This window comes from Kitasatospora sp. NPDC004745, from assembly GCF_042873275.1.
Classification (GTDB): Bacteria; Actinomycetota; Actinomycetes; order Streptomycetales; family Streptomycetaceae; genus Kitasatospora.
Genome location: NZ_JBIALK010000010.1, coordinates 111,894 through 220,353 on the forward strand (window position 1 = coordinate 111,894; position 108,460 = coordinate 220,353).

The following is a 108,460-nucleotide window of genomic DNA, read 5'->3' on the forward strand; positions in this document are numbered from 1 at the left end:
CCTCCTTCCTGGGCGCCGTCACCCGGCTCACCGTCCGCCTCGACGACGGCACCGAGGTCAAGGCCGACCTGCCCACCGAGGCCACCGCCGCCCTGCCGGCCGGCTCGCGCGCCGAGCTGTCCCTGCCGGAGCGCCCGGTGCTGGTGGACCGCCGCGCCTGACCGACCTGCCCGACCGCTGCGCCCGACCGCGGGGCCGCCCGGCCCCCGGCCCGGCCCCGCCGAGCCCCCACCGGGGGGCCGGATGGCCCGCCGCGCGGCCGTCTGAAACCCTCGTACCGCCACCCGATGGACCACCGAAGGTACCGCCATGCCTGAAACCGCCCCCGGGACGCCCCCCGGGACCGTCCTGCCCGCCGCCGTCCTGTTCGACATGGACGGCACCCTGGTCGACACCGAACAGCTCTGGTGGCAGGCCGCCGCCGAGCTCGCCGAGGAGCTGCACCGCCCGCTCACCGACCAGGACGCCCCCGAGGTGCTCGGCCAGGCCGTCGAGCACACCGCCGCCCACCTGCACAGGGTCAGCGGCACCGACCTCAGCGAGGCCGAACTCGCCGACCGCCTCGGCGAGTCCTTCGCCGGCAAGGTCGCCGCCGAGACGGTCCCGCGCCCCGGCGCGCTCACCCTGCTCGCCTCGCTGCGGGACGCCCGGGTGCCCACCGCGCTGGTCTCCGCCTCGCCGCGCCGGGTGGTCGAACTGGTGCTCTCCGCCATCGGCCGGGACTGGTTCGCCGTCACCCTCGCCGCCGAGGACACCCCGCGCACCAAGCCCGCACCGGACCCGTACCTGGCCGCCGCCGAGCGGCTCGGCCTGGACCCGACCGTCTGCGTCGCCGTCGAGGACACCCCCACCGGGGTCGCCTCCGCCTCCGCGGCCGGCTGCGCCGTGCTCGCCGTGCCCTCCACCGCGACGCCCATGCCGGACGGCGCCCGGATCACCCTGCTCGGCAGCCTCGAGCAGGCCGACCTCGCGCTGCTCGGGCGGCTCGGCACCGACCGGGCCGTCTGACGCCATGCCCTACCTCCTGCTCGCCCTCGCCATCGTGAGCGAGGTCTGCGCCACCAGCTGCCTGAAGCTCACCGAAGGGTTCTCCCGCCTCTGGCCGAGCGTCGGGGTCGCGATCGGCTACGTGCTGTCCTTCGTCCTGCTCGGCCGGGCGCTCAAGCACATCCCGGTCTCGGTCGCCTACGCCGTCTGGTCGGGGGCCGGGACGGCCGCGGTCGCCGGGATCGGCGTGGTCGCCTTCGGCGAGTCCCTGGGCCGCCTGCAGTGGCTGGGGATCGCGCTGGTGATCGTCGGCGTCGTCGTGCTCAACCTCCGCAACAGCCACTGACCGGCCACGTGACGGCCCGTCACCGCTGAACCGCCCGCACCGGACCCGGGCCGGAGCGGGGCGCCGGACCACCCGACGCCCCGCCCCGGCCCGTCCGCCACCCCGCCCCCACGACGCACCCCGGGCCCCGCGGACGCAAAGGCTCCGTAGAAGGCCCGTAAAGATCCCGTCACACCCGCCGGAACCCGCCCCCGAAGCCCCTCGCCCGCCCGCGGAGCACGACTATGCTCACCCGGTCCGACACGGCGATCACCGGGGGAGAAGATGGCCGACTTCACGGTCAGTAACACCGTCCTCGGCTCGGCCGGCACCGCCGTCGGCGGGGGGAAGGCCAACGCCGTCATCGGCACCGTGTCCACGGTCGGCAACCTGCTGGGCCTCGGCGGATGGGCGGCCGGATATGGACGATGAGGCCACCCCGCCGCTCTGGATCACCCTGCCCGGGGGCTTCACCGCCATCGACCTCGACGAGGACCCCGGCGACCGGATGGCCCGCTCGGCCGAACGACTGGACACCCTCTTCCCCGGCGTCGGCGCCGAGCAGAAACTCGGCGCGGTGATCGCCGCCGAGACCGCCCTGCAGGCCCAGCTGCGCGAGGGCGCCGTCCACGTCTCCAGCTGTCTGGTCCGGGCCGTGGACGGCGAACCCCTCCACGGCGTGCTCACCGTCTTCCTCCGCCCCGAGGACACGGGCCCGGTCGGAAGCTACCCCGCCCGCGTGGCCGAGGAGTTGGCCGAGCTCTGGCCCGGCGCCGACGTCGGGGTCGTCGACCACCCGGCCGGCCGCGCCGCCCTCAGCGCCCGCCAGGTCGCCGTCCCCGTCCCCGGCGCGGTCTGGGGGGTGACCGAGTCCACCGTCAGCACGGTGCGTCAGCTCGAACTGCTCCTCCCCCACCCGTGGAGCCCGCACGTCGTCGCCGCCGTCTTCACCACCGAGGACGTCGACCACTGGGACGAGTGGCTGCCCCTCCTGGCCACCGCCCTCCGCGGGATCTCCTTCCACCCTCCCCGCGACGAGAGCCGCGACGCCCTGCCCCCCGACCAGTGGGACACCATCCGCCAGGCCTTCGGATGACGGCCGCCGCCCCGCGTCCCGGGCCCGGACCCCGCCGCGGCTCCGTCGGGCTGACCATCGTCCTCGCACTGGCCGCACCGCTGTCGATCGTCGCCACCGCGGCCGCCTACGGGTCCCACGGCTGGCCGGCCGGCCTGGGCGTCCTGCTCCTGTGCACGGCCGGCCTGTCGGCGGGCCTCGGCAGGCTCGCCGGCGGGACCCCGGGTTGCCTCGCCGCCCTGATCGCCCCGCTCGTGCTCCTGGTGGCCGCCGCCGCGGCGGGAAACGTCCGCGACGACGTGGTGCTGAGCAGCGGGCCGACGGTGACCGCCCGCATCACCGGCGTGGAACGCACCCCGGGCACCCGCGACCCCTCCTGGGACTACGCCCTGGTGACCGCCGACGGCACCCCCGTCCCCGGCGGGCGCCTCAACCAGCGCGTCCAGACCCTGCGGGTCGGCGACCAGGTCACCGTCCGTCTCGCCCTCGACGGCACCGCGAGACCGAAGCGGCCCGAGGAGATCGACCTCGGCACCGACCTGTTCTGGGCCACCGCGGTCCTGCTCACCACCGCCCTCACGGTGGTCGGCCTCGGCACCCTCGCCCGCCGTTCACACCGTGACCGGTAGCGTCGGTCGGCACCGGACTCCGTCACGACGCGGGCCACGAGCGGGGGAAGTCGGCCGGGCCGACTTCCCACGCCGGACACCCCCGAGGACACCCCTAGCCCCGCAGGACCCGGGCGCGGAGGTAGTTGCGGCGGCCGAAGTTGGGCTCGTCGACCGCCGTCAGCTCCTCGACCTGGAAGCGGTACAGCGCCGCCGCGCCGCCGCCGGTGAGGAACTGCCGCCGGACGGCCTCGTCCCGGGCGAAGGCCGGGTAGCGCCCCTGGTAGGCGGCCAGCGCCGCCTCCGCCTGCCGCCCCCAGGCCTCGCCCGCGCTGCCGGTCAGCTGGAGGCCGCGCAGCTGCTCGCCGAAGGCCGGTGGCGGCAGGAAGACGGTGGCGGCGGCGCGGGCCTCCTCGGCGAGGTGGTGGCTGTGCCGGGTGGAGCGCTCGCTGACGAAGTAGAGGACGAGGTCGTCGTCGTACGCGAAGAAGGCCAGGTTGGCGTGCGGGCCGTGTTCGTGCCCGGCGGTGGCGAGGGTGAGCACCATGGTCTCCTGGAGCAGGCCCTCGACGCCCTTGTGCGGCGACCCGCCCGGCCACTCCCCCTGCGTGATGTCGAGTCGGTACGGCATCGGCACTCCCTCCGCTGGCACGCCCGGCGCTCCCGCGCCCCGGCACGACTGAGCCGGGCGGGGCCCCCGCGGAGGGGTCCCACGCCCGGCTCACATGCTCTACCCGCCACCCCGGCCGAACAAGGGTCGGGCGGGTTACGGAATCAGTGCCGCGGCGTCTCGTACGGTGAGTGCCCGCGGGCCACCAGCGGCAGTGCGCCGGGGCCGAGCAACGGGCGCAGCGCGCCGCCCCGCATCCGGTCGACGAGCGGTCCGCAGCGCCGGGCGAGCGCGGCCAGCACGAGGGCGACGAGGACGCCGACCAGTGCGCCGACGGCCACGTCGTGCGGGTAGTGCACGCCGACCCAGACCCGGGAGGCGCCCATCAGCACGGCGAAGAGCCCGGCGATCCAGCCGAGCCGCCGGTCGACGAACCAGAGCGCGGTGGCGGCCGCGAAGGCGATGACCGTGTGGTTGCTGGGGAACGACCAGTCGCCGGTGCCCGGGCAGGCCTCCAGGGAGACGCTGCCGGGGATCTGGGCGCAGGGCCGGACCTCCTCGACAGTGCTCTTGAGGGCGGAGTTCGCGGCGTACGCGAGGACGACGATCACCGGCGAGGCCAGCACCCCGGCCATGACCGCCGAGTCGGCGCCGCGCGCCCGCCACCAGGCGTAGAGCATGAAGACGGCGAACAGGCCGAGTCCGACCGCGGACCACAGTCTGATCAGTTCGTCGAGCCAGTGCGGGGCCGCCTGGGCCCACTCGTTGACCCGGGTGTAGAGGCCGCCGTCGATGCCGCTGCCGTCGTACACGGCCAGGGCCCGGGAGGACATCACACGTCACCTCCGTGACGGCGCGCCTTACGGGCGCGGAACAGTTCGAGAACGATGGGGAGCACGGAGACAACTACTACCAGACCGATGATCGGTAGCAGATATTGGTCGATACTGGGGACGGACGATCCGAGCGCGTACCCGGCGAGCACCACCCCGACGGTCCAGACCGCTCCGCCGATCACCTGCCAGAGGGTGAACGAGCGCACCGGCACGTCGAGCACGCCGCAGAGCGGGTTGAGCACCGTCCGGACCACCGGGATGAAGCGGGCGAGCACGATCGCCTTGCCGTGGCCGTACTTGGCGAGCAGCTCCTCGGCCCGCCGGGCGCCCTCCTGGAGGCTCCGGCGCTTGGAGCGGCGCAGCAGGGCGGTGCCGCCGCGCCTGCCGATCAGGTAGCCGACCTGTGCGCCGAGCAGCGCCCCGGCCAGGGCCGCGGGAAGCACCTGGTAGAGCTCCAGCTGCGGGCCCTTGGTGGCGCCGGGGACGCAGAGCAGGCCGGCGGTGAACAGCAGCGAGTCTCCGGGCAGGAAGAAGCCCACCAGCAGGCCGGTCTCCGCGAAGAGGACGACGGCGATCCCGAGCGCGCCGAAGGCGGACAGCAGCGAGGACGCGTCCAGCGGGTTCACCGCGAGGTGGACGGCCGGATCGGGGGGGAACTGGAGCAAGGCTGGCGGACCTCCCGTACGTTGGGGGGCGGTTCGCAGCGGAACCCGCCCCGACCGTCTACAGTGACGTAGACGGTCTACATGACTGTAGACGAAACCTGGAGGAAGCGCCGCCATGTCCGACGTACCGTCCGCCCGCCGGCCCGCCGGCGAGTTGGAGGCCGAGGTGCTGGCCGCGCTCTGGGCGGCCGGGCAGCCGATGACGCCGCAGGACGTCCAGACGGCGCTCGGCGGGGACCTCGCCCGCACCACCATCGCCACGATCCTCGCCCGGCTGCACGACAAGGGCACCGTGGAGCGCACCCGCGCCGGCCGCGCCTACGCCTACACCCCGACCGTCCAGGACCCGGCCGGGCTCGCCGCCCGCCGGATGCACACCGAGCTCGGCCGCGAGGCCGACCGCTCCACCGTGCTGGCCCGCTTCGTCTCCGACCTCTCCGCCGAGGACGAGCAGTTGCTGCGCGCCCTCCTGGGCGACGGCCACCCCGGCACCGGGCCCGGCCCCGACGCCACCGGGCCCGACGCCACCGGGCCCGGCCCGGACGCCTCCGGGGCGGGCCGCCCGTGCTGATCGCCGTCTGGGCCCCGCTGCTGCTGCCGTTCCTGGCCGTTCCGCTCGCCCGCCGCCTCGCCGAGGCCCTGCCGCCCCGGGCCGCCGCCTGGACCCTGGCCGGCACGGCCGCCGTGCTGGCCGGCGGCACCCTCTGCTCGCTCGGCCTGCTCGCGGCCGCCGGGCTGCTGCAGCTGCCGCCGGTCGCCGCGCTCGGCCACCTGTCGCTGCCCTGGCTCACCGCCGCCGCCCCCGGAGCACCCCTGGCCGCGGCCGCGGCCGGGCTGGTGCTCGCCGTGCTGACCGCCCGGGCCGTCCGCACGGCCCGCCGCCACCGGCTGGAGCTGCGCACGGCCCGCGCCGCCGTCCCCGCCGCGTCCCCGGCCGCCGCCCAAGCCACCACCGCCACCGCCACCGCCACCACGACCGACGACCGGCATCCGGACACGCGCCCTCGACGCGCCACCGTGCGCCGGGCACGCACCCCGCGGGCCGCGCTGGCCCGCGCCCGGGCGCTGCTCCAGCCGGGCGAGCACCCGCTCGCCGTCCTCGACGACGAGCGCGCCGACGCCTTCGCCCTGCCCGGACGGCTGCCGCTGCCCGGTCGGCCCGCCGAACCCGGCCGGATCGTCGTCACCTCCGGCATGCTGCGCGCCCTCAGCGGGCCCGAGCGGGCCGCCCTGCTCGCCCACGAACGGGCCCACCTGGCCGCCCGCCACCACGTCTTCCTCGCCCTGGCCGAACACGCCGCCGACCTCCACCCCGCGCTCGGCGCCCTGCGCACGCCGCTCGGGTTCCACCTGGAGCGCTGGGCCGACGAGGTGGCGGCGGCCCGGGTCGGCGACCGCACGGTGACGGCCCACGCGGTCGGCCGGGCCGCCCTGGCCGCCGGCCGCTCCCCCTGGCCGGCCCGGCCCCGGCTGGTCCCCGCCGCGCACTCCGGGCCGGTCCCCCGCCGGGTGGCCGCCCTGCTCCAGCCCCGCCCGGCCGCCGCCGGGACCCGCCGCCGCGCGGTCGCGCTCGCGCTGGCGGCCTGCCTGGCCCTGAGCACCGCCGCCACGCTGGACGCCACCGCCGACCTGCACCACACGGTCGAGGCGGCCCAGCGCGGCAGCGGCGCGGAACGCTGACCCCGGGCCCGACACCCGGCACCCGGCACCCGCACGGCGCCCGCCGTCAGGCCCGACCGGCACCACAACGGCACCCCACCCGCGCCACCGGCAGCCACCCCGTCCCGACCCACCCGCGCGCTCCGCCCCGGCCCCCGCAACCACCCCCCGGCCACCGCGCCCCACGACCGTCCGGGGGCACGGCGTAGCCATCCCGGCCCGGCATGTCCACTCCCGTACCGCCCGGTATGCCGAGTTGGCAGACCCCATCCCCAGGAACCCACCGCACCCGTACTCTTTCGTCAGCGCGTCGGCCCCGGCGCGACCTCGAACGGCGGCGAGGAGCAACGCGAGTGCGGCAGACCGGACGGCAGTCCCGACGACCAGAGCGCCGCACCCCGCCGACCGCGACGGAGCTGGCCAAGGTCCACGACCGCACCCTCGCCGACGCCGCCGCCCGCGAACTGACCCAGCCCGCCTTCCCCGAGGCCGGCACCACCGGCCTGCTCGACCCCCGCCCCGAGATCGGCGACTCCTGGGCCCGGCTGCGGCGCCTGGGCCTCGACCCCGACGCCGGCGCGGCCGCCGTCCACCTCGGCCCCGCCGAGATCGAGCAGCGGCGCCGCGCGAGCGGCCTGGACTCCGTCATGCCGGTGCTGCGCGACACCCTGCTGGAGCCGGTCGGGCAGACCCCGCTGATCCTCGCCATCGCCGACGCCGAGGGCCACGTGCTCTGGCAGGAGGGCGAGCGCGGGCTGCGCCGCAGCGCCGACCGGATCGGCTTCCTCACCGGCGCCCGCTGGACGGAGGAGAGCGTCGGCACCAACGGGATCGCCGTCGCCCTGCGGGCCCAGCGCCCGATGCAGGTCCACTCCGCCGAGCACTACCTGCGCAGCCACCACTCCTGGACCTGCGTGGCCGCCCCCGTCCACGACCCGGGCACCGGCCGGCTGGTCGGCGCGATCAACCTCAGCGGCCCGGCCCGCAGCGTCCGCCCGTACCTGCTCCAGCTCACCGCCACCGCGGCCCGGCTCGCCGAGACCGAGCTGCGCGCCCACCGGCTGGAGGCGCTGCACCGGCTGCGCACCCTGGCCGCCCCGCTGCTGGCCCGGGTGGCCGGCCCGGCCCTGGTGGTGGACGCCGCCGGCTGGACGGCCGCCGCGGCCGGTCTGCCGCCGCCCGGGCGGCTGCGGGTGCCGGTCGACGGCTGGGGCACCACCGCCGTGCACTGGGTGCCCGGTCTCGGCGAGTGCGTGCTGGAGCCGCTCGCGGACGGCTGGCTGGTCCGGCCGGTGCGCCCGCCCGAGGAGGACGGCTCCGGCACGGTGACCGCGGAGCAGGCCGAGGGCGCCCGGCTCCGGCTCGACCTGCGCCGCCCGGACCGCCCGGAGCTGACCGTGCGGGGCGCGGCCGGCAGCTGGTCGCAGGCGCTCAGCCCGCGCCACGCCGAACTGCTGCTGCTGCTCGCCACCGGGCGGGAGGGCAGCAGTGCGGCCCAGCTCGCGGAGGCGCTGTTCGGCGACCCGGGCCGCACGGTGACGGTCCGCGCCGAGCTGTCCCGGCTGCGCCGCTACCTGGGCGGCCTGCTGGCCCACCGGCCGTACCGTTTCGCCGAGTCGGTGCTGGTCGCGGTGGACGGACCGGACGATCCGTACGACCTGCTGCCGGCCTCCTCCGCCCCGGCCGTGCGCCGGTTGCGGGCGGGGCTGGCCGCGGGGACGGTCCGGCTGCCCGGCGCGGCTCCGGCCGTCCCGCCGCCGCGCGGGCCCGGGGAGCCGCTGGCGGGGGAGGTCCTGGCCGGTGGGGCCCTGAGCGGAGAGGCCCTGAGCGGGGCTCAGCCGCCCGCGAGCAGCGCGGCCAGCTGGGCGTCGGTCGGGCCGCAGTCGCGCTCCGCCTCGGCGGAGACCAGCGCGTAGGTGCGGTCGAGCCAGGCCTGCACCCGGGGCTTGGACGCCTCCAGCAGGGCGCTGCCGTGCGGCGACTCCAGCGCCAGGTGCAACGTCGAGCCGTGGCAGGGGCAGTAGGCCGGCCACAGCTTGACGTCGCCCTGGCCGCTCAGCGTGCACAGGCCGTCGCGCAGCAACTCGCGCGAGAAGACCCAGTCGGCCTCGTCGGGGCGGCCCTGGTGGAAGGTCAGCAGCACCTCGCAGGGACGGGCGGCCTCGAAGCGGAACCGGGTGCGCACCTCGCCGACCACCTCCTCGCCCAGCGAGATCCGCAGGGTCAGCACCTCCTCCACCGCCGCCGGAGCGGCGGTGGAGCCGACCCCATCGCCGCCCGTGGGGGTAGCGGCGAGGGGTGCACTGGAGGCTGCGGACAGCGGGTCGGGCGGCATGACGGTCTCTCCGGGACGGCGTGGGATGACCTCAGCCTGCGCCACCCGCGCCCGGGCGGGCAAGGGTTGCAAGGAGGTTGCAATAACCCCCGACCGCGCCGGCCGACCCTTACCCCAGCTTGTCAGACGGACCGTCAACTTCCGTCTGTCGAACGGATGTCCGTGGAATGGATGGAATCGGTCCGAGGTCCGGGCAGCCGCTGGTACGCTCTCCCCCTCCCCGCACGGGCCCGCCCGCCCCCGGGCGGACCGCCCCCGGGCGGCCGGCACGGCCGGCCGACGGCGCATGGGAGAATACGGCGACCGCTACGGCGACTTCGGGGAGGGAAGGGGTCCGGTGGCTGTGCGCGAGGACACCGCGCGGGACGTGCAGCACGAGCCCGCACGGCACGGCCGGCACGGGCGGCCACGCCCGTTCGGCGGCCGGCTCCGGCTGCCCACCCTCCGCTTCTCCGGCGCCGCGATGGCGATGTCGACCGTCGTGGGCATCAGCATCGCCACCACCCTGCTGCTCAACGAGCAGCAGGGCGTGGGCCGGCGGGCCGGGGTCGCCCGGGTCGGCACCACCCCGCCGGCCACCCCCACCCCGGGCGACCAGGCCGAGGCGGCCTCCGCCCGGACCCCGGCCGCACCGACGCCCACCGACGCCCCGGCCGACCACGCGGCCACCGGCCGCCCCGCGGGCTCCCGGCCCTCACCGCACCCCTCGGGGGCGGCGCCGGTCGCGGCCGCCGGCTCCGCGTCGCCCGAGGCCACCGGCGACCGCTCGGCGACCCCGGACGCCACCGGCGGACGGACCTCCACCGGGCACGGCCACGAGGCCGACTCCTGGACGGCCGGCAGCGAGGAGCCCGGCACTCCGGGCACCACCCCCTCGGCCGGTCCCACTCCTGCGGCCCGCCCCGCCGCCGGGCAGCCGGGCACCGACCCGGCCGCCGCCGACCGGCCGACCGCCTCGCCGTCGCTCTCCCCCTCACCGACCTCGCCGACCGCTCCGCCCGGGCCCCGCCCGACCGCGCCGGACCAGCCCACCCGGCCGCCCGCCGCCGTGGTGCCCGGCACCGACGCCCCGCCGACGGACCCGGCCCCCGGCGAGCCCGCCACCCCGGGACCGGGCACCGCCCCGGACACCGACTCCGACCCGGACGCCGACCGGGTGCTGACCGGCGTCGCCCTGGTCACCCCGGTCGGACGGGACGGCCTGCGGCACCAGCTCGACCTCACCGTCACCGAGCGGGTCACCGCCCTGCAGGCCGAGTTCCGGCTCTCCCCCGGCGACCTCGCCCCCGGCACCGGCACCGCCTGGACCGACCTGCCCGGCGCGGTGGTGACCGTCCAGCAGGACCGCGGCACGCTCGTCTACCGCTTCACCACCCCGCCCGGCACCGACGTCGCACCGGGGCACTACACCTTCGGCGTGCGCGGCACCCGCCCGGCCGACGGCCCGTCCGGGCCGGCCACCGGGGGTGGCCGGGGTGCCGGGTCCACCGACGGCGCCGGGACCGGCAAGGCCGCCGCGACGGAGAGCTGGAGCGCCGCCGCCTTCGGCATCGACCGCCCCCGCGCGGTCGCGGCACTCGGCACCTTCGCCCCGGCGGCCCAGCAGAACGCGGCGCAGCAGAACGCGGCCCAGCCGCCCGGTCTCCCGCCGCGCGCCCCGGCGCCGACGACCGCGCCGGCCTTCGTCCCCGCACCACCGGCCGCCCCGGCGCCGACGACCGCACCGCCGGTCGGCGCGACCCGCTGAGGCCCCGCCGCTCCGGTCGGACGGTCCGACGATCCGACAGGTCACCGCCCTGGACGGGCTCATCCCGGCACCACTGTTCGTTACTGTGGGCAGCTACCGGCCCGGCGGCCCCAGCGGCCCCGTCCCGCCGTCGTCCCGCACCCGAGGAGGAGTCCCGTGTCCACCGTCCTGACCCAAGGCGGCAACGCCCCGCTGTCCGCCGCGCGGGTGACCGTCGAGGTCACCGCGCCCAAGGCACTGGACGTCTCCGGTCTGCTGCTGACCGACGCCGGAAAGGTGCGCTCGGACGACGACTTCGTCTTCTTCAACGCCCCGCACGGCCCCGGGGTCAGCCACCGCCCGGCCACCTCCGGGGCCCCCGACGCGATCACCGTCGACACCCTCGCCGTCCCGGCCGGGATCACCAAGATCGTCGTCACCGCGAGCCCCGCCGACCAGTCCTCCACCTTCGCCGGGATGGAGCCGACCGCCACCGTCCGTGACGCGGACACCGGCCAGGTGCTGGTCACCTTCACCCCGCCGCAGCTCGGCCGGGAGACCGCGCTCATCGTGGTCGAGGTCTACCTGCGCGGCGGCGCCTGGAAGGTGCGCGCGGTCGGCCAGGGGTACGCCAACGGGCTGGCGGGGATCGCCACCGACTTCGGTGTCACCGTCGACGACTCCCCCGCACCGCCGTCGGCCCCGGCCACCCTGTCGGCCCCGGTCGCGGCCCCGCCGGCACCCCCCGCCGCTCCCCCGGTGACCCCGCCCGTACCGGCCGCCCCCGCCGCCCCGCCGGTCGACCCGCGGATCGCACTCGCCGCCTCCGCACCGGTGCCCCCGGCGCCCCCGGCCGCACCGCCGGCCCCGCCCGCACCCACCAAGATCACCCTGGACAAGGGTCGGGTCAGCCTGGTCAAGGGCAGCTCCGTCTCCCTGGTCAAGAACGGCCGCCCGTTCCTCTCCTCGGTCCGGATGGCCCTCGGGTGGGAGCCCGCAGGCCGCGGCCGCAGCGTCGACCTGGACGCCTCCTGCATCGCCTTCGACAGCCGGCGCAACAAGCTGGAGACGGCCTGGTTCATGAAGCTGACCGTCTTCAACGGCGCGATCGCCCACTCCGGCGACAACCTCACCGGCGGCGGCGAGGGAGACGACGAGTCGATCACCGTCCACCTGGACGGCCTCCCGGCCGAGGTCACCGGCCTGGTCTTCGTCGTCAACTCCTTCTCCGGCCAGCGCTTCACCGACGTGAAGAACGCCTACTGCCGCCTGCTGGACGCCGGGACGAACGAGGAGCTGGTCCGCTTCGACCTCACCCACTCCGAGGCCCGCACCGGTGTGGTGATGTGCAAGCTGGTCCGCCAGACCTCCGGCGAGTGGGTGATGACCGCGCTCGGCGAGTACGTCGACGCCAAGACCGCCCGGGCGATGGTCGACCCCTCGGCCGCCCTGCTCTGAGCCCCCGCGTTCGTCACATCCCTGACCGCGAATTCACCCTCCTGGGGCATCAAGTCGTCCACGGACCGACTCGATTGACACTCAGGGGGGTGACTCGCACTCTCCCCGCGCCCGTCGAGGAGAGCCCGTGCCACGCTTCCTGTCCCGCCTCGCCGTCACCGGCACCGCCGCCGTCCTCGCCGCCGGCCTGATCACCCCCACCGCTGTCGAGGCCGCCGCCAGACCGACCGACCCCGCCCGGACGCTGAAGTGGGCCGCCCTCGGCGACTCCTACACCGCCGGCGTCATCGAGGCCACCGGCGGCCTCACCGCGCCCCGGGACGGCTGCGCGCGTACCACCGGCTCCTACCCCGAGATCGTCCGCCGCGGCCTGGGCGCCCTGGTCGACCTCCACAACGTCAGCTGCAGCGGCGCCACCAGCGCGGACGTCGACACGAACAAGCAGAGTCCGATCGGCCGCCCGCTCCCTCCCTTCGGCGTCGACCCCGCCGCCCCGTACCCGCCCGTCCCGGCGCAGATCGACGCGGTCGACCCGGACGAGGACGTGATCACCGTGGGCGTCGGCGGCAACGACCTCGGCTTCGGCGAGATCCTCGGGGACTGCATCGCACTCGGCGCCACCCACCTCGGCCTGGGAAGCCCCTGCAAGGACAAGTACGACGCCCAGCTGGCCGGCCGCTTCGACCGGCTGCGCACCGGCTACGGCGCCATGCTCACCGCGCTCCGGCAGAAGGCCCCCTCCGCGCGGATCATCACCGTCGGCTACCCGCACCTGGTCCCCGAGGACGCCACCCGCTGCCGGTTCGGCGACCCGCTGCAGTTCGCCACCTTCACCACCGGCGACCTGGCCTGGGCCCGCACCAGCATCCTGGAGCCGCTCAACCAGGCCATCGAGCAGATCGCCTCCGCCCGGCAGGACACCTTCGTCGACCTCTACGCCGGCTCCGCCGAACACAGCGTCTGCGACGCCGACCACTGGCTGGACGGCGTCCTGACCAGCGTCATCCCGCTGAAGTACGCCCTGGTGCACCCCAACGCCGACGGCCAGTCCTTCGCCGCCACCCGGGTCGGGGCCGCCGTCCGCGGCACCTGAGCGGAAAACCGGTGGGCCCACCACCCGGGCCCGGGGCATCCTGAGCGGATGCTGATCCGCGAAGCCACCCCCGAGGACTGGCCGGCCGTCTGGCCGTTCTTCCACACCGTCATCGCCGCCGGCGAGACCTTCCCCTACCCCCTCGACATGTCGTCCGAGCTCGGCCGGGAGTGGTGGATGAAGACCGCCCCGGACCGCACGGTGGTCGCGGTGGACGAGGACGGTCGGATCGTCGGCACCGCCGCCATGAACCGCAACCGCCCCGGCAACGGCGCCCACGTGGCCAGCGCGAGCTACCTGGTCGACCCGGCGCACCACGGCCGGGGCATCGGGCGGGCCCTGGTCGAGCACTCCCTCGACTGGGCCCGCCGATCCGGCTACCGCGCCATGCAGTTCAACGCCGTGGTCGCCAACAACCGCCACGCGGTGAAGCTCTACGAGTCCCTCGGCTTCACGATCGTCGGCACCGTCCCGGAGGCCTTCCTCCACCCGGTCGACGGCTACGTCGGCCTGCACGTCATGCACCGGCCCCTGTAGGCCCGGGCCTACTCCTCGATCGCCCCGCCGACCCGCCGCAGGTGCTGCCGGAAGCTGTACGAGGGGTCGGCCGCGCGGCGCTCCAGGTAGTCCTCGAAGGCGGTCTGGCGGCGCAGGGTGTCCCCGGCGGCGATCCGCCCGGCCTGCGCGCGCTCCGTCCGGGCGATCGCGGCGGCCGTCTCCAGCACCTCCGCGGCCCGGTCGGCCGGGACGAACAGCACTCCGTCCGCGTCGCCGAACACCACGTCGCCGGCGCTCACCACGTGCGGGCCGAAACGGGCCGTCAGCAGCGCCTCCGGCTCCCGGTCGTCCAACCGCAGCGGCCCGAGCGGCAGCGCACCGTAACTGAACACCGGAAGCCCGATCTCCAGCAGTTCCGGGGTGTCCCGGTGCAGCCCCCACACCACGATCCCGGCCACCCCGGCGGCGCGCGCCTCCAGCACCGCGAGGTCCCCGATGCAGGCCTCGTCCGTCCGCCCGCCGTTGTCGATCACCAGCACGTCCCCGTCCCGGGCGGCGCCGTACGCCTCCAGGAACACGTCGACGCTGCCGTAGTGCCGCACCGGCAGCACCGGCCCGGCCACCCGGCCACCCGCCACCACCCCGGCCACCCCCGCCGGCGCCGCCCGCAGCACCACTCCGAGGCGCACGCACGCGTCCGCCACCAACGGCGTCGACAGCCCTTCGAACTCCTTCAGCATCCCCAACTCCTCCGGCCGAAACCCCAGTTCACCAGCACCGGATCCTAGGGCAGCCCTCGGACCCACACCATCGAGTGAACATCCACCGTGTCCTGCACAACCACGACCGACCGCGATCAGCGTGACGCCCATCTGAAGGAGGGGCATCATGAGTGCTGTGGCGCATGAGCAACCGATCACGGGTTCCCCATCGCAGGCCGACATCCTGCTGGAGAGCCGCCTGAAACCGTTCCTCTGAGCCCGGGAACGCGGAAACGGCCCGCACCCCCTCCCACACAGGGGGTACGAGCCGTTGGTCGTGGCGCCGGACGCGTCAGCCGCGGGTGGCCATGGCCCGCAGGAAGAAGGTCAGGTTGGCCGGGCGCTCGGCGAGGCGGCGCATGAAGTAGCCGTACCACTCCTGGCCGTAGGGCAGGTACACGCGCATGGTGTTGCCCTCGCCGGCGAGGCGCAGCTGCTCCTCGGGGCGGATGCCGAAGAGCATCTGGTACTCGAAGGAGTCCCGCTTGCGGCCGTTCCACTGGGCGAGCTGGCCGGCGATCTTGATCATGTTGGGGTCGTGCGAGGCGATCATCGGGTAGCCCTCGCCGGCCATGAGGATCTTCAGGGCGCGGACGTACGCGAGGTCGACCTCGTGCTTGCCCTGGAAGGCGACCGACTCGGGCTCCTTGTAGGCGCCCTTGCACAGGCGCACGCGGGAGCCGGCGCCGGCGAACTCGCGGCAGTCGGCCTCGGTGCGGCGCAGGTAGGCCTGCAGCACGACGCCCAGCCACGGGAAGTCGGCGCGCAGCTCGCGGGCGATGGCGAGGGTGGAGTCGGTGGTGGTGTGGTCCTCCATGTCGAGGGTCACCGTGGTGCCGGCGTCGGCGGCGGCCGCGCAGATGCGGCGGGCGTTCTCCAGCGCGATCTTCTCGCCGTCCACCGGGAGGAACTGGCCGACGGCCGACAGCTTGACGGAGACCTCGGCACCGGCCGCGAGGCCGGTCTCCTTGAGCGCCTTGAGCAGGTGCTCGTAGGCCTCGGCGGTGCCGGCGGCCTGCGCGGCGTCCTGGGTGTCCTCACCGAGGTGGTCGAGGGTGACCTTGCGGCCGGTGGCGACCAGGTCGTCGCAGGCCGTAACGGCGTCGTCGAGGGCCTCACCGGCGACGAAGCGCTCGACTATCGCGTGGGTCGGCGGGAACTTCTCGACCACGGTGCGGACCTGCGGCGACCGGGAGGCCGCGAGAAGGGCGGTACGGAGCATCGTGACTCCTGGAGCTGGTGCTTCTAAGGGTGGCAGAAGGGGGCCGGGGCGCCTGCATCAGGCGTGCCGCACGTCCCGAGCGGGGTGACGGCCGGCGACGGCACCAGGCGTGCCGCGCGCAGCGCGTCCCCCGGAGGGGCCGGGGCGACGGGCGGGCGGGTGGGCCCGTCGCCCCGGCGGGCGACGCCGGCTGCGGGGCCGGGCGTCGGGGTGACCGTTGTGGTCGGGTGGGGCACTCAGCCCATGTGCGGGTAGCGGTAGTCCGTCGGCGGGACGAAGGTCTCCTTGACCGAGCGGGTCGAGGTCCACCGCGCCAGGTTCTGCTTGGCACCGGCCTTGTCGTTGGTGCCGGAGGCGCGGCCGCCGCCGAAGGGCTGCTGGCCGACGACGGCGCCGGTCGGCTTGTCGTTGATGTAGAAGTTGCCGGCCGCGAAGCGCAGCTTGTGCATGGCGTCCTGGGCGGCCGCGCGGTCCTGGGAGATGATCGAGCCGGTCAGGCCGTAGGCCGACACCGACTCCATCTGGGCCAGCATCTCCTCGTACTTCTCGTCCTCGTAGACGTACACGGCGAGGATCGGGCCGAAGTACTCGTCGCGGAAGTACTCGGCCGCCGGGTCCTCGCAGACCAGGACGGTCGGGCGGACGAAGTAGCCGACCGAGTCGTCGTAGGTGCCGCCGGCCAGGACCCGGACCTTCGGGTCGGCCTGGGCGCGGTCGATGGCGGCCTTGTTCTTGGCGAACGAGCGGTCGTCGATGACGGCCGACATGAAGTTCGACAGGTCGGTGACGTCGCCCATGGTGAGGCCGTCGACCTCGGCGGCGAACTCGTCCTGGAGGCCGGCCCAGAGGGAGGCGGGGACGTAGGCGCGGGAGAGCGCCGAGCACTTCTGGCCCTGGAACTCGAAGGCGCCGCGGGTCATCGCGGTCTTCAGCACGGCCGGGTCGGCGGACGGGTGGGCGACCAGGAAGTCCTTGCCGCCGGTCTCGCCGACGATCCGCGGGTAGGTGCGGTAGCCGGCGATGTTGGTGCCGACCTCGCGCCACAGGTGCTGGAAGGTGGCGGTGGAGCCGGTGAAGTGGATGCCGGCCAGCGCCGGGTGCTTGAGCGCGACGGCGGAGACGTCCAGGCCGTCGCCGGTCACCATGTTGATGACGCCCTTGGGCAGGCCGGCCTCCTCCAGCAGCTGCATCAGCAGGTGCGCGGAGTACTGCTGGGTCGGGGACGGCTTCCAGAGCACCACGTTGCCCATCAGCGCGGGCGCGGTCGGCAGGTTGCCGGCGATCGCGGTGAAGTTGAACGGGGTGATGGCGTAGACGAAGCCCTCGAGGGGGCGGTGGTCGCTGCGGTTCCACACGCCGTCCGAGGAGATCGGCTGCTCGGCCATGATCTGGCGGGCGAAGTGGACGTTGAACCGCAGGAAGTCGACCAGCTCGCAGGGCGTGTCGATCTCGGCCTGCTGGGCGGTCTTGGACTGGCCGAGCATGGTGGCGGCGGCCAGGGTCTCGCGCCAGGGGCCGGCGAGCAGGTCGGCGGCCTTGAGGAAGATCGCGGCGCGGGAGTCGAAGGAGAGCGCCTGCCAGGCCGGGGCGGCGGCCAGGGCAGTGTCGATGGCGTCCTGCGCGTCGGCCTGGGTGGCGTTGCGCAGGGTGCCGAGCCTCGCCGCGTGGTTGTGCGGCTGGACGACGTGGATCTCGGCGCCGCCGCCCATGCGGCGCTCACCGTTGATCGTCATGGTCAGCTGGACCGGCTCCTGGCCGCCCAGCTCCTTCAGCTTGGCCTCCAGACGGGCCCGTTCCGGGCTGCCCGGGGCGTAGCTGTGGACCGGCTCGTTCACCGGCGCGGGGACCTGGGTCACAGCGTCCATAGAGCGCACGCTCTCCTTCGTCGTTGCGGGGGATGCCGGCGTGGGTCGCACACCGGCCACAGCACGAACGCTATTCCTGCCCGCGGGGCCACTTGATTGGCCGGGCGGCTAAATTCCCCCGTACGGCGTTGTCCGGCCCGACGAAGGGGGTCACGGCGCGGTCACGGCGCGGCGCCGGTGGACCCCCGCGGGCCCTTGCGCCCACCGCCCGCGCACACCGGCCCGCAGCGCTGTCCGCCCGGCTAAAATCGGCCTCGCGGCGTTGTCCGGGCGGATGAAGAGCGGATGGCGAAGAGCGGATGAAGGAGGCCAGGATGACCACCCCCGGTCTCCCGCTCCGCCAGCTGCTGATGTCCCTCGGCGAGCCCCTGGTCGAACTCCAGGCCGCCCCGCAGGGCCTGGACGTGCCGGTCCGCGACGTCGCCATCCTCGACCCGGAGGATCCGCCCACCGCCGCCCCCGGCGAACTCGTCCTGGCCATCGGCGCCCGCGGCCGGGCCGCCCTGCCGGCCCTGCGCGCCGCCGGGCGGGCCGGCGCGGCCGCGGTGGCGGTGAAGCTGGACGGCCCCGGTCAGGCGGACGCGCTGCGCGAGGCCGCCACCGACGCGGGCGTCGCCCTGCTGTCCGTCCGCCGCGAGACCCGCTGGGAGCACCTCGACTCGCTGGCCCGCGCGATCATCGCCGGCCCGGACGCCCCCGACACCCCCGGCGCCCCCGAGCCCAACGCCGGCGACCTCTTCTCGCTCGCGCAGACCGTCGCCGTGCTCACCAACGGCATCGTCTCGATCGAGGACACCTCCAGCCGGGTGCTGGCCTACTCGCGCTCCTCCGACTCGGACGAGGTCGACGACCTGCGCCGGCTGTCCATCCTCGGCTGGCAGGGCCCCGAGCCGTACCTGTCCAAGCTCCGCGAGTGGGGCATCTTCCAGCACCTGCGCACCTCGGACGCGCCGATCGCGGTCGAGCCGCACCCGGAGCTCGGCCTGCGCCGGCGCCTGGCGGTCGGCATCCGGGCCGGGGCGCAGCCGCTCGGCACCATCTGGGTGCAGGAGGGGGCGCGGCCGCTGGCGCCGCTGGCCGAGCAGGCCCTGGTCGGCGCCGCACGGGTGGCGGCCGCCCAACTGGTGCGCCGGCGACGCGAGTTGTCGGCCGATGTCCGGCTCACCCAGACCCTGCTCACCGGGCTGCTGGAGGGCTCCACCGGCCCGCAGTCGCTCGCCACCCACCTGGGCCTGGACGTGCGCCGCCCGGCCACCGTGCTGGCGTACAGCGCGCACACCACCGAGGCGCTGCACCGCTCCGACGTCACCGGCCTGATCTCGGTGCACACCGCCGCCCGGCACCGCACCGCGCTGCTCGCACCGATCGAGTCCCGGGTCTACGTGCTGCTGCCGGAGCTCCCGGCCAACCTGCCGATGGCGACCGTCCGCGGCTGGGCGGACGAGGTGGTGACGGCCGCCCGGGACCACCTCGGGGTGCCGCTGCGCGCCGCGATCGGCTCCACCGTGGACGGCCTGGCCCGGGTCCCGGACTCCCGCGCGCAGGCGGACCGCATCCTGGACGCGATGGGCCGCGGCGGGGTGGACCTCGACGTGGCGGCGCTGATCGACGTCCAGGCCGAGGTGCTGGTCAGCGAGGTGCTCGCGCTGCTGCAGGAGCGCTCCGGCCTGCGCGACCCCCGGCTCACGGCGCTCACCGACTACGACCACAGGCACGGCACCCGGCTCGCCGAGTCGGTGCTGGCCTGGCTGGACGCGCTCGGCGAGGTCCGGGTCGCCGCGGACGCGCTGCACATCCACCCCAACACCCTGCGCTACCGGGTGCGCCGGGCCGAGCAGTTGACCGGCATCGACCTCGCCCAGCCGCAGCAGCGGCTGCTGGCGATGCTGCAGCTGCGGCTGCCCGCGGACGAGTGGTCCGCGGGCAGCCGGTCACGCTCCGAGGGTCACGCGCCGTAGCCCTGGCCGCGCTTGTGCTCGTTCAGCCGGCGCCACGGGCCGGTGATGGCGAGCTGGATGCCCGGGGTCTGGATGTTGGCGAACAGGGTCTTGCCGTCGTCCGAGAAGGTGACGCCGGTGAACTCGCTGAACTCGGGCTTCTCGGCGGTGCCGATGTTCAGCTCGTTGCGGGCGATCGGGTAGACCAGCCCGTCCTCGGTGGCGCCGAACAGGTGCGAGACGCCCTCGCCGTCCTCGCAGATCACGATGCCGCCGTACGGCGAGACGGTGATGTTGTCCGGGCCGTCGTAGTTGTCGTGGTCGCCCCACACATCGCTGTTGACGCCCAGCAGGACCTTCAGGGTGATGGTGCGGCGGGCCGGGTTGTAGAACCACACCTGGCCGTCGTGCTGCAGCGGGCTCTCCGAGCGGGCGAAGCTGGAGACGAAGTAGAAGCCGCCGTCACCCCACCACATGCCCTCCAGCTTGCGGGCGCGGGTGACCTCGCCGTCCTTGAACTGCTTGCGGACGGAGACGGTCCTCGCGTCGCGGTCCTGGACCTTGACCCAGTCCACGCCGTAGGTGGTGCCGACCTTGGTGGCGCGGGAGAGGTCGTCGACGAGCTTGCCCTGCGCGTCGAAGACCTTGAAGGCCTCGAGCACGCCGGCGTCGGCGGCGAGCTTGCGCAGCTGGTGGCGGCCGTGCTTGAAGCCGGCCGGCGGGGTCCAGCGGAACAGCAGGCCGTTGGGGTTCGAGGCGTCCTCGGTCAGGTAGACCTGGCCGCGCTTCGGGTCCACGACCACGGCCTCGTGGGCGTAGCGGCCGAAGGCCTTCACCGGCTGCGGGTCGCGGTTGTAGTCGTCGTCGAACGGGTCGACCTCGAAGACGTAGCCGTGGTCCTTGGTGAAGCCGTTCTTGCCGGCCTTGTCCTCGGTCTCCTCGCCGGACAGCCAGGTGCCCCACGGGGTGACGCCGCCCGCGCAGTTGGTGGCGGTGCCGGCGATGCCGACCCACTGCTCGACCGAGCCGTCCCGCTTGGCGTGCACGATGGTGCAGCCGCCGGCCGCGCCCGGGTCGTAGACGTGGCCCTCGGTCAGCGGCACCGGGTGCGGCCAGTTGGCGCGGGCGCCGGACAGCTCGTGGTTGACGACCATGTAGTTGCCGCCGTGCTCGTCCTCGAAGGCGGAGGTGCCGTCGTGGTTGCTCGGGGTGAACTCGCCGGTGCGCAGCCTGGTGACGCCGGCCCGGTTGAGGACGGTGTAGGAGAAGCCCTTCGGCAGGGACAGCAGCCCGGCCGCGTCCTGCACCAGCGGGCCGTAGCCGACGGCGGTGCCGCCGGCCGCGTTGGTCCCGGCGGCCGCGGCGGCCGGTGCCTCGCCGCCGGCCGGGGCGGCGATCGCGCCCGGCGCGCTGGCCAGCGCCTCGGCGCTGCCGGCGATCAGCACGCCGGCCCCGACGAGGGTGGAACGGTTGACGAAGTCCCGACGGGACAGCGACATGGTGACAACTCCAGGGGGATCGGCCGTCGGACCGGGCGGGCCCGGGTGTCCGGCGTACGGGGCGTCGAGGCGGGTTGTGTCGACGCCCAGCAGACTCCGCCGCAGGGGTGAACCGGACGTGACGCCCACCTCACGGCCAGGCGACCATTTGCCAACCGATGACGAACACATGACCTCCGCTTTGCCAGCCGAGGGGCGGCGGGGGCCACGGAGGCGGGAGTGCCGCCGGGCCGCGGAGACCCGCCGGGGCGGCGGTGCCACCGGGCCGCCCGGCGGAGGTCAGCCCGAGCGCGCCGCCCGCCACTGCTCCCAGGCCGCCAGCCACAGCTGCTCGGCGAGCCGCTCCCCGTCCCGGGCCCCCGGCCCGCCGCCGCCCGGACGCTCCCGCCAGACCTGCGCCCAGGCCCGCTGCGCCGGGAGGCTCGCCACCTCGCTCGCGAACACGGTGTACCGGACGACCTCCTCGACGGCCGCCGCCCCCTCCCCCGTGCCGACCAGCCAGTTCGTCTGCCGGGACAACCGGTCCAGGTGGTTGACCATCGCCGTCACCGCCGCCGTCGCCTCGTCCCGGGTCTCGGTGGCGAGCCGCATCTGCTGGCGCACCGCCTTCTCCCAGCGCACCGCGTAGGCGTCCCCGCGCAGCCCGCGCGGCCGCCGCGGCGTCCGCCCGGCCCGGACCTGCGCCTCGATCGCGGCGGCCTCGGCGACGCTCTGCGCGATCAGCTCGCGGTGCGCCTCCAGCCCGACGGCGGGCGGCAGTTCGCGCTCCTCGACGGGCACCTGCCGGGCCCGCCGGGAGGCCAGCTCGCCCAGCAGTTCGGTCCGGCCGCGCAGGTACGGCTCGAAGTCCGCGATCCCCGCGAGCTCCACGCAGCCGGGGGCCACCCCGCGCCCGCAGACCGTCACGGTCAGCCCGCCGACCCGCAGCCGCCCGGCCCAGACCGGGCCCGGCCCGCCGAGCGCCGCCCCCGGCCAGGGCACCGGCCGGTCCTCGTGCACCTCCACCGGGTGCGGCACGCCGTCCACGGTGATCCACTCGCGCAGGGCCCGCACCCGGCCGGGGCCGTCGCCCTCGTCCACGCCGAGCTGCTCGTACACGCGGTCGCGCTCGTCCTCGACCACGTCCTCCAGCTCCGGCAGCCGCTCGTCGAGCTCTGCGCCCGGCCGGTAGGTGCGCACGGTCACGTACGGGCCGGCCACCGAGCTCCGGTCGCCGGACTGCACCTCGACCCAGCTGAGCGAGTCGCCGGAGGTCTCGAAGGCGCCCAGCGCGTCGCCGCGGTGCTCCAGCGCGGAGGCCACCCCGTACACCGGGAAGTCGGCCGCGGCCAGGGCCCGGCGGGAGAACTCCTCGACGGCGGCGAAACGATCCGCCCGGCCCCTCGGGTCCGGGACGCGCGCACGGTCCGTCCGTTCCGCGTTCCACTCCTGGGGCCTGCCGCCGCTCTCCCGCATCACCTGTGCCGCACCCCCGAGTCCTCGCGCCCGCACCGCCGACGCCACCTTACGTGCCCGGGCCTGCCCGGTCATCAGCTCATGGCCCGCGCACCGGCGCAGGCCGTGTCAGGGAGCGCGGTTGTCAGCCGCCCTCCCTACCCTGGCGGCATGACAGCAGAGAGCAGCTTCCCCGCCCGGATCAGCATCGTGACCCTCGGGGTCTCCGACCTCGACCGCAGCGCACGCTTCTACGAGGACCTCGGCTGGCGGCGGTCCACCGCCTCCAGCCCGGAGATCGTCTGGTTCCGCACCGCCGACTCGGTGCTCGGCCTCTTCCCGACGGAGGAGCTGGCCGCCGACGCCGGGGTGCCCGCCACCGGCGAGCCCGCCTTCCGCGGCGTCACCCTGGCGGTGAACCTCGAGTCCCCGGCGCTGGTGGACGCCGCGCTGAAGACGGCGGTCGAGGCCGGCGCCGTCGTGGTCAAGCCCCCGGTCACCACCGGCTGGGGCGGCTACTCCGGCTACTTCGAGGACCCGGACGGCCACCTGTGGGAGCTGGCCCACAACCCTTTCTTCCCGTTCGCCGAGGACGGCTCGCTGGACCTGCCCTGAGGCGGGTCCGACGGTGCCCGCGTGCGGACCGTCGGCCCCGCCCGGCCCGGGGCCTCAGCCCCTGGACCGCGCCTTGAAGGCCGCCTTGCGCGCCTCCTTGGCCACCGCCCGGTCCAGGTGCAGCTCCCCGACGGCCTCCAGGACGTCCGCCGTGTACGGGTGGTCGACCCGCCACAGCTCGCCGAAGTACGACGCCGGATCGCCGGTCACCGGCAGGTCCGCGATCAGCTCGCGCAGCTGCCCGGCGTCGCCGCCGCTGTCCAGCAGCTGGGCGGCGAAGGTGTCGACCACCACCCACAGCGCCATCGACCGCTCCGGCGCCGGCACGTCCGCGGCACCCAGCGAGGTCAGCCAGGCCCGTCCGGCGCCCCCCAGCTCGGGGTCGTCCAGCACGTCCCGGACGGCCGGCTCCGCAGGCGCCCCCAGCATGTCGAGCGCCGTGACGCAGAGCATCCGCCGCATCGGGCCGTAGGCGTCACCGCCGCGGGCCGCCGCCAGCAGCTCGCGCGCCGCCGCGACCGGCTCCCGGCCGGTGATCCAGACCCGCAGCTCCTCCTCCGGCAGCACGTTGGCCGACTCGCACACGGCGCGCAGCAGCTCCGCCGCGTCGCCCTGGGCCAGCTCGCCGACCAGCGGCGCGTCGTAGCCGTCCTCCAGCAGCCACTGCCGGATGCCGTACTGGCCGAGCGGGGTGAGCCGGACCAGCCCGAAGCGGGCCGACTCCTCCTCGTCCAGCGGCGCCTCGCCGACCAGCGCGGGCGCCTCGTCCCCGGCGCCCTCCTCCTCGTCGAACAGCTCCGGGTCGATCGGCCGGTACTCCAGCAGGCCCAGCTCGGCCAGGTCGCCCAGCATCGGGTCGAGGGAGACCATCACGTCGGTGATGTCGCCCAGCAGCTCCTCGCTCGGCTCCTCGCCCTCCGGCACCACCAGCAGTGCCGCCAGCACGCCCAGCGGCACGGTCTCCTGGCCCGGGTCGGCGAAGGCGGTGGTCTCGTAGAGCACCTGCAGCGCCTCGTCCAGCAGCTCGGCGGCTGCGTCCCTGGCCTCCTCGACCTCGTTCAGGCCGTCCTCGTCCTCCTCGCCCTCCTCGTCCGAGGCCCCCTCGCCGGGCTCCTCCTCCGGCAGCGAGTCGGCCTCCACGGCCAGCTCCCGGACGATCCCGGCGGCGGTCAGCCACAGCTCCAGGACGGTCTCCGGGTCACCCTGCTCGGCCGGCTCCAGGTCGGGGCCCGGGACGGCCACGTGCTCGCCGGCCGCGGTCGTCCCGATCTCCACCAGGTCCAGGTCGCAGGCCAGCGACCAGGCCCGCATCGCCTCGATCTCGGCCTCCTCCGGCACCTCGCCCTCGGCGGGGGCCAGGCCCAGCAGCCGCGCCGCGGGTGCCCGGTCCTCCTCCACGAGGTCGCCGAACTCGTCCACCGCCCGGTGCGGGGCGGCCCAGCGGGCCAGCGCCAGCGCGTACCCGAACATCGGCACGGCCTTCGCCTGGGCGGTCAACTCCTCCTCGCCCGGCAGCCGCACCGGCGGCACCAGCACGGCCGCGTCGTCCAGGTCCTCGTCGTCCAGCCCGTGCGCGGCGAACGCCCCGTAGAGGTCCTGGAGCTCCAGGTCGGCGGGCAGGACCGCCTCGGCCGCACTCTCTCCCGCCGAAGCCCCGGCGTTCTTCCGACGTCGTCCGGCCATCGTTGTGCGCTCTCCCTCAGCCAGCGGTCCGCCCATCAGCTCAGCGTCCCGATCCACGACCTCAGCGTATAGGTGCGACACCCCCGATGCCCGGCCTCAAGGGGCGCACGCAGGGGCGCGCGCCGAATCCGTGCGCCCACCCCTTATCCTTCGCAGTGGCGCCGTGCACAACCCCGCGCGGGCCGCCGGGCAACGAAGCCCGAATCCTCAGCTCATCCGCTCCACCAGGGAGCCCCGCACCGCGGCCACCACCACAGCGCCTCAGGACGGGCGCGCCGGCACACCCCGCCGACCCGGTGGTGCCCTGCCACAGGAGATCCCTTTCATGGCGGACCTCTCCCCCGCCGGCCCCGGCCTGCGCACCGCGCAGCTCGACGGACGCCGACTGTCGGAGGCCCTGCTCCCCCTGGAGCTCGCTCCACGCGCCCAGCTCCAGCTCTCCGCGATCAGCCGCTGGAACGCGCTGCGCGGCGTACGCGTCGGCCTGGTGGCCGCCGCCCTGCTGTTCATGCTCATCGGTGCCAACCTGGCGACGCCGATCTACCCCCTGCTCCAGCAGCGCCTCGGGCTCGGCCCCCTCGACACCACGATCCTCTTCACGATCTACGTGTTCGCGCTGGTCCCCGTGCTGGCCGTGGTCGGTCACTGGTCGGACCACCTCGGCCGCCGCGCCCTGATCCTGCCCGCCGTCGGGCTGGCCGCCGCGGGCGACGTCGTGTTCGCCACCTCCGGCAGCTTCTGGCAGCTGGCGATCGGCCGGGCCGTCCAGGGCATCGCCGTCGGCCTGTCCACCGGCGCAGCCGGGGCCGCCCTCGGCGACCTGCTGCCCGACCACCCCACCCTGGCCGCCAAGCTCACCCTGGCCTGCTCCGCCGGGGGCGTCGCGCTCGGCCCGATCGTCGGCGCCCTGCTGGCGAACGGCTCCGACCCCCTGCTGACGCCCTTCCTGCTGCACGCCGTCGCCCTGCTCGCGCTCTGCGTGCCGCTGGCCCTCGTCCACCCCCGGATGCCCGGCCGCAACCGCCCGCCGGCCTCCCCGCCGCGCATCACCACCCCGGCCCACCTGCGCCCGCAGCGCCTGCGGCTGCCGCGCACCGGCCGCCGCGAGTTCCTGCTCGCCGCCTCGGCCGGCTTCATCTCCTACGCGGTCTTCGGCGTCTACCTCAGCCTGGCCCCGGCCTTCGCCGCCAAGGTGTTGAACACCCCCTCGCACCTGACCGGCGCGGTGGTCGCGGCCCTGCTGCTCGGCTCCTCGGCCGCCGCCCAGCTGATCGTCCCGCCGACCGCCGACCGCAAGGTCATCGCCCTCGGCATGACCGGACTGGCCGCCGGCCTCGCCCTGGTCGTCGCCGCCGGCTACACCGGCACCCCGGCGCTGCTCTTCATCGGCAGCGTCCTCGGCGGCATCTGCCAGGGCGTGGCCTTCCGCTCCCTCTTCACCACCGCCGTCGCCGCACTCGACCCGGAACGCCGGGGCTCCGAGCTCTCGGCCCTCTGGGTCATCGTCTACCTCGGCAGCTCCCTCCCCATCGTCGCCGTCGGCGCCCTGGTCAGGAGCTACGGCCTCCTCCCCGCCGTCAGCGGCTTCGCCACCCTCGCCGCCCTCCTCTGCGCCGGCCTCGCCGTGGCCGTCGCCCGCAAGCCCAGGGCGGCCTGACCCGCACACCAGAACGCCGCTGCCCGGGACTTCCCCTTCGGAAGTCCCGGGCAGCGGCGTTTCCGGCGCCGGGCGAACACCCGCGCACCAGCCGCTCCGTCGAATGGTTCCACCACCGTTCCCCACCATCCACCCCCCACCCGCCAAGCGGCGGGTGCCCGCCCCTGGCCTGGCCGCGGCGCTGATGGAGCAGGACCACGTACCTGCCGGAAGCCAGTGAGGGCCCGGAGGCCGCCCCGGCGCCGGGGCGGCCTCCGGAACAAGGTCGGAGCCGTGGCTTTCGCCTCCGCCCGCTGGATGTGATCCAGCAGGCGGAGTGCCATCAGGAGGACGAAGAGCTGACGGACCGTGCCGGAAACTCCCTCGTGCGCGGAGTCGAGCAGCTGCTGCATCTCGGCTCTTGGTACACGACGCCGAGATGGGGAGGTCGCGCCGGCGGCCGCGGGAGAAGCTCCGTGTAGCCACTGTGAGGCGTGAGCCTACGTGCGGGTCGCTCCGTGCTCCAGGTAGACGGTCGCCGCATGCGTCCTGGCGACGCATGCGGCACGGACGCGGCGGGCCAGGCGCGGGATGAGGAGTGCGTCGAGCTGGTCCGTGGCGTGGAAGGCGTACTCACCGATCTCCACCCGGTCGACGGCGATGTTGTCCAACTCGTAGGCCGGGAGGACGCCACCGTCGAAGACGAAGAGGAGCTTGTCGCCCTCGGTGGGGTGAGGTGCCCAGTCCGCGACGAGCAGCCTGCCGATCGGCGGCGTGATGCCGAGTTCCTCCTTGACCTCCCGGGACGCGCCCTCGCTCGGGGTCTCGCCGACGTGGAGGTAGCCGCCGGGGATCTCCCAGCCGGGCTTGTAGGTCGGCTTCACGAGGAGGACGCGGTCGGCCTGATCGAAGAAGAGCACGCCGGCGGCGGTGCGGGGCTGGGCCACGACCTCGTGGGACTGGGAGTCGCTCATGGCGACGACCGTAGCCGCCCAGCCGCGTCACGCGACGATCTGGAGCCGCTGTGCGACGCCTGCCAGCAAGTAGCTCGGTTTGCCGCGCTGTTGGCGGACCCAGTTGGTCACCAGGTGTCGCCCTGGGCGTCGCCGGGCCAGTCGGGGAGGGACGACTCCGCCAGCGGGTCGCCTACGAGCGGCCATCCAGTGGTGGCCGCCCGTAACACTTCGATCAGGCAGTGAGTTCAATGTCCAGGTAGGCCTGTACCGGTTCGAACAGCCCGTAGGGCTCGTATTCGGGGATCTCTGCAGTCCCACCGGCCCGAAGGGGCACCCGCAGGAGCACGCGGCGAGGCCCGGGGCGGGCACCCGCCGACAGGCGGGTGGGGGGTGGCCGGTGGGGAACGGCGGTGAACCTGCTCAACGAAGCAGATCACGCGCGGGTGTTCACCCCGGAAACGCCGCTGCCGCGCGAACCCCGGGGGGGGTTCGCGCGGCAGCGGAACGACGATCGACCGGTGACCTCAGACGTTGAAGCCGAGGGCCCGCAGCTGCTCGCGGCCGTCGTCGGTGATCTTGTCGGGGCCCCACGGCGGCATCCAGACCCAGTTGATGCGCAGGTCCTTCACCAGGCCGTCGGTGGCGGTCCGGGCCTGGTCCTCGATGACGTCGGTCAGCGGGCAGGCCGCCGAGGTGAGCGTCATGTCGATGGTGGCCACGTCGTCCTCGTCGATGTGGACGCCGTAGATCAGGCCCAGGTTGACGACGTCGATGCCCAGTTCGGGGTCGACGACGTCCATCAGGGCCTCGGTCAGGTCCTCGACGGAGACGGTGCCGGCGGTGGTGCCGACGATGCCGCCCTGGGCCTCCTCCGCAGCGGGGGCCGGGGCGCCGGTGGTTTCGTCACTCATGGTCTGTCCTCCTCTGCGGGTTCAGTCGTTCACGGCGGGGTGCTGGGCGAGCGCCTGGGCGGTGGCGTCCTTCCAGGCCATCCAGCTGAGCAGGGCGCACTTGACCCGGGCCGGGTACTTGGAGACGCCGGCGAACGCGACCGCGTCCTCCAGCACCTCCTCGTCGCCCTCGCCCTGGCCCTTGCTCTGCATCAGCTCCAGGAAGGCCTCCTGGACGGCCTGCGCCTCGCCGACGGTCCGGCCGACGACCAGGTCGTTCAGCACCGAGGCGCTGGCCTGGCTGATCGAGCAGCCCTGGGACTCGTAGGAGACGTCGACGACGGTCGAGCCGTCCAGCTTCACCCGCAGGGTGATCTCGTCACCGCAGGTCGGGTTGACGTGGTGCACCTCGGCGTCGCCGTCCCGCAGCCCCTTGCCGTGGGGGTTGCGGTAGTGGTCCAGGATGATGTCCTGGTACATCGAGTCGAGCTTCATGTCCTGGGCCGTCCCGTCAGCCGAAGAAGTTCCGGACGTGGTGCAGGCCGTCGATCAGCGCGTCGACCTCGCCCGGCGTCGAGTACAGGTAGAACGACGCCCGCGTGGTCGCCGGAATTCCGTACCGCAGGCAGACCGGCCGCGCGCAGTGGTGGCCGACGCGCACGGCGATGCCCTGCTCGTCCAGCACCTGGCCCACGTCGTGCGGGTGGATGTCCCCGAGCGTGAAGGAGATCGCCGCACCGCGGTCGACGGCCGTGCGCGGGCCGATGATCCGCAGGTCGGGGACCTCGAGCAGGCGCTCGACGGCGTACTCGGTGATCGCGTGCTCGTGGGCGGCGATCTTCTCCATGCCGATGCCGGACAGGTAGTCGATGGCCGCGCCGAGCCCGACCGCCTGGGCGATCGGCGGGGTGCCGGCCTCGAACTTGTGCGGCGCCGGGGCGTAGGTGGACGAGCCCATGGTGACGGTCTCGATCATCTCGCCGCCGCCGAGGAACGGCGGGAGGTCCTCCAGCAGCTCCTGGCGGCCCCAGAGCACGCCGATGCCGGTCGGGGCCAGCATCTTGTGGCCGGTGAAGGCGACGAAGTCGGCCTCCAGCGCCTGGACGTCGAGCACCATGTGCGGCGCGGCCTGCGAGGCGTCGATGACGACCAGCGCGCCGACCGACTGGGCCTTGCGGACGATCGTCTCGACCGGGTTGACGGTGCCGAGCAGGTTGGAGACCAGGGTGAAGGAGACCACCTTGGTCTTCTCGGTGATCAGCTCGTCGATGTTCGACAGGTCGAGCCGGCCCTCGTCGGTGAGCCCGAACCACTTCAGCTTCGCGCCGCTGCGCTGCGAGAGCAGCTGCCACGGGACGATGTTGGAGTGGTGCTCCATCTCCGTGATGACGATCTCGGAGTCGGCGTCCACCCGGTACGGCTCGTCGGCCCAGGCCAGCATGTTGGCGACGAGGTTGAGCGACTCCGAGGCGTTCTTGGTGAAGATCACCTCGTTGCGGCTCGGCGCGTTGACGAAGGCCGCGACCTTGTCCCGGGCGCCCTCGTACAGCGCGGTGGCCTCCTCGGCGAGCACGTGCACGCCGCGGTGGACGTTGGCGTTGTGCCGCTCGTAGTAGGCGTTGAGCGCCTCCAGCACCTGGCGCGGCTTCTGCGACGTCGCCGCGTTGTCCAGGTAGACCAGCGGCTTGTCGTCGTGCAGCAGCCGCTGCAGGACCGGGAAGTCCTTCCGGATCGCGTCGGTGTCGAGCAGACCCGTGAACGCGTGCGTCACGCGGACGCGCCCCCCTTCACATAAGCCTCGTAGCCCTCGTTCTCCAGCTTGTCGGCCAGCTCGGCACCGCCGGACTCGACGATGCGGCCGCCCGCGAAGACGTGGACGTAGTCGGGCTTGATGTACCGCAGGATGCGGGTGTAGTGGGTCACCAGCAGGGTGCCGACCTCGCCGGTCGAGCGGACCCGGTTGATGCCCTCGGAGACGATCCGCAGCGCGTCGACGTCGAGGCCGGAGTCGGTCTCGTCGAGGATCGCGATCTTCGGCTTGAGGAGCTCCAGCTGGAGGATCTCGTGGCGCTTCTTCTCGCCGCCGGAGAAGCCCTCGTTGACGTTGCGCTCGGCGAACGCCGGGTCCATCTGGAGGGCCGACATCGCCTCCTTGACCTCCTTGACCCACAGCCGCAGCTTGGGGGCCTCGCCGCGGACGGCGGTGGCGGCGGTGCGCAGGAAGTTGCTGACCGAGACGCCGGGGACCTCGACCGGGTACTGCATGGCCAGGAAGACGCCGGCCTTGGCGCGCTCGTCGACGGACATCTCGAGGACGTCCTCGCCGTCCAGCAGCACGGTGCCGCCGGTGACGGTGTACTTGGGGTGGCCGGCCAGCGAGTAGGCGAGGGTGGACTTGCCGGAGCCGTTCGGACCCATGATGGCGTGGGTCTCGCCCTGCTTCACGGTCAGGTCGACGCCCTTCAGGATCTCGCGCGGGCCGTTCTCGGCGTCGACGGAGACGTGCAGGTCGCGGATTTCAAGGGTTGCCATGTGTACTCAGGACTCCTGGTTGACGGAGACGAGCACATCGTCCCCTTCGATCTTTACGGGGTAGACAGCGACCGGCTTGGTGGCGGGCAGGCCGGAGGGCTTGCCGGTGCGCAGGTCGAAGCTGGAGCCGTGCAGCCAGCACTCGATCATGCAGTCCTCGACCTCACCCTCGGCGAGCGAGACGTTCGCGTGCGAGCAGGTGTCGTTGATCGCGAACACCCCCTCGTCGGTGCGGACGATGGACACCGGCACGCCGTTGAGGTCCACGCGCTTGGGCACGTCCTCCTGGAGGTCGTTCAGCGCGCAGGCACGGAGAAACGTCATGGGTGTCAGACCGCCGATTCCAGCTCGGACTCGATCTTCTCCATGAGCTGCTCCTGCACCTCGGCGACGCCGATCTGCTGGAGCAGCTCGGCGAAGAAGCCGCGCACCACCAGGCGGCGGGCCTCGTCGGCCGGGATGCCGCGGGCCTGCAGGTAGAAGAGCTGCTCGTCGTCGAAGCGGCCGGTCGCCGAGGCGTGGCCGGCGCCGACGATCTCGCCGGTCTCGATCTCCAGGTTCGGGATCGAGTCGACCCGGGCGCCGTCGGTGAGCACCAGGTTCCGGTTGAGCTCGTAGGTGTCGGTGCCGAGCGCGGCGGCACGGATCAGCACGTCGCCGACCCAGACGGCGTGCGCGTCCTGGCCCTGCAGCGCGCCCTTGTAGGCCACGTTCGACCGGCAGTGCGGCGTGTCGTGGTCGATCACCAGGCGGTGCTCCAGGTGCTGGCCGGCGTCGGCGAAGTAGAGGCCGAACAGCTCGGCCTCGCCGCCGGGGGCCGCGTAGTTGACCCGCGGGTGGAGGCGGACGAGGTCCCCGCCGAAGGTCACCACGACGGACTTGTACGAGGCGTCCCGGCCGACCAGCGCGTTGTGCTGGGCGACGTGGACGGCGTCGCGGTCCCAGTCCTGGACCGAGACGAAGGTGAGCTTGGCGCCGTCGCCGACCAGCAGCTCGACGTTGGCGGCCCGGGTGCCGGTGCCGGCGTGGTTGATCACCACGACGGCCTCGGCGAACGGCTTGACGTCGATCACCACGTGGGCGAAGCGGACGCCGCCCTCGCCGCGGACGTCGATCTTGACCGGCTCGGTGAGCACCGCGTCCTTGGGGACGGTGACCACGAGCGCCTGCTCGAACCCGCTGAACGCCTGCGCGGCGACCCGGTCGACCGGGGTGCCGGCCTTGCCCAGGCGGGCGTCGTCGCGCCCGACGGTCTCGGCGGTGACGCCGTCCGGGAGCACGAACTCGACCTTGTCGCTGCCCTGCTCGGCCTGGGCCGCGGTGCCGTCGTGCAGCCCGCCGAGGCGGTGCAGCGGGGTGAACCGCCAGTCCTCCTCGCGGCCGGTGGGCACCGGGAAGTCGTTGACGTCGAAGGACGGCTTGACCGCGACGCGCGCGTCGATCGGCTGCTTGACCGTGCTGCGGCCGGTGCCCGGGCCGGCGAGCTGCGCGCCGGCGCCGGCGGTGCCGACCTCGATCGAGCCGGCGGTGGTGGAGCCGGGGGTGTTCGCGGGGACATTCAGGGGCGTGTCAGCCATGGCTGTTCGTCGTGCTCTCTTCCTCGAAAAGTCGGTGGGGCGGTCTGCGGCGGACGTCAGCCGACCGCACCCTCCATCTGCAGCTCGATCAGCCGGTTGAGCTCCAGCGCGTACTCCATCGGCAGCTCGCGCGCGATCGGCTCGACGAAGCCGCGCACGATCATGGCCATCGCCTCGGTCTCGGTGAGGCCGCGGCTCATCAGGTAGAACAGCTGGTCCTCGCTGACCTTGGAGACCGTCGCCTCGTGGCCCATGGACACGTCGTCCTCGCGGACGTCCACGTACGGGTAGGTGTCCGAGCGGGAGACGGTGTCGACGAGCAGCGCGTCGCACAGCACGTTGGACTTGGCGCCGTGCGAGCCCTCGCCGATCTCGATCAGGCCGCGGTAGGAGGTCCGGCCGCCGCCGCGCGCCACCGACTTGGAGACGATGTGCGAGGAGGTGTTCGGCGCCATGTGCACCATCTTGGCGCCGGCGTCCTGGTGCTGGCCCTCGCCCGCGAAGGCGATCGACAGGGTCTCGCCCTTGGCGTGCTCGCCCATCAGGTAGACGGCCGGGTACTTCATGGTGACCTTGGAACCGATGTTGCCGTCGATCCACTCCATGGTCGCGCCCTCGTACGCCACGGCGCGCTTGGTGACCAGGTTGTAGACGTTGTTCGACCAGTTCTGGATCGTCGTGTAGCGGCAGCGGCCGCCCTTCTTGACGATGATCTCCACGACCGCGGAGTGCAGCGAGTCGGAGGAGTAGATCGGCGCGGTGCAGCCCTCGACGTAGTGGACGTAGGCGTCCTCGTCGACGATGATCAGCGTCCGCTCGAACTGGCCCATGTTCTCGGTGTTGATCCGGAAGTAGGCCTGCAGCGGGATGTCGACCCGCACGCCCTTCGGCACGTAGATGAACGAGCCGCCGGACCACACCGCGGTGTTCAGCGCGGCGAACTTGTTGTCGCCGGCCGGGATGACGGTGCCGAAGTACTCGTGGAACAGCTCCGGGTGCTCGCGCAGCGCGGTGTCGGTGTCCAGGAAGATGACGCCCTGCTCCTCCAGGTCCTCACGGATCTGGTGGTAGACGACCTCGGACTCGTACTGGGCGGCGACACCGGCGACGAGGCGCTGCTTCTCGGCCTCCGGGATGCCCAGCTTGTCGTAGGTGGCCTTGATGTCGGCGGGCAGGTCCTCCCAGGACTCGGCCTGCTTCTCGGTGGAGCGGACGAAGTACTTGATGTTGTCGAAGTCGATGCCGGTGAGGTCGGAGCCCCAGGTCGGCATGGGCTTCTTGCCGAAGAGCTTCAGGCCCTTGAGGCGCAGGTTGAGCATCCACTCGGACTCGTTCTTCTTCGCCGAGATGTCGCGGACGACGTCCTCGCTGAGCCCGCGCTTGGCCGCGGCACCGGCGGTGTCCGGGTCGGCCCAGCCGTACTCGTAATTGCCGAGGCCTTCGAGCTCGGGGTGCGAAACGGTGTCAGTCATGCGAGCTTCCTAACGCGCGGACGCTGAATCTTCGGTGGACGTACCGGCAGTCGGCACTGCATCGGAGCCGTGGCCCGCGGAACGCTGGGCGGGCGACGATGCGGCACCGGGTGCCGGCACATAGGTGGTGCAGACCCCGTCGCCGTGGGCGATGGTGGCCAGCCGTTGCACATGGGTGCCCAGGAGCTGGGAGAAGACCTCGGTCTCCGCCTCGCAGAGCTGCGGGAACTGCTCGGCGATGTGCGCGACCGGGCAGTGGTGCTGGCAGAGCTGGGTGCCCGCCGGGGCCTTCGCCACGGCCGACGGGACCCGCCGCACCGTGGCAGCGTACCCGTCGGCGCTCAGGGCCTGGGCGAGGGCCTCGGCCCGCTCCCCGGCCCCGGCGCTCCGCACGGCCTCCAGGTACCTCTCGCCCTGCTTGCCGAACCGGGCCCGGGCGAAGGCGGCGACCGCCTCCTCGCCGGCGGTGCCGCCGCCGACCGAGTCGGAGATCCAGCGCAGGGCGTCGGCGGCCAGCTGGTCGTACGCCTGGTAGAAGGCGTCCCGGCCGCCGTCGGTGAGGGCGAAGACCTTGGCCGGACGGCCCCGGCCGCGGCTGCCGTAGACCCGCTGTTCGCGGGACTCGACCAGGCCGGCGGCGGCGAGCCCGTCCAGGTGACGGCGGACGGCGGCGGCGGTGAGGCCGAGGCGGCTCGCCAGGTCGGCGGCCGAGGAGGGGCCGTGGTCCAGGATCGACCGGGCGACCCGGTCGCGGGTGGCCCGGTGGCCGTCCAGCAGCACCTCGGCGGCCGTCACGGGCACGTCACAGCCGGGGGCCGACTCGGCCTCCTGCTGGGTGGCGTGCTCGCGCATGTTTTTCACAACACCAGTGTTGCGTAATTACTTCCGACAGGACAAGCCGTGATCCAGGCCTCACCCGTGTCATCTGTCACGCAGGTAAGCCTTACCTGACCTGGGAAAACGATCGCCGAGGGCGGCGTGGGGGCCGGGCGTTCGGCCCTCTTACACTCGCCGGTATGCATTCCGAACCCGCGGTCCAGATCGCCGGGCTGGTCAAGCGCTACGGTGACAAGGCCGCGGTGGACGGCCTCGACCTCACCATCGCGGCCGGCGCGATCACCGCCGTCCTCGGCCCCAACGGCGCCGGCAAGACCACCACCATCGAGACCTGCGAGGGCTACCGCCGGCCCGACGCCGGCACCGTCCGCGTCCTCGGCCTCGACCCGGTCGCCCAGAACGCCGCCCTGCGCCCGCGGATCGGCGTCATGCTGCAGTCCGGCGGCGTGTACGCGGGCGCGCGCGCCGTCGAGATGCTGCGGCACACCGCCAGGCTGCACGCCCACCCGCTGGACGTCGACGCGCTGGTCGAACGGCTCGGCCTGGGCTCCTGCGGCCGCACCACCTACCGCCGGCTGTCCGGCGGCCAGCAGCAGCGGCTCGCGCTGGCCATGGCCGTGGTCGGCCGCCCCGAACTGGTCTTCCTCGACGAGCCCACCGCCGGCCTCGACCCGCAGGCCCGGCACGCCACCTGGGAGCTGGTCCGCGACCTGCGCCGGGACGGCGTCACCGTGGTCGTCACCACCCACCACATGGACGAGGCCGAGCAGCTCGCCGACCAGGTGGCCGTCGTCGACCGCGGCCGGGTGATCGCCACCGGCAGCCCCGACGAACTGTGCCGCGGCGGCTCCGAGAACGCGCTCTGCTTCGACGGCCCGCCCGGGCTCGACCTCGGCCCGCTGCTCAAGGAGCTGCCCGAAGGCGCCACCGCCGTCGAGACCGGCCCCGGCGCCTACCGCGTCGAGGCGGCCGTCGACCCCCAGCTGCTGGCCACCGTCACCGGCTGGTGCGCGGCCTCCGGCATCCTGCCCGAGCGGCTGTCCGTGCGGCGCCGCAGCCTCGAAGACGTCTTCCTCGACCTGACCGGACGGGACCTCCGCTCGTGAGCACGACCGACGTGACCGGCGCCCGCGCGGCCGCCACCGACTACTCCCCCGCGCCCGGTCCGGCCCCGGTCGGCCGGATGCTGCTCGCCCAGACCGCCTTCGAGACCAGGATGCTGCTGCGCAACGGTGAGCAGCTGCTGCTCACCGTGGTCATCCCGACCGTGCTGCTGGTGCTGTTCTCGGCCGTGGACATCGTCGCGGTGGAGGGCCCCGGCGAGCGGGTCGACTTCCTGGCCCCCGGCCTGCTGGCGCTCGCCGTGATGTCCACGGCCTTCACCGGCCAGGCCATCGCCACCGGGTTCGAGCGCCGCTACGGCGTGCTGAAGCGGCTCGGCGCCAGCCCGCTGCCGCGCTGGGCGCTGCTGACCGCGAAGACCGGTTGCGTGCTGGTCACCGAGGCGCTGCAGGTCGCGCTGCTGTCGGTGATCGCGCTGGCGCTCGGCTGGTCCCCGCAGGGCGACCCGCTGAGCGTCGCCGCGCTGCTGGTCCTCGGCACCGCCGCCTTCTCCGGGCTCGGGCTGCTGATGGCCGGCACGCTGAAGGCCGAGGCCACCCTGGCCGCCGCGAACCTGGTGTTCGTCCTGCTGCTGCTGGCCGGCGGGGTGGTCGTGCCGCTGAGCCGGTTCCCGGACGCCGTGCGGTCGGTGCTGGAGCTGCTGCCGATCTCCGCGCTCTCGGACGGCCTGCGCTCGGTGCTGCAGCACGGGGCCGGGGTGCCGTGGTCGGACCTCGGGCTGCTGGCCGGCTGGTCGGTGCTCGGACTGGCCGCCGCCGCCCGGTTCTTCCGCTGGGAGTAGGGCCCGCTTCTCCGGCGGGGAGCAGGGTCCGCCCGCTTCTCCGGCGGGGAGCAGGGTCCGCCCGCTTCCCCCGCGACGACACGCGACCGCCCCCCGGCCAGGCTGGCCGGGGGGCGGTCCGCTGTCCGCCGTCCGCCGTCAGCGGTGAGCCGTCAGCAGTGAGCGGTTCGCGAGGGCGTCAGCCCTGGCTGCCGTTGCGGCGCTTGCGGGCCAGCAGGACGAGCGCGCCACCGACCAGCAGCACGCCGCCGCCGGCCGCCGCGATCATCGGGGTGGCGTCGTTGCTACCGGTCTGCGCGAGCACCGGGCCGTTGGTGGTGGGCACCGGGACGGGGGCCGCGGTGGTGGTCCGGCTCGGGGTCGGCGTGGCCGACGGGCTCGGGGTGGCCGACGGGCTGCTGCTCGGGGTGGTGGGCGGCACGGTCGGCGTCGGAGTCGGCGTGGGGGTCACCGTCGGCGTCGGGGTCGGCGTCGGGGTGGTGGTCTTGGTGGGCGTGGGCGTGGGCGTCGGCGTCGGCGTGGGAGTCGGCGTCGGCGTCGGCGTGTGGCACGGCTCGATCGTCTTGGTCTCGTCGAGGTTCCAACCCTTCTCGTTGGGCGTCTCCGTGGTCTTCACCACGAGGGTCGCCTTGATCGGGGCGGAGTGGTCCTTCACCGGGAAGGTGCCGTGGAACTCCTTGGGGAACGTCTTGTCCAGCACCTTCTCGCCGTCGATGGTGAGGCTGACGGTGTTCGTCACGCCGGCCTTGTCGCTGTAGTTGATCAGGTCGACCACGACCTTGTCGCAGGTCACCTTCCAAGTCGGCACGTGGGCCGAGGCGTTGCCGGCCAGAGCCAGGGGCAGGAGAAAACCGGCCGTCGCCGTACCGGCGAGTGCCGCCGCCCCGATCCCGATGTGCCGCCGCTGTCGCGCCATTACGCTGTTCCCCTCCGAACGGTCTTGTGCAGCAGGCGTGTTGAGTGGATCGCGGTGGCCCGCTACGACTGTCCGGGGGACTCTACCGGCACTTCCGCACCTCACCACACCCCGCCGCACGACCGGATTTCGTCTGTCGGTCCGATCCCTGATGTGCATGACCAGCCCATCACAGCCGCCACCTCGCAGAACGCGGAATCGGCGGACTTGAATGAACTTCGTCACCTCCAGACAGAACGGCGCCCGCGGTGATCGGGTTCAGTCACCGCGGGCGCCGGGCCGGGACCGCTCCGGAATCCCCGCGGGCGGGGATTCCGGGGCCCTGGTGCCGGTCGACGAACGGTCAGGCCTTCCGGGCCGCCCGCCGCCGGGTGGCGACGACGATCCCGCCGCCGGCCGCGAGCACCAGCGCACCGCCGATCGCCAGCGGAAGGACCGGGCCGGAGCCGGTGTGCGCGAGGTTGCCGCCCGCGTCGGTCCGCGGGGACGGGCTGCCCGACGCGGAGGCCTGGACGGCCGGCGCACCCGCCGTACCCGTGGCCGACGGGGCGGCCGGGCTGCCGCTCGCACCGGGCTTGCCGCCCGCCGGGGCGGACGACGTGGCCGAGGGGCTCGCCGAGCCGCCGGGGGCGGTCGGGGTGCCCGACGCGCCGGGGGTGGCGCTCGCGCTCGGCGCGGTGGTCGCCGACGGCGACCCGCTCGGCACCACCGGCGGCACGGTGGGCGTGGCGGTCGGCGTCGGGAGGACGGCCGGCAGGCAGCCGGTGAAGGGGTAGTGGTGCGTCTCCGCGCCCGCCGTGCCGGTCAGCGAGGCGACGATGACCGACCCGTTGACCGGGGCCCCGCCGGACGGCTTCCCCCCGTTGACCCCGGGGGTGTTCAGGGAGAGCGCGGCGTTCGGCGCCAGGACGGTACCGGCCCAGGCGGTGTCGCCCTTCTTGGTCACCTTGGTCGCGGTGGGGAAGTTCCAGAGCAGCTTGGCCCGGATCGCGCCGCCGGCCGCGCTCTGGCTCTTGTCGTCCAGGACGAAGGCCGACTTGCCCTCGTCCCAGAGGAAGAACCCGCTCGTCCCGGCGGCCGCCATGTCGTAGGAGCCACCGGTCACGTTGACGACGGCCACCGAGCCGACGGGCACCTTGACGTAGACCTCCTTGGCGCCCTGCAGCTTCGCGGCGTCGACGGTGAAGGCGTTGTACGCGGCGTCGGCGCCGGTGAGGGTGAGCTTGACGCCCTCGGCCCGCACGGTGGCACCGGCGGTCTGCGGGGCGGCGGCCAGCGCGGTCGAGGCGGCGCGCAGCTTGGCGAACTCGGCCTTGAAGTCGATCGGCGAGGCGCCCTGGGTGATAGCGCCCTGGTGCGCCTGGACGACGGCGCCCTCGGCCTTGGCACCGTAGACGCCGTTGCCCTTCATGACCTGGGTGTTGTGGCCGGTGATCCGGCCGGCGACGACCAGCGCGTTCTTGCCGGGCAGGGCGTCCACCTCGGCGGCGGAGAGCTCCTGACCGACCGAGAAGCCGCCGGTGAAGTCGGCGTTGCCGCCGACGGCGACGGCGCCCTCGGCGTCGGGGGTGTGGGTGTCGTCGCCCTCGACGAACTCGCCGTAGAGGTTGGCGACGCCGAGGCTGCGGCACTCCTGGGCGGGGGCGGGGCCGGCGGCGTGGGCGGCCGGGGCGGCGAGACCGGCCAGGGCGAGCGAACCGCCGACCGCGAGCGCGGCGGCGGACGTGGGTATGCGCATGTGCAGAATCTCCGCTTGCGTGCGGGCGTCGATGGGAGAGGCCCGAAATGGTATGGACCAAAGCCGCACTCTCTCGACCCCGACCGCAATTGGTCAAGACCATTGCACGCCGTGACCGGAATGCACCTTCTGTCCCGCGTGTCTCGGTCTGCGTGTCGCCGGCCCCGCCCGACACGGCACCCCACCGACGCCGCGCGCCGCCCCCGCCCCGCCCCAAGATCGCCTGTAAGGCCGCCTACGATTGACCCCGTGCCTAACCCCTTCTCCCTGCTCGCCGACCGCTGGCAGCCCTCCGCCGCGATGGTCCGGCGCGCCGCGTTCGCCGCGCTGGTGATGAGCGTGGTGATCGTCGTCACCGGCGGCGCCGTCCGCCTCACCGCCTCCGGCCTCGGCTGCACCACCTGGCCCCGCTGCACCGACGAGAGCCTGACGCCGACCGCCGAGATGGGCTTCCACGGCGTCGTCGAGTTCACCAACCGGATGCTCACCTACGTGCTGAGCGCCGCGGTCGGCTGGGCCATCCTGGCCGCCCGCTGCCTCCCCTGGCCTTCGGCCGGGGGGACCTCCAAGCCCTGGCGGAACAGCCTGACCAGGCTCGGCTGGGCGCAGTTCTGGCTGGTGATGAGCAACGCGGTGCTCGGCGGCATCACCGTGCTGACGGGCCTGAACCCGTACACGGTGGCGCTGCACATGATCGCCGCGATGGCGCTGGTCTGGGTCGCACTGCTGATGTGGGAGCGGAGCAAGGAGGGCGACGGCCCGGCGAAGCTGTCGGTCGCCCGCCCGATCCACCGGCTGTCCTACGTCCTGGTGGCGGTCGTCGGCCTGCTGGTCGCCGCCGGCACCCTGGTCACCGGCGCCGGCCACCACCCGGGCACGCCGAAGGACAACAAGATCGTCCCGCGGATCCCGATCGACTACGACAGGCTGGCCCAGTTCCACGCCGACTTCGCCTTCGTGTCGGTGGGCCTGACCATCGCGCTGATCTTCGTCCTCGCCGCCGTCAAGGCCCCGCCCGCGGCCAAGGCCCGCACGAAGGAACTGCTGGCGGTGCTGCTGCTCCAGGGCGTGCTGGGCTTCGTCCAGTACTTCACCGACGCCCCCGAGCTCATGGTCGGCCTCCACATGCTCGGCGCGAGCCTCACCTGGATCGCCGCCCTGAGGATCCCCCTCGCCCTGCGCGTGCGGGAGGCCGAGGAGACCGCGGCCGCCACCCCGGCCCCGCGGACCCCCGAGACCGCCACCGCCTGAGCAGAAGCAGGACCCACGCCGAAGGCCCCCATCCGAGCGGGATGGGGGCCTTCGCCGTCATCACAGCAGCCGTCGGCCGTCATGGGTACGGATCATCGCCGCCGCGTCGTCCCGAAGCGCATCCAGGACCCGGACGGCATGGACCTCGGCCATGCGCTTGGACACCTCGTCCGGCACGAGCCAGCCGATTCCGATGGACTCGTCCGAAAGCTGTTCCGCCCCGCCCTACAGTCGACAGCGGAAGACGAGGGCCACGATCCCCCGGCTCACGTTCTTATAGATCCAGCTCCAGCACACCACCCGGCGGCTCCCAAGCCCCGTTGTCGGCCCGCCGAATCGCCAGCACCCGCCCGTTGCTCCCGCACCACCACCCCCGCGACGGACACCGAGTGGAATGACGGCATCCCGACCTGATGCGCATCTCGCTCCCCGGCATCGCTCGTCACGTGCTCCACCCGGAAAGGCTGCCGAAGGTAGGACGAAGCAGGTCGAGGACGTGGGTCCAGTTGTACGTGTCGCGGCCTCCGCCGGACTTGGGCTGGTGTGGCACATAGTCGCCGATCATGACGTCCATCGAGCGCAGTCGGGCCAGGCTCTCCGCATAGGCCGGGTGGGCGGCCTGGGCGGAGTTGACGTAGGGCTGGACAGCAACGGGGATGCCGAGCCCGTACGCCTCGCAGAGGATGCCGAGCGCGAGCGTGTCGGAGATCCCGGCGGCCCACTTGTTGACGGTGTTGAACGTCGCTGGGACTACCGCGATGGCGTCTGCTGGGGGCAGCGGTTGCGGATGGCTCGGCGTGCGCCACGCCGAGCGGATCGGATAGCCGGTCTGGGCCTCGACGGCCCCCTGGTCCATGAAGCCGAGAGCGCTGGGGGTAGCGATCACACCGACCTTCCAGCCCTCGGCATGGGCTGCGGCGATCAGCTCACCCACGCCGTCAGCAATTCCCGAAGCGCAGACGACGACGTAGAGGAACGGCGCGTGGTTCTCAGTCAAATCCGAACTCCCAACTCATGACAGAAACGGCGGAGTTCCGGGACACTACCGCGCCGGTCCCGCGCGGCCATGTCGCCGACCAGTTCCAGCACGCTGGGGCGCCGACGAATGTCCTCAGAAGCACAGCTCTCCGCGATCCTGAGTGCTTGGTATCCCTCAGCCAACCTGCCTTGTTGGTTGTAGGCCCGTGCAGCATCCACCCAGAGCGCGGCCCGCCGCTCCGGAACGGGGATGCGGCGCCTCATTAGGGGTTGAGCGGCGTCCAGGGCTGCGCCGGCGTCACCCAGAACCACAGCTGAGCTGACCGCATGCAGTGCGACGTTGGTGGGACTGAAGTTCGCCCAGGAATTCGGGCCGTCGAGGGCAACGTAGCGCGCGACACTCCGGGCTTCGGCAAGAAGCTCCGCTGCGGTTGCCCGGTCGCCACCTACGCTTGCCGCGGTCACGCCACGGAGGAGCATGAGCCCGAATGCCGCAAGGTACTGGGGCGATCTCCCGTCATAGCCGCCGCCGAGTCGGTCTGCAGTGTGATGAACAAGGCTGATGGCGGGTGCGGTATGCCGATCTCGCGCAAGAACGTGGACCTGGACGCGAACGCTGGAAGCCATCACCACCGGATCACAGCTCCGCTCGGCCTCAGCCATCGCCCTGCCGGCCGCGAGCCAGGCATTGCCCTGATCGCCGAATTTGAGCAAAAGGCTCACAGCGGTTTGATAGGCCGTCGCAAGCATGCCGGAGAGATTCTGATCGTCACCTCGAGCCGCGCTCTGAGCCTGCCGGAGGTCCGCGATCAGCTGTGGCAGAGACGCTTCGAGTTCAGCATACCGGCAGGAGTAGAAGTGTTTGCGGGCCTGAGACAGCCGAGCTGAGAGTGCCGACGACGACTGCAGTGGACGATCGGAGAGTACTGGCCCGGGCAAGAGTTGCTGGACGAGCTCCGTCGCCGCGCGGGGCGGCCCTGGTGGGACTGCGAGCGCAGCAATGCTCGCGGCCAGGAAGTTGCGGCGGTGCATGTCGTCCGTCCTGCTGCGTGTACTGATGGGAGAGGCAAGCCCGAGATTTCCCGGAGGAATCCCGAGCGCAGCTGCAACCGCTCTTAGGACGCCCATATCTTGCGTTCCTTTGCCACTCTCGAGCCGACTGATCTTCGACTGGTGGTAGCCCAACTCGGAAGCCACATCTGCCTGAGACCGGCCGCTTAGCACTCGCGCCCGGCGAATCACTTCGCCGGGCGCGACTTCCGCGGAGCGCCCCTTGGCCATCCACGACATGGATCCTCCTGCTGGCACCCGTCACACCCGATATGCCGAGCGTAGCCGCGCGATGGCAAGCAGTGATGCACGATCCGCATGAATCATGCGCAGTGGGCTCGGAGCCCAGACACCTGGCCGCGAAGTGCAGTTGCCTATTCGTGTCAGCAGCCATGCCCTCAGTCGCCAAGGAGAAGCGCCGATGACCCTCCTCTCGAACGTTGTGAGAGGCGACGCCGTGCTCCAACAGGGCCCGGCTGCGAGCGTCCACCGACATGCCGAGCTGGCAACCATCCGCCTGCCCTACCGGCCCGAGTCGGTGGGTGCCGCCCGCAGCTTCGTGCGGGCGAAGCTGCGGGAATGGGGGCTGGACGACCTGGTGGACGACGCCGTCGTCATCGTCAGCGAACTGGTCACCAACGCGGTCAGGACCGGCTGCCAGACCCGCATGCTCGTCGGCGTCCGCCGGCCGACCGACCACACCGTCCGCATCCTCGTCGGTGACGGCTCCCGCTCGATGCCCGTGATGGTCCAGGCCCGGCCCGACGCCACGTCGGGCCGGGGCCTGGCGATGGTCCACCGGCTCACCCGCGGGCGCTGGGGCGTCACACCCCTCCCGTTCGGCAAGGTCGTCCACGCCGACCTCACGACGCCCGCCGCCAACCCCCGGTGAACCACCAACCACCGCAGCCCGGTTCCGACTTCGACGACACGCCCCCACCCCCGGCCCCCGACCCCACCCGGGTCTGGGCCGCCTACGGGGTGTCCGCCGCAGCCTGCCTGCACCTCATCGCCGCGGCCCTGGTCCTGGTCAACCGCGCCCGCTGAACCCCGACGAGAGGCCACCTGATGAACGAACCGCGCCGCTACGATCGCCGCCTCGCCCGGAGGCCGCAAACCGTGGTCGTCCAGCCGACCAGCTTCTGCAACCTCGACTGCACCTATTGCTACCTGCCGCACCGTGACCGGCGGAACCACATGACCGTCGAGGTCGCGAGCGCCGTGGCCGACTCGCTCGCCGAGTTCGCCGGCCGCGACCCGGACCGGCCCCTGGACGTCGTCTGGCATGCCGGTGAGCCGCTGACTCTGGGCGTGCGCCGCTTCGCCGAGCTGCTCGCCCCGTTCGAGCCGTTGCGACGGGCCGGCCTGGTGCATCACTACGTACAGACCAACGCCACGCTGGTCACCGACGCCTGGTGCGACTTCCTCACCGCACACCGGTTCCGCGTGGGCGTCAGCATCGACGGCCCGGCCACCCTCAACGCCCAACGCATCGACCGCAGGGGCAAAGCTGCCTTCGACCGCATCGTGAAAGGCATCGCCCGACTGCGTGCGGCAGGCATCGCCTTCTCGGTGATCGCCGTGGTCACGACGGACAGCATCGGCCACCCCGAGGAACTCCTCGAATTCCTCGCCAGGCTCGGATGTCACAGCATCGGCATCAACATCGAGGAGGCCGAGGGGATCAGCCTCACCCGGCCGCTGCCCACCATCGAACAGGCAGGACGGTTCTGGCGCCGCACCATCGCCTGGAGCCGCCTCAACCCCGCCCCTTCCGTGCGCGAGCTCGCCCGCCTCGGTGATTACCTCCACACCCTGCGGACGGGCGAGCAGGCCGACAGGAGCGCGTTCCTGATCGATCCCATCCCCACCATCTCGACCACCGGCGACGTGGTGCTGCTCTCGCCCGAACTCGCGGGCGTCTCCGCACCCGACTACGACGACTTCCGAGCCGGAAACGTCCTACGGCAGTCGCTGGCGTCCATGCTCGACGACGCCGACCGGCTGAGGTACGTGGACGAGTTCCTCACCGGCTTGGAGAGGTGCGAGGCCACCTGCCAGTTCTTCGACTTCTGCCGAGGAGCGCAAGCCGGCAATCGCTACTTCGAGAACGGCCGCCTGGACACCACCGAAACGAACTACTGCCGGGTGTCACGGCAGGCCCTGATCACCGCCCTGTCCGATACCGTCCGAGAGGAACGAGCAGCATGACCGTGCTCGAAATGCTGGCCACCGTCGATACCCCCGTCATCGAGGGCCTCACCGCCGGCCGCTCGCACGACCCCGTGGTCGCCAAGTTCGACAACCGGCCGACCTGGGACAACAACGGGCCCAAGTTCGACAACCGGCCGACCTGGGACAACTGGAACAAGAAGTAGTCCCACTGCCGGGCGGCCCGCACCCAGTGGGCGGGCCGCCCGGTCCCCACGGAAACGGAGCTGACCATGGACAGCCGCACCTTCGGCCGCGTCACCGTGGCCCTGCCCAACCTCGACGAGACGGGCGCCTACCTGTCCAACGTCTCGTCCCTGGAGACCGGCCGAGGCATCGTCCAGGACTTCCGGTACGCGGACGCCGACCTGCGCGACCTCGCTCTGTCCGACACCCGGCTCATCACAGGCCGCATCATCGGCTTGCGCGCCTCGCGCGTCGAGTTCAGCGCGATGCGGTTGGACTCCGTCGACTTCGACGGCTGTGACCTCGGGTCCGCCGACTGGCGTGACAGCAAGCTCTCCCGCGTCGCCTTCCGCAACTGCAAACTGATGGGTGCGACCCTCACAGGCCTGACCATCGACAGCGTCCTGTTCGAGAACTGCAAACTCGACTACGCGACCCTCGACAACGTGCGGGCCACCGGCCCGGTCGCCTTCTCCACATGCACCCTGTCCGAGGCCGTCTTCACCAACTGCGACCTGGGCAGGGTCGTCCTCGACGGCTGCACCCTCCGGCTCACCGAGTTCGGGCGTGGCAGGTACCAGGGTCTGGACCTCCGCGGCAACGACCTCTCCGCCCTGCGCGGCGCGGCGCACCTGGCCAGGGTCGTCATCGATCGCCCGCAGCGGGCGGAACTCGCCGAGGCCCTGGTGGCCGAGCTGGACGTGACGTACGGGGACACGCTCGACGACGGCCGATAGCCCGATCCCGAGGAGGACTCGGCATGCACCTGCGCATCGCGTTCCACGACTTCTCCGCCCTGCAGGCGCGGTGCGAAGTCAGCGGTGTCCGAACCGCCCGGAGCGAGCCCGGGTACGAGAACGGCGCCGTCGTCCCGACCGGCGCCTGGCAGCCGCTCGGCGACACGCTCGCCTCCCGCCTACGAGCGACCGACCGGACCAGCGCCAGCCGCGTGGTCGAGACCGTCGAACTCCGGGACACCGACACCACCGAGATGCTTCCCGGCCTTCTCGGCGACCCCGAAGCCGTCTGCCTCGGCCGGGCAGCCAGCCCGGCCGAGGCACTCACTACCACCCGTAATCACCAGGACGGCCGACGGATCGGCCTGCACGTCGACAACTGGGACAAGCTGCCGTACCGCGAGAAGCACCGGGGCCGGCGACGACTCTGCCTCAACCTCGGCCCGGGCACCCGGTACATCCTGCTCGGCGATGTCGACATCCAGGCCATCTGTCGCACCGTCCACAACGACCACGAACGTCAGTACCCGCACACCGACGATCTTCGAAGCTACGTCGCCCGCCACGAGCCGCTGCGATGTTTCCGCATCCGCCTCGCACCGGGCGAGGGCTACATCGCCCCGACCGAGCTCATGCCACACGACGGCTCCACCGAGGACCAGCCGGAGCCGTCCACCGCGGCGTTCTGGCTCGGCCGATGGCCCCGAGGAGTCCTGCCGAGCCTGATCTGAGCAATGCCGGAGCACCGGTCCGGCCGGGCGTGGCGGGCGGTGTCCGGCCAGGCCCGGGCACCGCGCGCGGCGGCCCGGTTCCCCCGGGTGGGGGAACCGGGCCGCCGGTGTCGTGGGGGCGGGGCTCAGCCGCCGAGCTGGATGCCGGCCATCCGCTTCCACTCGTAGGAGCCGGTCTTCACCCTGAGGCCCAGCTCGCCCTCGAAGGAGTCGTGCAGGGTCAGGCCCGCGATCTCGACGGCCCGGCGGCCGACGGCGTAGCTGGGGGCGACCTGGTCGCCCCAGGCGCCGTCCGCGCCGACCACGGCGATCCGGGTGGCCACGGCGCCGACGTACTCGACGACCGCGTCGGCGCTGCCGCCGTGCTGCCGGGCGAAGCTGGTCAGGTTCTTGGCGATGCGCTTGGCGCGGCGCTCGGTGCGGGCGTCCGGCGCGGCGGCGGTGGCGGTCTCTGCGCTGCTCATGCCCGCATGCTACCCACCGGTAGTGGCCCTGGCGACGGGAGCGGCCTGTGCACCGGGCCACATACTGGAGGGGTGACGTTCCAAGGCTGGCCCGCCGAGGCGCTCGAGTTCTACGAGCACCTGGAGGCCGACAACTCGAAGACCTACTGGCAGGCCCACAAGGACCGGTACGAGGACGCCGTGCGGGCCCCGATGGAGCTGCTGCTCGCCGACCTGGAGCCCGAGTTCGGGCCCGCGAAGATCTTCCGCCCCAACCGGGACGTCCGGTTCAGCGCCGACAAGTCCCCGTACAAGACGCACATCGGCGCGCACCTGGAGGCCGGCGGCTACGTCCAGCTCTCCGCCGACGGCCTCGCCTGCGGCAACGGGATGTACCAGCTCGCCTCCGACCAGCTGGAGCGCTACCGCGCCGCCGTCGCCGAGGACGTGAGCGGCGCCGAGCTGGAGCGGGTGATCGCCGCGGTGGAGAAGGACGGCCCGCAGGTGTTCGGCCGGGACAGCCTCAAGTCCGCCCCGCGCGGCTACCCCAAGGACCACCCGAGGATCGAGCTGCTGCGCCACAAGGGCCTGGTGGCCTGGCAGGAGTGGGAGCCGGCGAAGTGGCTGGGCACCCGCTCCGCCTACACCCGGATCACCGCCTTCCTGCGCGCCTCCCAGCCGCTGAAGGACTGGCTGGACGAGCGCGTCGGCCCCTCCGGGCTGCCCGCCCGCTGAAACGCGAGAGCCACCGAAACGCGAGAGCCCCCCGAACGTGCGAGCCCCCGAAACGCGAGAGCCCCCCGAACGCCGAGGAGCCCCGGTCCACCGGACCGGGGCTCCTCCGCGCTGCGCGCGCTACTTCACGAACGGGTCGATCGCGCAGACCACGAACAGCAGCGACAGGTAGGTGATCGACCAGTGGAACAGCCGCATCTCCTTGAGCTTGGCACCCACCACCCCGGCCTTGGCCCGGGCGTACAGGGCGTGCGCCTCGCGCAGCCACGCCGCGCCCAGCACGACCGCCGCCACCGGGTACAGCCAGCTCATGTGCCCGAGCGGCCACAGGGCCAGCGAGACGGCCACCATCACCCAGGAGTAGGCGACGACCTGCTTGCCGACGGCCACGTTCCCCTTGACCACCGGCAGCATCGGCACGCCGGCCCGCAGGTAGTCGTCGCGCACCTTCATCGACAGCACCCAGGTGTGCGGCGGCGTCCAGAAGAACACCACCAGGAACAGCACGACCGCCGCCCAGGACACCGAGTTGGTGACGGAGGACCAGCCGACCAGCACCGGCATGCAGCCGGCGATGCCGCCCCAGACGATGTTCTGCGAGGTGCGCCGCTTCAGTCCGAGCGTGTAGACGAAGACGTAGAACAGCAGGGCGCCCAGCGCCAGGCCGGACGAGAGCCAGTTGACGCCGAAGCCCAGCAGCAGGGTCGACACGACGGCGAGGACGACGCCGAACACCAGCGCCTCGCGCGGCGACACCATGCCGGTGACGATCGGACGGCGCTCGGTGCGCGACATCACCGCGTCGATGTCACGGTCGATGTACATGTTGAGGGCGTTGGCGCCGCCCGCCGAGAGGTAGCCGCCGACCACGACCTTGAGCACCAGCAGCATGTTCGGGACGCCCTGCTGGGCCAGGAACATCACCGGCACGGTGCTCATCAGCAGCAGCTCGATGATCCGGGGCTTGGTCAGTGCGACGAACGCGCCGACACGGGCCCCGATCGGCCGGTGCGCAGGCGTCGCCCCGGTGACCCCGGCGGGACGGGTTTCGACGGCGGTCACTAACACCCCAACTGAAGATGAATCCTCGCAGGCGTCCACAGGAACGAAGGGTCCCGAAATCGTCCGCTCTGCGCGTACCACGACACCATAGACGTTCCATATCTCCCCACCGGCTCCGGGGTCCCCCGGCGAGGCCGAACGCACACCCCCGGGTGAACCGACTGGGTGAACCGACGAACCCGCTCCGGCGCGCCCGCGGTCCCCCGTCCTGACCACCTGGGCGGCAGTGGCCGACAAACCAGGAGACCCTTGGACATAAGCAGGCAGAACGCCCTGGTGGGAATCACCATACGGAATTCCCGGTTGTCTCAGCACGGAGGGTGAGCCCCGGCCCGGGCGGTAGGCTCGCACGCAGAAGCGGGATCTACCCTCCGTGACCGGCACCACCCAGTGTCGAGACCACAGCGCCGTGGCCGACCCGGTCCCCATTCACGGGGTCACTCTTCAATGGAAGGAGCCCTGAGACAGGGTGAGCACGACGCCGACGAACGCATTCGAGTGGTCCGAGCTGGATGAGCGCACGGTTGACACCGCGCGGGTCCTGGCCATGGACGCCGTCCAGAAGGTCGGCAACGGACACCCCGGGACGGCCATGTCGCTGGCCCCGGCCGCGTACCTGATCTTCCAGCGGTTCCTGCGCCACGACCCGACCGACCCGTCCTGGGTCGGCCGCGACCGGTTCGTCCTCTCCCCCGGGCACACCAGCCTGACCCTCTACACCCAGCTCTACCTGTCCGGCTACGGCCTGGAGCTGGACGACCTCAAGGCCTTCCGCGTCGCGGGCAGCCGCACTCCGGGGCACCCGGAGCACGGCCACACCGCGGGTGTGGAGACCACCACCGGCCCGCTCGGCCAGGGCATCGCCAACGCGGTGGGCATGGCGATGGCCGCCCGCTACGAGCGCGGCCTGTTCGACCCGGACGCCGCCGCCGGCGAGAGCCCCTTCGACCACACGATCTGGGCCATCGTCTCCGACGGCGACCTGGAGGAGGGCATCTCCGCCGAGGCCTCCTCGCTGGCCGGGCACCAGAAGCTGGGCAACCTGGTCGCCCTGTACGACGACAACCACATCTCGATCGAGGGCGACACCGAGACCGCCTTCTCCGAGGACGTCCTCAAGCGCTACGAGGCGTACGGCTGGCACGTCCAGCGGGTCGTCCCGAAGGCCAACGGCGACATCGACGTCGCCGCCCTGGCCGAGGCGCTGGACGCCGCGAAGGCCGAGACCTCCCGCCCGTCGATGATCGCTATGCGCACGATCATCGCCTGGCCGGCCCCGGACGCCCAGAACACCGCCAAGGCCCACGGCTCCGCGCTCGGCGCCGCCGAGATCGCCGCCACCAAGAAGGTCCTGGGCTTCGACCCGGAGAAGACCTTCGAGGTCGCCGACAAGGTGATCGAGCACGCCCGCCTGGTCATCAAGCGCGGCAAGGCCGCCCGCGACCAGTGGCAGCAGTCCTTCGAGGCGTGGCGCGCCGCCAACCCGCACCGCGCCGCCGAGTTCGACCGCATCCAGGCCGGCGAACTGCCCGAGGGCTGGAAGAAGACCGTCCCGTCCTTCCCCGCCGGCAAGGAGGTCGCCACCCGCAAGGCCTCCGGCGAGACCCTCAAGGCGATCGGCGCGGTGATCCCGGAGCTGTGGGGCGGCTCGGCCGACCTCGCGGAGTCCAACCTCACCACCATCGACGAGGAGAGCTCGTTCCTGCCCGAGGGCAACCCGCTGAAGAGCGCGAGCCCGTACGGCCGGACGATCCACTTCGGCATCCGCGAGCACGCCATGGGCTCCACCATGAACGGCATCGCGCTGCACGGGAAGACCCGCGTGTACGGCGGCACCTTCCTGGTCTTCGCCGACTACATGCGCCCGGCCGTGCGCCTGGCCGCGCTGATGAAGCTGCCGGTCACCTACGTCTGGACGCACGACTCGATCGGCCTGGGCGAGGACGGCCCGACCCACCAGCCGGTCGAGCACCTGGCCTCGCTGCGCGCCATCCCGGGCCTGGCCATGGTCCGCCCGGCCGACGCCAACGAGACCGCCGTCGCCTGGCGCACCGTGATCGAGCGGCAGACCAGCCACCCCGGCCCGGTCGGCCTGGCGCTCACCCGCCAGAACGTCCCGACCTTCGACCGCGAGGTCTTCGGCTCCGCCGAGGGCACCGCGAAGGGCGCGTACGTCCTGGCCGAGGCGTCCACCGGCGACCCGCAGGTGATCCTGCTGGGCACCGGTTCGGAGGTCCAGCTGGCGGTCAACGCCCGCGAGGTGCTGGAGGCCGAGGGCATCGCCACCCGGGTCGTCTCGGTCCCGTCGTTCGAGTGGTTCCAGGAGCAGGACCAGGCCTACCGCGACAGCGTGCTGCCGCCGTCGGTCAAGGCCCGCGTGTCGGTCGAGGCCGGCATCGCCCAGGGCTGGCGCGAGCTGGTCGGCGACCACGGCCGGATCGTCTCGCTGGAGCACTTCGGCGCCTCCGCCGACTACAAGGTGCTGTTCGAGGAGTTCGGCCTGACCGCCGAGCGCGTGGTGGCCGAGGCGCACAACGCCCTGCGCTCCCTCGAGGCCGTCAACCGCTGACGCGTTCCGGGCCGGGCCCGAGACCCGCACGTCGAAGGCCCGGCCCCTCTGACTACCCCACGAAGCAGAAGAAGACGAAGGACTGAGCACCATGACTGACGCACTGAAGCGCCTCAGCGACGAAGGCGTGGCGATCTGGCTGGACGACCTCAGCCGCAAGCGGCTGAACTCCGGCAACCTGGCCGAGCTGGTGCAGAACAAGCACGTGGTGGGTGTCACCACCAACCCGACCATCTTCCAGAAGGCGATCGGCGGCAGCGGCGACGACTCGTACGACGGCCAGCTGCGCGACCTCGCCGTCCGCAAGGTCACCACCGACGAGGCGATCCGCATGATCACCACCTCGGACGTGCGCGACGCCGCCGACGTGCTGCGCCCGGTCTACGACGCCTCCAACGGCCGCGACGGCCGGGTGTCCATCGAGGTCGACCCGCGGCTGGCCCATGAGACCGCGGCCACCGTGGCCGAGGCCAAGCAGCTGTGGTGGCTGGTGGACCGCCCGAACGTGTTCATCAAGATCCCCGCCACCAAGGCCGGTCTGCCCGCGATCGCCGAGGTGATCGGCAAGGGCATCAGCGTCAACGTCACGCTGATCTTCTCGCTGGAGCGCTACAAGGCCGTCATCGACGCGTACCTGACCGGTCTGGAGGCCGCCAAGGCCAAGGGCCTGGACCTCTCCCAGATCGAGTCGGTCGCCTCCTTCTTCGTGTCCCGCGTGGACACCGAGATCGACAAGCGCCTGGACAAGATCGGCGGCGACGCCCGGGACCTGCGCTCCAAGGCCGCCCTGGCCAACGCCCGCCTCGCCTACCAGGCGTACGAGGAGGTCTTCGGCTCGGTCGACGGCAAGACCGCCGGCAGCGCCCGCTGGAAGGCCCTGGAGGCCGCCGGCGCCAAGGCCCAGCGCCCGCTGTGGGCCTCCACCGGCGTCAAGGACCCGGCGCTGCCGGACACCCTGTACGTCACCGAGCTGGTCGCCCCCGGCACCGTCAACACGATGCCCGAGGCCACCCTGGACGCCACCGCGGACCACGGCGTGGTCACCGGCGGCACCATCGTCCCCAACTACGCCGACGCCAAGGCCGTCATGGACGCCATCGCCGCCGCCGGCGTGGACTACGACGACGTGGTCCAGGTGCTGGAGGACGAGGGCGTGGAGAAGTTCGAGCAGTCCTGGAACGAGCTGCTCGACACCGTCACCGCCTCGCTCGCCTCCTTCGCCGACGAGAAGTGACCTTTCGCTCACACAGCCAGCGCACGAAAGCGGAGCCCATCAAGTGAGCACTGATTTCCCCGAGTTGACGTCGGAGTCGGACGCGGACGATCTCCCGCCGGCGCCCGTCAACCCGCTTCGTGACCCGGCAGACCGACGGCTCCCGCGCATCGCGGGGCCGTCGGGCCTGGTCATCTTCGGAGTCACCGGCGACCTCTCCCGCAAGAAGCTCATGCCGGCCATCTACGACCTGGCCAACCGCGGCTTGCTGCCGCCGGGCTTCTCGCTCGTCGGCTTCGCCCGCCGCGAGTGGGAGGACGAGGACTTCGCCAAGGAGGTCCACGACGCGGTCCGGGACCACGCCCGCACCCCGTTCCGGGAGGAGGTCTGGCAGCAGCTCGCCAAGGGCATGCGCTTCGTCCAGGGCACCTTCGACGACGACGACGCCTTCGACAAGCTCCGCGCCACCATCGAGGAGCTGGACAAGGCCCAGGGCACCGGCGGCAACTTCGCCTTCTACCTGTCCGTCCCGCCGAAGTTCTTCCCGACCGTCGTCCAGCAGCTGAAGAAGCACGGTCTGGCCGACCCCCCGCAGGGCTCCTGGCGGCGCGCCGTCATCGAGAAGCCCTTCGGTCACGACCTGGAGAGCGCCCAGGAGCTCAACAAGGTCGTCCACGAGGTCTTCCCCCGGGACGAGGTCTTCCGGATCGACCACTACCTGGGCAAGGAGACGGTCCAGAACATCCTGGCGCTGCGCTTCGCCAACCAGATGTTCGAGCCGATCTGGAACCGGTCCTACGTCGACCACGTGCAGATCACCATGGCCGAGGACATCGGCATCGGCGGCCGGGCCGGCTACTACGACGGCATCGGCTCCGCCCGCGACGTCATCCAGAACCACCTGCTGCAGCTGATGGCGCTCACCGCCATCGAGGAGCCGGCGTCCTTCCACCCGAAGGCGCTGGTGGCGGAGAAGCTCAAGGTGCTCAGCGCCGTCAAGCTCCCCGCCGACCTCGGCCGGCACACCGTGCGCGGCCAGTACGCGTCCGGCTGGCAGGGCGGCGAGGAGGTGGTCGGCTACCTGGACGAGGACGGCATCAACCCGGACTCCAAGACCGACACCTACGCGGCCATCAAGCTGGAGATCAACAACCGCCGCTGGGCGGGCGTCCCGTTCTACCTGCGCACCGGCAAGCGGCTGGGCCGCCGGGTCACCGAGATCGCGGTGGTCTTCCAGCGCGCCCCGTACCTGCCGTTCGACTCCTACGCGACCGAGGAGCTGGGGCAGAACGCCCTGGTCATCCGGGTCCAGCCGGACGAGGGCGTGACGGTGCGGTTCGGCTCCAAGGTGCCGGGCACCTCCTTCGAGGTCCGGGACGTCACGATGGACTTCGCCTACGGCGAGTCCTTCACCGAGTCCAGCCCGGAGGCGTACGAGCGGCTCATCCTCGACGTGCTGCTCGGCGACGCCAACCTGTTCCCGCGCCACCAGGAGGTCGAGCTCTCCTGGCAGATCCTCGACCCGATCGAGAGGTACTGGGACACCCACGGCAAGCCCGCCCAGTACGCGGCGGGGACCTGGGGCCCCGTCGAGGCGGACGAGATGCTCGCACGAGACGGCAGGAGCTGGCGCCGGCCATGAAGATCGACCTCACCAACACGACGTCGAGCAAGATCAACGCCGCGCTGATGGAGGCGCGCCGGGCCAGTGGATCCACCGCCGCCGGCATGGTGCTCACCCTGGTGATCGTGACCGACGAGGGCAGCGCCTACGACGCCCTCAAGGCCGCCAACGACGCCTCCCGCGAGCACCCCTCGCGCACCCTCGCGGTGATCAAGCGCGCCGGTCGCTCGCCGCGGGCCCGCGCCGAGACCCGGCTGGACGCCGAGATCCTGGTCGGCTCCGACGCCGGCTCCGGAGAAACGGTCATCCTGCGCATGCACGGCGAACTCGCCGCGCACGCCCAGTCGGTGGTCCTGCCGCTGCTGCTGCCGGACGCCCCGGTCGTGGTCTGGTGGCCGGACAACGCGCCGCTGCACCCCGCGCAGGACCCGCTCGGCTCGATCGCCCAGCGCCGGATCACCGACGCGGTCACCGCCGAGTCCCCGGTCGGCCAGCTCGCCCAGCGGGCCCAGAGCTACACCCCGGGCGACACCGACCTGGCCTGGACCCGGATCACCGGCTGGCGCTCCATGCTGGCCGCCGCGCTGGACCAGCGCCCGTCCCAGCTCACCTCCGCGGTGGTCGAGGGCGAGTCCTACAACCCCAGCGTCGAGCTGCTCGGCCTCTGGCTGCACAACCGGCTGCACGTGCCGGTCGAGCGGGTCGTCACCGGCGGCCCGGGCATCACCGCGGTGCACCTGCGCACCAAGGACGGCGACATCACCCTGGACCGCCCGGACGGCCTGATGGGCACGCTCTCCATGCCCGGCTCCCCGGACCGCCAGGTGGCGCTCAAGCGCCGCGAGACCGCGGAGCTGATCGCCGAGGAGCTGCGCCGGCTCGACCCGGACGACATCTACGCGACGGCCGTGCGCACGCCCGTCGACCGGCTGCGCGAGCCGGACGGCGCGGAGACCGCGGCGGCCGAGCGGGCCGCCCGGGCCCAGGTCGCGGACGCCGTGGTGGCCGAACCGGCCCGGGTGACGGTCAAGGTCCCCACCGAGGCCCTCGCCGAGGCCGCGGGCGAGGCCGCGACCGCGCACGAGGAGCCGAAGGCCGCCGGGACGTCCACGGCGGGCAAGGCCGTGCCGGACAAGGCCGGCGCCGGCAAGGCCGTGACGGGCAAGGCGGCGACCGGCAAGGCCGCGGCGAAGAAGGCCCCGGCCAAGAAGCCCGCCAAGCGCGCCCCCAAGGGGAGCGCATGACCAACGCCACCCCGCAGCTGGTCGTCCACCGGGACAAGGAGCTGATGGCCCAGGCGGCCGCGGCCCGCCTGATCACCCGGATCGTGGACGCCCAGGCCGCCCGCGGCAGCGCCTCGGTGGTGCTCACCGGCGGCCGCAACGGGAACGCCCTGCTGGCCGCGATCGCCGCCTCCCCGGCGCGCGACGCGGTCGACTGGGCGCGGCTGGACCTCTGGTGGGGCGACGAGCGGTTCGTCCCCGCCGCGGACCCGGACCGCAACGCCGTCCAGGCGCGGGCCGAGCTGCTGGACGCCGTCCCGCTCGACCCGGCGCGGGTGCACGAGATGCCCGCCTCGGACGGCGTGGACGGCTCGGACGTGGAGACCGCCGCGGCCCGCTACGCGGAGGAGCTGGCGAAGGCGGCCGGCCCGGGCGACCGGCTCCGCGTCCCGGCCTTCGACGTGCTGCTGCTCGGCGTCGGCCCGGACACCCACGTCGCCTCGCTCTTCCCCGGTCACCCGGGCGTGCGGGAGACGGAGCTGACCGTGGTCGGCGTGCGCGGGGCCCCCAAGCCCCCGCCCACCCGGGTCTCGCTCACCCTGCCGGCGATCCGGGCCGCCCGCGAGGTCTGGCTGCTGGCGGCCGGCGAGGACAAGGCGGGCGCGGTCGCGCTGGCCCTGTCCGGCCCCGGCGAGCTGCAGGCCCCGGCCTCCGGCGCCTACGGCCGCAGCCGCACCCTGTGGCTGCTGGACCGCGCCGCGGCGGAGCGGATCCCGCCCCAGCTGTACCCGCCGGCCTCCGCCTAGGCCCTGTCCGGCGGACGGGGCCGGCAGCGGCCGCCGACGCAAAAGGGGCGCCACCGTCGATGACGGTGGCGCCCCTTCTCAGCACTCGGCCCGCGGCCCGCGGGTCGGTCCGACCTCAGATCTCGCCGCGCAGCTTGGCCAGCGCCTCGGCGAGGATCGCCTCGCCGTCGGCGTCGGTGCGCCGCTCGCGGACGTACGCGAGGTGGGTCTTGTAGGGCTCGTTGCGCGAGGGCGCGGGCGGGTTGTGCTCGTCCTGCCCGGCCGGGAAACCGCAGCGCGGGCAGTCCCAGGTGTCCGGGATGACGGCCTCGGCGGCGAAGCTCGGACGGGTCTCGTGCTTGTTAGCGCACCAGAAGGAGATCCGGTTGCGGGGGGCGGACTCGCCGCGCTCCGCCTCGCCCATCGGGCCGGCTCCGACCCTGCTGCCACGGATGGCGTTGCCACTTGCCACGGTCTGACTCCCTGCGTGCTGGTGCGCCGACCCGCCGCGGTGCGCGTCGGTGGCGAAAGTCGTCCTAGTGTAAGCAGGAGTTAAGCGTCCACCGCCATCGCCTCCGCCCCCCGACCGTCCCAGGATAGGCGCTCGGGCGACGGGGCGTCAGGGTTACGTCAGCTCTTGTACTTCAGCACCAGGCTCAGCACGATGATGCTGGCGAACCAGCCGACACCGACCACGATCGTGATGCGGTCCAGGTTGCGCTCCGCCACCGCCGAACCACCACCGGTGGACATGGCGCCGCCACCGAACATGTCCGACAGGCCGCCGCCCTTCCCCTTGTGCAGCAGCACCAGCAGGATCATCAGCAGACTGAAGATGATCAGGGCAATCGAGAACCCGAGAACCACGACGGGACCAACTCTCTCGTATCTTCGGCGAAGGGGCCGGGCCGCGTACGGCGGTCCGGCCCCAAAGCCTACGTTGCTGCAGCGGCGTTAGCCTACTGCCTGCTCACGGTAGCGCACGATCTTGACGAACTCGTCGGCGTCCAGGGAGGCGCCGCCGATCAGGCCGCCGTCGACGTCGGGCTTGGCCATCAGGCCGGCCGCGCTCGACGACTTCACCGAACCGCCGTACAGCACGCGGACCTTGCCGGCCAGCTCGGCGTCGTACAGCTCGGCCAGGCGCTGCCGGATGGCGGCGCAGACCTCCTGCGCGTCCTCCGGGGTGGCCACCTCGCCGGTGCCGATCGCCCAGACCGGCTCGTAGGCGACCACGACGGACTCGGCCTGGTGGGCCGGGACGTCGGCCAGGCCGCCGTCCAGCTGGGCCAGGGTGTACTCGACGTGGGTACCGGCCTTGCGGACGTCCAGCGGCTCGCCGATGCACAGGATCGGGGTGACCCCGGCCCGGTAGGCGGCCTTGACCTTGGCGTTGACGATCTCCTCGTCCTCGCCGTGGTACTGGCGGCGCTCCGAGTGGCCGATCACCGCGTAGGTGCACTTGAGCTTGGCCAGCATCGGGCCGGAGACCTCGCCGGTGTAGGCACCGGAGTCGTGCTGCGAGATGTCCTGCGAGCCGTACTTGATCTTCAGCTTGTCGCCGTCGACCAGGGTCTGCACCGACCGCAGGTCGGTGAACGGGACCAGGACCGCGACCTCGACGGCCTCGTAGTCCTTGTCGGCCAGCGCGAACGCCAGCTTCTGGGTGTGCTGGATGGCCTCGAGGTGGTTGAGGTTCATCTTCCAGTTGCCCGCCATCAGCGGGAGACGCTCAGTCATTGCTTCAGCCTTCCAGGGCGGCGAGACCGGGGAGGGTCTTGCCCTCCAGGTACTCGAGGCTCGCGCCACCGCCGGTCGAGATGTGTCCGAATGCGTTCTCGTCGAAGCCCAGGATGCGGACGGCCGCGGCGGAGTCGCCGCCGCCGACCACGGTGAACGCGTCGCTGTCCAGCAGGGCCTGCGCGACGGCCTTGGTGCCGTTCGCGTAGTCGGGGTGCTCGAAGACGCCCATCGGGCCGTTCCAGAACACCGTGCCGGCGTCGGCCAGCTTGGCCGCGTACAGCTCGCGGGTCGCCGGGCCGATGTCCAGGCCCTCCTGGTCGGCCGGGATGGCGTCCGAGGCGACGACGGTGGGGTTGGCCGGGGCCTTGGTCTTGAGGTCGGGGAACTCGGCGGAGACCAGGACGTCCACCGGCAGGACGAACTCGACGCCCCGCTTCTCCGCCTCGGCCAGGTACTCCAGGACGGTCGGGATCTGGTCCTTCTGCAGCAGGGAGATGCCGACCTCGTGGCCCTTGGCCGCGAGGAAGGTGTACGCCATGCCGCCGCCGATGAGGATCCGGTCGGCCTTCTTCAGCAGGTTGTCGATCACGCCGAGCTTGTCCGACACCTTGGCGCCGCCGAGCACGACCACGTACGGGCGGGCGACCTCGTCGGTGAGCTTCTTCAGCACGCCGACCTCGGTGGCGATCAGGTCTCCGGCGGCGTGCGGCAGCAGCGCCGGCAGGTCGAACACCGAGGCGTGCTTGCGGTGCACGGCGCCGAAGCCGTCGCCGACGTACAGGTCGGCCAGAGCGGCGAGCTGCTCGGCGAAGGCGGCGCGCTCGGCGTCGTCCTTGCTGGTCTCGCCAGCGTTGAAGCGCAGGTTCTCCAGCAGCACGACCCCGCCGTCGGCCAGCGCGGCCACGGCGGCGCCGGCGCTCTCGCCCACGGTGTCGGTGGCGAAGGCGACGTCCTTGCCGAGGATCTCGCCGAGGCGCACGGCCGCCGGCGCGAGCGAGTACTGCGGGTCCGGCTCACCCTTGGGGCGGCCGAGGTGGGAGGCGACGACGACCTTGGCACCGCGCTCGACGAGCTTGGCGATGGTCGGGGCGACCGCACGGATCCGACCGTCGTCGGTGATCGTGCTGCCGTCCAGCGGGACGTTCAGGTCGGCGCGGACGAACACGCGCTTGCCGGCGACGTCGAGGTCTTCGATGGTCTTCACGGGTTCTTCGGTCTCCTGGGGACATGGTTGGTGCGCAGAGGCGGCACGGCGCAGGGGCCGCCTGAGAAGTCCTTGTACGCATGACCAGGGCCCGGTCGGCATGGTGCGCCGCCCGGGCCCTGGCCCTCACCTCACGTCAGCTCCCACTGCGTCAGAGCTGCCCGCCGACGAGGGCGGTCAGGTTGACGAGGCGGTTCGAGTAGCCCCACTCGTTGTCGTACCAGCCGAGCACCTTGACCTGGTTGCCCTGGACCATGGTGAGCTGGGAGTCGAAGATGCAGGAGGCCGGGTCGTTGACGATGTCCGACGAGACGATCGGGTCCTCGGTGTAGGTCAGGATGCCCTTGAGCGGACCCTCCGCGGCCTTCTGGAAGGCGGCGTTGACCTCGTCCTTGGTGACCTCGCGCTCGAGGGTGACGACCAGGTCCGTGATGGAGCCGGTCGGGACCGGGACGCGCAGCGAGGTGCCGTCCAGCTTGCCCTTCAGCTCCGGCAGGACCAGGGCGGTCGCCTTGGCGGCGCCGGTCGAGGTCGGGATGATGTTCTGCGACGCGGCGCGGGCGCGGCGCAGGTCCTTGTGCGGGAAGTCCAGGGTGACCTGGTCGTTGGTGAACGCGTGCACCGTGGTCATCAGACCCTTGACGATGCCGAAGCTCTCGTTCAGCACCTTCGCCATCGGCGCCACGCAGTTGGTGGTGCAGGAGGCGTTGGAGATGATGTCGTGGTTGGCGGCGTCGTACTTGTCGTCGTTGACGCCCATCACGATGGTGACGTCCTCGTCGGTGGCGGGCGCCGAGATGATGACCTTCTTGGCACCGGCGGCGAGGTGCTTCTTCGCAGCCTCGGCCTTGGTGAAGATGCCGGTGGACTCGACGACGATGTCGGCGCCCAGGGCGGCCCACGGCAGGTTGGCCGGGTCACGCTCGGCGGTCACCTTGAAGGTGTGGCCGTCGACGGTGATGCTGTCCTCGGTGTGCGAGACCTGGCCGGGGAAGGTGCCCAGCGTGGTGTCGTACTTGAGCAGGTGAGCCAGGGTCTTCGTGTCAGTCAGGTCGTTGACACCGACGATCTCGATGTCCGCGCCCTGGGCCTTGACCGCGCGGAAGAAGTTGCGGCCGATGCGGCCGAATCCGTTGATGCCTACCCGGATCGTCACGAACCGATCTCCTCGTTAGGTACGCCGGAGCTAAGCCGACGGGGGTGAGATTTGGGAAGTCCCCGACCGCCTATGACCCTACCCCTCCCGGGCCTTTCGGGGCACATCGCGCCACGTGCCAAGACGGGGCGTGGCGCGGCGTAAACCCGATTTCAGGCCGACCGTCCTTGCCCGCCCAGGCAGTTGGTCCCGGGCCAGTGGTCTCGACCAATTTCGGGTCCCGGAGACGAGGACGGCCGGTGCCCGCAATCCGGACACCGGCCGCAAATCGCTCACCACGAGCGGTCACTGTGCGTGATCGTCAGTTGAGCGCCATCTCGTCGGTCAGATTGGCCTCGGTGCTCGGCAGCCCGAGCTCGGAGGCGCGCTTGTCGGCCATCGCCAGCAGGCGGCGGATCCGGCCGGCCACCGCGTCCTTGGTCAGCGGCGGGTCCGCCAGCGCGCCCAGCTCCTCCAGCGAGGCCTGCTTGTGCTGCATCCGCAGCTGACCCGCCGCGGCCAGGTGCTCGGGCACCTCGTCGCCGAGGATCTCCAGGGCCCGGGCGACCCGGGCACCGGCCGCCACGGCCGCGCGGGCCGAGCGGCGCAGGTTGGCGTCGTCGAAGTTGGCCAGCCGGTTGGCGGTGGCCCGGACCTCGCGCCGCATCCGGCGCTCCTCCCAGGCCAGCACCGACTCGTGCGCGCCGAGCCGGGTCAGCAGCGCGCCGATCGCGTCACCGTCGCGGATCACCACCCGGTCCACGCCGCGCACCTCGCGGGCCTTGGCCGGGATCCCGAGCCGGCGGGCCGCGCCGACCAGGGCGAGGGCCGCCTCGGAGCCGGGGCAGGTGATCTCCAGCGAGGAGGAGCGGCCGGGCTCGGTGAGCGAGCCGTGCGCCAGGAAGGCCCCGCGCCAGGCCGCCTCGGCGTCGCAGGTGGCGCCGGAGACGACCGCCGGGGGCAGCCCGCGGATCGGTCGGCCGCGACCGTCCACGAGACCGGTCTGGCGGGCGAGCAGCTCGCCGTCCTTGACCACCCGCACGACGAAGCGGCTGCCGCGCCGCAGCCCGCCGGGGGCCATCACCACGAGGTCGGAGGAGTGACCGAAGATCTCCAGCAGGTCCTTGCGCAGCCGTCGCGCGGCCGCGCCGGTGTCCAGCTCCGCCTCGATCACGATGCGGCCGCTCACGATGTGCAGCCCGCCCGCGAACCGCAGGATCGCCGACACCTCCGCCTTGCGGCAGCAGGCCCTGGTGACCGGGAGCCGGCTGATCTCGTCCTTCACCGCTGGAGTCATCGCCATGGCCCGATCCTTCCATGTGTCCGGAAAATCCGGTCGTACGCGGCTGCCAACAGCTCCGGGTCGTGTCGCGGGGTGCCGTCGGTGCGGGCCACCCGGCCGAGCACCAGAGCGGCCCCCATCCGTTCGGCGGCCTTCTCCAGACCGGCCAGGTCCGCCTGGCCGAAGGCGCCGCCGGTGACGGCGCGCTCGTCCACCAGGATCGCATCCACGGCGAGCTCCGGAGCGTGGTCGGCGATCACCTCCAGGTGGCGCTGCGGGGTGAAGCCCTCGGTCTCGCCCGGCTGCGGGGCCAGGTTCAGGGTGAGCAGGCGCCGGGCGCGGGTCTCGGTGAGGGCCTTGGCCAGCTCGGGCACCAGCAGGTGCGGCAGCACGCTGGTGAACCAGGAGCCGGGCCCGAGCACCACCCAGTCCGCCTCGCGGACCGCGGTGACCGCCTCCGGGACGGCCGGGGGCTCGTCCGGGAGCAGCCTGATCGACTGCACGGTGCCCGGCGTGACCGCGACGCTGGCCTGCCCGCGGACGGCCGACACCTCGCCGGGCCGCTCCGGGTCGTGCCCGCGCACGGAGGCCTCGATGTCCAGCGGCACCGCCGACATCGGCAGCACCCGGCCCTGGACGTTCAGCAGCCGGCCGACCCACTCCAGGGCGGCCACCGGGTCGCCCAGCTTCTCCCAGAGCGCGACGATCAGCAGGTTGCCGACCGCGTGACCGCCCAGGTCGCCGCTGCCGGTGAAGCGCTGCTGGATCACCTCGGACCAGGTGCGGCCCCAGTCGTCGTCCCCGCACAGCGCGGCCAGCGCCTTGCGCAGGTCCCCGGGGGGCAGCACGCCCAGCTCGGCGCGGAGCCGGCCGCTGGAGCCGCCGTCGTCGGCGACGGTGACCACCGCGGTCAGGTCGCTGGTGAGGCGGCGCAGCGCGGAGAGCGAGGCGGACAACCCCTGGCCGCCGCCGAGCGCGGTGATCCTGGGGGCCGGGTTGGCCCGGGCGGGGCTGCTGCGCGGCCGGCTCGGGGCCGACGGCCGGGGCGGGCCACCCGCCCGGTCGGCACTCCTGTTCTGCGGCTGCCGCCCGGGCACGTATCCCGCCACACTCACCTCGCGTTCCTCGTCGCCGCCACCGGTCCTCGCCGGCGGCCCGGCAGGGAGGCGGCGGTTACTCCCGTCCCATGTCACGGTGGACGAGCACCGTTTCCACTCCGTCCGCGATGAGACGCTTGGTCAGGCGCTCGGACATCGCGACGCTGCGGTGCTTGCCACCGGTGCAGCCTACGGCAAGCGTCATGTAGCGCTTCCCCTCGCGCCGGTACCCCTCGGTGACGATGCGCAGCAGCTCGGCGTAGCCGTTGAGGAACTCGTTGGCCCCGGGCTGCTGGAACACGTAGTCGGCGACGTCCGCGTCGGTGCCGGTGCGGGCCCGCAGCTCGGGCACCCAGTGCGGGTTGGGCAGGAAGCGGCAGTCCACCACGAGGTCGGCGTCGACGGGCAGCCCGTACTTGAAGCCGAAGGACATCACGGTGGCGCGCAGCTCGGGCTCGTCGTGGTCGGCGAACTGGGCGTCGAGCTTGGCCCGCAGCTGGTGCACGTTGAGGTTGGAGGTGTCGATCACCAGGTCGGCCTCGCCGCGCAGGTCCCGCAGGAGGTCGCGCTCCTGGGCGATGCCGTCGACGATCCGGCCGTCGGCCTGGAGCGGGTGCGGGCGGCGCACGCTCTCGAAGCGGCGCACCAGCGCCTCGTCGGAGGAGTCCAGGAAGACCACCCGGAGGCGGACGCCGCGCTTCTCCAGCTCGTCGAGCGAGGTGAGCAGGTCGTCGAAGAACTGGCGGCCGCGGACGTCCACCACCACGCCGATCCGGGCGACGTTCCCCTGCGAGCGCGCGCCCAGGTCGACCATCGTCGGGATCAGGGCCGGCGGCAGGTTGTCCACCACGAACCAGCCCAGGTCCTCCAGGCACTTCGCTGCGGTGGAGCGGCCGGCTCCGGACATGCCGGAGATGATCACCAGCTCCGGCGCGTTCTCGGCCACGTCTGACACGGTCACTTCGGTTCCCCGCTCTCGGTCTTTCTGCTGGGGAGAACGCGCGGGGCGCGGCCGACCTTCCCCGGCCCGGACGGGCGGGCGGGGGCCGGGCGCGCCGGCTGACGGGCGGCGTCGGCCGTCATGGCGTCTCCTGGGATGGTGCGGTCTGGGGTGCTGCGGCCACCGGCTCGGCGGCGTGGTCGGCCCCGTCCTCGATGATCTCGCCGGTCGCGGTGTTCACCGCGGGTGCGGCGGGTGTACGGGACGACAACGCCGCCGCAACAGTCTCCGCCGTGCGGCGTCCGATGCCGGGTACGGCGCAGAGTTCGTCGACGGTGGCGGCCCGGAGCCTCTTCAGCGAGCCGAAGTGCTTGAGCAGCGCCTGGCGGCGAGTCTCGCCGAGGCCCGGGACGGAGTCCAGTTCCCCGGCGGTGAGTCGCTTGGAACGCTTGCTGCGCTGGTAGCCGATCGCGAAGCGGTGGGCCTCGTCGCGGACCCGCTGGAGCAGGTAGAGGCCCTCGCTGGAGCGCGGCAGGACGACCGGGTCGTCCTCGCCGGGCAGCCACACCTCCTCCAGCCGCTTGGCGAGGCCGCACAGCGCGACGTCGTCGATGCCGAGTTCGTCCAGGGCCCGCCGGGCGGCGGCGACCTGCGGCTGGCCGCCGTCGACGACCAGCAGCTGCGGCGGGTAGGCGAAGCGCCTGGGGCGGCCGTCCTCGGTGCGGTGGTCGTCCCCGGCGGCGCCCGGGTCGTCCTCCTCGGGGACGGCCCACTCGCCGGTCTGCTCGCGCTCCTGGAGGTAGCGGCGGAAGCGGCGGCTGATCACCTCGTGCATCGAGCGGACGTCGTCCTGGCCCTCGAAGCCCTTGATCTGGAAACGCCGGTACTCGCTCTTGCGGGCCAGGCCGTCCTCGAAGACGACCATCGAGGCGACCACGTCCTCGCCCTGGAGGTGCGAGATGTCGAAGCACTCGATGCGCAGCGGCACCGAGTCCAGTTCCAGGGCGTCGGCGATCTCCTGCAGGGCGCGGCTGCGGGTGGTGAGGTCGGAGGCGCGCTTGGTCTTGTGCAGGGCCAGCGCCTGCTGGGCGTTGCGCTGCACCGTCGCCATCAGGTCCCGCTTGTCGCCGCGCTGCGGGATCCGCAGGTCGACCTGGCTGCCGCGCAGGCCGCTCAGCCACTCCCGGACCGGCGCGGCCGGCTCGGGCAGCGCGGGCACCAGCACCTCGCGCGGGACGGACTCGTTGCGCTCGTCCTGGCCGGCCCCGCCGTAGAGCTGCTGGAGGGCGTGCTCGACCAGGGCGGCGGTGTCGACGTCCTCGACCTTGTCGGTGACCCAGCCGCGCTGGCCGCGCACCCGGCCGCCGCGGACGTGGAAGATCTGGACGGCGGCCTCCAGTTCGTCCTCGGCCAGGGCCAGCAGGTCGGCGTCGGTGGCGTCGGCGAGCACGATGGCGTTCTTCTCCATCGCGCGCTTGAGGGCGCCGATGTCGTCGCGCAGCCGGGCCGCCCGCTCGTACTCCATCTCCTCGGCGGCCTCGCGCATCTGGTCTTCCAGCCGGCGCAGGTAGTTGCCGGTGCGCCCGGCCATGAAGTCGCAGAAGTCCTCGGCGAGCGCCCGGTGTTCGTCCGCCGAGACCTTGCCGACGCAGGGTGCGGCGCACTTGCCGATGTAGCCGAGCAGGCAGGGCCGGCCGACCTGGCGGGCGCGCTTGAACACACCGTTGGAGCAGGTGCGGACGGGGAAGACGCGCAGCAGCAGGTCGACCGTCTCGCGGATCGCCCAGGCGTGCCCGTACGGGCCGAAGTAGCGCACGCCCTTCTTGTGCGCCCCGCGCATCACCTGGACCCGCGGGTACTCCTCGTTCAGGGTGACCGCGAGCTCCGGATAGCTCTTGTCGTCGCGGTACTTGACGTTGAACCGCGGGTCGAACTCCTTGATCCAGGAGTACTCCAGCTGGAGCGCCTCGACCTCGGTGTCGACCACCGTCCACTCCACCGAGGCCGCGGTGGTGACCATGGTCGCGGTCCGCGGGTGCAGGCCGGCCAGGTCCTGGAAGTAGGACGACAGGCGCGGCCGCAGGCTCTTGGCCTTGCCGACGTAGATGACCCGCCCGTGGGCGTCGCGGAACTTGTAGACGCCCGGTGAGGTGGGGATCGCGCCCGGAGCCGGGCGGTAGGTGCTCGGGTCAGCCATGGGTCCACCGTACCGAGTGGGGCCGGTGCTGCGGAGGGGTGATCGACGGGGAGGTCAACTGCGTCAGCTCGGGGTCACCTTGAGGTTCCCGCCCTCGACCGTGACGGCGTAGGCGGGCAGCGGGGTGGGGGCCGGGCCGTCCAGCACGGCGCCGTCGGTGACGGAGAACCGGCTGCCGTGGCAGGGGCAGTCGATCTGCTGGTCCTTCACCTGGTCGACGATGCAGCCGGCGTGGGTGCACTTGGCGCTGAAGGCCTTGTACTGTCCTTCGGTCGGCTGGGTGACGACGATCTTCTGCTCGCGGAAGACCTTTCCGCCGCCCACCGGCACCGCCGAGGCCGCGCCGAGGTCCACCGGGCCCTTGGCGCTGCCGCCGCCGGAGGAGGAGGACGACGAACCACAGCCGGTGACCGCCACGGCGCCGCCGGTCGCCAGCACGGCCGCGGCCCCGCAGAGCAGGGTGCGGCGGGAGGCGGTGGGGCTGGTCTCGGGGGCCTCGGACATCGGTGTGCTCCTACGGTTGCTGCTGCTGCGAGGGACCACGGAATTCTATGCCGCACGCGCCCGGCCGCTCCCGCCGCTCCCGCCTTCCGGGGGCGACGGGAACGGCCGGGCGCGGCCGGGCGGGCGGGCCTACTTCTTCGCCGCGGCGGCGCGCTTGCGCGGCGCCCGCTTGGCCGGGGCGGCGACCGGGGCGTCCGCGAAGTCCCCCGGCAGGATGTCCCGGAGGAACTTGCCGGTGTGGCTCTCGGGGACGGCCGCGATCTGCTCCGGGGTGCCCTCGGCGACGACCGTGCCGCCGCCGGAGCCGCCCTCGGGGCCCATGTCGACGACCCAGTCGGCGGTCTTGATGACGTCGAGGTTGTGCTCGATGACGATCACCGTGTTGCCCTTCTCCACCAGCCCGCTGAGCACCTTGATCAGCTTGCTGATGTCCTCGAAGTGCAGACCGGTGGTCGGTTCGTCCAGCACGTAGACCGTCCGCCCGGTGGAGCGCTTCTGCAGCTCGGAGGCGAGCTTGACGCGCTGCGCCTCACCGCCGGACAGCGTCGGCGCGGACTGGCCGAGCCGGACGTAGCCGAGGCCGACGTCGTTGAGCGTCCGCAGGTGCCGGGCGATCGCCGGGACTGCCTCGAAGAAGGCCAGCGCCTCCTCGATCGGCATGTCCAGCACCTCGGCGATCGACTTGCCCTTGTAGTGGACCTCCAGCGTCTCCCGGTTGTACCGGGCGCCGTGGCAGACCTCGCACGGCACGTAGACGTCGGGCAGGAAGTTCATCTCGATCTTGATGGTGCCGTCGCCCGAGCAGTTCTCGCAGCGGCCGCCCTTGACGTTGAAGGAGAACCGGCCCGGCAGGTAGCCGCGGACCTTGGCCTCCTGCGTCTCCGCGAAGAGCCGGCGGACGTGGTCGAACACGCCGGTGTACGTCGCCGGGTTGGAGCGCGGGGTGCGGCCGATCGGCGACTGGTCGACGTGCACCACCTTGTCCACCTGGTCGGTGCCGGTGATCCGGGTGTGCCGGCCGGGCACGCTGCGGGCGCCGTTCAGCTCCCGGGCGAGGTGGGTGTAGAGGATGTCGTTGACCAGCGTCGACTTGCCGGAGCCGGAGACGCCGGTGATCGCGGTGAAGGTGCCCAGCGGGAAGCCGACCGTGACGTCCTTGAGGTTGTGCTCGCGGGCGCCGTGGACGGTCAGCTGGCGCTTCCTGTCCCGCTCGCGGCGGCTCGCCGGGATCGGGATGGACCGCTTGCCGGACAGGTACTGGCCGGTCAGCGACTCCTTGTTGCCGAGCAGCTGCTTCAGCGAGCCGGAGTGCACCACCCGGCCGCCGTGCTCGCCGGCGCCCGGGCCGATGTCGACCACCCAGTCCGCGGTCTTGATGGTGTCCTCGTCGTGCTCGACCACGATCAGCGTGTTGCCGATGTCGCGCAGCCGCACCAGCGTCTCGATCAGCCGGTGGTTGTCCCGCTGGTGCAGGCCGATGGACGGCTCGTCCAGCACGTACAGCACGCCGACCAGGCCGGAGCCGATCTGGGTGGCCAGCCGGATGCGCTGGGCCTCGCCGCCGGACAGCGTGCCGGCCGCCCGGTTCAGCGAGAGGTAGTCCAGGCCGACGTCGACCAGGAAGCGCAGCCGCTCGTTGACCTCCTTGAGGACGCGCTCGGCGATCTGCTTGTCCCGGTCGTTGAGCTTCATCGCGCCCAGGAACTCGGCGCAGTCGCTGATCGACATCGCCGAGACGTCGGCGATCGACTTCTCCTCGACCGTCACCGCCAGCACCACCGGCTTGAGCCGGGTGCCCTGGCACGTCGGGCAGGGCACCTCGCGCATGTAGCCCTCGAAGCGCTCGCGGCTGCTGTCGCTCTCCGCCTCGGTGTGCCGGCGCTGGATGAACGGCACGGCGCCCTCGAAGCCCGTGCTGTACGAGCGCTCGCGGCCGAATCGGTTGCGGTAGCGGACCTGCACCTCGTGCTTGTGCCCGTACAGCAGCGCCTTCTTCGCCCGGGCCGGCAGACCGGCCCAGGGGATGTCGGTGCGGAAGCCCAGCTCCCCGGCGAGCGCGTCGATCAGGCGCTGGAAGTACTCCTTGGCGTGCCCGGCCGACCACGGGTGGATGGCGCCCTCGTCCAGCGAGCGCTCGGCGTCGGGCACCACCAGCTCCGGGTCCACCTCCATCCGGTTGCCCAGGCCCGAGCAGTCCGGGCAGGCGCCGAACGGCGAGTTGAAGGAGAACGAGCGCGGCTCCAGCTCCTCGAACGACACGTCGTCGTACGGGCAGTAGAGGTGCTCGGAGTACATCCGCTCGCGCTCCGGGTCGTCCTCGGGGAGGTCGACGAAGTCGAGCACGACCATGCCGCCGGACAGCCGCAGGGCCGTCTCCACCGAGTCGGTGAGCCGCCGCTTGGCGCTCTCCTTGACGGTCAGGCGGTCGATCACCACCTCGACGGTGTGCTTCTCCTGCTTCTTGAGCTTCGGCGGCTCGGCGAGCTGGATCGTGGCGCCGTCCACCCGGGCGCGCGAGTAGCCCTTGGACTGGAGGTCGGCGAAGAGGTCGACGAACTCGCCCTTGCGCTCGCGCACCACCGGGCTGAGCACCTGGAAGCGGGTGCCCTCGGCGAGCTCCAGCACCTTGTCGACGATCGCCTGCGGCGACTGCTTGGCGATCGGGCGGCCGCAGTGCGGGCAGTGCGGCTTGCCGATCCGGGCGAACAGCAGGCGCAGGTAGTCGTAGACCTCGGTGATCGTGCCGACGGTCGAACGGGGGTTGCGGTTGGTGGACTTCTGGTCGATCGAGACGGCCGGGGAGAGGCCCTCGATGAAGTCCACGTCGGGCTTGTCCATCTGCCCGAGGAACTGGCGGGCGTAGGAGGACAGGGACTCCACGTAGCGGCGCTGGCCCTCGGCGAAGATCGTGTCGAAGGCGAGCGAGGACTTGCCGGAACCGGAGAGGCCCGTGAAGACGATGAGGGAGTCGCGGGGCAGGTCGAGCGAGACGTTCTTGAGGTTGTGCTCGCGAGCACCGCGGACGATGAGGCGGTCGGCCACTGCTTCTGGCGCCTTTCTCCGGACGAGAGGGCTTGCGGTGTGAGAGGTGTGCTTCTTCCAGGATGCGGCAGCCAGCCTATAGCTCAGACGTTCGAATATCGACTTTGTCCAGCGGAGTCCACCCGAACGAGTGAGAGCGTCCGCCGCGCCGTCCGCACACGGACCGAAAACACCCCTGCTCAGGGCGCGCGTTCGGCGGTAGCGTCGGCTGGTCAACGAGCGAGGCCCCCCGTGGGCAACGCGCCGTCGCCCACGGAAGGCCGATCCGATGACCGACCCGCAGTCCGCCGCCGCCACCGCCGCCCGGCACCTGGCCCTGGTCGAGGAGAGCACCGAGCACCTGCTGGACACCGCCGCCGCCCTGGCGCCCGGGGCCCTCGCCGAGCCCTCGGCGCTGCCCGGCTGGAGCCGCGGCCACGTGCTGGCCCACCTCGCCCGCAACGCCGACTCCCTGGTCAACCTGCTGACCGGCGCCCGCACCCGCACCGACATCCCGCAGTACTCCAGCGAGCAGGCCCGCGACCAGGGCATCGAGGAGGGCGCCGGCCGCCCGCTGGACGTCCAGCTCGCCGACCTGCGGGACTCCCACCTGCGCTTCGCCGAGGCCGCCGGGCAGATGACCGCCGAGGACTGGGCGACCGAGGTGCGCCACCGCTCCGGCGCCGTCTTCCCGGCCTGCGACCTCGTCTGGAAGCGCCTCGCCGAGGTCGAGTACCACCTGGTCGACCTCGACGTCGGCCGCACCCCCGCGCACTGGCCGGAGGAGTTCGCGGCGGTCGAGTTCCGCAGGCTCGCGAGCAGGCTGGCCGGCGCCGACCTGCCCGCCGTCGCCCTGGTCGTCGACGGCACCGGGGAGCGGGCCACGATCGGCACCGGAGGGCCCGCGCCCACCGTCGGGGGCCCCGTCCGGGCCCTGACCGCCTGGCTCTCCGGCCGCTCCGACGGCGACGGCCTCCGGCACGCGCCCGACGCGCCCCTCCCCCAGCTTCCCCCCATGGGCTGACGGCGCGAGGATGACCCTGAACCCTGTAGCTGGCCCCGGACGAGGAGCGGACGGATGACGTACCACGGAGCGGTCAAGGTCGGCGGACCGCCGGACGTGCGCGAGCTGGCCCACCTGATCATCACCAAGGTGGCCGTCGGCCCGTACGACAACAACGCCTACCTGCTGCGCTGCCGGGCCACCGACGAGCAGCTGCTGATCGACGCGGCCGCCGACGCCCCGGTGCTGCTGGAGACCGTCGGGGACCAGTTGGCCACCGTGGTCACCACCCACCGGCACCACGACCACTGGGGCGCGCTCGCCGAGGTGGTCGCCACCACCGGCGCCCGCACCGCGGCTGGGGAGCACGACGCCGAGGGCGTCGACGTGCCCACCGAGCTGCTGCTCGCCGACGGCGACGTGCTGCGCGTCGGCCAGGTCGGGCTGACCGTCCGGCACCTGGTCGGGCACACCCCGGGCGCGATCGTGCTGGTCTACGACGACCCGCAGGGCCACCCGCACGTGTTCACCGGCGACTGCCTCTTCCCCGGCGGCGTGGGCAACACCTGGGGCGACCCGGAGGCCTTCCGGACCCTCTTCCGCGACGTCAACGAGAAGATCTTCGACGCCCTCCCCGACGAGGCCTGGGTGTACCCCGGCCACGGCAACGACACCACCCTCGGCGCCGAGCGCCCCCACCTCGCGGAGTGGCGCGAGCGCGGCTGGTGAGCCGCGGACGGCCGGAGCCCCCGCGACCGGTGCGGTCGCGGGGGCTCCGGGCGTGCGGGGCGCGGTCAGGCGTCGAGCTTCTCGGCCTCCGCCCGCTCGGCGCGCTCGGCCTTCTTCGAGGCGCGCAGGCTGGTCACCGTGGTGACGGCCAGGACGACCACGATGAAGCCGAGCGAGAACGGGATGCCGATCTCCGGGACGTTCGCGCCGGCCTCGTGGGCGGCGTGCAGGACCAGCTTCACGCCGATGAAGCCGAGGATCACCGACAGGCCGTACGACAGGTGGACCAGCTTCTTCAGCAGGCCGCCGATCAGGAAGTACAGCTGGCGCAGACCCATCAGGGCGAAGGCGTTGGCGGTGAAGACGATGTACGGGTCCTGGGTGAGGCCGAAGATCGCCGGGATGGAGTCCAGCGCGAACAGCACGTCCGTCGTGCCGATCGCCAGCATGACGATCAGCATCGGGGTCATCAGCCGGCGGCCGTTCTCCCGGATGAAGAGCTTGGTGCCGTGGTACGTGTCGGTGGACGGGAAGCGCCGCTCGATCGACTTGAGCAGGCGGTTCTCCTCGAACTCCTCGTCCTCCTCGTCGGCCCGGGCCTCCTTGATCAGCTTCCACGCCGTCCAGATCAGGAAGCCGCCGAAGATGAAGAACACCCAGGAGAACTGGGTCACCAGCGCCGCGCCGCCGGCGATGAACACCGCCCGCAGCACCAGCGCGATGATCACGCCGAACATCAGCACGCGCTGCTGGTAGATCCGCGGCACCGCGAACTTGCCCATGATCAGGATGAAGACGAAGAGGTTGTCGACACTGAGCGACTTCTCGGTGATGTACCCGGCGAAGAACTCACCGGCCGGCTGGCCGCCGGAGTGCCACCAGAGGAAACCACCGAAGATCAGCGCCAGCACGACCCAGACGACCGTCCAGGTGCCGGCCTCCTTGAGGGAGACCTCGTGCGGCTTGCGACCCCCGATGAAGAAGTCCGCCACGATCAGTGCGATCAGCACACCGATCGTGGTGGCCCACATGGTCATGGAAACGTCCACTACTGCTCCTCCGGCAGGTAGGCGAGACAGTCATCGTCACTGCCGGAGGTCTCTTCCGCCCGTCGGGCCGCCGCCCCGGGGTGCCAAGACGGGCACCCGTGATGACGGGGTCGGCTGTCGAGGAATACTCCCCTCCGCTGCCATCGAGAGTAACAGGGCGGCCAAGGGAAGGTAAAGAAGGTAAAGAACCGTCAGGGCGGAGCCGTCAGAGGTAGGGCTCGATCGCCGGCAGCAGGTCCTGGAAGGTCCGGCCCTTCGCCGGCGCCCCGATCGCCTGCATCTCCCAGCCGCCCGCGCCGTCCCGGAACACCTTCGCCATCACCTGGCCGGTGTGCGGCCCCCCGCCGGCCAGCTCGTACCGGGCCAGTTCCTCGCCGGTGGTCTCGTCCACCAGCCGGCAGTGCGCCTGGCGCACCTCCGCGAAGGTCTGCCCGGTGTAGGAGCTCACCGTGAACACCACCTGGGTGATGTGCGGCGGCACGTGCATCAGGTCCACCAGGATCGCCTCGTCGTCCTCCGCGCCCGAGCCGCCCTCCAGGTTGTCCCCGGTGTGCCGGACCGAGCCGTCCGTGCTCTCCAGGTGTTGGAAGAACACCACGTCGGACGGGGTGTGCTCGGCGTACAGCAGCGCCGAGGCGTCCAGGTCGATGGTCCTCGTCCGGCTGCCGAACAGGCCCCGCTTGGGCGCCGCCTGCCAGCCGAGCCCCATCCGGACCACGGTCAGCGTGCCGCCCTGGCCCTTCTGCAGACTGACCCGCTGGCCCTTGGCAAGGTTCACGGACACGGCGTCGTCCTCTCTGCCCGGCCGCGCGGTCGGTCCCCGCGCGGCACCACGGTGGAACACCCCGTGCCGTCCCCCGGCTGAGGCCCCCTCTTGTTGCCGCGCCCCCGTCCCGAGGGCGATGCCGCAGGCCAGCCTAGGGCCTGCGGCACCCCCGCCTCCCCCGCGTCCCCCGCTTTGTGGCGAGTCTGAGACACCGCGGGGCGACTGACCGCCGCGGGAACGGGGAAAGGCGCGCCCCGGTGGTGCGGCTACGCCACACCCGCCTCCCGCATCTGGCGCAGCTCCTTCTTCAGCTCCTTCACCTCGTCCCTGAGCCGGGCCGCCACCTCGAACTGGAGGTCGGCCGCTGCCGCGTGCATGCGGTCCGTCATCGACTGGATCAGCTCCGCCAGCTCGGCCGCCGGCAGGCTCTCGCCCTTCCTGCGCTCCGCGCCCAGGGCCGGCACCGGCGCCTTGCCCTTGCCCGCCGCGCCGCGGTAGCCGGTCGAGAGCAGCTCGTCGGTGTCCACGTCCTCGCGGGCGAGGGTGTCCAGGATGTCGCCGATCTTCTTCCGCAGCGGCTGCGGGTCGATCCCGTGCTCCTTGTTGTAGGCCTGCTGCACCGCCCGGCGGCGGTTCGTCTCGTCGATCGCCTTCTCCATCGACGGGGTGATCCGGTCCGCGTACATGTGCACCTGGCCGGAGACGTTGCGGGCCGCGCGCCCGATCGTCTGGATCAGCGAGGTGCCGGAGCGCAGGAAGCCCTCCTTGTCCGCGTCCAGGATCGCCACCAGCGACACCTCGGGCAGGTCCAGGCCCTCGCGCAGCAGGTTGATGCCGACCAGCACGTCGTACCGGCCCGCCCGCAGCTCGCGCAGCAGCTCCACCCGGCGCAGGGTGTCCACGTCGCTGTGCAGGTACCGGACCCGGATGTCCAGGCCGAGCATGTAGTCCGTGAGGTCCTCGGCCATCTTCTTGGTCAGCGTGGTGACCAGGACGCGCTCGTCGCGCTCCACCCGCTTGCGGACCTCGTGCACCAGGTCGTCGATCTGGCCCTCGGTCGGCTTGACGATCACCTCGGGGTCGATCAGGCCGGTCGGGCGGATGATCTGCTCGACCTGGCCGTCGCCGCGGGACAGCTCGTACGGGCCCGGCGTCGCCGACAGGTACACCGTCTGGCCGATCCGCCCCAGGAACTCCTCCCACTTCAGCGGGCGGTTGTCCATCGCGGACGGCAGCCGGAAGCCGTGCTCCACCAGCGTGCGCTTGCGCGAGGCGTCGCCCTCGTACATCGCGCCGATCTGCGGCACGGTGACGTGCGACTCGTCGATGACCAGGAGGAAGTCCTCCGGGAAGTAGTCGAGCAGGGTGTTCGGCGGGGAGCCCGGCTCGCGGCCGTCGAAGTGCATCGAGTAGTTCTCGACGCCCGAGCAGGTGCCGATCTGGCGCAGCATCTCGATGTCGTAGGTGGTGCGCATCCGCAGCCGCTGGGCCTCCAGCAGCTTGCCCTGCTTCTCCAGCCTGGCGAGCGTCCCCTCCAGCTCCTGCTCGATGCCGGTGATCGCCCGCTCCATGCGCTCCGGGCCGGCCACGTAGTGCGAGGCGGGGAAGACGTAGACCGACTCGTCCTGGCTGATGATCTCGCCGGTGAGCGGGTGCAGGGTGTACAGCGCCTCGATCTCGTCGCCGAACATCTCGATCCGGACGGCCAGCTCCTCGTAGACCGGGAAGATCTCGATGGTGTCGCCGCGGACCCGGAAGGTGCCGCGGGAGAAGGCCACGTCGTTGCGGGCGTACTGGATGTCGACGAAGCGGCGCAGCAGGACGTCCCGGTCGATCTCCTGGCCGACCTTCAGCGGGACCATCCGGTCCACGTACTCCTGCGGGGTGCCGAGGCCGTAGATGCAGGACACCGACGCGACCACCACCACGTCCCGCCTGGTCAGCAGCGAGTTGGTGGCCGAGTGCCGCAGCCGCTCGACCTCCTCGTTGATCGAGGAGTCCTTCTCGATGTAGGTGTCCGTCTGGGGGACGTACGCCTCGGGCTGGTAGTAGTCGTAGTACGAGACGAAGTACTCGACGGCGTTGTTCGGCAGCAGCTCGCGGAACTCGTTCGCCAGCTGCGCGGCCAGCGTCTTGTTCGGCGCCATCACCAGGGTGGGCCGCTGCAGCCGCTCGATCATCCAGGCCGTGGTGGCCGACTTCCCGGTACCGGTGGCGCCGAGCAGGACGACGTCCTTCTCCCCGCCCTTGATCCGCCGCTCCAGCTCGGCGATCGCCGCCGGCTGGTCCCCGTTGGGCTGGAAGGGACTGACGACCTCGAAGGGCGCCACTGACCGCTCAATACTCGTGATGGGTCGCACGGGTCCACCGTACGACCCACCACCGACAGTCGGGGGCCTACTTGGCGCTGTCGCGGGCGAGGGCGACGAGGCGGGAGACGGCGCGGAGGTACTTCTTGCGGTAGCCGCCGCGGAGCATGTCCTCGGGGAAGACCCGGTCGAAGGGGAGGCCGGAGGCGGTGATCGGGAGTTCGCGGTCGTACATGCGGTCGGCGAGGACGACCAGGCGCAGGGCGGTGGACTGGTCGTCGACCTGGCGGACGCCGCGCAGGCAGACGGCGGTGACGTCGTCCAGGAGCGCGCCGTAGCGGCTGGGGTGGACGGCGGAGAGGTGGCCGAGGAGGGTGTCGAAGTCGTCCAGGGAGGCGCCCGGGGTGCGGGCGGCGACGGCGTCGACGGTCTCGTCCGGGTACGGCGGCGGGGCGTCCGGGAGGCCGCGGTGGCGGTAGTCCTGGCCGTCGATGCGCATCGGGCGGAAGTGCGCGGACAGGCCCTGGATCTCGCGCAGGAAGTCGGCGGCGGCGAAGCGGCCCTCGCCGAGCTTCTCCGGCAGGGTGTTCGAGGTGGCGCAGAGCTTGACGCCGTTGTCGACCAGGCGGCCGAGCAGGGTGGAGACCAGGACGGTGTCGCCCGGGTCGTCGAGCTCGAACTCGTCGATGCACAGCAGGGTGTGCCCGGAGAGGGTCTGGACGGCCTGCTGGAAGCCGAGCGCGCCGACCAGGTTGGTCAGCTCGACGAAGGTGCCGAAGGCCTTGGGGCCGGGGGCGCCGTGCCAGAGCGAGGCGAGCAGGTGGGTCTTGCCGACGCCGTAGCCGCCGTCGAGGTAGACGCCGGCCGGGCCGGTGGGCGCGGGGGCGGAGCGGCGGAACCAGCTGCGCTTGGGTGCGGAACCGTTTCCCCGGCCGAGGGTGGCGGCGAACTGCTCCAGGACCTGGACGGCCTCGTACTGGCTGGGCTGGGTCCGGTCCGGGATGTACGTCCCGAAGCTCACGTCGGAGAACCGGGGCGGAGGCACCATCTCGGCGACGAGCCGCTCGGCGGGCACGACGGGGCGGCGGTCGGCGAGCGCGATCGGAGAGCCTGCCGCACTCGCGGGGGCTATGGACTCGGTCGCGGTGGCGGGGCGGGGAGCTGCGGGCACGTTAGTAGAGGGTACGCCTGGTCCCGACCGCCTCCGAACGGCCCACGGTGGAACACTGGGGGCATGCATCAGTTGATCACCCCGCTGGACGGACCGGCCGTCGATCCGGCCTCGACCGAGGCGCTCTCCGCCGTCTACGCGTACCCCGACCAGGTGAATCACGGGCGCCCGTGGCTGCGCGCCAACATGGTGGCCGGCCTGGACGGCGGGGCGAAGCTGGCGGGCCTCTCCGAGGGCCTGTCCGGGGACGCCGACAAGCGGATCTTCGGGGTGCTGCGGGCGCTGGCGGACGTGGTGCTGGTGGGCGCCGAGACCGTCCGGGCGGAGGGCTACGGGCCGGCCAGGGTCGGGGCCGGCTTCGCGGCCGCGCGGGCGGCGGCCGGGCAGGCGCCGGTTCCGGCGATCGCGGTGGTGAGCCGTTCGCTGGCCCTGGACCTCACCGCCCCGCTGTTCACCGGGCCGCTGGTCAGGACGGTGGTGGTCACCACCGCGGACTCCCCCGCCGAGCGCCGCCGGGCGGTCGCGGAGGTGGCCGACCTGGTGGTCGCCGGGGAGGGCTCGGTGGACCCGCGGGCGGCCGTGGCGGCGCTGGCGGAGCGGGGCTGGACGCGCCTGCTGACCGAGGGCGGCCCGCGGCTGCTGGGGCAGCTGGCGGCGGCCGACCTGCTGGACGAGCTGTGCCTGTCGGTGGCCCCGCTGCTCACCGGCGGGGACGCGCCGCGCATCATCCACGATGCGGAAATGCCTGACGTGCGGCGGATGCGGCTGGTCTCATTGATCGAGCAGAAAGGATTCCTCTTCACCCGCTACCTGCGTCGCCCGGGTCCGGACGATCCCGTGACCCACCGGTCGTGATGCCGTTATGCGATGCCGGGGCCCCGGGCCGGCCACTGGAAGGGACTCACGTGTTCAAGACGGTACTGATGATCGAAAAGGCTCTCTCCGACGCCGACGTGGAGCTGGTCACCACGCTCCACAGCGAGGAGAAGGTCTCCTTCGTCGTCCTGATGCAGCCGCGCGGCAAGCAGGACGAACTGCTGCGGGCGCTGGACGACGTCGCCCTCGGCCACCTCGACAAGGTGGTGCACGAACACGACGAGTCCGAGACCGGCCCGACCGTCGCCACCGAATCGCTCGAACACAGCCTGCGCCACCTGCGCGCGGCCGGGGCCGAGGCGATCGGCGAACTGGTCGAGGAGAAACCCCTGGACCGGCTGCGCGCGGCGGTCGAGGAGCACCGCGCGGACGAGGTGGTGGTGCTCACCTCCCCGCACTTCGTGGAGGAGTTCTTCCACCGCGACTGGGCCTCCCAGGCCCGGCACAAGGTGGGGGTCCCGGTGCTGCGGCTGTTCGCCAGCGACTCCTAGCTCCGGCGGCCGGTGGTGCAGAATCGTCCTTGCGGTCCGCCCGCGAGGACGACTCCCATGCGTCCGCCCGCCCTGTCCCGCCCTCCTCGCCCGCCGCCGGGCAGGAGGGGCCCATCGTCCTACGGAGCCCCGCCTTGAACGACGCCGCGCACGACCTGCACGCCCCGCACTTCATCGGCATCGGCGGCGCCGGGATGTCCGGCCTGGCGAAGATCCTCGCGGTGCGCGGCGCCAGCGTCTCCGGCAGCGACTCCAAGGAGTCCGAGACCGTCCTCGCGCTGCGCGCCCTCGGCGCGACGGTGCACGTCGGCCACGCCGCGGAGCACGTGCCGGACGGCACCAGCAGCGTGGTGGTCTCCAGCGCGATCCGCGCCGACAACCCGGAGCTGGCCGCGGCCCGCGAGCGCGGCATCCCGGTGGTGCACCGCTCCGACGCGCTGGCCGCGCTGATGGGCGGGCGCCGGGCGCTGGCCGTGGCCGGCACCCACGGCAAGACCACCACCACCAGCATGCTCGCCGTCGCCCTCGGCGAGCTGGGCCTGGACCCGTCCTACGCGATCGGCGGGGACCTCGACGCGCCCGGCTCCAACGCCCACCACGGCACCGGCGAGATCTTCGTCGCCGAGGCCGACGAGAGCGACCGCAGCTTCCACAAGTACGCGCCCGAGGTGGCGATCGTGCTGAACGTGGAGCTGGACCACCACGCCAACTACGCCTCGATCGACGAGATCCACGAGTCCTTCGAGACCTTCGTCGGCCGGATCACCCCCGGCGGCACCCTGGTCGTCTCGGCCGACCACGACGGCGCCCGCGAGCTGACCGCCCGGGTGGCCGGCCGCGAGGGCCTGAACGTGGTGACCGTCGGCTCCGCCGAGGACGCCGACGTGCGGGTGCGCTCGGTGGTCGCCCACGGCATGACCAGCGAGGTCACCGTGGAGCTGGACGGCGCCGAGCTGGTCTTCACCGTCTCGGTGCCCGGTCGGCACTACGCGCACAACGCGGTCGCCGCGCTGGCCGCCGGCGTCGCGCTGGGCGTCCCGGCCGCCGACCTGGCCAAGGCGCTCGGCGCCTACACCGGCGTGCGCCGCCGCCTCCAGCTCAAGGGCGAGGCCGCCGGCGTCCAGGTGATCGACTCCTACGCCCACCACCCGACCGAGATGACCGCCGACCTGGAGGCGATCCGGGAGGGCCTGGACGGCGCGGGCCGGGTGCTGGTGGTCTTCCAGCCGCACCTGTTCAGCCGCACCCAGCAGCTCGCCGAGGAGATGGGCCGGGCGCTGGCGCTGGCCGACGCCTCCGTGGTGCTGGACATCTACCCGGCCCGCGAGGACCCGATCCCGGGCGTGACCAGCGAGCTGATCGTCGACGCGGCCCGCCGGGCCGGCGCCGACGTCACCCCTGAGCACTCCTTCGCCGCGGCTCCCGCCCTGCTGGCCGGCCTGGCCCGCCCGGGCGACCTGCTGCTCACCATGGGTGCCGGCGACGTCACCAACCTGGGGCCCGAAATTCTGGAGCAGCTCGCGAACGTTGCCACCAACGTCTGACGTACCCCGACCGGGAGCCGTGATGAGCTACGAGATCGAGAAGACCGAGGCCGAGTGGCGGGAGCAGCTCAGCCCGCAGGAGTACCACGTGCTCCGCGAGGCGGGCACCGAGCGCCCGTTCACCGGTGAGTACACCGACACCAAGACGGTCGGCGTCTACGGCTGCCGGGCCTGCGGCGCGGAGCTGTTCAGCTCCACGACCAAGTTCGACAGCCACTGCGGCTGGCCGTCCTACTACGCGCCGCTGGCCGAGGACCGGGTCGAGTACATCGAGGACACCACGCTCGGCATGCGCCGGGTCGAGGTGCGCTGCGCCCGCTGCGGCGGGCACCTGGGCCACGTCTTCGAGGGCGAGGGCTACGGCACCCCGACCGACCAGCGGTACTGCATCAACAGCATCTCGCTGACCCTGAAGCCCGCCGAGGACTGACGGGCGGCGCACCGGACGCGCACGAGGGCCCGGGCACCCGTACCGAAGGGGTGCCCGGGCCCTCGTGCATCCGGCGTGGACCGGCGGCGCCCGGCCGCGCCCGGTGGCGCCCGGTGGCGCCCGGTGGCGCCCGGCTCAGCCCACCACCGGGGCGAAGCGGACCGGGAGGTGGACCAGCGCCCGGTGGAAGGGCCCGGGCCGCCACAGCAGCCCGTCGGCCGGCGCGGTCAGTTCGAGGTCGCTGAGCCGGCTGGTGAGCTGCTCGATCGCGGTGATCGCGATCAGCAGCGCCGGGTCGCGGGCCGGGCAGGCGTGCGGGCCGGCCGCCCAGGCCAGGTGGGCGCTCTCGCCGCTGCGCAGCTCGGTGCCGTCGGTGGGCGGCGCGGCCTGCAAGTTGGCGGCCGCGTAGGAGACCAGCATCAGCGAGCCGGCCGGGACCTCCCGCCCGTGGAAGGTGATGTCGTAGCGCGGGTAGTGGGCGGAGAGGTTGGCCAGCGGCGGCTCGTGCCAGAGCACCTCGTCGATCGCCTGGTAGGCGGTCATCGCGCCGCCGATGAGCGAGCCGGCGTAGCGGGCGTCGGTGAGCAGGCGCAGCAGGGCGTTGCCGATCAGGTTGGTGGTCGGCTCGTGCCCGGCGATCATGGTGAGGGTGATCTGCCGGATCACCTCGTCGTCCTCCAGCCCGGCCGGGTGGGTGACGAACCAGGAGGTGAGGTCGTGCCGGGGCCGTTCGCGGCGCTCGGCGACCATCGCGGTGACCACCGCGACGAGGTCCCCGTACGCGGCGACGGCCTTCTCGGTGGACTCGATCATCCCGGCGATCCCGGCCACCAGGCGGGTGCGGTGCTCGTCGGGCACGCCGAACCAGGTGGTGAGGACGAAGGCCGGCAGCTGGCGGGCGTACTCGGCGATGAGGTCGGCGGTGCCCGCCCCCTCGAAGCGGTCGATCAGCTGGTGGGCCACCTCGGCGACGCGGCGCTGCAGCCGGTGGGGTTCGAGCAGCGCCAGGCCGTCGGTGATCACCGCCCGGTAGCGCTCGTGGACCTCGCCGTCGCTGAACAGGGCGGTCGGGCGGTAGCCGAGCACGGGCAGCAGCGGGTTGTCCGGCGCGACGGTGCGCTGCCACTCCCGGGAGTCCTTGGAGAAGGTGTCGGTGTCGCGCAGCAGGTCCAGGGCGGCCTGGTAGTCGGTGACCAGCAGGGCCTCGACGCCGGGTGCCAGCTCGACCGGGGCCACCGCGCCGTGGCGCCGCAGCCGGTCGTAGACCAGCTGCGGGTCGGCGGCGAAGACCGGGCCGTAGATCGGGGTCGGGCGGGGGTCGGTGCTCACGGGCGCTCCTCGGCGGCGGAGACGGCGGACGCGGCGGAGGGGTCGGCCGTGGCGGGGTCGGCGGACGGGCCGGCGGGGTCGGCCGTGGCGGGCAGCCCGTCGAGGACGTGCTCGGCCAGGGCGATCAGCGCGTCGAGGCTGGCGCCGCGCTCGCGGGCGTCGCAGAGCAGCAGCGGGGTGGTCGGGTGCAGGTCCAGGTGGGTGCGCAGCACCTCCACCGGGTGGACCGGCGCGTCCGGGAAGCAGTTGACGGCGACGGCGTACGGCAGTCCCTGCTCCTCGACCATGTCCATGATCTCGAAGGAGTCGGCCAGCCGGCGGGTGTCGGCGAGCACCAGGGCGCCGAGGGCGCCGCGGGCGATGTCGTGCCAGAGCGGGAAGAAGCGGCGCTGGCCCGGGGTGCCGAACATGTAGAGCACGACGTTGCCGGGCAGGGTCAGCCGGCCGAAGTCGACGGCGACCGTGGTGGTGGCCTTCTCCGGCAGGCCGGCCAGGTCGTCCACCGGCCGCCCGGTCTCGGTCATCGCCTCCTCGGTGTGCAGGGTGGCGATCTCGGAGAGGGTGCGGATGAGCGTCGTCTTGCCGACCCCGAACGGGCCGGCCACCACCAGTTTCATCAGCGTCTGGTCCCGGTCGGGCAGGTAGCCCACCCGGCTCGGCCGGTCGGCCGGGCTACCGGAGCGCACGGAGTCCAACGAGGAGCCTCTCGACGATGGAGCGGTCGGTCTGCTGGGCGGGCGGGATCGGTGCGCGGGCGCGCAGGCTGCCCGCCTCGACCAGGTCGGCCGCGAGGAAGACGGTGGCGCTGACCGGCAGGCGCAGGTGCGCGGCGGCCTCCACCACGGTCAGCGCGCCGGGGCGCAGCAGTTCCCAGAGCCGCCGGTGTTCGGGTTCCAGGTCGCCCGGCGGTTCGGCGCGGTCCGCGAAGAGCACGGTGAGCCGCTCGAAGCCGGCGGTGCCGGGGCGGCTGCGGCCGCCGGTGGCCAGGTAGGCGGGCACCATCCGCCTGCGGGGTACGGCGGTCATGACCGGTCGGTGGCGTCCTGCTGCCGGGTCGGGCTCGCGAGCGCGCGGCCCAGCGCTGCGACCTGCACCTGCATCTGGTAGGCCACGTTGCCGAGTTGGGCCTCCGGGGAGGTGAAGACGGCGAGCGAGGTGTTCTCCCCGGCCGGGACGACGATGGCGTAGCCGAGGTCGGACTCCACGACGGTCTGGTCCAGCCGGGGGCGCTCGGCGCCGGTGAACGCACCGGTGAACGCGCGGGCGGCGGCGTGCACGGTGGCGGTCATCGCGGCGACCCGCTCGGCGGAGGCCCGGTCGAGCCCGTCCGAGGCGCCCTCGACGAGGCCGTCGCCGGTGGCGATGACCGCGTGCAGCACTCCCGGCAGTTCCAGCAGCGGGGTCAGCACCCACGAGATCTCGTCGGTGGCGGTCTGGCTGGGCGAGCTGCTCACTGCTCGGCTCCTTCAGGGGTCGGGGCGGGCGGACGGGCGGTGGTGTGGACACCGCTGTCGCCGGCCGTGCTGGACGGGTCGGTGGTGCGGGGCGGGCCGGTCGGACCGGTCGGGTCGGTGGGATCGGCCGGGTCGGCCGCGCCGGTCCGGCCGGCGGCCCGCGCCACGGCGGCGCGGCCGGAGTCGGTGCCCTGCTGCAGCGCCTCCCAGTGGGCGGCGGCCCGCTCGGGCGTGCGGGCGGGCGCCGCGGCCGCCGCGGACCGCACGGTGGCGGTCACCGCGGCCCCGGCCTGCGGGGCGGCCGCGGGGGCTCCCGGGCCGTCGGCGGCGAGCGGGCTGCGGCGGCGCCGGCTGGGCAGGCCGGTGCCGTCGTCGACCGGGTCGGCCGCCGTCCGCGGCACCACGTGGATGGCCGGCGCGGCGTGCGGGCCCGGCTGGTGGTGCCGGTCGGCGAGCACCGGCGCCCCGCCCTCGTCGGCGTCCCGCATCGGCGGGACGGCGTGGACGGCGGGTGCCGGAGCCGGGCCGGCACCGGCCCGCAGCGGCAGCGGGGTGAGCACCGACAGCGGCTGCTCGTCGTCGACGACCGTCACCAGCGCGGCCGGGATGCGCAGGATGGTCCGCATGCCGCCGTACGGCGAGGGCTCGATGTGACAGGAGAACCCGTACTGGCGGGCCAGCTTGCCGATCACCGCGAAGCCGGTCTTGGGCGGGTTGCCGAGTTCGGTGAGCAGGACGTCGGGCGGGCCGGCCAGCAGCCGGCGGGCGCGGCGCAGCTGGTCCTCGTCCATGCCGATGCCGCTGTCGTCGATGATCACCAGGGCGCCGCGGCCGCCCTGCTGGACGGTGACCGGGATGTCGGTCTCCGGGTGCGAGTAGGCCGAGGCGTTGGCGAGGAGTTCGGCGACCGTGATGGCCAGCGGCTCGGCGGCCCGGGCGACCACGGCGAGGCGCTGTTCGCGGAGGTGGTTGGCGACCTTGATCCGGGCGTAGCCGGGCACCCGGGAGAGCGCGCCGACGACCACCTCGGCGAGCGGCGAGTCGGTGCGGGCCAGCCCCGGCCAGGCCTCGCAGAGCACCGCGACGGTCTGGATCCGGCGCAGCGCGACCTCGTTGCGGAAGTCGACCTCGAGCAGCCGCGGGTCGTCGTTGTCGTGCTGGAGCTGCTGGACCAGGCTCTGGATCTGGTAGAGCAGGGTCTGGATCCGGGAGGTGGCGCCGCGCATCGCGGCGCGGGCGGCGGCGTCGACCCGCTCGCGCTCGTCGGTGAGGGCGGCGGTGGCGGCGTCCAGCACGGACTGCAGCGCCCGGACCGCCTCCGGGCCGACGGCCTGCGGGTCCAGCGGGCCGACCAGCGGGGCGTTGGCGTGGCTGAGCCGCACGGCCGTGGCCGCCACCCGCTCCTGGGCGAGGTGGCCGATCTCGGCGAGCAGCGCCGCGGTGCGCCGCTCGGCCTCGGCCAGCCCGCGTTCGGCCGCCTCGGCCCCGGCCGCGGCGGCGGCGGTGCGCTCCTCGGCGGCCCGGGCGTCGTCCTGCGCGGCGCGGGCCGCGTCCCGGGCCGCGCGGACGGTGTCCTCGGCCTCGCGCACCAGGCCGTCGGCCACCCGGGCGCGCTCCTCGGCGGCCCGGCCGCGGGTATCGGCCTCGCGGGCCTCGACCCTGGCCTCCCGGGCGCCCTCCTGGGCCTCCCGCACCCGCCGTTCGGCCTCGACCAGGCGGGCGTCGGCGACGCGCACGCGCTCCTCGGCGTGCGCGCGGGCGGCCTCGGCGGCCGCCGCCCGGGTGACGGCTCCAGCCCGGGCGCGGGCGAGGACGGCCGCCGCCAGGGCGGCGAGCAGTGCCAGGGCTGTCAGCACGATCTGCGTCATCGAAGTCCTCGGGAGTCCTCGGTGGGGCGGGTGCGGGCCGGGCGGGCGCCGGGCCGGGGCGCGGGGCGGGCGGCGGCACCGCCGGCGGCCGCCCCGGCGGGCCGTCAGTCCCGGCCGGTCCGCGGGCGCGGGATGCGGGCGGCGTCCTCGGCGAGCTCCCGGGCCACCTGGGCGACCTGGCCCATGGCCTCCAGGACGTCGGGCACCTCGGTGCCGTCCAGGTGCCGGTACTCGGCGGCGACGGTGAGCACCAGCCGCTCGGGCAGGCCGAGTTCCGGGTGGCGCCGCTCGGCTATCACCCGCCGGGCGGCGTCCAGCGCGGGTACTCCGGCGGCGTGCAGGGCGTGCGCCCGCTCCCGGACGTGGGCGAGGTAGCCGATGTGCTCGCGGACGCCGTCGCGGTCGAGCACCGGGCCGTGGCCGGGCACGAAGATCTCGGCACCGGTGGCCAGCGCCTGCTCGCAGGCGCCGATGACGTTCTCCAGCGGCCCGGCCCAGTGCGAGGGGTGGTCGCCGGGCTGTTCCGGGGTCGAGCTGAAGATCACGTCGCCGGTGAACACGGCGCGCTGGTGCGGGAGGTGGACCATCAGGTCGCCGCCGGTGTGGGCGGCGGGGAGGCTGGAGATCTGCACCGGGTAGTCCCCCACCCGCAGCTCCAGCTCACCGGTGAAGACGGTGTCCGGGCGGACGGGATCGGTGTCGGACCAGTCGAACCGCCCGAAGTGCTCCTTCAGGTAGCCGCCGAGCGCGGAGTCCGGGTCGCTGCCGGTGACCAGCGCGTGCTGCTGCCGGGGGGTGGGCTCCCAGTGGATGTGCTCCAGCGCCTCGCGGGTGGCGATGACCTCGGCGTCCGGCACGACTCCGGCGCCCCACAGGTGGTCGCCGTTGGCGTGGGTGACGACCACCCGGTCGATCCCGACCCCGGCCGGCAGCAGACGGCGGCTGGCCGCGAGGAACTCGCCGGCCAGGGCGGGGTCGTAGGGTGTGTCGATCCAGAGCGCGGTCTTCTCCGAGGCCAGCAGCCCGCAGTTGGCCAGGCCCCAGCCCCGCTTCGGGGGGAGCCACACGTACAGGTCCTCGGCAATCGCGCTCACGTTCGCACGGTTGATCGTCATGTGCGCGATTATGCCCATGCCGACTCGACAACGCGGCAAAACCTGCACGCACTGCAGGAGTTGATGCCCCAGACTCTCCCGAGCTGTCCGGATTCGACCCTCGTGGTCGAGACCAATCGTCTCACTGTCCGGACGATTCGTGGACACTCGGGGCGGATCCCGGCTCAGAGCGGGGGCAGGACGCGACACACCTCGACCGTGACGTCCACGGTGTCCAGACCGATGACCCGCCCCTCCACCGCGACGAATCCTTTCTCCCCCGAGCGGAACAGCGCGGCCAGCGCGGACTTGCGGCCCGCCCCCGCCAGCGCCTCCACCGCCATCGCGGAACCGAAGGCGAACACCCCGCAGAGCACGATGCACGGCGCCTGCCGGGACGTCCGGGTGACGAAGATGAACCCGTGGTCCCGGATCAGTTCCCCGGCCGCGTTGTACAGCGCCTCGAAGGTCATCCCGCCCCACCGGGCGCGGGCCGCGTCCGGGTACTCGACGCGGAAGTCCGGGAACACCGATTCCAGCACGCCGCCGGAGTAGGAGTTGACGCCCGGTCCGCCGATCGAGAAGGTCGGCATCCGCGGATCCTGCGCACCGGCCACGACCAGTTCGATCGTCGCCTTCCGGTTGACCTTCCGCAGCAGGTCGATCAGCTGCGCTATCGCCCGGGCCTCCGCCATCGGCATGAACAGCACGTTCTTGGGCTCCCGGCTGGTCAGCCGGCAGCCGTCCGAGGCGTAGGCGAACTCCGCGACCTCCAGGCTGGGCGTGACGATCTGCACCCGGCCGTACGGGGCGAGCAGCGCCCGCAGGAATCCGTACCGCAGGAACAGCCTCGTCCGGGCGAGGGAGCGGGCCGCGAGGAACCCGATCACGGCCGGGACCGATGCGATCAGAACCTGGAGCAGGATCTCCATATGATCCCCCGGGGGAAGACTCGGCCACGAACTGTGTCCCGTCAGGTAAATCCCCGCCCGCGGCCGGAAATACCCACACCACCGCAATTCGACCCGCCGGAAGATCCGAACTCCTCCCCGCGGGCGCCGGATCCACCGGGCCGGGGGTTCGCGGGCCGTCCGCGGTGCGCCGTCGCGCGCCCCCGCCCACCCCCGGGACCGCCCCCCACCTGCGAGGACGTCAGGATCCGGGGGTTACAGTCCTACCGCGTCAGAACCCAAGCTCAAATAATGCTCTGAGAAGACCGGTCGAGGCTTGGCAGCCACCCCGCCCGGGGACATCCTCAGCATCACGGCCGCGCGGTCCTGGCGACGACGCCCGCACCGTCCGACGGCCGTTCCCACCCAGCCCTCCGAAGGGGGCGAACCGATGACCTCCCCTGCACTTGACCTGCCCGCACGGGCAGCCGCCGGCACCGCCGCCCCGAGCCGCCCGGGCACCCGCCCGGACGTCACCCTCGGCGTGGGCCTCGGCTGGCGCAGCGAGATCGACACCGTCGTCGAACGCCAACCGGGCCTGGACTGGGTCGAGGTGGTCGCCGAGAACATCTGCGCCGACCACCTCCCCGAGTCCCTCACCGCACTGCGCGCCCGCGGCGTCACCGTCGTCCCGCACGGCGTCGCCCTCGGCCTCGGCGGCGCCGACCGACCCGACCCGGACCGGCTCGCCCGGCTCGCCGGGGCGGCCCTCGCGCTCGGCTCCCCACTGGTCACCGAACACCTGGCCTTCGTCCGGGCCGGCGGCCTGGAGGCCGGCCACCTGCTGCCCGTCCCGCGCACCCGGGAGTCCCTGCGGGTGATCGCCGAGAACGTCCGGATCGCCCAGGACCAGCTCCCGGTGCCGCTCGCCCTCGAGAACATCGCCGCCCAGCTGGCCTGGCCCGGGGACGAACTGACCGAGGGGCAGTTCCTCGCCGAACTCGTCGAACGCACCGGCGTCCGGCTGCTGATCGACGTCGCCAACCTGCACACCAACCGGGTCAACCTCGGCATCGACCCGGCCGCCGAACTCGACCGGCTCCCGCTGGAGGCGATCGCCTACGTGCACGTCGCCGGCGGCCGGATGGTCGACGGCGTCTGGCACGACACCCACGCCCACCCGGTCACCCAGCCGGTCCTGGACGTCCTGGCCGAACTCTGCGCCCGGATCACGCCTCCCGGCGTCCTGCTCGAACGGGACGCCGGCTTCCCGCCGCCCAGTGAGCTGGCCGGCGAACTGGACGCCATCCGCGGGGTGCTGGAGGGGAGCACCCCGCGGACGGCCCACCCGGCCGCCACCCGGACCGGGGCACCGCGGCGGAGCGGGCGCACGGACACCCGCACCGAGACGCCGCTCCCGGGGGAGCGCGCGAACCTCCGCACCGAGACGCCGCTCCCGGGCGAGCGCGCGAACCTCCGCCGCCGGCAGGAGGAGCTGCTGGCCGCCCTGGTGGCCGGCGGGCCCGTCCCGGCCGGCTTCGACCCGGCGCAGGTCCGCGCCCAGTCCACCGGGCTGGCCACCAAGCGGCGCGACACCGCCGCCAAGGTGGCGCCCGAGCTGCCCCGCCTGCTCGGCGACCGGTACGGGCCGCTGTTCCTCGCGTACGCCCGCACCCACCCGCAGACCGGCGGCTACCGGGCCGACGCCCGGGCCTTCGCCGAGTGGGTGCTCACCGACGGCGGCCCGCCGGCCGCCGAGCACCGCCGGGCGCTGGAGCAGTGGCTCCGCCCGGCCGACGAGCGGCCGTCCGGCCCGCTCGCCCGCCTGCGCCGGGCCCTGCGGCGCTGACAGTCCTTCTCCACAGCACGACACCGCACACTCCGGGGGAACGCCCATGTGGCACGACACCTACTTCCTGATCCCCGCCGCCCTGCTGGCGGCGGCCGTCCTGTACGCCTCGCAGACCCGCCAGCGGGTCGGTCACGTGCCGCGGGCCATGGGCCTGCCCGGGCGCGGCCTGCCGCTGCTGGACGCCGCGTTCCTGGCCGGCGGTCCGGGCCGGGTCTTCGACACCGCACTGGTCCGGATGCACATGGCCGAGCGGGTGGTGATCAGCCGCGCCGGCCTGGTCACCCTGGTCGACCGCCGGCCGTACGACGCGGTCGACCAGGCCGTGATGGACGCCGTCGGCCCGACCGGCAGCCGGGAGATCGCCGCGCTGCGCCGGGAGGTGATGCGCTCGGCCGCCGTGCAGGAGATCGGCGACCGGCTCTCCGACCGCGGGCTGATGCGCCGCCCGGACCGGCTGCGGCGGGCCCGGACCGCGCACCTGCTGCTCCGGCTCGCGGTGCTGGACGTACTGGCCTTCACGGTCCTCGCCGTGGTCCTCGACGACGGCGAGCCCGGCTACGACCGCGTCTCGTTCTGGGTCCCCGGGTTCCTGCTGCTGGTGGGCCTGGTGGCGCTGGCCGTCACCCGGCCGCACCGGGGCCGGATCACCCCGGCCGGTCGGCGCCAGCTGGCGCTGATGCACGGCAGCACCCCGTGGCGGCCCAGCGCGGGGCTGTCCCCCGCGCTGGCGGGCGGCGCGCTGCTGGGCGCGCTCGCGCTCGGCGGGCTGGCCGCGGCCGGGCTGGACGACCAGGAGCTGGAGGCGGCGATGCTGGAGGCCTCGGCCGAGGAGGAGGCGATGCGGCAGGCGTCCGCGGGCGCCTTCGCGTCCTCGTCCTCCTCGTCCTCCTCCTCGTCGGGTTCCTCCTGCGCCTCCACCACCACCTGGTGCGGCTCCTCCTCCGACTCCGGTTCGTCCGGTTCGTCCGGCTGCGGCGGGAGCAGCAGCTGCGGTTCGTCGTCGTCGAGCTGCGGGTCCTCGTCCAGCAGCTGCGGGTCCTCCTCGTCGAGCTGCGGCTCCTCGTCCAGCAGCTGCGGGTCCTCCTCGTCCAGCTGCGGCTCCTCGTCCAGCAGCTGCGGCGGTGGCGGCGGCTGCGGGTCCTGACGTCACAGTTCGGTATCGCGCACCGGGAAGCCGTTCCCCGGGCCGTCGGACCAGGCATACAACAAGCCCATGTGGTTGCTGTTCCTGATACCGGCGTGCGTCGCGGCGGTGCTGTCCTGCCTCCGGCTGGTGCGGACGACCGCGACCGCCGACGCCCTGGCCGAGCAGGACGGGCTGCGCCCGCCCGAGGCCGTCGGGATCGGGCTGTACGAGACGGCCTACCTGGCCGGCGGACCGGACCGGGTGGTCGAGCTCGCCCTCGTCCTGATGGCCGGCCGGGGGCGGCTGCACCTGGCGCACACGGGGTGGACGACGGTGGTCGACCCCCGGGGCCGCAGCCGCCTGGAGCGCGCGATCGTCGCCACCGTCGGCCCCGAGGGCCAGTGCCGCACCGACGAGCTGCGCCGGGCGATGGCCGGGCACCCGACGGTGCTGGAGATGGGCGCCCGGCTCTCGCTGGCCGGCCTGGCGACTCCGGCCCTGATCCAGCGCAGCACCGTCCTGGTGGTCCGGCAGGTGCGGCACGCACTGCTGCTGACGCTGGTCCTGCTGGCGGCCGCGCTGGCGCTCAGCGGCTTCACCGGTGGTGACGCGCTCGCCCCCCTCGCCTGGTTCTCGCTGCCGCTGGTGCTCACCGCGGGCACGCTGCTGATGGCCCGGGTGGACGTCTACCCCTACACCCGCTGGGCCTCCCCGATCGGTCAGGAGGTGCTGCGCGAGGTGCGCCCGGCCCGCCAGCGCGGCCTCGCCGACGACGAGGAGCGCGAACTGCTCACCGCCGTCGCCATGAACGGCCCCGCCGCCCTCGCCGACCCGCGGCTGCGCGCCGCGCTGCGCCCGCACCGCACCTGAACCCGCGGGCCCGTCGGCCGGACGGCGCACGGGCCCACCGGACGGACCCCGGACGGACCGGAGGCCAGCTCCCCGAGCGGGAACCGGCCTCCGGACACGACGAGCCGCAGGTCAGGCCAGGCCGCCCAGCAGCTCGCTGACCGGCTTGCGGCGGCCGGTGAAGAACGGCACCTCCTCGCGGACGTGCAGCCGGGCCCGGGAGGGGCGCAGGTCGCGCATCAGGTCGACGATCCGGTGCAGCTCGTCCGCCTCGAAGGCGAGCAGCCACTCGTAGTCGCCGAGCGCGAACGAGGCCACCGTGTTGGCCCGCACGTCCGGGTAGCCGCGCGCCATCTGGCCGTGCTCCGCGAGCATCGCGCGCCGCTCGGCGTCCGGCAGCAGGTACCACTCGTAGGAGCGGACGAACGGGTACACGCAGACGTAGTCGCGCGCGCGCTCGTCGGCGAGGAACGCCGGGATGTGCGACTTGTTGAACTCGGCCGGGCGGTGCAGCGCCATGTTCGACCAGACCGGCTCCAGCCGGCGGCCCAGGGCGGTGCGGCGGAAGCGGTTGTACGCCTCCTGCAGGTCGTCCGAGTCGGCGGCGTGCCACCAGACCATGATGTCGGCGTCGGCGCGCAGACCGGAGACGTCGTAGGTGCCGCGCACGGTGACGTCCTTCGCGGCCAGCTGGGCGAAGAGCTCGTCCACCTCGGCGGCGAGGGCGGTGCGGTCCTCGGGCAGCGCGCCCTCGAGCTTGAACACCGACCACATCGTGTAGCGGATGACCTGGTTCAGGTCGCGTGCCTTCTTCTTCTCGGGCTGCTGCTCCGGCTGCTGCTCAACGGTCTCAGTCATGCGCCCATTCTCCTCTCCGTGGGTCCTTCCCCGGTCGCCGGGGTCAACAGTCCGTCGAGGGCCGCCACCGCGGCGGCCGCCGATCCGATGCATGCCGGGATGCCCACCCCGTCGTAGGCGGCGCCGCACAGCGCCAGCGCACCGACCCGCTCCGCGGCCGAGCGCACCCGGGCCACCCGGTCCAGGTGTCCGACCGGATACTGCGGCAGGCCGGCCCGGAAGCGTGAGACGGCGGTGGCGTACGGCCGTGCGGTCAGCCCGACGGCCTCGCCGAGGTCGGCCAGCGAGCGGGCCACCAGCTCCTCGTCGGGCAGCTCCAGCGCCTCCTCCTCACGGTGGCGGCCGAGCGAGGTGCGCAGCAGGAACGCGTCCGGTGCCGAGCGCTCCAGCCAGCCCCACTTGTTGGAGGAGAAGGTCGAGGCCTTGATCCGCCGCCCGTCGACCGGCGGCACCAGGAAGCCGCTGCCGGCCGGCGCCCCGGCCAAGTCGGAGCGGCGGAACGCCATCGTCACCAGGGCCATCCCGGCGTACTCGACGGCGTCCAGCCCGGCGGCGGCCGCGGGGGCGTCGGTGCGCAGCAGTCGGGCCGCGGCCGATGCCGGGGCGGCCAGCACCACGGCGTCCGCGTGCAGCGCGGTGCCGTCGCCGGTCAGCACCCGCCAGCCGTCGGGGGTGCGGCGCAGCTCCGTCACCGGGGTGTCGGTGCGCAGGTCGGCGCCGGCCTTCGCGCACGCCGCGGCGACCGCCTCCGGCAGGGTGCCGATGCCGCCGCGCAGGCCCTGGAAGACCGGGGTGCCGACCACCGCGGGCCGCGAGGCGAGCCGGTGCACCCCCTCGACCAGCGAGCCGCCGCCGCGGGCGATCGGCAGCAGCTGCGGTACGGCGGCGCGCAGCGAGATCTCCTCGGCCCGCCCGGCGTAGACGCCGCCGAGCAGGGGTTCGACCAGCCGGTCGACGACCTCCTGGCCGAGCCGGTCGGCGACGTAACGGCCGATCGCCACGTCCTCGCCGACCTCGGTGGTGCGCTCGTGCCGGGCCCGGTCCAGCCCCTCGGCGGTGAGCACCCCGGAGGCGGCCAGCGCGTCGAGGTCGCCGGGGACGCCCATCACCTGGCCGCCCGGCAGCGGGCGCAGCGCGCCCCGCGTCCAGATCGCGGCCTTCGCGGTGGTCGGCGGCTCCAGCGCGTCGGCGAGGCCGACCGCCCGGGCCAGCTCCACCGCCTCCGGTCGCCGGGCCAGCACCGACTCGGCTCCGAGGTCCACCCGGACCCCGCCGACCTCGCCGCCCCACAGCTTGCCGCCGAGCCGTTCCGACGCCTCCAGCAGCGTGACCCGGGCCCGGGCCGGCCCTCCGGCCGCCCCGCTCAGGAAGGCGGCCGCGGCCAGGCCGGCGATCCCACCACCGATGACGACGACGTGTGCATCCGACATGCTCCGCAGTCTCGCAGGTCTTTACCCGGAGTCCTCAATCCGCTGCACGCCCGGCCCCCGGCGCGGGCCGGAGCACCCCACCGGAACCGCCCGCGCAGGCCCGTACCGCGCCCCCGGGGAACGGCGCGGGGCCGGGGCCGGACGCACCCCGCAGGGTGGTCCCGCCCCGGCCCCGCCGGTGGTGGTGCGCGGATCAGACGGTGTCGGCGTACCAGATCCGGCTCGGCGGCTCGGCGGCCTCGGTGGCCGCGCTGAACCGCTTGGGCACGCCGGGCCGCAGCGCGGGCTTCAGCACCCGCCAGGTCCGCTCGACGGCCTCACCGGTGAAGCCGTCGAACTCCGGCGTCACCCGGATCAGCACCGCCCCGCCGGGGAGTTCGGCCACCTCGTGGAAGCCCCCCGCGGCGAGGGCCGCGGTGCCGCCGAGCTCGCGGGCGATCTCGCGCGGGACGACCGTCAGCCACTCGTACCCGCGCAGCAGCCGCCGCGACTGCGGCAGCGTCATCCCGGGCAGCGGAGGCCCGACCCGCTCCTCGTGCTCGGTGCGCCCGAGCGTCCGCGCGTAGCCGATCTGCGCGTAGGACGGGTCGACCTCGCGGGCGAAGTCCCGCAGCAGCTCCGTCCAGCCGGCCTGTTCGGCCGGCCCGAAGCGGCCCTCGGGCGCCTGTGCGGAGAGCCTGACCCAGTCCTCGCAGTCCTCGTCCCGGGCGACGCCCATCCGCAGCAGCGGTTCGCCGGGCAGGCCCTCGCCGTCCAGCCGGTAGAGCGCGAGCTCCGCCAGCTGGACGTCCCCGGCCAGCCAGGTCTGCAGCTTGGGCAGGTTCTTCCGGGTCAGGACCTTGGCGCGGTGGGTGATCCGGCCGGTCCTGCGGTTGACGGTGTCGGCCGACACGAAGCCCCAGAGGGCTCCGGCCGGGCCGCAGGGCACCGCCTTGGTCAGCGAGTCCTCGGCCAGGTCGGTGCTGTCGAGGACCGCCTGGAGGGTGGGACCCTCCAGGCGCTCCGCACCCTCGACGAGCCAGCGCCGGGCGAGGTCGGCCAGCGCCTCGGCGCCGGCGTACTCGGTGTCGATCTCGCAGCGGATCGTGTGCATGGGCTCTTCGTTCCTTCTCGACCGGTCCGGTCTACGGTTCGGCGGTGCCGGCCGTGGCGCAGTAGGCGATGAAGCCTATGACAAAGACCACGGCCGCTCCGAAGTTGGTCTCCTGCTGCCTGGTCATGATCGGACCGTGCACCTCGAACCCGCCGCCGCCGTCACCGCTGCCCGCGGTGGGGGCGTGCGGCATCTCGCCCGGTGTGGCCGGGGCGGTGTTCGCCGTCGCCCCGGTGATCGGCCGGGTGGTGGTCCAGCCGGGCCTGCGCCCGCGTTCGCTGAGCGGGACGGGCGAGGGCTGCGGCACCGGGACGGGGTGCGGGACGGGGTCGGGTTCGCCGCCCCGGTTGTCCTCCTTCGACCACTTGTAGGTGATGATGCCGTCGGACTTGCCGTCCTTGGCGGTGATGAACTCGGCCGGGTTGGCCATGTTGGGCACCGGACCGAGTTCGGTGCCGAGCCTGCCGCCGGCCTTCACCGTCCGGGTGTCGCCGCTCGCGATCAGCATGACCTGGAGCTGGCGGACGTAGCGGGCGAGCTGCGCCGGTCCGGCGGCCTCCGCGCCACCGCCCTCGTGCTTGACCTCCCAGACCAGGACCTCGTCCTTGCCCCACTCGACGATGTCGGCGTAGCCGGGCTTCTTGTTGCCCTTGGACGAGCCCTCACGGACGAAGACGTCGTTGTCGAAGTCGTCGTACGGGCGCTGCGCCTTGAGGTAGGCGGTGGCCATCAGGACGGCCGTGTCGTGCCGCGGCGTCCAGACCTTCCACCACTTGTACTCCTCCTCCGTCGCCGGCTCGTCGTCCCCGAGGTCCCCGGGTTCGACGTCGTCGCTGGCGGTCTCCGGGGTGCTGGCCTCGGCCTGCCGCTTGGCCCGCTCCTGCTGCATCTGCCATTCGCGCAGGTCGGGGTCGTAGAGGCCGGACGGGTCGCTGCGGTTGACCGGGTCGCTGTGGGAGTAGCCGTAGCTGTTCCACTGCTGCGGGTCGTCGGGGACGAGGACCGGGTCCGGGCTGACGAAGCGTCCGGTGCTCGGCTGGTACTGCCGCGCGCCGAGGTTGGTCAGTCCGGTGACGTCGTCCTTGAGGCCGCCGACGAAGCCCTTGTCGCCGGCCCAGACGCCGGCCGCGGGCTGGGAGCCGCGCGGGTTGCCGAAGGGGTCCATGGCCCGCCGGGTGACGGCGAGGCTGGTGGCGTCGACGGTGAGCAGGCCGCTGTTGTGGTGGTCGGCGAGCTGGACGGTCATCCCGCCGGCACCGACGCGGACCATGGTGAGCCCGCCCGGGACGGGGTAGTACCGGGTGCCGGTGAGGGTCTTGGCGACGGAGTCGTAGACGAGCTCGTCGCCGGCCAGGGTGACGGTGGTCTTCCCGGGGTTGCGGCGGACCAGCTGGTTGCCGTCCGCGTCGTAGACGTAGCTGGTGGTCTGGCTCGGGGCGCTCCACTTCTGGCCGGCCGGGACGGTCGACCCGCAGTCGTTGACCACGAGGGCGGTGCTGTTGGTGCTGACGTCGCCGGGGACGGCCAGGCAGCGGGCCGCGCCCGCGTTGAGGACCGTGCCGTCGGCGCGCGGCGTCCACTTCTGGGCGGCGCCGCCGTCGCAGGGCTGGAGCTGCACGGCGGAGCCGGCCGCGGTGCCCGTGGCGGTGAGGCACTTGTCGAACACCTTGAGCAGGCTGCCCGCGGTGGAGAACCGCTGGCCGCCGCCGGTGCCGCAGGTGTAGATCTGCACGACCGTGCCGTTGGCGGAGCTGCCGCCGCGCATGTCCAGGCACTTGCCGCCGACGCCGGTGACCGGGCCGGCCTGGGCGTAGGCGTCGAGCTTGCCCTCGGTGTTCCAGGTGAGGTCGGCGGTGCCGGTCCTGGAGGTGTAGATCGAGGTGGTGTTGCCGCCGGCGTCGTAGGTGTCGCGGCCGGAGACGGTGGTGGCGGCGCCGACCGTGGTGCCGGTGCCGGTGAGCGCGTGCGGGCCGCCGTTGCCGGCGGAGGTGTTGACCGTCCCGGGGGCCGGGAAGGTCTGGGTGGTGACGGTGTCCTTGGTGGAGTCGCCGCCGGTGTCGTGCTGGACGAACCGGGTGCGGTTGCCCGTCACGTCGTAGCCGTACTCCTGCCAGTACGGGTTGCCGCCGCCGACGGTGGTCAGCGCCGGTGCGACGGCGCCGCTGGTCGGGCTGGTGTTGGTGCAGCGGCCCTGGTCCAGGGTCTGGTGCTGCTGCGGGTCGGGGACGGTGACGGTGCCGGTGTCGGTCCAGGCGGTGGTCAGCCGGCCGAGGCTGTCGTAGCCGAAGCACTGCAGGTCGCGTGCGGCCGGGTTGTTGTCGGGGACGGTGTTGATGGAGGTGACGCGACCGGAGTCGTCGTAGGTGTAGCCGGTCTGCTGGACCGCGCCGGTGGTGGAGGTCTGCTTGTCCAGGAACTGGTTGCGCAGCCGTCCGGTGGCCTGGTCGTAGTCGTTGGTGACGACGACCTGGGTGGCCCAGGGGTTGACGGTGGAGCGGACGACCCGGCCGTAGGCGTCGTACTCGGTCTGGGTGTCGTACGTGGTGGCGCCCGCGTACTTGAACATCTGGCCGTAGTCGTTGTACGAGAACGCGACGTCGTCGACCGGCAGGCCGCCGAGGGCGGGGAGGATGCTCTCCTTCAGGTTGCCGGTGATCTTGTCGTAGGTCGCCGTGCTGGTGTACGTGAACGTGCCGGTCTGGCCGATCTCGCTGCCCGGGATGCTGACCGTCGCCCCGGTCTTCCGGTAGGCGTCGTCGTAGCCGGTCACCGCCGTGGTGTAGGCCTGGCCGGTCGCGCCGCCGACGTAGCGGGTGGACGAGGTCGGCTTGCCCTTGACGACGGTGTCGTAGACCCAGCCCGCCAGCTGGTTGGCCGGGGCCACCGTGCCGTCGTACTCACCGGTCTTGCGGCCGGTGAGGTCGTAGGTGAAGGCGAGCCGGCGGCTGCGGCCGTCGGTGGTGGTGGCCACCCGCGAGGCCTCGTCGTAGGTCTGCACGACGCTGCCGGTGTCCGGGTCGGTCGCGGAGACCTGGCGGTGCCGCAGGTCGTAGCCGAAGGACCAGCGGTTGCCCGCGGCGTCGGTGCGCGACTCGGGCCGGCCGTCGACGGTGTAGGTGTACGTGGAGACCACCGCGTCGGCGCGGTTGCCGGTGGCGGTCGGGGTGTTGTACTGCCAGCGCTCGACGGTGTGGTTGCGGGCGTCGGAGACGGCGCTGGTGGGCCAGGTCCCGGCGGGCGGGAGCAGGTCGACCCGGTCCACGCCGGCGTACGTCGTGGTGGTGCGGTTCTGCTCGACGCCGAGGGACCAGGAGGCGACCACCACGGCGCGGCTCTGCCCGTCGTAGGTGGTCCGGGTCTGCAGCGGGACGGTCGAGTCGTCGGCCGTCACCAGGGTCGAGGTGGGGCCGGAGTCCTTGTTGTACCAGGCCGGGTCGGCGGTCTTGGCCCGCCCCTGCGAGTCGTAGCGGGTCCCGGAGAGCATCCGGCCGGTGTAGGCCGGGTTGGCGGGCGAGGTCTGGGTCTGCCGGGTGCGGCCGAAGCCGTCCAGGATGTCGATCTTGCGGGTCTGGACCGGGGTGCTCAGGTCGCGCTTGAGCACCAGGGTCGTCACCGAGGACGGGACACCGGTCTGGTTGGACAGGTTGTAGGCGTAGCTGACGTTGGGGTTCGGGTTGGCCCCGGGGGTGCGGCCGGCCAGCCAGACCCCGGTGAGGCGCCCGAGGGAGTCCCAGGCCTGGGTGCTGACCTTGTTGTTCGGGTCCTTGACGGTCAGCGTGTTGCCGCGGCGCGGGTCGATGGTGGTGACGGTGTCCCAGGTGGCGTTGGCCACGCCGGGCACCGGTGCCGAGGAGGTCAGCGTGGACGGGATCTCGCCGGCCGCGGCGGCCGCGTACGAGGTCCTGGTGGTCGCGCCGCCCGGGTGCTGCGCGTCCTTGACGGTCAGCGCGGTGACGGAGTCGGTGCGGCCGTACTTGTCGAAGGTGACGTTGGTGGTGGTGGTGAAGGTGGCGCTGCCGTCGGCCTCGTAGCGCTCCAGCTCCTGGGAGCCGCTCGGGTTGGCGGTGGCCGCGGCCTGGCCGTACGGCAGGTTGTCGTACAGCACGCGGTTGCGGGAGACGGTGTTCCCGGCGTTGGCGGTGGCCGTGCAGGCGTTGGCGCCGGAGACCGTGAGGGTCTCGGCGGCCAGGTCGGTGCGGACCGGGTCGGGCCCCTGCGCGTACGCGGTGAGGGTGCAGACGTCGGGCAGCCCGTCGGCCTGGTCGAGCACGCTGCGGGCGCGGTTGGCGTGGTCGCTGTCGGACACCGTGGTCTTGGTGGTGGTCCGCCAGGTCTGGTCGGCCTTCAGGCCCTGGGTGGTCGTCGAGCGGGTGGTCGCGGTGTAGCGCGCCACGAGGTCCGGCAGCCCGTTGCCGCGCGGGTGGGTCGCGGTGGCGACCTCACCGGAGGCCGCGTTGACGGTGCGCGAGGTGACCTTGCCGTCGGCCTGGTCGAACACCTCGGTCTGCAGGACCTGGCCGCCCAGCCAGTCGACGTCCACGACGTCCCGGCCGAGCGCGTCGGTCAGGTGGACGCTGCGGGTGCTGCCGTCCTTGCGGACGTCGCCGTCCATGCCCTGCCGGTAGGTCGCGCGGCTCTGCGACCTGGGGCCGTCGTTGCCGCTGCCGATGGTGGTGGTGACCACCCCGAAGCCGCGGAAGTCGCCCCAGGTGCGGGCGTTCGCCTCGGTGAGCTCGGCGTCGTCGCGGTGCCAGCCGGGCTTGGCGTAGGCGTACTTGGTGATCTTCTGCGGGGCGTCGGTGGCGGTGTCGTTCTCGGTCAGCGAGGCGACGGTGTAGTGGTTGAACCAGTCGAGGACCGGGTCCGACCCGGCCACCGAGCCCGGCGGCAGCCAGCGCACCGGGTAGCAGCCGAGGCTGTTGTCGTCCTCGGCCGCCGGCATCACCTTGTTGATCCGGGAGCAGGCCGGCAGGTTGTAGTCGACGTTCAGGACGCCGCCGGTCTCGTTGTGGATCTGCTGGATGCGCGGCCGGTTCATCAGCGGCGGCGCGGGCACCAGGTCGGTGCCGTCCACCCGGTTGGGCAGCATCACCGGGGTGAAGCTCACCGCCGGGGTGCTGAGCTGGGTCGCGCCGGCCTTGCCGGTGCGCACCACGGAGTCCAGCCACAGGGCCTTCTGGCTGGTGTTGTCGTTCGGGTTCGGGAACGAGTGGTTGAGCTGGTAGGAGTCGACGTCCTGCCAGGCGTTGTTGACCCGCACCTGGGTGGCGACGCCGGAGAGCCGCTTCGTGGTGAAGTAGCTCGGGCCGTAGTGGGTGCAGGTGCCGTCCTGCTTGCACTCCTGGTCGACCGGCACGTCGGGCCAGTTGGTCTTGTTGGCCTCGGTGCGCTGGGACGGGTCGCAGTTCGCGGTGTCCACGCAGCGCTCGGCGGTGGAGAAGACGACCTTCGCGGCGGGCTGCAGGCCGCCCTTGGCCGCGACCTGCTCGTCGAGGCGCTGGCCGTACGCGATCGTGGCGGGCAGGTTCGCCCGGGTGTAGGAGGTGCGGGTGCCGTTGCCGTTGTTCTGGCCGCCGCCACGGGCGTACCAGTTGGTCTCCGGCGACCACGTGTAGGTGGTCAGGTTGCCGCGCGCGTCCACCACGTAGTCCAGCGAGAGCCGCTGCCACATCTGGCACCAGGAGGCCTTGCCCTGGCCGGAGTCGTAGCACGGGTCGCCGCTGTCGGGCGAGTAGACCGGCACGGTGGAGACCGAGTTGGACGCCGGATCGCTCTTGTCGCCGCCGGGCAGGTGGTTCAGGCCGAAGTAGTACACCGTGCCGGAGGAGTCGGTGACCTTCGCGTAGGCGCCGTCCCGGGCGTCGTTGCCCGCGCCCGAGCCGAACTCGATCCTGGTGCCGTCGTCGTCCTTGAGGTGCCAGACGCCGGTCGCGGCGTCCGTGGTGGCGCCGGAGGAGCCGGCGTTGCGGTCCCGGACCAGCTGGCCGGAGTGCGAGCCGAGCGAGAGGGCCGCGTTGAAGCCGGCCCAGCACTGGTCCCCGGAGCCCTTGATGCCGTCCTTGTCGCAGGGCTTGAAGCTGCGCTCGATGAAGCCGGGGTTGAGCTCCCAGCCGTCACCGACCCAGGAGGCCTGGGCGTTGGTGGCCGAGGTCTTCCCGTCCACCGTCGAGGAGTTGTACGAGAGCGCGACCGCGGGCGGCTGGCCGCCGAGCGACGGCGGCACCTGGACCGGGTAGCTGTACGTGAGGGCGCCGGAGGAGCTGCCCGCCGCCCAGGCGGAGGAGGGGGTCAGCGTGGAGGCGTTGTAGCTGCCGCCGCCGCCCGAGGAGGTGGTCTCGGCGGCCAGCAGCAGCGGGGCCGCCGCGGGGGCCTGGGCCGAGGCCCCGCTCGCGGACGCGGCGAAGGAGGCCTTCACGGCACCGCCGGCCGGCACGGCCGGGTCGCCCGCGGCGGGCAGCGACACCTCGGCGACGATCCGCTTGGCGGCGGCGTCGTAGCGGGCCGGCACCGGGGTGCGGACCTGGCAGGAGGGGAGCTCGGGGGTGGTCGCGGCGCACGCGGGCAGCGTGACCAGGCGGCCGCGGGAGGCGAACTCGCCGCCGGTGGCCGCGTCCAGCGCGGCGGAGTCGACGCCGACGGTGACCGGCACGGCCTCCTCGGCACCGCCCCGCCCGTCGGCGGCCGCACCGGCCGCCCGCTGCGCCGTGAGGCTGAAGACCAGCCCGTCGACGCCGGACACCCGGGCGCTCGCGCCGTCCTTCTGGACCACCGTCACCGCCGCGGCCGACGCCGCGGCCTCCGGCTTCGGGGCGACCCAGACCGGCAGCGCGCCGGCCTTGACGGGGGCGTCCGGCCGCGCGGCGGCGAGGTCCGCGGTGGCGGACCCGTGCACCGCCGGCGCCACCGCGGGCGCCCTGCCGGCCCGCTGCGGCACCGGGTAGTGCGGTGCAACCGCGGCGGCCTTGGCGGCGTCGGTGACCTTGACGGAGGTGGTGCCGGGCAGCGGGGTGCCGGGCGGCTGCCACACCTTGGAGAAGTCGGGTCCGCTCGCGGCCTGCGCGGCCGGTCCGAGCAGCGAACCGGCCACCGCCAGGGCGATCGGCCCGGCTATCCATCGCCAGGGAATTCCCCTGCGATCGGGTCTGTCCGGAATTGACACGTTCCCACCCCCGTTTTCTTGAAAGAGATTTGACTGGTCATCGGCACAGTCGGTTGCGGAACCTAGCAGCCGGGCATGTCGCCCCACCAGCGAGAAAGCGTCCGGCAGGCGGGGTGATCCATCTCACTGACCGGCCATTCGGTTCTTTTTGCGCCAAAATCCCGACACGGCCCTTGCGAAGGTTTTGTCGACGAGGCGTGAGAACTGCCAGGGTGCGCTTGACCTCTGCGTATCCGCACTCGCGGAGCGCGTCGCACACCCGGGGGAGCCCGATGCCACGCATACCCAGACCCGCCAGGCCGACCAGACGGTCGACCGCCGCCGCGGTCTCCTTGGTCCTCACGACCGGCCTGTTCACCGCCGCGCCGTTCGCCGCCCACGCCGCCACCGGCACACCGGCCCCCACCGCGCCGGCCACCGCGCCCTCCGGGCAGCCCACCCGCCCGACGCCGGACCGGATCCAGAGCGCCGTCGAACGCGCCAAGCGCGAGGGCAAGGACGTCCCCGTCCCCGAACTCACCGACGAGTACACCACGGTGGTCGCGACGGCCGAGGGCAAGCTGCGCTCGGAGCAGCACGAGCTCGCGCAACGCGCCAAGCGGACCGACGGCTCCTGGGCCCCCCTCGACGACACCCTGGTCAAGCGTGGCGACGGCACCGTCGCCCCCACCACCGCCAGCGGCGACCTGGTCATCTCCGGCGGCGGCGACGGCCCGCTGGCCACCATGACCACCAAGGACGGCAAGCAGCTCGCCGTCTCCTCGCCGTTCCCCGGCAGGCTCCCCGCCCCGAAGCTGACCGGCAACACGGCGCTGTTCAGCGGCGTCGCGCCGGACACCGACCTCGAGGTCACCGCCACCAAGTGGGGCGGCTACACCACCGTGGTCGTGCTGCGCACGCCCGCCGCCGCGGCCAACCCGGCCGCGCGCAACCTCGTCTTCCCCACCACCACCAAGGGGTTGGAGCTCGGCAAGGACGCCACCGGCGCGCTGACCGCCTCCGCCGGCGGCACCCCGGTGTTCACCGCACCGACCCCGCAGATGTGGTCCGCCAAGGAGGCGCGCACCCCGGCCGCCCGGGCCGCCGCGAAGTCCGCCGCCGCCGAGCCCGCGTTCGCCGCGGCCCCCCGCGCGGCCGCCCCGGCCGCCCCGGCCGCCGGACAGGACGCCGCCGCCGGCGCCGCCACCCGCACCGCGCCGGACGCCCCGAGCACCACGGCCGGTCCCGGCTCACTCGCCACCGTCGCCGACATCCCGGTGGCCGAGGCCAAGGTGGCCCAGGCCGGCGGGAACGGCAAGGGCGCGATCACCCTGACCCCGAGCCCCGACCTGCTCGACGGCGCCAGCACCTCGTACCCGATCTACGTCGACCCGTCCTGGGGCCAGGACGCCCGCGGCAAGCAGCACCACGCCTGGGTGATGCAGGCCCACAACACGACCGGCAACTTCGACCGCACCGGCTCCAACGACCGCGACCGCCCCGGCTCCGGCTACCAGGGCTGGGAGTCCCCGTACGGGATCGAGCGGGCGCTGTTCGAGTTCGACCTCAACGGCTACGCCGGCGCCACGATCAACTACGCCAACCTGCGGATCAACCAGTACATCTCCTCGGACCACTCCTGCTCGACGACCTACCCGGTCAACCTCTACCGGGCCCGTGAGTTCGACTCCTCGGTGTCCTGGAACAACCACGAGGTCCGCGAGTGGCTCGACGGCAAGAACGTCGCGGGCAACGGCACGCTCTCCGAGTGCTACAACGACCTGCCGATCGACTTCAACATCACCAACGCCCTGCGCGACGGCATCCGCAACACCGGCGTGCCGCTCGCCTTCGCCGTGCTCGGCCAGGAGGGCAGCGGTCAGCGGATGGGCTTCAAGCGGTACTCGTACGACGCGACGCTCAGCAGCCAGTACGACTTCCCGCCGCGGGTGCCCGGCAACCCGCACACCTACCCGACCCCGCACCGGGTCACCAGCTCCGACACCGACTCCTGCGCGGACGTGCCGGTCTCCTCGTACGGCTACGTGACCGCCACCAACACCACGCTCAAGTCCACGGTCAGCAGCCCCAACCAGGGCCAGCTCACCGAGTACGTCGGCATCTGGGACAACACCACCGGCGGCAACACCGTCAACAACGGCTGGTCGGGCTTCGTCGGCACGGGCAGCGAGGCCTCGTACGACCTGCCGGTCGGCACCCTCCAGGACGGCCACTACTACGGCTGGCAGACCCAGGGCGACGACGGCCTGCTGCGCGGACCGGCCTCGACGGTCTGCCACTTCGCCGTCGACATGACCCCGCCGGTGTTCACGTTCGGCGCCTTCACCGACCCGGCCACCCAGTTCCCGCCGGCCGGCAACGGCCAGACCACCAAGCTCCGGCTCGGCGACACCGGCCACATCCCGGTGGTCGCCTCCGACCCGAGCCCGGGCGCCGGCCTGGTCTCCTCGGGCCTGGCGTGCGTCCAGTGGGGCTACGACCCGCAGCTCTCCGGCGCGCAGCAGACCTGCGGCAACGGCGGCACGCTGTCGATCGGCGACATCACCACCAAGCCGACCCACTGGGGCACCAACACCCTGTACGCGCGGGCGATCGACGAGGCCGGGAACTCCTCCCAGACCGTCTCCTACTCGTTCTACGTGCCGTGGGCGCCGGGCCCGGTCGCCTTCGGCGACACCACCGGCGACGCCCGGCCGGACATCCTGCTCGCCGACACCGCCGGCAACCTGATCGCCCACGGCCGGGCCACCGACCCGGGCAACACCAGCGTGCCGCCCACCGGCACCGCCGCACCGGCCGCCCAGGCCCCGGGCGCCGACGCCGCCACCAACCCCCGGACGTGGAAGGACTACCGCGTCGCGCACCGCGGATCGGTGGACCCGACGACCAACCTGGACGACCTGTTCGTCCACAAGGACCCGAGCGGCCCGGGCGCGGGCGACGGTGACGACGCCCTCTACTACTACTCCAACACCCTGTCCGACCCGGGCCGCTTCACCCGCGGCACGATGACCCCGCTGGACCGCCCGGACTGCGACACCGCGTACGCCACGTCCTGCGCCGGCCACCACGACGGCGGCAGCTGGTCCCAGGCCCGCCAGATCACCCCGATCGGCTCGGCCAAGGACACCCGCACCCCGAGCCGCCAGGTGACCGACGCCACCGGCGTCTTCGCGATCGACTCGGGCAACCTCTGGTTCTACCCGGTCAAGACCAACCACACCCTGGCGGCGCCGTCGCTGGTCTCCACCGGCAACTGGGACGACAAGGACCTGATGGTCCCCGGCAACACCCTCGCCATCGGTGCCGCCACGGCCACCACCCCGGCCCTGTGGGTGCGCAACCGGACCAACGGCGACATCTTCCAGTACGCGCTGACCACCGCCGCCCGGCCGGACGGCTCGACCACGGTGACGGCCGTCACGGCCAGCCCCGCCGCCAGGATCGGCTGGGGCGTCAACGGCACGGGCTTCCCGACCATGGGCGCCGACGGCGACCTGACCGGTGACGACGTGCCCGACCTCTGGGGCGTCGACCAGTCCGGGACGATCCACGTCTGGCCGTCGGCCGTCACCAACGGCCAGGTCACGGGCTACGCCGGCGACCACTTCCGCGGCACCACCCAGGCGCCGTTCGTGCAGTTCCCGCTGACCGGCGACGCCAAGGCCAACCCGGCCGCCCAGAACGGCACCGCCGCCAACGTGTCCTTCGCCGACGACACCGTCGACGGCCGCACCACCAAGGTCGCGGTGTTCGACGGCACCGGGGCCAACAAGTCCACCGTCACCGGCGCCCGGAACGCGGTGGACGCCCGCCAGAGCTTCACCATCAGCACCTGGGCCTACCTGGCCAAGGACGACTCCGGCGTGGTGGTCAGCCAGGACACCCAGCACGGCAGCTCGTTCATGATCTACGCCGACCACGGCGCCTGGCGCTTCGCGATCGCCAACGGCGACAACGACCAGTGGCCCTACGACTACGACAACGCCACCGGCCCCGCCGGCGCGTACCGGCTCAACACCTGGACGCAGCTGACCGCGAGCTACAACGCCGCCACCGGACAGATGAACCTGTACGTCAACGGCAGCCTGGCCGGCACCGGCCAGCACAACGCCTCGACCAGCCCGGCCCCGAACGGCAACCTGGTGCTCGGCCGCTACCGCGCCGCCAGCGCGCCGTCCAACTTCCTCACCGGGCGGATCAGCGACCTGGCGGTCTACAACTCGGCGGTCGCGGCGACCACCGTGAACAGCCCGGTCCGGTTCTCCGCACACATGGGCCGCTGCCTGGACGCGCCGAACAACAACACCGGCAACGGCATGCACCCCCAGCTGTGGGACTGCAACGGCACCGACGCCCAGCGCTACAGCCTGAACGCCAACGGCACGCTCACCATCAACAACCAGTGCGTGGCCGCGAGCGCCAACGGCACCGCGGTGGGCACCCAGATCATCCTCTGGAACTGCCTCGGCGAGGGCGGCCAGCAGTGGCGCTACCGGGCCGACGGCAGCATCTACAACCCGCAGTCGGGCCTGTGCCTGGACGTCCCCTGGGCGAACAGCAACGCCGGCACCACCCTCCAGCTCTTCACCTGCAACGGCACCACCGCGCAGCGCTGGAGCATCCCGACCGTCAGCACCCCGGTCCTTCCCGTGAACCCGTAGCGGTCCACCGGAACGACGGAAGGGCCCGTCCCCCCGAGGGGGGCGGGCCCTTCGCCCGTTCCGGGGTCAGCGCGCGCTGGCCTCGTGCACGAAGGCGACCAGACGGCTCAGCGCGTCCGGGTCCATCGAGGGCATGACGCCGTGGCCGAGGTTGAAGACGTGGCCGCTGGTGCCGAGCGCCTCCGCGGCCCGCAGGACCTCGCGGGCCTTGCTCTCGACGACCTCGGTGGGCGCGAACAGGACGGCCGGGTCGAGGTTGCCCTGCAGGGCCTTGCCGGGGCCGACCCGCTCGGCCGCCACGTCCAGCGGCACCCGCCAGTCGACGCCGACGACGTCCGCGCCGGCCTCGCCCATCAGGCCCAGCAGCTCGCCGGTGCCGACGCCGAAGTGGATCCGCGGCACGCCGTAGGAGGCGACGGAGTCGAAGACCTTGGTGCTGGACGGCATGACCGAGCGGCGGTAGTCCGCCGGGGCGAGCGAGCCGACCCAGGAGTCGAAGAGCTGGACCGCCGAGGCGCCGGCCTCGATCTGCACCTTCAGGAAGGCGGAGGTGATGTCGGCCAGCCGGTCGACCAGGGCCGCCCACAGCTCGGGCTGCCCGTACATCATGGCCTTGGTGTTCTCGTGGTTCTTCGACGGCCCGCCCTCGACCAGGTAGCTGGCCAGGGTGTACGGCGCGCCGGCGAAGCCGATCAGCGGCGTCCCGCCGAGCTCGTCCACCAGCAGGCCGACGGCCTCGGTGATGTAGGGGACGTCGTCCGGCTCCAGCGGGCGCAGCCGCTCGAGGTCCGCGAAGGTGCGGATCGGGTCGGCGATGACCGGCCCGATGCCGGGCTTGATGTCGACGTCGATGCCGACCGCCTTGAGCGGCACCACGATGTCGCTGAAGAAGATCGCCGCGTCCACGCCGTGCCGGCGCACCGGCTGGAGGGTGATCTCCTTGACCAGCTCGGGCCGCATGCAGGACTCCAGCATGGGGATGCCCTCGCGGACCTTCAGGTACTCGGGCAGCGAGCGGCCGGCCTGGCGCATGAACCACACCGGGGTGTGCGGCACCGGCTCGTGCCGGCAGGCGCGCAGGAACGCGGAGTCGTGCGCGGCGCCGCGGCGCGCGGGGGTGGTTCGGCCGTCGAGGGCGGCCGCCGTGGTGTCTGCCGTAGTCTCGCTCACGGGTCAAATCTTCGCACGCGCCCCGGGGCGCTCTCTCCGGGCCGGCTCGTCGGTTCCTCCAAGATGTGGCCCGGTTTGCCGTTCCGGCACGCCGCTCGGACGGAAGTTGCGGCGTTAACCGGGGTTCTCGACCTAGTCTTCGGGTCATGGCAGCGGTCGGCGGGCACCCCGCACAGGGTGGCGGAGCAGGTGGCGGAACTGGTCGGGAGGGGGCGCCGAGCGAGTTCCGGGCCGCCGTGGAGGCCCTCGACGGGGCCCGACTGCGGCCCGAGGTCCAGCTCTCCCCCGCCCCGGCGCCGCGCCGGCTGGCCCCGTACGCGTTCGCGGTGACCGCCTCGGTGGAGGTGGACGGCGAGGAGCTCGCGGACGGGCGGCTGGTGCTGCTGCACGACCCGGCCGGGCAGGAGGCCTGGAACGGCGAGTTCCGGGTGGTGACGATGACCCGCGCGGAGCTGGAGCCGGAGATGGCCGGCGACCCGATGCTCTCCGAGGTCGGCTGGGCCTGGCTGCTGGACGCCCTGCAGACGCACGGCGCCGGGTACGCGGAGCCGTCCGGCACGGTGACCCGCTGCGCCTCGCAGTACTTCGGCGGCCTCGCGGACCGCCCCTCCTCGACCGAGATCGAGATCCGGGCGTCCTGGACGCCGGCCGACGGCCGGTTCGAGCGGCACCTGGCGGCCTGGGGGGACCTGCTGTGCACCAGCGCGGGCCTGCCGCCGGTCACCCCGGCCCCGCAGGCGCCGGCGGACGTGCCGTCACTCGGCGGAGTGGTCCCGATGCCCGCACGGCGACGCCCGCGCTCGCACTGACGAGTGGCGTCCGGCCCGGACGGCACCGGCCGGTCCGACGCCACCCCCAGGGCTGACAGCGTGTGACTTCCGTCGCGCTCTGCGTCAATTACCCGGCCGAAACCGACCGATTCATGACGAATCTGATCGATTTTGTGCGAATACCAGGCATGTCGCATCAGTCATATGCGCGATTTGTCCGTATTGTTACTCACTAGATCGTGATCTTTCGCTAAAGCCGGGCACGGTAGCTGCCGAAGCAGACTGTGACCCTTTCCGAACGCGGAACACTCCGACCGCCCCCATCGGGGTTCCGTCCGCCACTCCCCGCAGGAGGCCTGGTGTCGGTCCTTCTTGAGCACCCCGCAAACGTGGTCGCCTACCGGCCGACCAAGCCCACCGCCATGGTGGTCATCGCCGATCCCCGCGTCCGAAACACCGTCACCCGCCACCTGTGGGCGCTCGGCGTCCGGGACGTGATCGAGGTGTCCTCGATCGCCGAGGCCCGCCCCCGGGTCTCCACCCCGCGCGACATCTGCGTCGCCGACGTGCACCTGCCGGACGGCTCCGGGCTGACCATCCTGGCCGAGACCCGCGCCGCGGGCTGGCCCAACGGGCTGGCGCTGTCCGCCGCCGACGACATCGGCGCGGTCCGCAGCGCGCTGGCCGGCGGGGTGAAGGGCTACGTCGTCACCGGCACCCGCACCAACGTCGCGATGCCCGGCCGCCCGGGCCTGCCGCTCGGCGCCGCCGGACTGGCCGGGCGGATGCGCCGTCCGGGCATGCCGGGCGTGCCGGGCGCCACCGGTGCGCCGGGCGCCCACGGGGCCCCCGGTGCCCCGGGCACCCAGCAGTCCGCCTACCGCGAACTGTCCGGCCGTGAGGTGGAGGTGCTGCGGCTGGTCGCCGAGGGTCAGTCCAACAAGGCCATCGGCGTGGCGATGGGCCTCTCCGCCCTCACCGTGAAGAGCCACCTCGCCCGGATCGCCCGCAAGCTGGGCACCGGCGACCGGGCCGGCATGGTCGCGGTCGCCCTGCGCACCGGCATCATCCACTGAGCCGATCGGACCGGACCGCCGCGGCGGCTCAGGAGGAACGTTCCTCCTGAGCCCCCGCCCCCCCCCTAGACGGGGCCGCGGCAGCCCCACCCACCCCCGGGGAACAAGGCGCCCAAAAACCCCGCCCCGCCGAGCGGACGT

95 protein-coding genes and 1 pseudogene (1 of these 96 running past the window's edge) are annotated in these 108,460 nt (G+C 73.0%); 43 read left to right on the forward strand and 53 right to left on the reverse strand.

All coding sequences use genetic code 11. The annotated features are described in order from the left end of the window. From ACFYUY_RS18760 to ACFYUY_RS18785, 6 genes are all read left to right on the forward strand, one after another. Positions 1 to 161, forward strand: partial view of an ABC transporter ATP-binding protein gene (locus ACFYUY_RS18760; RefSeq protein WP_387901744.1) — the 3' end only. Its footprint begins 922 nt before the window's first position; only the last 161 of its 1,083 coding nucleotides appear in the window; its start codon lies beyond the left edge, outside the window; it ends in the stop codon at positions 159 to 161. Between the two features lie 148 nt (positions 162 to 309). Then, positions 310 to 1,008, forward strand: a complete 699-nt coding sequence (locus tag ACFYUY_RS18765) for an HAD family hydrolase (protein WP_387901747.1) — start codon at positions 310 to 312, stop codon at positions 1,006 to 1,008. A 4-nt stretch (positions 1,009 to 1,012) separates the two neighbouring features. Continuing rightward, the gene (locus tag ACFYUY_RS18770; RefSeq protein WP_360218405.1) at positions 1,013 to 1,333 is read left to right on the forward strand and encodes a multidrug efflux SMR transporter; all 321 of its coding nucleotides are present in this window, start codon (positions 1,013 to 1,015) and stop codon (positions 1,331 to 1,333) included. A 264-nt stretch (positions 1,334 to 1,597) separates the two neighbouring features. Continuing rightward, positions 1,598 to 1,744 (forward strand): hypothetical protein, encoded by a 147-nt coding sequence (locus tag ACFYUY_RS18775; RefSeq protein WP_387901749.1) that lies wholly within the window; start codon positions 1,598 to 1,600, stop codon positions 1,742 to 1,744. Beyond that, positions 1,734 to 2,408, forward strand: coding sequence for a hypothetical protein (locus tag ACFYUY_RS18780; protein WP_360218413.1), 675 nt, complete (start codon positions 1,734 to 1,736; stop codon positions 2,406 to 2,408). Before ACFYUY_RS18775 ends, ACFYUY_RS18780 begins: the two co-directional genes overlap by 11 nt. Further along, the gene (locus ACFYUY_RS18785) at positions 2,405 to 3,016 is read left to right on the forward strand and encodes a hypothetical protein (RefSeq protein ID WP_387901751.1); all 612 of its coding nucleotides are present in this window, start codon (positions 2,405 to 2,407) and stop codon (positions 3,014 to 3,016) included. Before ACFYUY_RS18780 ends, ACFYUY_RS18785 begins: the two co-directional genes overlap by 4 nt. 94 nt (positions 3,017 to 3,110) lie before the next feature. On the opposite strand, the gene ACFYUY_RS18790 is transcribed toward ACFYUY_RS18785, so the two are convergent. The 3 genes from ACFYUY_RS18790 to ACFYUY_RS18800 form a co-directional block, all read right to left on the reverse strand. After that, positions 3,111 to 3,626: a pyridoxamine 5'-phosphate oxidase family protein gene (locus tag ACFYUY_RS18790; RefSeq protein WP_360218418.1), complete on the reverse strand. Its 516-nt coding sequence runs from the start codon at positions 3,624 to 3,626 to the stop codon at positions 3,111 to 3,113. A 143-nt stretch (positions 3,627 to 3,769) separates the two neighbouring features. Then, complete coding sequence (locus ACFYUY_RS18795) at positions 3,770 to 4,438, reverse strand: phosphatase PAP2 family protein (RefSeq protein WP_387901755.1); 669 nt, start codon at positions 4,436 to 4,438, stop codon at positions 3,770 to 3,772. Next, positions 4,438 to 5,106, reverse strand: a complete 669-nt coding sequence (locus tag ACFYUY_RS18800; RefSeq protein WP_360218424.1) for a DedA family protein — start codon at positions 5,104 to 5,106, stop codon at positions 4,438 to 4,440. Before ACFYUY_RS18800 ends, ACFYUY_RS18795 begins: the two co-directional genes overlap by 1 nt. A gap of 115 nt (positions 5,107 to 5,221) precedes the next feature. Here ACFYUY_RS18800 and ACFYUY_RS18805 point away from each other — a divergent pair, with 115 nt between their 5' ends. The 3 genes from ACFYUY_RS18805 (at position 5,222) to ACFYUY_RS18815 (ending at position 8,681) form a co-directional block, all read left to right on the forward strand. Beyond that, positions 5,222 to 5,677 (forward strand): BlaI/MecI/CopY family transcriptional regulator, encoded by a 456-nt coding sequence (locus tag ACFYUY_RS18805; RefSeq protein WP_387901758.1) that lies wholly within the window; start codon positions 5,222 to 5,224, stop codon positions 5,675 to 5,677. Next, a complete protein-coding gene (locus ACFYUY_RS18810; RefSeq protein ID WP_387901761.1) occupies positions 5,671 to 6,786 on the forward strand; it encodes a M48 family metalloprotease in 1,116 nt (371 codons plus the stop codon). The genes ACFYUY_RS18805 and ACFYUY_RS18810 overlap by 7 nt, the downstream gene beginning before the upstream one ends. Before the next feature lie 332 nt (positions 6,787 to 7,118). Then, complete coding sequence (locus tag ACFYUY_RS18815) at positions 7,119 to 8,681, forward strand: GAF domain-containing protein (protein ID WP_360218433.1); 1,563 nt, start codon at positions 7,119 to 7,121, stop codon at positions 8,679 to 8,681. Here the strand turns inward: ACFYUY_RS18815 and ACFYUY_RS18820 are convergent. Next, the gene (locus tag ACFYUY_RS18820; protein ID WP_387901764.1) at positions 8,600 to 9,100 is read right to left on the reverse strand and encodes an SsgA family sporulation/cell division regulator; all 501 of its coding nucleotides are present in this window, start codon (positions 9,098 to 9,100) and stop codon (positions 8,600 to 8,602) included. The two genes, ACFYUY_RS18815 and ACFYUY_RS18820, sit on opposite strands and share 82 nt — an antisense overlap. 337 nt (positions 9,101 to 9,437) lie before the next feature. On the opposite strand from ACFYUY_RS18820, the gene ACFYUY_RS18825 reads away from it, so the two are divergent. From ACFYUY_RS18825 to ACFYUY_RS18840, 4 genes are all read left to right on the forward strand, one after another. Then, positions 9,438 to 10,847, forward strand: a complete 1,410-nt coding sequence (locus ACFYUY_RS18825) for a hypothetical protein (RefSeq protein ID WP_387901766.1) — start codon at positions 9,438 to 9,440, stop codon at positions 10,845 to 10,847. A 168-nt stretch (positions 10,848 to 11,015) separates the two neighbouring features. Continuing rightward, positions 11,016 to 12,284 carry a TerD family protein gene (locus tag ACFYUY_RS18830; RefSeq protein WP_387901880.1) on the forward strand — a complete coding sequence of 423 codons (1,269 nt, stop codon included), beginning with the start codon at positions 11,016 to 11,018 and terminating at the stop codon, positions 12,282 to 12,284. 127 nt (positions 12,285 to 12,411) lie between these two features. Then, entirely contained in the window at positions 12,412 to 13,377 is a 966-nt protein-coding gene (locus ACFYUY_RS18835; RefSeq protein WP_360218441.1) for an SGNH/GDSL hydrolase family protein, read from the forward strand. 48 nt (positions 13,378 to 13,425) lie between these two features. Beyond that, positions 13,426 to 13,914 (forward strand): GNAT family N-acetyltransferase, encoded by a 489-nt coding sequence (locus ACFYUY_RS18840; RefSeq protein WP_360218444.1) that lies wholly within the window; start codon positions 13,426 to 13,428, stop codon positions 13,912 to 13,914. 8 nt (positions 13,915 to 13,922) lie between these two features. Here ACFYUY_RS18840 and ACFYUY_RS18845 read toward each other — a convergent pair whose 3' ends face one another. The 3 genes from ACFYUY_RS18845 to pruA form a co-directional block, all read right to left on the reverse strand. Continuing rightward, entirely contained in the window at positions 13,923 to 14,615 is a 693-nt protein-coding gene (locus ACFYUY_RS18845; protein WP_387901770.1) for an RraA family protein, read from the reverse strand. A 313-nt stretch (positions 14,616 to 14,928) separates the two neighbouring features. Further along, positions 14,929 to 15,858 carry a proline dehydrogenase family protein gene (locus tag ACFYUY_RS18850; protein WP_360218450.1) on the reverse strand — a complete coding sequence of 310 codons (930 nt, stop codon included), beginning with the start codon at positions 15,856 to 15,858 and terminating at the stop codon, positions 14,929 to 14,931. Positions 15,859 to 16,094: 236 nt separating this feature from the next. Next, positions 16,095 to 17,723: an L-glutamate gamma-semialdehyde dehydrogenase gene (gene pruA, locus ACFYUY_RS18855; RefSeq protein ID WP_387901773.1), complete on the reverse strand. Its 1,629-nt coding sequence runs from the start codon at positions 17,721 to 17,723 to the stop codon at positions 16,095 to 16,097. 314 nt (positions 17,724 to 18,037) lie between these two features. On the opposite strand from pruA, the gene ACFYUY_RS18860 reads away from it, so the two are divergent. Beyond that, a complete protein-coding gene (locus ACFYUY_RS18860) occupies positions 18,038 to 19,681 on the forward strand; it encodes a helix-turn-helix domain-containing protein (RefSeq protein ID WP_360218456.1) in 1,644 nt (547 codons plus the stop codon). Here the strand turns inward: ACFYUY_RS18860 and ACFYUY_RS18865 are convergent. Then, positions 19,669 to 21,159 carry an alkaline phosphatase PhoX gene (locus tag ACFYUY_RS18865; protein ID WP_360218459.1) on the reverse strand — a complete coding sequence of 497 codons (1,491 nt, stop codon included), beginning with the start codon at positions 21,157 to 21,159 and terminating at the stop codon, positions 19,669 to 19,671. The genes ACFYUY_RS18860 and ACFYUY_RS18865 overlap by 13 nt on opposite strands. Positions 21,160 to 21,438: 279 nt before the next feature. Beyond that, entirely contained in the window at positions 21,439 to 22,617 is a 1,179-nt protein-coding gene (locus tag ACFYUY_RS18870) for a hypothetical protein (RefSeq protein ID WP_360218462.1), read from the reverse strand. 147 nt (positions 22,618 to 22,764) lie between these two features. Here ACFYUY_RS18870 and ACFYUY_RS18875 point away from each other — a divergent pair, with 147 nt between their 5' ends. Then, positions 22,765 to 23,208 (forward strand): VOC family protein, encoded by a 444-nt coding sequence (locus tag ACFYUY_RS18875; RefSeq protein ID WP_360218465.1) that lies wholly within the window; start codon positions 22,765 to 22,767, stop codon positions 23,206 to 23,208. Positions 23,209 to 23,262: 54 nt separating this feature from the next. Here ACFYUY_RS18875 and ACFYUY_RS18880 read toward each other — a convergent pair whose 3' ends face one another. Continuing rightward, positions 23,263 to 24,891: a hypothetical protein gene (locus tag ACFYUY_RS18880; protein WP_387901778.1), complete on the reverse strand. Its 1,629-nt coding sequence runs from the start codon at positions 24,889 to 24,891 to the stop codon at positions 23,263 to 23,265. A gap of 325 nt (positions 24,892 to 25,216) precedes the next feature. Here ACFYUY_RS18880 and ACFYUY_RS18885 point away from each other — a divergent pair, with 325 nt between their 5' ends. Beyond that, a complete protein-coding gene (locus ACFYUY_RS18885) occupies positions 25,217 to 26,548 on the forward strand; it encodes an MFS transporter (RefSeq protein WP_360218471.1) in 1,332 nt (443 codons plus the stop codon). 479 nt (positions 26,549 to 27,027) lie between these two features. Here ACFYUY_RS18885 and ACFYUY_RS18890 read toward each other — a convergent pair whose 3' ends face one another. From ACFYUY_RS18890 to ACFYUY_RS18930, 9 genes are all read right to left on the reverse strand, one after another. After that, positions 27,028 to 27,501, reverse strand: coding sequence for an NUDIX domain-containing protein (locus ACFYUY_RS18890; RefSeq protein WP_387901781.1), 474 nt, complete (start codon positions 27,499 to 27,501; stop codon positions 27,028 to 27,030). A 506-nt stretch (positions 27,502 to 28,007) separates the two neighbouring features. Then, complete coding sequence (locus ACFYUY_RS18895; protein ID WP_363365260.1) at positions 28,008 to 28,394, reverse strand: metal-sulfur cluster assembly factor; 387 nt, start codon at positions 28,392 to 28,394, stop codon at positions 28,008 to 28,010. A gap of 21 nt (positions 28,395 to 28,415) precedes the next feature. Beyond that, positions 28,416 to 28,868, reverse strand: a complete 453-nt coding sequence (gene sufU, locus ACFYUY_RS18900) for a Fe-S cluster assembly sulfur transfer protein SufU (protein ID WP_360222691.1) — start codon at positions 28,866 to 28,868, stop codon at positions 28,416 to 28,418. A gap of 16 nt (positions 28,869 to 28,884) precedes the next feature. Continuing rightward, positions 28,885 to 30,144, reverse strand: a complete 1,260-nt coding sequence (locus tag ACFYUY_RS18905) for a cysteine desulfurase (protein WP_360222688.1) — start codon at positions 30,142 to 30,144, stop codon at positions 28,885 to 28,887. Then, positions 30,141 to 30,905 (reverse strand): Fe-S cluster assembly ATPase SufC, encoded by a 765-nt coding sequence (sufC, locus tag ACFYUY_RS18910; protein ID WP_360222685.1) that lies wholly within the window; start codon positions 30,903 to 30,905, stop codon positions 30,141 to 30,143. Before sufC ends, ACFYUY_RS18905 begins: the two co-directional genes overlap by 4 nt. Before the next feature lie 6 nt (positions 30,906 to 30,911). Continuing rightward, a complete protein-coding gene (locus ACFYUY_RS18915) occupies positions 30,912 to 31,229 on the reverse strand; it encodes a bifunctional 3-phenylpropionate/cinnamic acid dioxygenase ferredoxin subunit (protein WP_360222682.1) in 318 nt (105 codons plus the stop codon). A gap of 5 nt (positions 31,230 to 31,234) precedes the next feature. Beyond that, on the reverse strand, positions 31,235 to 32,482 hold the full coding sequence (sufD, locus tag ACFYUY_RS18920) for a Fe-S cluster assembly protein SufD (protein ID WP_360222679.1): 1,248 nt from the start codon (positions 32,480 to 32,482) through the stop codon (positions 31,235 to 31,237). A 56-nt stretch (positions 32,483 to 32,538) separates the two neighbouring features. After that, positions 32,539 to 33,954 carry a Fe-S cluster assembly protein SufB gene (gene sufB / locus ACFYUY_RS18925; protein WP_360222676.1) on the reverse strand — a complete coding sequence of 472 codons (1,416 nt, stop codon included), beginning with the start codon at positions 33,952 to 33,954 and terminating at the stop codon, positions 32,539 to 32,541. A 9-nt stretch (positions 33,955 to 33,963) separates the two neighbouring features. Next, positions 33,964 to 34,806 (reverse strand): helix-turn-helix transcriptional regulator, encoded by an 843-nt coding sequence (locus ACFYUY_RS18930; RefSeq protein ID WP_387901883.1) that lies wholly within the window; start codon positions 34,804 to 34,806, stop codon positions 33,964 to 33,966. A gap of 164 nt (positions 34,807 to 34,970) precedes the next feature. Here ACFYUY_RS18930 and ACFYUY_RS18935 point away from each other — a divergent pair, with 164 nt between their 5' ends. Then, positions 34,971 to 35,897: an ABC transporter ATP-binding protein gene (locus ACFYUY_RS18935; RefSeq protein ID WP_360222673.1), complete on the forward strand. Its 927-nt coding sequence runs from the start codon at positions 34,971 to 34,973 to the stop codon at positions 35,895 to 35,897. A 77-nt stretch (positions 35,898 to 35,974) separates the two neighbouring features. Beyond that, positions 35,975 to 36,694, forward strand: coding sequence for an ABC transporter permease (locus tag ACFYUY_RS18940; protein ID WP_360222697.1), 720 nt, complete (start codon positions 35,975 to 35,977; stop codon positions 36,692 to 36,694). Between the two features lie 178 nt (positions 36,695 to 36,872). Here the strand turns inward: ACFYUY_RS18940 and ACFYUY_RS18945 are convergent, their stop codons facing one another. Together ACFYUY_RS18945 and ACFYUY_RS18950 are read right to left on the reverse strand one after the other, a co-directional pair. Beyond that, on the reverse strand, positions 36,873 to 37,610 hold the full coding sequence (locus tag ACFYUY_RS18945) for an LAETG motif-containing sortase-dependent surface protein (protein ID WP_387901787.1): 738 nt from the start codon (positions 37,608 to 37,610) through the stop codon (positions 36,873 to 36,875). A gap of 343 nt (positions 37,611 to 37,953) precedes the next feature. Then, positions 37,954 to 39,348 (reverse strand): choice-of-anchor A family protein, encoded by a 1,395-nt coding sequence (locus ACFYUY_RS18950; protein ID WP_360222667.1) that lies wholly within the window; start codon positions 39,346 to 39,348, stop codon positions 37,954 to 37,956. A 300-nt stretch (positions 39,349 to 39,648) separates the two neighbouring features. Here ACFYUY_RS18950 and ACFYUY_RS18955 point away from each other — a divergent pair, with 300 nt between their 5' ends. Next, the gene (locus ACFYUY_RS18955) at positions 39,649 to 40,599 is read left to right on the forward strand and encodes a heme A synthase (protein WP_387901886.1); all 951 of its coding nucleotides are present in this window, start codon (positions 39,649 to 39,651) and stop codon (positions 40,597 to 40,599) included. Between the two features lie 60 nt (positions 40,600 to 40,659). Here ACFYUY_RS18955 and ACFYUY_RS18960 read toward each other — a convergent pair. The 3 genes and pseudogenes from ACFYUY_RS18960 to ACFYUY_RS18970 form a co-directional block, all read right to left on the reverse strand. Further along, positions 40,660 to 41,003, reverse strand: a pseudogene (locus tag ACFYUY_RS18960) (NUDIX hydrolase). A 38-nt stretch (positions 41,004 to 41,041) separates the two neighbouring features. Then, a complete protein-coding gene (locus ACFYUY_RS18965; RefSeq protein WP_387901790.1) occupies positions 41,042 to 41,596 on the reverse strand; it encodes a flavoprotein in 555 nt (184 codons plus the stop codon). Next, positions 41,593 to 42,867: a helix-turn-helix domain-containing protein gene (locus ACFYUY_RS18970; RefSeq protein ID WP_387901793.1), complete on the reverse strand. Its 1,275-nt coding sequence runs from the start codon at positions 42,865 to 42,867 to the stop codon at positions 41,593 to 41,595. The genes ACFYUY_RS18965 and ACFYUY_RS18970 overlap by 4 nt, the downstream gene beginning before the upstream one ends. A gap of 181 nt (positions 42,868 to 43,048) precedes the next feature. Between ACFYUY_RS18970 and ACFYUY_RS18975 the strand changes: the two genes are divergently transcribed. The 6 genes from ACFYUY_RS18975 (at position 43,049) to ACFYUY_RS19000 (ending at position 46,492) form a co-directional block, all read left to right on the forward strand. Continuing rightward, positions 43,049 to 43,519 carry an ATP-binding protein gene (locus ACFYUY_RS18975; protein ID WP_387901796.1) on the forward strand — a complete coding sequence of 157 codons (471 nt, stop codon included), beginning with the start codon at positions 43,049 to 43,051 and terminating at the stop codon, positions 43,517 to 43,519. Then, positions 43,516 to 43,674, forward strand: a complete 159-nt coding sequence (locus ACFYUY_RS18980; protein WP_387901799.1) for a hypothetical protein — start codon at positions 43,516 to 43,518, stop codon at positions 43,672 to 43,674. Before ACFYUY_RS18975 ends, ACFYUY_RS18980 begins: the two co-directional genes overlap by 4 nt. Positions 43,675 to 43,695: 21 nt before the next feature. Beyond that, entirely contained in the window at positions 43,696 to 44,838 is a 1,143-nt protein-coding gene (amcB, locus tag ACFYUY_RS18985; protein ID WP_387901802.1) for a cyclophane-forming radical SAM peptide maturase AmcB, read from the forward strand. Next, positions 44,835 to 45,005: a multiple cyclophane-containing RiPP AmcA gene (gene amcA, locus ACFYUY_RS18990; RefSeq protein ID WP_387901805.1), complete on the forward strand. Its 171-nt coding sequence runs from the start codon at positions 44,835 to 44,837 to the stop codon at positions 45,003 to 45,005. The genes amcB and amcA overlap by 4 nt, the downstream gene beginning before the upstream one ends. A 66-nt stretch (positions 45,006 to 45,071) precedes the next feature. Further along, positions 45,072 to 45,761 (forward strand): pentapeptide repeat-containing protein, encoded by a 690-nt coding sequence (locus ACFYUY_RS18995; protein WP_387901808.1) that lies wholly within the window; start codon positions 45,072 to 45,074, stop codon positions 45,759 to 45,761. Between the two features lie 23 nt (positions 45,762 to 45,784). Continuing rightward, positions 45,785 to 46,492, forward strand: a complete 708-nt coding sequence (locus ACFYUY_RS19000; RefSeq protein WP_387901811.1) for a hypothetical protein — start codon at positions 45,785 to 45,787, stop codon at positions 46,490 to 46,492. 125 nt (positions 46,493 to 46,617) lie between these two features. Here ACFYUY_RS19000 and ACFYUY_RS19005 read toward each other — a convergent pair whose 3' ends face one another. Beyond that, positions 46,618 to 46,956, reverse strand: coding sequence for a hypothetical protein (locus tag ACFYUY_RS19005; RefSeq protein ID WP_360216062.1), 339 nt, complete (start codon positions 46,954 to 46,956; stop codon positions 46,618 to 46,620). A 72-nt stretch (positions 46,957 to 47,028) separates the two neighbouring features. On the opposite strand from ACFYUY_RS19005, the gene ACFYUY_RS19010 reads away from it, so the two are divergent. Next, complete coding sequence (locus ACFYUY_RS19010) at positions 47,029 to 47,670, forward strand: DUF2461 domain-containing protein (RefSeq protein ID WP_387901814.1); 642 nt, start codon at positions 47,029 to 47,031, stop codon at positions 47,668 to 47,670. A 120-nt stretch (positions 47,671 to 47,790) separates the two neighbouring features. On the opposite strand, the gene ACFYUY_RS19015 is transcribed toward ACFYUY_RS19010, so the two are convergent. After that, positions 47,791 to 48,738 carry a heme o synthase gene (locus ACFYUY_RS19015; RefSeq protein WP_360216056.1) on the reverse strand — a complete coding sequence of 316 codons (948 nt, stop codon included), beginning with the start codon at positions 48,736 to 48,738 and terminating at the stop codon, positions 47,791 to 47,793. Between the two features lie 463 nt (positions 48,739 to 49,201). Between ACFYUY_RS19015 and tkt the strand changes: the two genes are divergently transcribed. The 5 genes from tkt (at position 49,202) to pgl (ending at position 56,167) form a co-directional block, all read left to right on the forward strand. Next, a complete protein-coding gene (tkt, locus tag ACFYUY_RS19020; protein ID WP_360216053.1) occupies positions 49,202 to 51,301 on the forward strand; it encodes a transketolase in 2,100 nt (699 codons plus the stop codon). A gap of 91 nt (positions 51,302 to 51,392) precedes the next feature. Next, positions 51,393 to 52,535, forward strand: a complete 1,143-nt coding sequence (gene tal / locus ACFYUY_RS19025) for a transaldolase (protein WP_360216050.1) — start codon at positions 51,393 to 51,395, stop codon at positions 52,533 to 52,535. Positions 52,536 to 52,599: 64 nt separating this feature from the next. After that, positions 52,600 to 54,156, forward strand: coding sequence for a glucose-6-phosphate dehydrogenase (zwf, locus tag ACFYUY_RS19030; protein ID WP_360216071.1), 1,557 nt, complete (start codon positions 52,600 to 52,602; stop codon positions 54,154 to 54,156). Beyond that, positions 54,153 to 55,382: a glucose-6-phosphate dehydrogenase assembly protein OpcA gene (gene opcA, locus ACFYUY_RS19035; RefSeq protein WP_387901818.1), complete on the forward strand. Its 1,230-nt coding sequence runs from the start codon at positions 54,153 to 54,155 to the stop codon at positions 55,380 to 55,382. The genes zwf and opcA overlap by 4 nt, the downstream gene beginning before the upstream one ends. After that, positions 55,379 to 56,167, forward strand: coding sequence for a 6-phosphogluconolactonase (gene pgl / locus ACFYUY_RS19040; RefSeq protein WP_360216044.1), 789 nt, complete (start codon positions 55,379 to 55,381; stop codon positions 56,165 to 56,167). Before opcA ends, pgl begins: the two co-directional genes overlap by 4 nt. 115 nt (positions 56,168 to 56,282) lie before the next feature. Here the strand turns inward: pgl and ACFYUY_RS19045 are convergent, their stop codons facing one another. The 11 genes from ACFYUY_RS19045 to uvrA all read right to left on the reverse strand — a co-directional run bounded on the left by ACFYUY_RS19045 (position 56,283) and on the right by uvrA (position 69,290). Next, a complete protein-coding gene (locus ACFYUY_RS19045; RefSeq protein ID WP_030308030.1) occupies positions 56,283 to 56,570 on the reverse strand; it encodes an RNA polymerase-binding protein RbpA in 288 nt (95 codons plus the stop codon). A gap of 206 nt (positions 56,571 to 56,776) precedes the next feature. After that, on the reverse strand, positions 56,777 to 57,013 hold the full coding sequence (gene secG, locus ACFYUY_RS19050; RefSeq protein ID WP_360216041.1) for a preprotein translocase subunit SecG: 237 nt from the start codon (positions 57,011 to 57,013) through the stop codon (positions 56,777 to 56,779). An 87-nt stretch (positions 57,014 to 57,100) separates the two neighbouring features. After that, positions 57,101 to 57,886, reverse strand: coding sequence for a triose-phosphate isomerase (tpiA, locus tag ACFYUY_RS19055; RefSeq protein ID WP_360216038.1), 786 nt, complete (start codon positions 57,884 to 57,886; stop codon positions 57,101 to 57,103). Between the two features lie 4 nt (positions 57,887 to 57,890). Next, entirely contained in the window at positions 57,891 to 59,093 is a 1,203-nt protein-coding gene (locus ACFYUY_RS19060) for a phosphoglycerate kinase (RefSeq protein ID WP_387901823.1), read from the reverse strand. 151 nt (positions 59,094 to 59,244) lie between these two features. After that, complete coding sequence (gap, locus tag ACFYUY_RS19065) at positions 59,245 to 60,249, reverse strand: type I glyceraldehyde-3-phosphate dehydrogenase (protein WP_387901826.1); 1,005 nt, start codon at positions 60,247 to 60,249, stop codon at positions 59,245 to 59,247. Between the two features lie 301 nt (positions 60,250 to 60,550). Beyond that, positions 60,551 to 61,531 carry a DNA-binding protein WhiA gene (whiA, locus tag ACFYUY_RS19070; RefSeq protein WP_218199523.1) on the reverse strand — a complete coding sequence of 327 codons (981 nt, stop codon included), beginning with the start codon at positions 61,529 to 61,531 and terminating at the stop codon, positions 60,551 to 60,553. Further along, the gene (gene yvcK / locus ACFYUY_RS19075; protein ID WP_387901889.1) at positions 61,522 to 62,607 is read right to left on the reverse strand and encodes a uridine diphosphate-N-acetylglucosamine-binding protein YvcK; all 1,086 of its coding nucleotides are present in this window, start codon (positions 62,605 to 62,607) and stop codon (positions 61,522 to 61,524) included. Before yvcK ends, whiA begins: the two co-directional genes overlap by 10 nt. 76 nt (positions 62,608 to 62,683) lie before the next feature. Continuing rightward, on the reverse strand, positions 62,684 to 63,568 hold the full coding sequence (gene rapZ, locus ACFYUY_RS19080) for an RNase adapter RapZ (RefSeq protein WP_270143324.1): 885 nt from the start codon (positions 63,566 to 63,568) through the stop codon (positions 62,684 to 62,686). A 118-nt stretch (positions 63,569 to 63,686) separates the two neighbouring features. After that, positions 63,687 to 65,744, reverse strand: a complete 2,058-nt coding sequence (gene uvrC, locus ACFYUY_RS19085; protein WP_387901829.1) for an excinuclease ABC subunit UvrC — start codon at positions 65,742 to 65,744, stop codon at positions 63,687 to 63,689. A 63-nt stretch (positions 65,745 to 65,807) separates the two neighbouring features. Further along, positions 65,808 to 66,248, reverse strand: coding sequence for a Rieske (2Fe-2S) protein (locus ACFYUY_RS19090; RefSeq protein WP_360216026.1), 441 nt, complete (start codon positions 66,246 to 66,248; stop codon positions 65,808 to 65,810). 129 nt (positions 66,249 to 66,377) lie between these two features. Beyond that, a complete protein-coding gene (gene uvrA / locus ACFYUY_RS19095) occupies positions 66,378 to 69,290 on the reverse strand; it encodes an excinuclease ABC subunit UvrA (protein ID WP_360216023.1) in 2,913 nt (970 codons plus the stop codon). 268 nt (positions 69,291 to 69,558) lie between these two features. On the opposite strand from uvrA, the gene ACFYUY_RS19100 reads away from it, so the two are divergent. Further along, positions 69,559 to 70,293 carry a maleylpyruvate isomerase family mycothiol-dependent enzyme gene (locus tag ACFYUY_RS19100; RefSeq protein ID WP_387901832.1) on the forward strand — a complete coding sequence of 245 codons (735 nt, stop codon included), beginning with the start codon at positions 69,559 to 69,561 and terminating at the stop codon, positions 70,291 to 70,293. 54 nt (positions 70,294 to 70,347) lie between these two features. Then, the gene (locus ACFYUY_RS19105; protein ID WP_360216017.1) at positions 70,348 to 71,001 is read left to right on the forward strand and encodes an MBL fold metallo-hydrolase; all 654 of its coding nucleotides are present in this window, start codon (positions 70,348 to 70,350) and stop codon (positions 70,999 to 71,001) included. Between the two features lie 65 nt (positions 71,002 to 71,066). On the opposite strand, the gene ACFYUY_RS19110 is transcribed toward ACFYUY_RS19105, so the two are convergent. The 4 genes from ACFYUY_RS19110 to zapE form a co-directional block, all read right to left on the reverse strand. Beyond that, positions 71,067 to 72,050 (reverse strand): TerC family protein, encoded by a 984-nt coding sequence (locus ACFYUY_RS19110; RefSeq protein WP_360216014.1) that lies wholly within the window; start codon positions 72,048 to 72,050, stop codon positions 71,067 to 71,069. Between the two features lie 205 nt (positions 72,051 to 72,255). Beyond that, positions 72,256 to 72,834, reverse strand: coding sequence for a TerD family protein (locus tag ACFYUY_RS19115; protein ID WP_360216011.1), 579 nt, complete (start codon positions 72,832 to 72,834; stop codon positions 72,256 to 72,258). A gap of 248 nt (positions 72,835 to 73,082) precedes the next feature. Continuing rightward, positions 73,083 to 75,176 (reverse strand): excinuclease ABC subunit UvrB, encoded by a 2,094-nt coding sequence (gene uvrB / locus ACFYUY_RS19120; RefSeq protein ID WP_360216008.1) that lies wholly within the window; start codon positions 75,174 to 75,176, stop codon positions 73,083 to 73,085. Between the two features lie 37 nt (positions 75,177 to 75,213). After that, positions 75,214 to 76,296 (reverse strand): cell division protein ZapE, encoded by a 1,083-nt coding sequence (gene zapE / locus ACFYUY_RS19125; protein WP_387901837.1) that lies wholly within the window; start codon positions 76,294 to 76,296, stop codon positions 75,214 to 75,216. 63 nt (positions 76,297 to 76,359) lie between these two features. On the opposite strand from zapE, the gene ACFYUY_RS19130 reads away from it, so the two are divergent. The 4 genes from ACFYUY_RS19130 (at position 76,360) to msrB (ending at position 79,637) form a co-directional block, all read left to right on the forward strand. Beyond that, positions 76,360 to 77,151 carry a pyrimidine reductase family protein gene (locus ACFYUY_RS19130; RefSeq protein ID WP_387901840.1) on the forward strand — a complete coding sequence of 264 codons (792 nt, stop codon included), beginning with the start codon at positions 76,360 to 76,362 and terminating at the stop codon, positions 77,149 to 77,151. Between the two features lie 50 nt (positions 77,152 to 77,201). Beyond that, on the forward strand, positions 77,202 to 77,663 hold the full coding sequence (locus ACFYUY_RS19135; RefSeq protein ID WP_360215996.1) for an indole-3-glycerol phosphate synthase: 462 nt from the start codon (positions 77,202 to 77,204) through the stop codon (positions 77,661 to 77,663). A 134-nt stretch (positions 77,664 to 77,797) separates the two neighbouring features. Further along, a complete protein-coding gene (gene murC, locus ACFYUY_RS19140; RefSeq protein ID WP_360215993.1) occupies positions 77,798 to 79,207 on the forward strand; it encodes a UDP-N-acetylmuramate--L-alanine ligase in 1,410 nt (469 codons plus the stop codon). Between the two features lie 22 nt (positions 79,208 to 79,229). Beyond that, positions 79,230 to 79,637, forward strand: coding sequence for a peptide-methionine (R)-S-oxide reductase MsrB (msrB, locus tag ACFYUY_RS19145; RefSeq protein ID WP_360215990.1), 408 nt, complete (start codon positions 79,230 to 79,232; stop codon positions 79,635 to 79,637). Positions 79,638 to 79,772: 135 nt separating this feature from the next. Here the strand turns inward: msrB and ACFYUY_RS19150 are convergent, their stop codons facing one another. The 7 genes from ACFYUY_RS19150 to ACFYUY_RS19180 all read right to left on the reverse strand — a co-directional run bounded on the left by ACFYUY_RS19150 (position 79,773) and on the right by ACFYUY_RS19180 (position 86,314). Continuing rightward, positions 79,773 to 80,966, reverse strand: coding sequence for a cytochrome P450 (locus tag ACFYUY_RS19150; RefSeq protein ID WP_387901849.1), 1,194 nt, complete (start codon positions 80,964 to 80,966; stop codon positions 79,773 to 79,775). Next, a complete protein-coding gene (locus ACFYUY_RS19155; RefSeq protein ID WP_387901892.1) occupies positions 80,963 to 81,583 on the reverse strand; it encodes an ATP/GTP-binding protein in 621 nt (206 codons plus the stop codon). The genes ACFYUY_RS19150 and ACFYUY_RS19155 overlap by 4 nt, the downstream gene beginning before the upstream one ends. Before the next feature lie 55 nt (positions 81,584 to 81,638). Next, entirely contained in the window at positions 81,639 to 81,992 is a 354-nt protein-coding gene (locus ACFYUY_RS19160) for a DUF742 domain-containing protein (protein WP_360215984.1), read from the reverse strand. Continuing rightward, complete coding sequence (locus ACFYUY_RS19165) at positions 81,989 to 82,420, reverse strand: roadblock/LC7 domain-containing protein (RefSeq protein ID WP_360215981.1); 432 nt, start codon at positions 82,418 to 82,420, stop codon at positions 81,989 to 81,991. The genes ACFYUY_RS19160 and ACFYUY_RS19165 overlap by 4 nt, the downstream gene beginning before the upstream one ends. Beyond that, complete coding sequence (locus ACFYUY_RS19170) at positions 82,417 to 84,288, reverse strand: ATP-binding protein (protein WP_387901854.1); 1,872 nt, start codon at positions 84,286 to 84,288, stop codon at positions 82,417 to 82,419. Before ACFYUY_RS19170 ends, ACFYUY_RS19165 begins: the two co-directional genes overlap by 4 nt. 104 nt (positions 84,289 to 84,392) lie before the next feature. After that, entirely contained in the window at positions 84,393 to 85,403 is a 1,011-nt protein-coding gene (locus tag ACFYUY_RS19175; RefSeq protein WP_360215975.1) for an MBL fold metallo-hydrolase, read from the reverse strand. 164 nt (positions 85,404 to 85,567) lie between these two features. Further along, a complete protein-coding gene (locus tag ACFYUY_RS19180; protein WP_360215972.1) occupies positions 85,568 to 86,314 on the reverse strand; it encodes a hypothetical protein in 747 nt (248 codons plus the stop codon). Between the two features lie 409 nt (positions 86,315 to 86,723). Here ACFYUY_RS19180 and ACFYUY_RS19185 point away from each other — a divergent pair, with 409 nt between their 5' ends. From ACFYUY_RS19185 to ACFYUY_RS19195, 3 genes are all read left to right on the forward strand, one after another. Then, positions 86,724 to 88,121, forward strand: coding sequence for a DUF692 domain-containing protein (locus ACFYUY_RS19185; protein ID WP_387901858.1), 1,398 nt, complete (start codon positions 86,724 to 86,726; stop codon positions 88,119 to 88,121). Between the two features lie 46 nt (positions 88,122 to 88,167). Next, positions 88,168 to 89,268, forward strand: a complete 1,101-nt coding sequence (locus ACFYUY_RS19190) for a TIGR04222 domain-containing membrane protein (protein ID WP_360215966.1) — start codon at positions 88,168 to 88,170, stop codon at positions 89,266 to 89,268. Between the two features lie 69 nt (positions 89,269 to 89,337). After that, on the forward strand, positions 89,338 to 90,120 hold the full coding sequence (locus ACFYUY_RS19195; protein ID WP_360215963.1) for a TIGR04222 domain-containing membrane protein: 783 nt from the start codon (positions 89,338 to 89,340) through the stop codon (positions 90,118 to 90,120). A gap of 111 nt (positions 90,121 to 90,231) precedes the next feature. Here ACFYUY_RS19195 and hemQ read toward each other — a convergent pair whose 3' ends face one another. From hemQ to ACFYUY_RS19215, 4 genes are all read right to left on the reverse strand, one after another. Further along, a complete protein-coding gene (gene hemQ, locus ACFYUY_RS19200) occupies positions 90,232 to 90,957 on the reverse strand; it encodes a hydrogen peroxide-dependent heme synthase (protein ID WP_360215960.1) in 726 nt (241 codons plus the stop codon). Next, entirely contained in the window at positions 90,954 to 92,387 is a 1,434-nt protein-coding gene (hemG, locus tag ACFYUY_RS19205) for a protoporphyrinogen oxidase (protein WP_360215957.1), read from the reverse strand. The genes hemQ and hemG overlap by 4 nt, the downstream gene beginning before the upstream one ends. Positions 92,388 to 92,580: 193 nt before the next feature. Then, complete coding sequence (locus tag ACFYUY_RS19210) at positions 92,581 to 93,480, reverse strand: hypothetical protein (protein WP_387901863.1); 900 nt, start codon at positions 93,478 to 93,480, stop codon at positions 92,581 to 92,583. Between the two features lie 31 nt (positions 93,481 to 93,511). Further along, complete coding sequence (locus ACFYUY_RS19215; protein ID WP_360215951.1) at positions 93,512 to 100,567, reverse strand: ricin-type beta-trefoil lectin domain protein; 7,056 nt, start codon at positions 100,565 to 100,567, stop codon at positions 93,512 to 93,514. Between the two features lie 344 nt (positions 100,568 to 100,911). On the opposite strand from ACFYUY_RS19215, the gene ACFYUY_RS19220 reads away from it, so the two are divergent. Continuing rightward, positions 100,912 to 105,303 (forward strand): ricin-type beta-trefoil lectin domain protein, encoded by a 4,392-nt coding sequence (locus tag ACFYUY_RS19220; RefSeq protein ID WP_363365245.1) that lies wholly within the window; start codon positions 100,912 to 100,914, stop codon positions 105,301 to 105,303. 66 nt (positions 105,304 to 105,369) lie between these two features. Here the strand turns inward: ACFYUY_RS19220 and hemE are convergent, their stop codons facing one another. Further along, entirely contained in the window at positions 105,370 to 106,383 is a 1,014-nt protein-coding gene (gene hemE / locus ACFYUY_RS19225) for a uroporphyrinogen decarboxylase (RefSeq protein WP_387901895.1), read from the reverse strand. A gap of 236 nt (positions 106,384 to 106,619) precedes the next feature. Between hemE and ACFYUY_RS19230 the strand changes: the two genes are divergently transcribed. Beyond that, positions 106,620 to 107,282: a DUF3000 domain-containing protein gene (locus ACFYUY_RS19230; protein WP_360215942.1), complete on the forward strand. Its 663-nt coding sequence runs from the start codon at positions 106,620 to 106,622 to the stop codon at positions 107,280 to 107,282. 320 nt (positions 107,283 to 107,602) lie between these two features. Further along, positions 107,603 to 108,319: a response regulator transcription factor gene (locus ACFYUY_RS19235; RefSeq protein WP_360215939.1), complete on the forward strand. Its 717-nt coding sequence runs from the start codon at positions 107,603 to 107,605 to the stop codon at positions 108,317 to 108,319. Positions 108,320 to 108,460 lie beyond the last annotated feature (141 nt).

Excerpts from the sequence above, each read along its gene's own strand:
- ACFYUY_RS18765 (WP_387901747.1), top strand. The coding sequence starts at position 310 with ATGCCTGAAACCGCCCCCGGGACGCCCCCCGGGACCGTCCTGCCCGCC.
- ACFYUY_RS18770 (WP_360218405.1), top strand. The coding sequence starts at position 1,013 with ATGCCCTACCTCCTGCTCGCCCTCGCCATCGTGAGCGAGGTCTGCGCC.
- ACFYUY_RS18775 (WP_387901749.1), top strand. The coding sequence starts at position 1,598 with ATGGCCGACTTCACGGTCAGTAACACCGTCCTCGGCTCGGCCGGCACC.
- ACFYUY_RS18780 (WP_360218413.1), top strand. The coding sequence starts at position 1,734 with ATGGACGATGAGGCCACCCCGCCGCTCTGGATCACCCTGCCCGGGGGC.
- ACFYUY_RS18785 (WP_387901751.1), top strand. The coding sequence starts at position 2,405 with ATGACGGCCGCCGCCCCGCGTCCCGGGCCCGGACCCCGCCGCGGCTCC.
- ACFYUY_RS18790 (WP_360218418.1), bottom strand. The coding sequence starts at position 3,626 with ATGCCGTACCGACTCGACATCACGCAGGGGGAGTGGCCGGGCGGGTCG.
- ACFYUY_RS18795 (WP_387901755.1), bottom strand. The coding sequence starts at position 4,438 with ATGTCCTCCCGGGCCCTGGCCGTGTACGACGGCAGCGGCATCGACGGC.
- ACFYUY_RS18805 (WP_387901758.1), top strand. The coding sequence starts at position 5,222 with ATGTCCGACGTACCGTCCGCCCGCCGGCCCGCCGGCGAGTTGGAGGCC.
- ACFYUY_RS18820 (WP_387901764.1), bottom strand. The coding sequence starts at position 9,100 with ATGCCGCCCGACCCGCTGTCCGCAGCCTCCAGTGCACCCCTCGCCGCT.
- ACFYUY_RS18840 (WP_360218444.1), top strand. The coding sequence starts at position 13,426 with ATGCTGATCCGCGAAGCCACCCCCGAGGACTGGCCGGCCGTCTGGCCG.
- ACFYUY_RS18845 (WP_387901770.1), bottom strand. The coding sequence starts at position 14,615 with ATGCTGAAGGAGTTCGAAGGGCTGTCGACGCCGTTGGTGGCGGACGCG.
- ACFYUY_RS18850 (WP_360218450.1), bottom strand. The coding sequence starts at position 15,858 with ATGCTCCGTACCGCCCTTCTCGCGGCCTCCCGGTCGCCGCAGGTCCGC.
- pruA (WP_387901773.1), bottom strand. The coding sequence starts at position 17,723 with ATGGACGCTGTGACCCAGGTCCCCGCGCCGGTGAACGAGCCGGTCCAC.
- ACFYUY_RS18860 (WP_360218456.1), top strand. The coding sequence starts at position 18,038 with ATGACCACCCCCGGTCTCCCGCTCCGCCAGCTGCTGATGTCCCTCGGC.
- ACFYUY_RS18865 (WP_360218459.1), bottom strand. The coding sequence starts at position 21,159 with ATGTCGCTGTCCCGTCGGGACTTCGTCAACCGTTCCACCCTCGTCGGG.
- ACFYUY_RS18875 (WP_360218465.1), top strand. The coding sequence starts at position 22,765 with ATGACAGCAGAGAGCAGCTTCCCCGCCCGGATCAGCATCGTGACCCTC.
- ACFYUY_RS18880 (WP_387901778.1), bottom strand. The coding sequence starts at position 24,891 with ATGGCCGGACGACGTCGGAAGAACGCCGGGGCTTCGGCGGGAGAGAGT.
- ACFYUY_RS18885 (WP_360218471.1), top strand. The coding sequence starts at position 25,217 with ATGGCGGACCTCTCCCCCGCCGGCCCCGGCCTGCGCACCGCGCAGCTC.
- ACFYUY_RS18890 (WP_387901781.1), bottom strand. The coding sequence starts at position 27,501 with ATGAGCGACTCCCAGTCCCACGAGGTCGTGGCCCAGCCCCGCACCGCC.
- ACFYUY_RS18895 (WP_363365260.1), bottom strand. The coding sequence starts at position 28,394 with ATGAGTGACGAAACCACCGGCGCCCCGGCCCCCGCTGCGGAGGAGGCC.
- sufU (WP_360222691.1), bottom strand. The coding sequence starts at position 28,868 with ATGAAGCTCGACTCGATGTACCAGGACATCATCCTGGACCACTACCGC.
- sufC (WP_360222685.1), bottom strand. The coding sequence starts at position 30,905 with ATGGCAACCCTTGAAATCCGCGACCTGCACGTCTCCGTCGACGCCGAG.
- ACFYUY_RS18915 (WP_360222682.1), bottom strand. The coding sequence starts at position 31,229 with ATGACGTTTCTCCGTGCCTGCGCGCTGAACGACCTCCAGGAGGACGTG.
- sufD (WP_360222679.1), bottom strand. The coding sequence starts at position 32,482 with ATGGCTGACACGCCCCTGAATGTCCCCGCGAACACCCCCGGCTCCACC.
- sufB (WP_360222676.1), bottom strand. The coding sequence starts at position 33,954 with ATGACTGACACCGTTTCGCACCCCGAGCTCGAAGGCCTCGGCAATTAC.
- ACFYUY_RS18930 (WP_387901883.1), bottom strand. The coding sequence starts at position 34,806 with ATGCGCGAGCACGCCACCCAGCAGGAGGCCGAGTCGGCCCCCGGCTGT.
- ACFYUY_RS18935 (WP_360222673.1), top strand. The coding sequence starts at position 34,971 with ATGCATTCCGAACCCGCGGTCCAGATCGCCGGGCTGGTCAAGCGCTAC.
- ACFYUY_RS18940 (WP_360222697.1), top strand. The coding sequence starts at position 35,975 with ATGCTGCTCGCCCAGACCGCCTTCGAGACCAGGATGCTGCTGCGCAAC.
- ACFYUY_RS18945 (WP_387901787.1), bottom strand. The coding sequence starts at position 37,610 with ATGGCGCGACAGCGGCGGCACATCGGGATCGGGGCGGCGGCACTCGCC.
- ACFYUY_RS18950 (WP_360222667.1), bottom strand. The coding sequence starts at position 39,348 with ATGCGCATACCCACGTCCGCCGCCGCGCTCGCGGTCGGCGGTTCGCTC.
- ACFYUY_RS18955 (WP_387901886.1), top strand. The coding sequence starts at position 39,649 with ATGGTCCGGCGCGCCGCGTTCGCCGCGCTGGTGATGAGCGTGGTGATC.
- ACFYUY_RS18970 (WP_387901793.1), bottom strand. The coding sequence starts at position 42,867 with ATGTCGTGGATGGCCAAGGGGCGCTCCGCGGAAGTCGCGCCCGGCGAA.
- ACFYUY_RS18975 (WP_387901796.1), top strand. The coding sequence starts at position 43,049 with ATGACCCTCCTCTCGAACGTTGTGAGAGGCGACGCCGTGCTCCAACAG.
- amcB (WP_387901802.1), top strand. The coding sequence starts at position 43,696 with ATGAACGAACCGCGCCGCTACGATCGCCGCCTCGCCCGGAGGCCGCAA.
- amcA (WP_387901805.1), top strand. The coding sequence starts at position 44,835 with ATGACCGTGCTCGAAATGCTGGCCACCGTCGATACCCCCGTCATCGAG.
- ACFYUY_RS18995 (WP_387901808.1), top strand. The coding sequence starts at position 45,072 with ATGGACAGCCGCACCTTCGGCCGCGTCACCGTGGCCCTGCCCAACCTC.
- ACFYUY_RS19000 (WP_387901811.1), top strand. The coding sequence starts at position 45,785 with ATGCACCTGCGCATCGCGTTCCACGACTTCTCCGCCCTGCAGGCGCGG.
- ACFYUY_RS19005 (WP_360216062.1), bottom strand. The coding sequence starts at position 46,956 with ATGAGCAGCGCAGAGACCGCCACCGCCGCCGCGCCGGACGCCCGCACC.
- tal (WP_360216050.1), top strand. The coding sequence starts at position 51,393 with ATGACTGACGCACTGAAGCGCCTCAGCGACGAAGGCGTGGCGATCTGG.
- opcA (WP_387901818.1), top strand. The coding sequence starts at position 54,153 with ATGAAGATCGACCTCACCAACACGACGTCGAGCAAGATCAACGCCGCG.
- pgl (WP_360216044.1), top strand. The coding sequence starts at position 55,379 with ATGACCAACGCCACCCCGCAGCTGGTCGTCCACCGGGACAAGGAGCTG.
- ACFYUY_RS19045 (WP_030308030.1), bottom strand. The coding sequence starts at position 56,570 with ATGGGCGAGGCGGAGCGCGGCGAGTCCGCCCCCCGCAACCGGATCTCC.
- tpiA (WP_360216038.1), bottom strand. The coding sequence starts at position 57,886 with ATGACTGAGCGTCTCCCGCTGATGGCGGGCAACTGGAAGATGAACCTC.
- whiA (WP_218199523.1), bottom strand. The coding sequence starts at position 61,531 with ATGGCGATGACTCCAGCGGTGAAGGACGAGATCAGCCGGCTCCCGGTC.
- uvrC (WP_387901829.1), bottom strand. The coding sequence starts at position 65,744 with ATGGCTGACCCGAGCACCTACCGCCCGGCTCCGGGCGCGATCCCCACC.
- ACFYUY_RS19090 (WP_360216026.1), bottom strand. The coding sequence starts at position 66,248 with ATGTCCGAGGCCCCCGAGACCAGCCCCACCGCCTCCCGCCGCACCCTG.
- ACFYUY_RS19100 (WP_387901832.1), top strand. The coding sequence starts at position 69,559 with ATGACCGACCCGCAGTCCGCCGCCGCCACCGCCGCCCGGCACCTGGCC.
- ACFYUY_RS19105 (WP_360216017.1), top strand. The coding sequence starts at position 70,348 with ATGACGTACCACGGAGCGGTCAAGGTCGGCGGACCGCCGGACGTGCGC.
- ACFYUY_RS19130 (WP_387901840.1), top strand. The coding sequence starts at position 76,360 with ATGCATCAGTTGATCACCCCGCTGGACGGACCGGCCGTCGATCCGGCC.
- msrB (WP_360215990.1), top strand. The coding sequence starts at position 79,230 with ATGAGCTACGAGATCGAGAAGACCGAGGCCGAGTGGCGGGAGCAGCTC.
- ACFYUY_RS19155 (WP_387901892.1), bottom strand. The coding sequence starts at position 81,583 with ATGAAACTGGTGGTGGCCGGCCCGTTCGGGGTCGGCAAGACGACGCTC.
- ACFYUY_RS19160 (WP_360215984.1), bottom strand. The coding sequence starts at position 81,992 with ATGACCGCCGTACCCCGCAGGCGGATGGTGCCCGCCTACCTGGCCACC.
- ACFYUY_RS19170 (WP_387901854.1), bottom strand. The coding sequence starts at position 84,288 with ATGACGCAGATCGTGCTGACAGCCCTGGCACTGCTCGCCGCCCTGGCG.
- ACFYUY_RS19175 (WP_360215975.1), bottom strand. The coding sequence starts at position 85,403 with ATGACGATCAACCGTGCGAACGTGAGCGCGATTGCCGAGGACCTGTAC.
- ACFYUY_RS19180 (WP_360215972.1), bottom strand. The coding sequence starts at position 86,314 with ATGGAGATCCTGCTCCAGGTTCTGATCGCATCGGTCCCGGCCGTGATC.
- ACFYUY_RS19185 (WP_387901858.1), top strand. The coding sequence starts at position 86,724 with ATGACCTCCCCTGCACTTGACCTGCCCGCACGGGCAGCCGCCGGCACC.
- ACFYUY_RS19190 (WP_360215966.1), top strand. The coding sequence starts at position 88,168 with ATGTGGCACGACACCTACTTCCTGATCCCCGCCGCCCTGCTGGCGGCG.
- ACFYUY_RS19195 (WP_360215963.1), top strand. The coding sequence starts at position 89,338 with ATGTGGTTGCTGTTCCTGATACCGGCGTGCGTCGCGGCGGTGCTGTCC.
- hemQ (WP_360215960.1), bottom strand. The coding sequence starts at position 90,957 with ATGACTGAGACCGTTGAGCAGCAGCCGGAGCAGCAGCCCGAGAAGAAG.
- hemG (WP_360215957.1), bottom strand. The coding sequence starts at position 92,387 with ATGTCGGATGCACACGTCGTCGTCATCGGTGGTGGGATCGCCGGCCTG.
- ACFYUY_RS19210 (WP_387901863.1), bottom strand. The coding sequence starts at position 93,480 with ATGCACACGATCCGCTGCGAGATCGACACCGAGTACGCCGGCGCCGAG.
- ACFYUY_RS19220 (WP_363365245.1), top strand. The coding sequence starts at position 100,912 with ATGCCACGCATACCCAGACCCGCCAGGCCGACCAGACGGTCGACCGCC.
- ACFYUY_RS19230 (WP_360215942.1), top strand. The coding sequence starts at position 106,620 with ATGGCAGCGGTCGGCGGGCACCCCGCACAGGGTGGCGGAGCAGGTGGC.